This window comes from Vreelandella hamiltonii, from assembly GCF_014651775.1.
In the GTDB taxonomy this organism is placed as follows: Bacteria; Pseudomonadota; Gammaproteobacteria; order Pseudomonadales; family Halomonadaceae; genus Vreelandella; species Vreelandella hamiltonii.
The window spans coordinates 115344-227683 of sequence record NZ_BMXN01000004.1 but is presented as its reverse complement, the minus strand read 5'-3'; the positions used below and the strand labels follow the sequence as shown (position 1 = coordinate 227683).

Annotated in this window: 118 protein-coding genes, 1 tRNA gene, 1 CRISPR repeat array and 1 riboswitch (2 of these 121 cut by a window edge); of the genes, 41 read left to right on the top strand and 78 right to left on the bottom strand. The window is 60.5% G+C overall.

What is annotated here, in order from left to right; all coding sequences use genetic code 11:
* Both IE091_RS05650 and nhaD read left to right on the top strand, forming a co-directional pair.
* On the top strand, nucleotides 1-630 hold the 3' end of the coding sequence (locus tag IE091_RS05650) for an ABC transporter ATP-binding protein (protein ID WP_189463004.1). 984 nt of this gene lie to the left of the window's left edge; 630 of the gene's 1614 nt are visible here — the last part of the coding sequence; its start codon lies beyond the left edge, outside the window; its stop codon occupies nucleotides 628-630.
* Nucleotides 631-870: 240 nt separating this feature from the next.
* Nucleotides 871-2349 carry a sodium:proton antiporter NhaD gene (gene nhaD, locus IE091_RS05645; protein ID WP_096921589.1) on the top strand — a complete coding sequence of 493 codons (1479 nt, stop codon included), beginning with the start codon at nucleotides 871-873 and terminating at the stop codon, nucleotides 2347-2349.
* A 118-nt stretch (nucleotides 2350-2467) separates the two neighbouring features.
* On the opposite strand, the gene IE091_RS05640 is transcribed toward nhaD, so the two are convergent.
* The 4 genes from IE091_RS05640 to IE091_RS05625 form a co-directional block, all read right to left on the bottom strand.
* The gene (locus IE091_RS05640) at nucleotides 2468-4975 is read right to left on the bottom strand and encodes an EAL domain-containing protein (protein ID WP_189463017.1); all 2508 of its coding nucleotides are present in this window, start codon (nucleotides 4973-4975) and stop codon (nucleotides 2468-2470) included.
* A gap of 62 nt (nucleotides 4976-5037) precedes the next feature.
* Nucleotides 5038-5709, bottom strand: coding sequence for a glutathione S-transferase (locus IE091_RS05635; protein ID WP_189463003.1), 672 nt, complete (start codon nucleotides 5707-5709; stop codon nucleotides 5038-5040).
* Between the two features lie 250 nt (nucleotides 5710-5959).
* Nucleotides 5960-6541: an antibiotic biosynthesis monooxygenase gene (locus tag IE091_RS05630; protein WP_039181467.1), complete on the bottom strand. Its 582-nt coding sequence runs from the start codon at nucleotides 6539-6541 to the stop codon at nucleotides 5960-5962.
* Nucleotides 6542-6655: 114 nt separating this feature from the next.
* Nucleotides 6656-6886 carry a DUF2835 family protein gene (locus tag IE091_RS05625; protein ID WP_039181469.1) on the bottom strand — a complete coding sequence of 77 codons (231 nt, stop codon included), beginning with the start codon at nucleotides 6884-6886 and terminating at the stop codon, nucleotides 6656-6658.
* Nucleotides 6887-6958: 72 nt separating this feature from the next.
* On the opposite strand from IE091_RS05625, the gene IE091_RS05620 reads away from it, so the two are divergent.
* Complete coding sequence (locus tag IE091_RS05620) at nucleotides 6959-7558, top strand: putative metalloprotease CJM1_0395 family protein (RefSeq protein WP_039181472.1); 600 nt, start codon at nucleotides 6959-6961, stop codon at nucleotides 7556-7558.
* Nucleotides 7559-7568: 10 nt separating this feature from the next.
* Here IE091_RS05620 and IE091_RS05615 read toward each other — a convergent pair whose 3' ends face one another.
* The 12 genes from IE091_RS05615 to IE091_RS05560 all read right to left on the bottom strand — a co-directional run bounded on the left by IE091_RS05615 (nucleotide 7569) and on the right by IE091_RS05560 (nucleotide 20767).
* Nucleotides 7569-9284, bottom strand: coding sequence for a putative bifunctional diguanylate cyclase/phosphodiesterase (locus IE091_RS05615; protein WP_039181497.1), 1716 nt, complete (start codon nucleotides 9282-9284; stop codon nucleotides 7569-7571).
* Between the two features lie 251 nt (nucleotides 9285-9535).
* Complete coding sequence (locus tag IE091_RS05610) at nucleotides 9536-10015, bottom strand: C40 family peptidase (RefSeq protein ID WP_144984320.1); 480 nt, start codon at nucleotides 10013-10015, stop codon at nucleotides 9536-9538.
* A gap of 112 nt (nucleotides 10016-10127) precedes the next feature.
* A complete protein-coding gene (locus IE091_RS05605; RefSeq protein WP_039181483.1) occupies nucleotides 10128-10757 on the bottom strand; it encodes a histidine phosphatase family protein in 630 nt (209 codons plus the stop codon).
* Nucleotides 10758-10769: 12 nt separating this feature from the next.
* Entirely contained in the window at nucleotides 10770-11585 is an 816-nt protein-coding gene (phnE, locus tag IE091_RS05600; RefSeq protein ID WP_016915879.1) for a phosphonate ABC transporter, permease protein PhnE, read from the bottom strand.
* A gap of 34 nt (nucleotides 11586-11619) precedes the next feature.
* Nucleotides 11620-12447: a phosphonate ABC transporter, permease protein PhnE gene (gene phnE, locus IE091_RS05595; RefSeq protein ID WP_016915878.1), complete on the bottom strand. Its 828-nt coding sequence runs from the start codon at nucleotides 12445-12447 to the stop codon at nucleotides 11620-11622.
* The gene (gene phnC / locus IE091_RS05590; RefSeq protein WP_189463002.1) at nucleotides 12444-13328 is read right to left on the bottom strand and encodes a phosphonate ABC transporter ATP-binding protein; all 885 of its coding nucleotides are present in this window, start codon (nucleotides 13326-13328) and stop codon (nucleotides 12444-12446) included. Before phnC ends, phnE (IE091_RS05595) begins: the two co-directional genes overlap by 4 nt.
* 108 nt (nucleotides 13329-13436) lie before the next feature.
* Nucleotides 13437-14417 carry a phosphate/phosphite/phosphonate ABC transporter substrate-binding protein gene (gene phnD / locus IE091_RS05585; protein WP_189463001.1) on the bottom strand — a complete coding sequence of 327 codons (981 nt, stop codon included), beginning with the start codon at nucleotides 14415-14417 and terminating at the stop codon, nucleotides 13437-13439.
* Nucleotides 14418-14546: 129 nt separating this feature from the next.
* The gene (locus IE091_RS05580) at nucleotides 14547-16295 is read right to left on the bottom strand and encodes a bifunctional diguanylate cyclase/phosphodiesterase (protein WP_189463000.1); all 1749 of its coding nucleotides are present in this window, start codon (nucleotides 16293-16295) and stop codon (nucleotides 14547-14549) included.
* A 98-nt stretch (nucleotides 16296-16393) separates the two neighbouring features.
* Nucleotides 16394-18340 (bottom strand): metallophosphoesterase family protein, encoded by a 1947-nt coding sequence (locus IE091_RS05575; RefSeq protein ID WP_189462999.1) that lies wholly within the window; start codon nucleotides 18338-18340, stop codon nucleotides 16394-16396.
* Nucleotides 18341-18350: 10 nt separating this feature from the next.
* On the bottom strand, nucleotides 18351-19721 hold the full coding sequence (locus IE091_RS05570) for a sensor histidine kinase (protein ID WP_189462998.1): 1371 nt from the start codon (nucleotides 19719-19721) through the stop codon (nucleotides 18351-18353).
* Nucleotides 19718-20392 carry a winged helix-turn-helix domain-containing protein gene (locus IE091_RS05565; RefSeq protein WP_144984332.1) on the bottom strand — a complete coding sequence of 225 codons (675 nt, stop codon included), beginning with the start codon at nucleotides 20390-20392 and terminating at the stop codon, nucleotides 19718-19720. The genes IE091_RS05570 and IE091_RS05565 overlap by 4 nt, the downstream gene beginning before the upstream one ends.
* 12 nt (nucleotides 20393-20404) lie before the next feature.
* The gene (locus IE091_RS05560) at nucleotides 20405-20767 is read right to left on the bottom strand and encodes a PepSY domain-containing protein (protein WP_144984335.1); all 363 of its coding nucleotides are present in this window, start codon (nucleotides 20765-20767) and stop codon (nucleotides 20405-20407) included.
* Nucleotides 20768-20891: 124 nt separating this feature from the next.
* Between IE091_RS05560 and IE091_RS05555 the strand changes: the two genes are divergently transcribed.
* The gene (locus IE091_RS05555; RefSeq protein ID WP_039183184.1) at nucleotides 20892-21368 is read left to right on the top strand and encodes a PepSY domain-containing protein; all 477 of its coding nucleotides are present in this window, start codon (nucleotides 20892-20894) and stop codon (nucleotides 21366-21368) included.
* A gap of 89 nt (nucleotides 21369-21457) precedes the next feature.
* On the opposite strand, the gene IE091_RS05550 is transcribed toward IE091_RS05555, so the two are convergent.
* Complete coding sequence (locus IE091_RS05550; protein ID WP_229800765.1) at nucleotides 21458-22807, bottom strand: Glu/Leu/Phe/Val family dehydrogenase; 1350 nt, start codon at nucleotides 22805-22807, stop codon at nucleotides 21458-21460.
* A gap of 198 nt (nucleotides 22808-23005) precedes the next feature.
* On the opposite strand from IE091_RS05550, the gene IE091_RS05545 reads away from it, so the two are divergent.
* Both IE091_RS05545 and IE091_RS05540 read left to right on the top strand, forming a co-directional pair.
* Entirely contained in the window at nucleotides 23006-24319 is a 1314-nt protein-coding gene (locus IE091_RS05545; protein ID WP_189462997.1) for a ferredoxin reductase family protein, read from the top strand.
* A gap of 102 nt (nucleotides 24320-24421) precedes the next feature.
* Nucleotides 24422-25444, top strand: a complete 1023-nt coding sequence (locus tag IE091_RS05540; protein ID WP_189462996.1) for a DUF1853 family protein — start codon at nucleotides 24422-24424, stop codon at nucleotides 25442-25444.
* Here IE091_RS05540 and proB read toward each other — a convergent pair.
* The 4 genes from proB to rplU all read right to left on the bottom strand — a co-directional run bounded on the left by proB (nucleotide 25417) and on the right by rplU (nucleotide 28546).
* Entirely contained in the window at nucleotides 25417-26577 is a 1161-nt protein-coding gene (gene proB, locus IE091_RS05535) for a glutamate 5-kinase (RefSeq protein ID WP_229800769.1), read from the bottom strand. The two genes, IE091_RS05540 and proB, sit on opposite strands and share 28 nt — an antisense overlap.
* A gap of 39 nt (nucleotides 26578-26616) precedes the next feature.
* Nucleotides 26617-27807: an Obg family GTPase CgtA gene (gene cgtA / locus IE091_RS05530; protein WP_039183193.1), complete on the bottom strand. Its 1191-nt coding sequence runs from the start codon at nucleotides 27805-27807 to the stop codon at nucleotides 26617-26619.
* A gap of 139 nt (nucleotides 27808-27946) precedes the next feature.
* Entirely contained in the window at nucleotides 27947-28204 is a 258-nt protein-coding gene (gene rpmA / locus IE091_RS05525) for a 50S ribosomal protein L27 (protein WP_139527922.1), read from the bottom strand.
* A gap of 30 nt (nucleotides 28205-28234) precedes the next feature.
* On the bottom strand, nucleotides 28235-28546 hold the full coding sequence (gene rplU / locus IE091_RS05520) for a 50S ribosomal protein L21 (protein WP_016915863.1): 312 nt from the start codon (nucleotides 28544-28546) through the stop codon (nucleotides 28235-28237).
* A gap of 285 nt (nucleotides 28547-28831) precedes the next feature.
* Here rplU and ispB point away from each other — a divergent pair, with 285 nt between their 5' ends.
* Both ispB and IE091_RS05510 read left to right on the top strand, forming a co-directional pair.
* Complete coding sequence (gene ispB, locus IE091_RS05515; RefSeq protein ID WP_039183196.1) at nucleotides 28832-29836, top strand: octaprenyl diphosphate synthase; 1005 nt, start codon at nucleotides 28832-28834, stop codon at nucleotides 29834-29836.
* A gap of 89 nt (nucleotides 29837-29925) precedes the next feature.
* Nucleotides 29926-30002: transfer RNA gene (locus IE091_RS05510), tRNA-Pro, on the top strand.
* Between the two features lie 83 nt (nucleotides 30003-30085).
* Here the strand turns inward: IE091_RS05510 and IE091_RS18425 are convergent.
* The 11 genes from IE091_RS18425 to IE091_RS05460 form a co-directional block, all read right to left on the bottom strand.
* Entirely contained in the window at nucleotides 30086-30475 is a 390-nt protein-coding gene (locus tag IE091_RS18425; RefSeq protein WP_229800764.1) for an endonuclease/exonuclease/phosphatase family protein, read from the bottom strand.
* Nucleotides 30414-31811, bottom strand: a complete 1398-nt coding sequence (locus IE091_RS05505) for an ExeM/NucH family extracellular endonuclease (RefSeq protein WP_229800763.1) — start codon at nucleotides 31809-31811, stop codon at nucleotides 30414-30416. Before IE091_RS05505 ends, IE091_RS18425 begins: the two co-directional genes overlap by 62 nt.
* Before the next feature lie 28 nt (nucleotides 31812-31839).
* On the bottom strand, nucleotides 31840-32619 hold the full coding sequence (locus tag IE091_RS05500) for a sulfite exporter TauE/SafE family protein (RefSeq protein ID WP_144984347.1): 780 nt from the start codon (nucleotides 32617-32619) through the stop codon (nucleotides 31840-31842).
* Between the two features lie 48 nt (nucleotides 32620-32667).
* Entirely contained in the window at nucleotides 32668-34935 is a 2268-nt protein-coding gene (locus tag IE091_RS05495; RefSeq protein ID WP_189462995.1) for an ATP-dependent DNA helicase, read from the bottom strand.
* Nucleotides 34932-36611 (bottom strand): VRR-NUC domain-containing protein, encoded by a 1680-nt coding sequence (locus IE091_RS05490; RefSeq protein WP_189462994.1) that lies wholly within the window; start codon nucleotides 36609-36611, stop codon nucleotides 34932-34934. Before IE091_RS05490 ends, IE091_RS05495 begins: the two co-directional genes overlap by 4 nt.
* Before the next feature lie 32 nt (nucleotides 36612-36643).
* Nucleotides 36644-37072 carry a hypothetical protein gene (locus tag IE091_RS18420; protein ID WP_039183209.1) on the bottom strand — a complete coding sequence of 143 codons (429 nt, stop codon included), beginning with the start codon at nucleotides 37070-37072 and terminating at the stop codon, nucleotides 36644-36646.
* Between the two features lie 63 nt (nucleotides 37073-37135).
* Nucleotides 37136-38170, bottom strand: coding sequence for a histone deacetylase family protein (locus IE091_RS05480; RefSeq protein ID WP_189462993.1), 1035 nt, complete (start codon nucleotides 38168-38170; stop codon nucleotides 37136-37138).
* Nucleotides 38171-38195: 25 nt separating this feature from the next.
* Nucleotides 38196-38483, bottom strand: coding sequence for a GIY-YIG nuclease family protein (locus tag IE091_RS05475; protein WP_039183214.1), 288 nt, complete (start codon nucleotides 38481-38483; stop codon nucleotides 38196-38198).
* A gap of 9 nt (nucleotides 38484-38492) precedes the next feature.
* Nucleotides 38493-41978 carry a bifunctional diguanylate cyclase/phosphodiesterase gene (locus tag IE091_RS05470; RefSeq protein WP_189462992.1) on the bottom strand — a complete coding sequence of 1162 codons (3486 nt, stop codon included), beginning with the start codon at nucleotides 41976-41978 and terminating at the stop codon, nucleotides 38493-38495.
* Nucleotides 41979-42008: 30 nt separating this feature from the next.
* Nucleotides 42009-43037, bottom strand: coding sequence for a Bug family tripartite tricarboxylate transporter substrate binding protein (locus IE091_RS05465; RefSeq protein ID WP_144984359.1), 1029 nt, complete (start codon nucleotides 43035-43037; stop codon nucleotides 42009-42011).
* A 25-nt stretch (nucleotides 43038-43062) separates the two neighbouring features.
* Nucleotides 43063-43527, bottom strand: a complete 465-nt coding sequence (locus IE091_RS05460; protein ID WP_189462991.1) for a YchJ family protein — start codon at nucleotides 43525-43527, stop codon at nucleotides 43063-43065.
* Between the two features lie 156 nt (nucleotides 43528-43683).
* Here IE091_RS05460 and IE091_RS05455 point away from each other — a divergent pair, with 156 nt between their 5' ends.
* Nucleotides 43684-43998, top strand: coding sequence for a hypothetical protein (locus IE091_RS05455; RefSeq protein ID WP_039183225.1), 315 nt, complete (start codon nucleotides 43684-43686; stop codon nucleotides 43996-43998).
* Nucleotides 43999-44072: 74 nt separating this feature from the next.
* Here the strand turns inward: IE091_RS05455 and argE are convergent, their stop codons facing one another.
* Nucleotides 44073-45254, bottom strand: coding sequence for an acetylornithine deacetylase (gene argE, locus IE091_RS05450; RefSeq protein WP_144984362.1), 1182 nt, complete (start codon nucleotides 45252-45254; stop codon nucleotides 44073-44075).
* Nucleotides 45255-45429: 175 nt separating this feature from the next.
* Between argE and ugpB the strand changes: the two genes are divergently transcribed.
* From ugpB to IE091_RS05430, 4 genes are all read left to right on the top strand, one after another.
* A complete protein-coding gene (gene ugpB / locus IE091_RS05445) occupies nucleotides 45430-46755 on the top strand; it encodes a sn-glycerol-3-phosphate ABC transporter substrate-binding protein UgpB (protein ID WP_189462990.1) in 1326 nt (441 codons plus the stop codon).
* A 129-nt stretch (nucleotides 46756-46884) separates the two neighbouring features.
* Nucleotides 46885-47769, top strand: a complete 885-nt coding sequence (gene ugpA, locus IE091_RS05440) for a sn-glycerol-3-phosphate ABC transporter permease UgpA (protein WP_039183234.1) — start codon at nucleotides 46885-46887, stop codon at nucleotides 47767-47769.
* 27 nt (nucleotides 47770-47796) lie between these two features.
* Nucleotides 47797-48639: a sn-glycerol-3-phosphate ABC transporter permease UgpE gene (ugpE, locus tag IE091_RS05435; protein ID WP_039183237.1), complete on the top strand. Its 843-nt coding sequence runs from the start codon at nucleotides 47797-47799 to the stop codon at nucleotides 48637-48639.
* A gap of 2 nt (nucleotides 48640-48641) precedes the next feature.
* Nucleotides 48642-49694 (top strand): sn-glycerol-3-phosphate import ATP-binding protein UgpC, encoded by a 1053-nt coding sequence (locus tag IE091_RS05430; protein WP_096921616.1) that lies wholly within the window; start codon nucleotides 48642-48644, stop codon nucleotides 49692-49694.
* A gap of 30 nt (nucleotides 49695-49724) precedes the next feature.
* Here the strand turns inward: IE091_RS05430 and IE091_RS05425 are convergent, their stop codons facing one another.
* Nucleotides 49725-51308 carry a bifunctional metallophosphatase/5'-nucleotidase gene (locus IE091_RS05425; RefSeq protein ID WP_189462989.1) on the bottom strand — a complete coding sequence of 528 codons (1584 nt, stop codon included), beginning with the start codon at nucleotides 51306-51308 and terminating at the stop codon, nucleotides 49725-49727.
* Nucleotides 51309-51532: 224 nt separating this feature from the next.
* Between IE091_RS05425 and IE091_RS05420 the strand changes: the two genes are divergently transcribed.
* The 10 genes from IE091_RS05420 to IE091_RS05375 all read left to right on the top strand — a co-directional run bounded on the left by IE091_RS05420 (nucleotide 51533) and on the right by IE091_RS05375 (nucleotide 60767).
* Complete coding sequence (locus IE091_RS05420) at nucleotides 51533-52696, top strand: glycosyltransferase family 4 protein (RefSeq protein ID WP_189462988.1); 1164 nt, start codon at nucleotides 51533-51535, stop codon at nucleotides 52694-52696.
* Nucleotides 52659-53198: a phosphatase PAP2 family protein gene (locus tag IE091_RS05415; protein ID WP_189462987.1), complete on the top strand. Its 540-nt coding sequence runs from the start codon at nucleotides 52659-52661 to the stop codon at nucleotides 53196-53198. Before IE091_RS05420 ends, IE091_RS05415 begins: the two co-directional genes overlap by 38 nt.
* A gap of 92 nt (nucleotides 53199-53290) precedes the next feature.
* On the top strand, nucleotides 53291-54760 hold the full coding sequence (locus IE091_RS05410; RefSeq protein WP_189462986.1) for a sodium/glutamate symporter: 1470 nt from the start codon (nucleotides 53291-53293) through the stop codon (nucleotides 54758-54760).
* 884 nt (nucleotides 54761-55644) lie between these two features.
* On the top strand, nucleotides 55645-55776 hold the full coding sequence (locus IE091_RS05405; RefSeq protein ID WP_016915839.1) for an entericidin A/B family lipoprotein: 132 nt from the start codon (nucleotides 55645-55647) through the stop codon (nucleotides 55774-55776).
* A 7-nt stretch (nucleotides 55777-55783) separates the two neighbouring features.
* On the top strand, nucleotides 55784-56296 hold the full coding sequence (locus IE091_RS05400) for a YqiA/YcfP family alpha/beta fold hydrolase (protein ID WP_096923352.1): 513 nt from the start codon (nucleotides 55784-55786) through the stop codon (nucleotides 56294-56296).
* 106 nt (nucleotides 56297-56402) lie between these two features.
* Complete coding sequence (locus IE091_RS05395) at nucleotides 56403-56579, top strand: DUF6435 family protein (protein WP_144984375.1); 177 nt, start codon at nucleotides 56403-56405, stop codon at nucleotides 56577-56579.
* 3 nt (nucleotides 56580-56582) lie between these two features.
* Nucleotides 56583-57500, top strand: a complete 918-nt coding sequence (locus IE091_RS05390; RefSeq protein WP_229800762.1) for a ChaN family lipoprotein — start codon at nucleotides 56583-56585, stop codon at nucleotides 57498-57500.
* Nucleotides 57501-57821: 321 nt separating this feature from the next.
* Entirely contained in the window at nucleotides 57822-58238 is a 417-nt protein-coding gene (locus IE091_RS05385; protein ID WP_229800761.1) for a hypothetical protein, read from the top strand.
* 1 nt (nucleotide 58239) lies between these two features.
* Complete coding sequence (locus tag IE091_RS05380; RefSeq protein WP_189462985.1) at nucleotides 58240-59751, top strand: tripartite tricarboxylate transporter permease; 1512 nt, start codon at nucleotides 58240-58242, stop codon at nucleotides 59749-59751.
* Between the two features lie 47 nt (nucleotides 59752-59798).
* Nucleotides 59799-60767 carry a tripartite tricarboxylate transporter substrate binding protein gene (locus IE091_RS05375; protein WP_039183263.1) on the top strand — a complete coding sequence of 323 codons (969 nt, stop codon included), beginning with the start codon at nucleotides 59799-59801 and terminating at the stop codon, nucleotides 60765-60767.
* Between the two features lie 109 nt (nucleotides 60768-60876).
* On the opposite strand, the gene ntrC is transcribed toward IE091_RS05375, so the two are convergent.
* The 4 genes from ntrC to glnA form a co-directional block, all read right to left on the bottom strand.
* Nucleotides 60877-62304, bottom strand: coding sequence for a nitrogen regulation protein NR(I) (gene ntrC / locus IE091_RS05370; RefSeq protein ID WP_016915831.1), 1428 nt, complete (start codon nucleotides 62302-62304; stop codon nucleotides 60877-60879).
* Nucleotides 62297-63358: a nitrogen regulation protein NR(II) gene (glnL, locus tag IE091_RS05365; protein ID WP_039183267.1), complete on the bottom strand. Its 1062-nt coding sequence runs from the start codon at nucleotides 63356-63358 to the stop codon at nucleotides 62297-62299. The genes ntrC and glnL overlap by 8 nt, the downstream gene beginning before the upstream one ends.
* Nucleotides 63359-63544: 186 nt before the next feature.
* A complete protein-coding gene (locus IE091_RS05360; protein WP_096921621.1) occupies nucleotides 63545-64027 on the bottom strand; it encodes a DUF4124 domain-containing protein in 483 nt (160 codons plus the stop codon).
* 125 nt (nucleotides 64028-64152) lie between these two features.
* Complete coding sequence (glnA, locus tag IE091_RS05355; protein ID WP_189462984.1) at nucleotides 64153-65559, bottom strand: glutamate--ammonia ligase; 1407 nt, start codon at nucleotides 65557-65559, stop codon at nucleotides 64153-64155.
* A 587-nt stretch (nucleotides 65560-66146) separates the two neighbouring features.
* Here glnA and IE091_RS05350 point away from each other — a divergent pair.
* On the top strand, nucleotides 66147-66764 hold the full coding sequence (locus IE091_RS05350; RefSeq protein ID WP_039183272.1) for a hypothetical protein: 618 nt from the start codon (nucleotides 66147-66149) through the stop codon (nucleotides 66762-66764).
* 91 nt (nucleotides 66765-66855) lie between these two features.
* On the opposite strand, the gene IE091_RS05345 is transcribed toward IE091_RS05350, so the two are convergent.
* Nucleotides 66856-67881 (bottom strand): acyltransferase family protein, encoded by a 1026-nt coding sequence (locus IE091_RS05345; protein WP_189462983.1) that lies wholly within the window; start codon nucleotides 67879-67881, stop codon nucleotides 66856-66858.
* A gap of 124 nt (nucleotides 67882-68005) precedes the next feature.
* On the opposite strand from IE091_RS05345, the gene IE091_RS05340 reads away from it, so the two are divergent.
* Nucleotides 68006-68947 carry an alpha/beta hydrolase gene (locus IE091_RS05340; protein ID WP_422822517.1) on the top strand — a complete coding sequence of 314 codons (942 nt, stop codon included), beginning with the start codon at nucleotides 68006-68008 and terminating at the stop codon, nucleotides 68945-68947.
* Here the strand turns inward: IE091_RS05340 and IE091_RS05335 are convergent.
* The gene (locus tag IE091_RS05335; RefSeq protein WP_189462982.1) at nucleotides 68917-70536 is read right to left on the bottom strand and encodes a sensor domain-containing diguanylate cyclase; all 1620 of its coding nucleotides are present in this window, start codon (nucleotides 70534-70536) and stop codon (nucleotides 68917-68919) included. The two genes, IE091_RS05340 and IE091_RS05335, sit on opposite strands and share 31 nt — an antisense overlap.
* A 140-nt stretch (nucleotides 70537-70676) precedes the next feature.
* On the opposite strand from IE091_RS05335, the gene IE091_RS05330 reads away from it, so the two are divergent.
* Nucleotides 70677-70994: a hypothetical protein gene (locus IE091_RS05330; protein WP_039183279.1), complete on the top strand. Its 318-nt coding sequence runs from the start codon at nucleotides 70677-70679 to the stop codon at nucleotides 70992-70994.
* A 374-nt stretch (nucleotides 70995-71368) separates the two neighbouring features.
* Nucleotides 71369-74877: direct repeats of the CRISPR family, unit length 29 nt; unit sequence CGGTTCATCCCCGCTCGTGCGGGGATCGG.
* 110 nt (nucleotides 74878-74987) lie between these two features.
* Here IE091_RS05330 and cas2e read toward each other — a convergent pair.
* Genes cas2e through casA form a run of 7 tightly spaced genes read right to left on the bottom strand, consistent with a single transcriptional unit; the run spans nucleotide 74988 to nucleotide 81176 of the window.
* Nucleotides 74988-75281: a type I-E CRISPR-associated endoribonuclease Cas2e gene (cas2e, locus tag IE091_RS05325; RefSeq protein WP_016915820.1), complete on the bottom strand. Its 294-nt coding sequence runs from the start codon at nucleotides 75279-75281 to the stop codon at nucleotides 74988-74990.
* Nucleotides 75282-76202, bottom strand: coding sequence for a type I-E CRISPR-associated endonuclease Cas1e (cas1e, locus tag IE091_RS05320; RefSeq protein WP_016915819.1), 921 nt, complete (start codon nucleotides 76200-76202; stop codon nucleotides 75282-75284).
* Nucleotides 76203-76210: 8 nt separating this feature from the next.
* On the bottom strand, nucleotides 76211-76900 hold the full coding sequence (gene cas6e / locus IE091_RS05315; protein WP_189462981.1) for a type I-E CRISPR-associated protein Cas6/Cse3/CasE: 690 nt from the start codon (nucleotides 76898-76900) through the stop codon (nucleotides 76211-76213).
* A complete protein-coding gene (gene cas5e / locus IE091_RS05310; protein WP_189462980.1) occupies nucleotides 76900-77649 on the bottom strand; it encodes a type I-E CRISPR-associated protein Cas5/CasD in 750 nt (249 codons plus the stop codon). Before cas5e ends, cas6e begins: the two co-directional genes overlap by 1 nt.
* A gap of 9 nt (nucleotides 77650-77658) precedes the next feature.
* Nucleotides 77659-78750 carry a type I-E CRISPR-associated protein Cas7/Cse4/CasC gene (gene cas7e / locus IE091_RS05305; RefSeq protein WP_189462979.1) on the bottom strand — a complete coding sequence of 364 codons (1092 nt, stop codon included), beginning with the start codon at nucleotides 78748-78750 and terminating at the stop codon, nucleotides 77659-77661.
* Between the two features lie 60 nt (nucleotides 78751-78810).
* The gene (casB, locus tag IE091_RS05300; protein WP_016915815.1) at nucleotides 78811-79476 is read right to left on the bottom strand and encodes a type I-E CRISPR-associated protein Cse2/CasB; all 666 of its coding nucleotides are present in this window, start codon (nucleotides 79474-79476) and stop codon (nucleotides 78811-78813) included.
* Complete coding sequence (casA, locus tag IE091_RS05295; RefSeq protein WP_189462978.1) at nucleotides 79476-81176, bottom strand: type I-E CRISPR-associated protein Cse1/CasA; 1701 nt, start codon at nucleotides 81174-81176, stop codon at nucleotides 79476-79478. The genes casB and casA overlap by 1 nt, the downstream gene beginning before the upstream one ends.
* Here casA and IE091_RS05290 point away from each other — a divergent pair.
* Entirely contained in the window at nucleotides 81175-81696 is a 522-nt protein-coding gene (locus IE091_RS05290; RefSeq protein WP_229800760.1) for a DUF29 domain-containing protein, read from the top strand. The genes casA and IE091_RS05290 overlap by 2 nt on opposite strands.
* Nucleotides 81697-81701: 5 nt before the next feature.
* Here the strand turns inward: IE091_RS05290 and cas3 are convergent, their stop codons facing one another.
* Nucleotides 81702-84377 carry a CRISPR-associated helicase Cas3' gene (gene cas3 / locus IE091_RS05285; protein ID WP_189462977.1) on the bottom strand — a complete coding sequence of 892 codons (2676 nt, stop codon included), beginning with the start codon at nucleotides 84375-84377 and terminating at the stop codon, nucleotides 81702-81704.
* Nucleotides 84378-84538: 161 nt separating this feature from the next.
* On the opposite strand from cas3, the gene IE091_RS05280 reads away from it, so the two are divergent.
* From IE091_RS05280 to IE091_RS05260, 5 genes are all read left to right on the top strand, one after another.
* Nucleotides 84539-85207 carry a hypothetical protein gene (locus IE091_RS05280; protein WP_229800759.1) on the top strand — a complete coding sequence of 223 codons (669 nt, stop codon included), beginning with the start codon at nucleotides 84539-84541 and terminating at the stop codon, nucleotides 85205-85207.
* 158 nt (nucleotides 85208-85365) lie between these two features.
* Nucleotides 85366-85515 carry a hypothetical protein gene (locus tag IE091_RS05275; RefSeq protein WP_167385702.1) on the top strand — a complete coding sequence of 50 codons (150 nt, stop codon included), beginning with the start codon at nucleotides 85366-85368 and terminating at the stop codon, nucleotides 85513-85515.
* Nucleotides 85512-86246, top strand: coding sequence for a metal ABC transporter ATP-binding protein (locus IE091_RS05270; protein WP_016915809.1), 735 nt, complete (start codon nucleotides 85512-85514; stop codon nucleotides 86244-86246). Before IE091_RS05275 ends, IE091_RS05270 begins: the two co-directional genes overlap by 4 nt.
* Nucleotides 86230-87120, top strand: coding sequence for a metal ABC transporter permease (locus IE091_RS05265; protein WP_096921635.1), 891 nt, complete (start codon nucleotides 86230-86232; stop codon nucleotides 87118-87120). Before IE091_RS05270 ends, IE091_RS05265 begins: the two co-directional genes overlap by 17 nt.
* A gap of 22 nt (nucleotides 87121-87142) precedes the next feature.
* Nucleotides 87143-88240 carry a metal ABC transporter solute-binding protein, Zn/Mn family gene (locus IE091_RS05260; RefSeq protein ID WP_189462976.1) on the top strand — a complete coding sequence of 366 codons (1098 nt, stop codon included), beginning with the start codon at nucleotides 87143-87145 and terminating at the stop codon, nucleotides 88238-88240.
* A 20-nt stretch (nucleotides 88241-88260) separates the two neighbouring features.
* Here the strand turns inward: IE091_RS05260 and IE091_RS05255 are convergent, their stop codons facing one another.
* Entirely contained in the window at nucleotides 88261-89148 is an 888-nt protein-coding gene (locus tag IE091_RS05255; protein WP_189462975.1) for a LysR family transcriptional regulator, read from the bottom strand.
* A gap of 183 nt (nucleotides 89149-89331) precedes the next feature.
* Between IE091_RS05255 and ampC the strand changes: the two genes are divergently transcribed.
* Both ampC and IE091_RS05245 read left to right on the top strand, forming a co-directional pair.
* Nucleotides 89332-90480 (top strand): class C beta-lactamase, encoded by a 1149-nt coding sequence (ampC, locus tag IE091_RS05250; protein WP_422822519.1) that lies wholly within the window; start codon nucleotides 89332-89334, stop codon nucleotides 90478-90480.
* Between the two features lie 139 nt (nucleotides 90481-90619).
* Entirely contained in the window at nucleotides 90620-91312 is a 693-nt protein-coding gene (locus IE091_RS05245) for a cupin domain-containing protein (RefSeq protein ID WP_039180601.1), read from the top strand.
* Here IE091_RS05245 and IE091_RS05240 read toward each other — a convergent pair.
* Together IE091_RS05240 and gloA are read right to left on the bottom strand one after the other, a co-directional pair.
* Nucleotides 91293-91658: a DUF6164 family protein gene (locus IE091_RS05240; protein WP_096921638.1), complete on the bottom strand. Its 366-nt coding sequence runs from the start codon at nucleotides 91656-91658 to the stop codon at nucleotides 91293-91295. The genes IE091_RS05245 and IE091_RS05240 overlap by 20 nt on opposite strands.
* Before the next feature lies 1 nt (nucleotide 91659).
* A complete protein-coding gene (gene gloA, locus IE091_RS05235; protein ID WP_096921639.1) occupies nucleotides 91660-92193 on the bottom strand; it encodes a lactoylglutathione lyase in 534 nt (177 codons plus the stop codon).
* 206 nt (nucleotides 92194-92399) lie between these two features.
* Between gloA and IE091_RS05230 the strand changes: the two genes are divergently transcribed.
* The 7 genes from IE091_RS05230 (at nucleotide 92400) to IE091_RS05200 (ending at nucleotide 97030) form a co-directional block, all read left to right on the top strand.
* The gene (locus tag IE091_RS05230) at nucleotides 92400-92774 is read left to right on the top strand and encodes a DUF2237 family protein (RefSeq protein WP_039180609.1); all 375 of its coding nucleotides are present in this window, start codon (nucleotides 92400-92402) and stop codon (nucleotides 92772-92774) included.
* Between the two features lie 120 nt (nucleotides 92775-92894).
* Nucleotides 92895-93239, top strand: coding sequence for a hypothetical protein (locus IE091_RS05225; RefSeq protein ID WP_039180612.1), 345 nt, complete (start codon nucleotides 92895-92897; stop codon nucleotides 93237-93239).
* A gap of 48 nt (nucleotides 93240-93287) precedes the next feature.
* A riboswitch (TPP riboswitch) is annotated at nucleotides 93288-93379 on the top strand.
* A gap of 26 nt (nucleotides 93380-93405) precedes the next feature.
* A complete protein-coding gene (thiM, locus tag IE091_RS05220) occupies nucleotides 93406-94215 on the top strand; it encodes a hydroxyethylthiazole kinase (RefSeq protein ID WP_189462973.1) in 810 nt (269 codons plus the stop codon).
* Nucleotides 94205-94819, top strand: coding sequence for a thiamine phosphate synthase (gene thiE, locus IE091_RS05215; protein ID WP_189462972.1), 615 nt, complete (start codon nucleotides 94205-94207; stop codon nucleotides 94817-94819). The genes thiM and thiE overlap by 11 nt, the downstream gene beginning before the upstream one ends.
* Entirely contained in the window at nucleotides 94816-95736 is a 921-nt protein-coding gene (locus IE091_RS05210) for a LysR family transcriptional regulator (protein ID WP_016915797.1), read from the top strand. The genes thiE and IE091_RS05210 overlap by 4 nt, the downstream gene beginning before the upstream one ends.
* Before the next feature lie 92 nt (nucleotides 95737-95828).
* The gene (locus IE091_RS05205) at nucleotides 95829-96239 is read left to right on the top strand and encodes a DoxX family protein (protein WP_016915796.1); all 411 of its coding nucleotides are present in this window, start codon (nucleotides 95829-95831) and stop codon (nucleotides 96237-96239) included.
* A 53-nt stretch (nucleotides 96240-96292) separates the two neighbouring features.
* The gene (locus IE091_RS05200) at nucleotides 96293-97030 is read left to right on the top strand and encodes a DODA-type extradiol aromatic ring-opening family dioxygenase (RefSeq protein WP_144984202.1); all 738 of its coding nucleotides are present in this window, start codon (nucleotides 96293-96295) and stop codon (nucleotides 97028-97030) included.
* Here IE091_RS05200 and trhP read toward each other — a convergent pair.
* The 27 genes from trhP to rplB form a co-directional block, all read right to left on the bottom strand.
* A complete protein-coding gene (trhP, locus tag IE091_RS05195; protein WP_189462971.1) occupies nucleotides 97023-98390 on the bottom strand; it encodes a prephenate-dependent tRNA uridine(34) hydroxylase TrhP in 1368 nt (455 codons plus the stop codon). The two genes, IE091_RS05200 and trhP, sit on opposite strands and share 8 nt — an antisense overlap.
* Nucleotides 98391-98491: 101 nt before the next feature.
* On the bottom strand, nucleotides 98492-99367 hold the full coding sequence (locus tag IE091_RS05190) for a DMT family transporter (RefSeq protein ID WP_039180630.1): 876 nt from the start codon (nucleotides 99365-99367) through the stop codon (nucleotides 98492-98494).
* Nucleotides 99368-99445: 78 nt separating this feature from the next.
* Nucleotides 99446-100747 (bottom strand): D-alanyl-D-alanine carboxypeptidase family protein, encoded by a 1302-nt coding sequence (locus IE091_RS05185; protein WP_144984196.1) that lies wholly within the window; start codon nucleotides 100745-100747, stop codon nucleotides 99446-99448.
* A 329-nt stretch (nucleotides 100748-101076) separates the two neighbouring features.
* The gene (gene rplQ / locus IE091_RS05180) at nucleotides 101077-101463 is read right to left on the bottom strand and encodes a 50S ribosomal protein L17 (protein ID WP_016915791.1); all 387 of its coding nucleotides are present in this window, start codon (nucleotides 101461-101463) and stop codon (nucleotides 101077-101079) included.
* A gap of 39 nt (nucleotides 101464-101502) precedes the next feature.
* Nucleotides 101503-102498, bottom strand: coding sequence for a DNA-directed RNA polymerase subunit alpha (locus IE091_RS05175; protein ID WP_016915790.1), 996 nt, complete (start codon nucleotides 102496-102498; stop codon nucleotides 101503-101505).
* Between the two features lie 125 nt (nucleotides 102499-102623).
* Nucleotides 102624-103244, bottom strand: a complete 621-nt coding sequence (gene rpsD, locus IE091_RS05170) for a 30S ribosomal protein S4 (protein WP_016915789.1) — start codon at nucleotides 103242-103244, stop codon at nucleotides 102624-102626.
* Nucleotides 103245-103256: 12 nt separating this feature from the next.
* Nucleotides 103257-103643 (bottom strand): 30S ribosomal protein S11, encoded by a 387-nt coding sequence (gene rpsK, locus IE091_RS05165; RefSeq protein WP_009099028.1) that lies wholly within the window; start codon nucleotides 103641-103643, stop codon nucleotides 103257-103259.
* Between the two features lie 52 nt (nucleotides 103644-103695).
* Nucleotides 103696-104052, bottom strand: a complete 357-nt coding sequence (gene rpsM, locus IE091_RS05160; protein ID WP_039180640.1) for a 30S ribosomal protein S13 — start codon at nucleotides 104050-104052, stop codon at nucleotides 103696-103698.
* A 121-nt stretch (nucleotides 104053-104173) separates the two neighbouring features.
* Nucleotides 104174-104287, bottom strand: a complete 114-nt coding sequence (gene rpmJ / locus IE091_RS05155) for a 50S ribosomal protein L36 (RefSeq protein ID WP_081139244.1) — start codon at nucleotides 104285-104287, stop codon at nucleotides 104174-104176.
* Nucleotides 104288-104337: 50 nt separating this feature from the next.
* Nucleotides 104338-105669, bottom strand: coding sequence for a preprotein translocase subunit SecY (gene secY / locus IE091_RS05150; protein WP_016915787.1), 1332 nt, complete (start codon nucleotides 105667-105669; stop codon nucleotides 104338-104340).
* Nucleotides 105670-106104: a 50S ribosomal protein L15 gene (rplO, locus tag IE091_RS05145; RefSeq protein ID WP_016915786.1), complete on the bottom strand. Its 435-nt coding sequence runs from the start codon at nucleotides 106102-106104 to the stop codon at nucleotides 105670-105672.
* Nucleotides 106105-106107: 3 nt separating this feature from the next.
* Nucleotides 106108-106290, bottom strand: a complete 183-nt coding sequence (rpmD, locus tag IE091_RS05140; RefSeq protein ID WP_009723888.1) for a 50S ribosomal protein L30 — start codon at nucleotides 106288-106290, stop codon at nucleotides 106108-106110.
* A gap of 6 nt (nucleotides 106291-106296) precedes the next feature.
* Complete coding sequence (gene rpsE / locus IE091_RS05135) at nucleotides 106297-106797, bottom strand: 30S ribosomal protein S5 (RefSeq protein ID WP_016915785.1); 501 nt, start codon at nucleotides 106795-106797, stop codon at nucleotides 106297-106299.
* A gap of 11 nt (nucleotides 106798-106808) precedes the next feature.
* Nucleotides 106809-107159, bottom strand: coding sequence for a 50S ribosomal protein L18 (gene rplR, locus IE091_RS05130; protein WP_008959159.1), 351 nt, complete (start codon nucleotides 107157-107159; stop codon nucleotides 106809-106811).
* A gap of 9 nt (nucleotides 107160-107168) precedes the next feature.
* Complete coding sequence (gene rplF / locus IE091_RS05125) at nucleotides 107169-107699, bottom strand: 50S ribosomal protein L6 (RefSeq protein ID WP_016915784.1); 531 nt, start codon at nucleotides 107697-107699, stop codon at nucleotides 107169-107171.
* Between the two features lie 9 nt (nucleotides 107700-107708).
* Nucleotides 107709-108101, bottom strand: a complete 393-nt coding sequence (gene rpsH / locus IE091_RS05120; protein ID WP_009723892.1) for a 30S ribosomal protein S8 — start codon at nucleotides 108099-108101, stop codon at nucleotides 107709-107711.
* Nucleotides 108102-108133: 32 nt separating this feature from the next.
* Nucleotides 108134-108439, bottom strand: a complete 306-nt coding sequence (rpsN, locus tag IE091_RS05115; protein ID WP_026001935.1) for a 30S ribosomal protein S14 — start codon at nucleotides 108437-108439, stop codon at nucleotides 108134-108136.
* 10 nt (nucleotides 108440-108449) lie between these two features.
* Nucleotides 108450-108989, bottom strand: coding sequence for a 50S ribosomal protein L5 (gene rplE, locus IE091_RS05110; RefSeq protein ID WP_016915781.1), 540 nt, complete (start codon nucleotides 108987-108989; stop codon nucleotides 108450-108452).
* Nucleotides 108990-109007: 18 nt separating this feature from the next.
* Entirely contained in the window at nucleotides 109008-109322 is a 315-nt protein-coding gene (gene rplX / locus IE091_RS05105; protein ID WP_009723895.1) for a 50S ribosomal protein L24, read from the bottom strand.
* Between the two features lie 14 nt (nucleotides 109323-109336).
* Nucleotides 109337-109708, bottom strand: coding sequence for a 50S ribosomal protein L14 (gene rplN / locus IE091_RS05100; protein WP_009723896.1), 372 nt, complete (start codon nucleotides 109706-109708; stop codon nucleotides 109337-109339).
* A 51-nt stretch (nucleotides 109709-109759) separates the two neighbouring features.
* The gene (gene rpsQ, locus IE091_RS05095; protein ID WP_009723897.1) at nucleotides 109760-110020 is read right to left on the bottom strand and encodes a 30S ribosomal protein S17; all 261 of its coding nucleotides are present in this window, start codon (nucleotides 110018-110020) and stop codon (nucleotides 109760-109762) included.
* A 1-nt stretch (nucleotide 110021) separates the two neighbouring features.
* Nucleotides 110022-110213 (bottom strand): 50S ribosomal protein L29, encoded by a 192-nt coding sequence (gene rpmC, locus IE091_RS05090; RefSeq protein WP_016915779.1) that lies wholly within the window; start codon nucleotides 110211-110213, stop codon nucleotides 110022-110024.
* Entirely contained in the window at nucleotides 110213-110626 is a 414-nt protein-coding gene (gene rplP / locus IE091_RS05085) for a 50S ribosomal protein L16 (RefSeq protein WP_007112000.1), read from the bottom strand. Before rplP ends, rpmC begins: the two co-directional genes overlap by 1 nt.
* Before the next feature lie 15 nt (nucleotides 110627-110641).
* Entirely contained in the window at nucleotides 110642-111349 is a 708-nt protein-coding gene (rpsC, locus tag IE091_RS05080; protein ID WP_016915778.1) for a 30S ribosomal protein S3, read from the bottom strand.
* 11 nt (nucleotides 111350-111360) lie between these two features.
* Nucleotides 111361-111693, bottom strand: coding sequence for a 50S ribosomal protein L22 (rplV, locus tag IE091_RS05075; protein ID WP_010626471.1), 333 nt, complete (start codon nucleotides 111691-111693; stop codon nucleotides 111361-111363).
* 18 nt (nucleotides 111694-111711) lie between these two features.
* Nucleotides 111712-111987, bottom strand: a complete 276-nt coding sequence (rpsS, locus tag IE091_RS05070; protein ID WP_009098993.1) for a 30S ribosomal protein S19 — start codon at nucleotides 111985-111987, stop codon at nucleotides 111712-111714.
* A 33-nt stretch (nucleotides 111988-112020) separates the two neighbouring features.
* Nucleotides 112021-112340 carry the end of a 50S ribosomal protein L2 gene (gene rplB, locus IE091_RS05065; RefSeq protein ID WP_016915777.1) on the bottom strand. The gene runs 511 nt beyond the window's last position, so 320 of the gene's 831 nt are visible here — the last part of the coding sequence; its start codon lies beyond the right edge, outside the window; the stop codon is at nucleotides 112021-112023.

Below are 112340 nucleotides of genomic sequence, written 5' to 3'. Positions count from 1 at the left end.
CTGCCGCCCAACCAGGGGCAGGTCAGCTTCCAGTCCCGGGCCCTGCCCAACACCCTGGGCGAGCGCGGCAAGGAGACGCTGCGTGAACTGCAGATGATCTACCAGATGGCCGATGTGGCCATGAACCCACGCCACACGGTGGAAACCATCATCGGCCGCCCGCTGACGTTCTATTTCGGCCTGAAAGGCAAGGCGCGACGCCAACGGGTCATCGAACTGCTCGATGAGATCGAACTGGGAGAAAGCTTCATCGACCGCTACCCCGCCGAGCTGTCCGGGGGGCAGAAACAGCGGGTCTGTATTGCCCGCGCCCTGGCGGCCAAGCCCAAGCTGATCATCTGCGACGAAGTGACCAGTGCGCTCGACCCGCTGGTGGCCGACGGCATTCTGAAGCTGCTGCTGCGTCTGCAGGAAAGAGAGAACGTGGCGTATCTGTTCATCACCCACGACCTGGCCACCGTAAAAGCCATCGCCGACAGTATCGCGGTGATGCACCAGGGCAAGGTCGTCCGCTATGGACAGCGTGATGAGGTACTTGCCCCGCCCTTCGACGACTACACCCAGACGCTGCTGGCGTCGGTGCCGCAAATGAAGCTGGGGTGGCTGGAAGAGGCCATGGCGACCCGCTAGCGAGCGTTTTCCCGCTCATTGGCGACTAAAGCAGTGGGCGGGACCCAACAGCCGTTACTCATGACACTGTTATGAGTACTTTACTATTAGCGAAACGGATAATTTCAAAAAAAAGACGTAATCGCTTACGTCATGTCGCTTTTCATTCGGTTTTATTCCGTATTGCAATGCAATATAGGTTGTTAAACTGGCGTGGCTTATTAACCCCTTTCTTCTCATCATTATAAGGATAAACACGCCATGTTGACGTTGCATCATGACCCTGGCCAGCCTCGATGGACTCGTGGCTGGCTTTTTTTGTTAGCGGCTTTACTACTGCTGGCAAGCCCGGCCGCCTTTGCGGTCACGGGCGAGATCGACTTGACCAGTTCTGCCATTGGCTTTTTTGCCGTGGCCATCTTCGTGCTGGCCTACGCGCTGGTCATGGCCGAAGAGAAGATCCACATGCGCAAGTCCAAGCCCGTGCTGGTGGCAGCGGGGGTGATATGGGGACTCATTGGCTGGGTGTACGTCCAGAACGGCATGTCGGAAACGTCGGAATATGCGTTTCGGGTGACGCTGCTGGAGTTCACCGAGCTAATGCTGTTCCTGCTGGTCGCCATGACCTATATCAACGCCATGGAAGAGCGTCGAGTCTTTGATGCACTGCGTTCATGGATGCTGCGTAAAGGCTTCAATTACCGCACGCTATTCTGGTTGACCGGGGGTTTGGCTTTTATGCTTTCCCCGATTGCCGACAACTTGACCACGGCACTTTTGATGTGTGCCGTTATTACTAAAGTGGCAGAAGGCGATAAACGCTTTATCAATCTCGCGTGTATCAATATCGTGGTGGCTGCCAATGCGGGCGGTGCTTTTAGTCCTTTTGGCGATATCACGACACTCATGGTCTGGCAGGCCGGCTTGATCCAGTTTCAGGAATTTTTCATCCTGTTCATTCCGTCGCTGGTCAACTTCCTGATCCCTGCCGTCATCATGAGCATGTTCATCAAGAACCAGAAACCCAACAGTGTCTATGAGGACGTGCAGCTCAAGCGCGGTGCACGCCGCATCATTGCGCTGTTCCTGCTGACCATCACCACCGCCGTCGCCTGCCATACGCTGCTGCACCTGCCCCCGGTACTGGGCATGATGACGGGCTTGGGCTATCTGCAGTTCTTTGGCTACTACCTGCGCCAAAGCCTGCCCCGTTCGCTGGAGCGCAAGCGCGAACGCTACAGCCGCCTGGGCGACAACAAAAAGCTTGAGCAACTGGGCGGCGTGGTGCCCTTCGACGTCTTCAACCGCGTGGCCCGCGCCGAGTGGGATACGCTGCTGTTCTTCTACGGGGTGGTCATGTGCGTGGGCGGCTTGGGCTTCATGGGTTACCTGGGGCTACTCTCGGACGCGCTGTACACCAACTGGGACGCTACCTGGGCCAATATTGCGCTGGGTGTCGTGTCAGCCGTGGTGGATAACATTCCGGTGATGTTCGCGGTACTGACCATGCAGCCGGACATGTCCCACGGGCACTGGCTGTTGATCACGCTGACCGCCGGGGTCGGGGGTAGCCTGCTGTCGATTGGCTCGGCGGCGGGCGTGGCCGTCATGGGCCAGGCACGCGGCTACTATACCTTCATGGGGCACCTGCGCTGGGCGCCGGTCATCTTGCTGGGCTACATTGCCAGCATCATCGTGCACCTGTGGCTCAACGCAGGCAGCTTTTCGGTATACGGCTGAGCACTGACGGCCTGACCACCGTTCTGGCAACGCCCACCCCTCCATGGGGTGGGCGTTTTGCTGTGGTGGGCGTTTCACTGGGGTAGGCGTTTTGAGACGAAGGCTTGCGCGCGCTCGGCTAGTAGGACTCGAACAGATACTCGATCGGTGTAGGACGACCAAACAGGTAGCCTTGATAACGGTAGCAGCCGTGCCCTTTCAGCCAGTCCAGCTGCTCCTTTTTCTCCACACCTTCGGCGACCACGGTCAGCCCGAGGCTGACCGCCAGAAGGATCGTGGTATCGACGATGGCGGCATCGGTCTTGTCGGTCAACAGCTCACGAATGAAAGACTGATCGATCTTCAGCTCATCCAGAGGCAGACGTTTCAAGTAGCTCAGGGAGGAGTAGCCGGTGCCGAAATCATCCAGCGCAAAGCGAATCCCCTGGGCCCTCAATTTGAGCATGGTGTTGCGCACTCGCGTGGGCTCTCGCATCAGCAGGCTTTCCGTTACTTCCAGCACCAGCCGCCCCGGCGGCGCCTGGGTTTCGGCCAGCAGGGCTTCCACGTTGCGCACGAACTCCGGCTGCTGGAACTGCACCGAGCTGACGTTCACAGAGACGGTCAGCGACGCGTAGGAAGGCTGATTCGACCACTTGGCCAACTGCTCGCATGCACATCGCAAGACCCAGTAGCCAATGGGCACGATCAAGCCGTTTTCTTCAGCCAGCGGAATGAACGTGCCTGGCGACACCCAGCCGCGCTGGGGATGGTACCAGCGCAACAGCGCTTCCACGCCGGTCGTCACTCCCTGATGATCCACCTGTACCTGATAATGCAGCGCCAGTTCCTGACGCTGCAACGCCTGGTGCAGATCACCTTCCAGGCTCGCTCGCTCCAATACGCTGGTCTGCATGTCCACATTGAAGAAACGCAGCGTATTGCCCCCGGATGATTTGGCCTGCTGCAGCGCCATGTCGGCCTGTTGCAACACCCCGTTCATGGGGTTGCCAGCGCCATCGAAGAGGGCGATCCCCACGCTGGCCGTGATCGGTAGCGCTCGGTCATTGCGCAACTGCGAAATGGTGTCCAGCAACTGCCGAGCCACGCGCTCGACGTAGGAAGCAGCCTCATGCTGCTGCTCGCCAAGCCGATTGATCAGAATCACGAACTCATCGCTGCTGAAGCGTGCCAAGATCGCATCCTGAGTCAACCGCTGCTGCAGGTTTTCTGCCACGTTGACGAGCAGCTGGTCGCCGCTGTCGTGGCCCTGTATGTCATTGACCAGACGGAAATTGTCGAGGTCCACGATCAGCAGGGCGCTGTAGCCCCCAGAGGTGCTGTGAGTGGCTTCGGCCAGTGATTCGAGCAGCAGGCGACGGTTGGGCAAACCGGTCAAGGCATCATAAAACGCCAGATGGTGGGTACGCGACTGCATCTCCAGGTAATCGGTCAGCTCGGTGGAAATACCGCACAGGCTGGGCGCTTCTCCCGGAGACATGACCAGCGGCATTTTGACCGACAGGAAGGTACGCACCCGCTCTTCCCCCTGGAGCACGTTATGCTCTTCGACCGTCGTTTTCTTGCCTGTTGCCAGCACCCGACGGTCTACCTCGGCCATTTCTGCAGCGCTGGCCGCATCGAAAAAGGCATCGTCCCCCTGGCCGATGATCTGATCGACCGGCCGAGCAAACAGGTCACAGATCTGATGGTTCACATAGCGGTATTTGAGGTCAGGAGTCTTGATGTAGATATAGGCATCCACGCTATCCAGAATACTGGTCAGCATATGCTCGTGAGTAGAGAGCTGCTGCCGGTTGAGGCTCTCCCGTCGCCGCAGCAGGACATTGCCCGCCAGCGCTATCACCAATACCACGATCAACACGCCACCCAGCCACCATAGCCAACGTGGCGCCAAGGGTGCAGGCAGGCTGTGGGCGCGCCAAGCGCTCAGCGTCTCGTAGTACGTCGACGCAGCGTCGTTTTTCCACTCCACCAGGGTGGCGTCGATGCGCTCGAGAATGTGGCTGTCCAGGCTAGGCGAGGCGGCATAAAAGAGCCGTGAAGGCTGGAAAATGATCGGCGTTTCACGCAAACCATAGTCATTGGCTCGCCAGTCGCCAAACAGATGATTGGAGGCCACCAGATCGGCATCCCCCAGCGCCACTGCCTGAAAACCCGCCGCGAAACTATCCACCGGCAGCCACATGACGTCGATGTCGAAGCGCTGCGTCACGGTCAACAGATAGCTCTGCTGGATGGAGCCCTCCACCACCGCAACACGCTGTTGTTCGAGGTCAAGAATGGCCTCGACGCGGCTGTCGCTGGGCTGATAGAGCTGTGACCAACTGTGCATGACGGGCTCGGCATGAAAGGCGAAGCGCTGGGCACGCTCTTCGCTCCACGCCAAGTCCGGCAACAGGTCGATGGCATCCTGCTCCAGCAGCGTCAGGCACTGTTGAAAATCACACGGGACGCTTTCCAGCTGCCACTGCTCTTTCAAGGCCATTGCCGAGAGCAGCTCACCCAGCACACCACGCAATTGCCCCTGGTCGTCCGTAAACAGTTTAGGCGGGTTGTGATAAACCCCGACACGCAGCATTTCTGCGGCCACCGCTGGAGATGCCATACCGAACAGCACCACCATCAGAAAACCTTGGTAAACGGCCTGTCTAGCACGCCCATCGACGTTGCGCAGCATGGCAGCGGTCACTCACCGGGCATGGTCAGTGGCCCTGCGCGTTCCACGACCCGTTGCCAGGCCGGGTCCTGCTGAATACGTGCCACGAAGGCGGTAATCGCCGGAAAGGCATCCAGCGATTGGGTGGCGGCCACGGCCTGCATGGGAAAGCTCATTTGAACGTCCGCACCGCTCGGGAACTCACCGGCAAAATTGCCGTGGGCCTTCAAGTGCGACTCGATCATGCCAAGATGTTGTTTCAACTGTGGTTGCAGGAAGCGTTTTTGAACAGTGCCGCTAATACCCTGGGCAATGGGCCTGACGAACCACGGCGATTGTTTAGGAATTTGACTAAATACCAATCCCATCACCAACAGCGGCATTAAAGAGCCTTCGGCATAATGCATCCAGTAACGATAATTAACCCACTCGTTACTGTTCTCCGCCGAGGGCTGGAAACGTTCTTTTCCGTATCGGTTGACCAGATAATCGATGATTGCCCCCGACTCGGCGACGGTCAGTTCGCCATCGGTAATCACGGGTGACTTGCCCAACGGGTGCACTTTTTTAAGAGCGTCAGGGGCTTGCTGTGTTTTCGGGTCGCGCTGATAGACCTCGATGTCATACTCCAGCTCGAGAGCCTCCAACAGCCACAAAATTCGGTGAGAACGTGATTTTTCCAGGTGATGTACGCGGATCATGACTACTCCATAAGGCGATTTGGTACTCAGCGTTTAGGCTGGTGCCAGCATCCATTGACTGCACGCGTTAGCTTGATGATTTCAGCTTAGCACTATTGCAGCGTTGAACCCCATCGAGACATCGGAGCACTGAGAATATTTAGCACGTCTTTGCGAAAAGCGTCTTTCAGCGCATTTTAGAAAAAACTTAATCACCTGTTTTTAATTATAATAAATCACTAAAAACAGTGGTCACAAGAATCGCCACGAGTCATGTCCTGTACTGTTGCCACATACGGTGAATCACATCCATCGGTGACCATTTTCCCTGCAGCCAAGGCGCCAGCAACCGCGTTGAAAGCGGAATAAAGACAAATACCATCACGGGCGTCAGCACCAGCGTACTGAGCAACACGCGTGGAATCAGCGCCCACTCGGCCAGCAGGCCACCAAACAGCCAGTGAAACAGCAATGAGACAGGAAAAAATGCCAGCCAGACGGCGACGGCTTGTTTCCAACGCGGGGGCGCAGCGCCATTGGGGGCCACGTTGAACCAGCTATCCAGACCGGTAGCGCGGTGCTCGTGAGGTGCATCGTAGAGCCCTTTGCCGCGCTGCAGCCAGGCATGGCGCGAAGCGGAGTGCTCCCAGGAAGCGAGTCGCTCTGCGCTTTCGAAACGGAAAATGATCTGATATTCGTCATCGTCCTGGGGCGGTGCCAGCACCCCTGAGCCCAGATAGCCCGGAAAGTCGGCAGCCAGCTCACGGCCTTCGTTGAGCCAACGGATGAAGTCCTGATAGCGGCCATTGGCCACGCGACGCGCCACCATCAAGGTGACAGGTGAGGTAGACATGGGTGATCTCCTGATAAGTAGGCAACCACTGCCGGGTAGGCGGGTTGCAGGCATTCAGGTGGGTACGCCTGAAGCACACGGCTACATTATAGAGAGAAAACCCCACGGGCACAGCTAGGCATGCGGTGCCAAAGGCACAATATCGTGGAATTTACCCTGATCGGTAAAGAACAGTCGAAACACGCCATTCACGCCGTCACGTCCCACTACGCGGCGCAATGCAGTGGCCGGGAAGATCACCCAGCGGCCATCCACGCTGCGCGCGCGCACGTTGTCGTACTGCCCTTCGTAATGGGCTAGGCATTCGGCTGCCGTCAAATGGATCATCACGTCAATGGAAGGCATGGCGTTGCGTAATCGAGTAGTGTCGCTGATACTGCATCATACTGGATACGATCATCATATCGGTAACTGCTCATGGATCTTTCATCACTCGGCGCTTCCTACAGCGCAACGCTCTGGCCTTCGCCGACCCTGCCCAACGCACGGGTCACTGCCGAACCCCAAGCCCAGCGCACAGGCGATGCCGACGAGGAAGCTGCCAGCGATGAAACGGCCTCGGCAACGGCGGGCCCCACCCGCCCCGACGGCACCCCACTGGAACCCGAAGAGATCCAGCAGCTGGAGCAGCTCAAACAGACCGATCGCGCGGTGCGCCAGCACGAAATGGCGCACCAAACCGTTGGCGGGCCTTATACGGGAGGCGCCACCTACGAGTACGAAATCGGCCCTGATGGGCAGCGCTATGCGGTCGCGGGTGAAGTGTCCATCGACTATGGCCCGGTGCCTGGGGACCCCCAGGCCACCATCGAAAAAATGCAGACCGTGATTGCCGCAGCCCTTGCCCCCGCCGACCCCTCACCCAAGGACCTGCAGGTGGCCGCCCAAGCGCGTCAGTACCTGCTGGAAGCCCGCCTTGAAGCTGCCCGAGAGCAAAGCGAGATGAACCAGGCCCGAGGGGGCGAGCCCAGTGATCCGACCGAGCCCATGCCCCCATCCTCCGAGCAGGCCGCCTGAGCCACCTGCCTCACTGCAGGCGGCTCAAACCATGCCAGTCATCGCGTAGCGGCCACTGCTCAAGCCAGCCCGGCAGCGCTTCGGGCGGCATCGGCCGAGCGATACCATAGCCCTGGGCCAGCTCGCAGCCCAATACCATCAGCGCCCTGGCATGTTCGAGGGTTTCGACCCCCTCGGCCAGCATCGGCCGCTGGAAGCGGTTGGCCATGTAGATGACGCTTTCGACGATCGCCATATCATCGTGATCCACCAGCATGTCACGCACGAAACTCTGATCGATCTTGATCAAGTTGACCGGCAGTTGACGCAGATGCGTCAGCGATGAGAATCCGGTGCCAAAATCATCGATCGCAAAGCTGACGCCCAGTGCTTGGCAGTGTGCCATGGTTTTCAGCGCGGCGGTCACATCATGCATGGCCGCGCTTTCCAGCACTTCGAGCTTCAGCAACGCAGGCGAGACGGAAGGATAGCGTGCCAACAGCGCTGCCAGACGCTGGCTGAACTGGCTGGTCAGCAGGTGTGCGGGGCTGATGTTGACGTTGATGGGCAGGACGATGTTGGCCACTTGCCAGCTCGCCAACTGGCGCAGTGCCTGCTCGATCACCCATTCACCCAGGTCGATTTCCAGCGGTGTAGCATCGATGGCGGGCAGGAACTGCCCCGGCGACAGCAGCCCGCGTTCGGGATGTTGCCAGCGGATCAATGCCTCCACGCCGACGACCTGACCACTGCGCATGTCCACCTGGGGCTGATAGTGCAGTCGCAGCTCATCGTGGGTCAGGGCATCCATAAAACGCTGGCGCTGCTCATGGCGGACTTGCAGCAAACGGTCGTGATGAGGGTCGAAAAAGTGATAGGTATCGCGCCCGCGCTGCTTGGCGCGATACATGGCCTGGTTGGCGTGGCGCAACAGCACATCCCCCTGCACATGATCATGGGGGTAACGGGTGATGCCCAGGCTCGCGGTCAAGTAAACGGTTTGCCCTTCGATCATCAGCGGCTGACGAATGGAGGCCAGCAGCTTCTCGAAAAACACGTCATCGACCCCATGATGCAGCAGCAAGACGAACTCGTCGCCCCCAATGCGGGCCAGCACGTCATCACCGAACAGCAAGTGGCTGAGGCGCTGCGCAAATGCCGACAGCAGCTCGTCCCCCACCGGAAGACCAAGACGCTCGTTGATGAGTTGAAAGTGGTCGATATCCAGTGAGCATACCGCCAGCGTCTGCTGCTGGTTTTCCGCGTGCTGAATCGACTCCTGAATCAGTTGCGTCAACAGCTGCAGGTTGGGCAAACCGGTCAAGGCATCGAAATAGACTTCGCGGTTGAGGTGCCGCGCATGGGCAGGGATGGCCGACAGGTCGGCCAGCACCATGACATGGTGATCCACCCGACCCTGGGTGTCGCGGACGCGATTGACCGACATCATGCCGGGATAAAACTGACCATCATGGCTGCGGTAGCTGACCTGGCTTTTGCTGCGATCACGTAGCTGCAGCTCTTCACGCATCAAACGTACGCTGCGGTGGTCGTCCAGCGGCAGGATACTGAACGTTTCCGGGGTCTTGCCCCGCACATCGTCCAGCGCCAACCCCGTGAGCTCACTGAACGCAGGGTTCACCTCCATCACGCGGTTATCGGCATTGGTGATGATAATGGCTTCATTGGCATAGCGAAATGCCGACTCGCTGGGCGAGGCAGTGTCTTGTGTATCCAGCGTGGACATTGCCACGCGCCACGCCGAGGCTTGCGCATGGGCAGACGTAGCGGTGTGAGGCAAAGACTGCTCCTTTGGGTCATTCAAGGGCGGGCACATGCGTCTCTGCTCTCCTCGTCTAAACAGCGTTAATTTAATGACTTTTCGCCATATTAACACCGTCTTGCCCGCTATGTTCCTGGCGGCAACAGCGCTCTATCAACGCGCGTGTCGGCATCCGCAAAGGCAGCGTGTGAATCCCGGAGCCTTTTCGGTTGCTGCTAGGGCGCCAAGGAGGCCGCGCCCAGAAAACGCTGCTGCCAGTAGTCGATATCCAGCGGAACGCTGACCACGGCACGGCCACTGCCCGGGGCATGGATCATCTGGCGATTACCGCCATAAATGCCCACGTGGGTGGCCTTGCTGCCCTCGCCAAAGAACAGCAGATCGCCTGGGCGGGGGGCATCGACACGAGGCAGAGCGCGGTACTGGCCGTCCGCCGTGCGGGGCACACGCAGCCCGGCAGCGCGGTAGGTCATTTCGACCAGGCCAGAGCAGTCCAGACCATCCGGTGAGTTGCCGCCAAAGCGGTAAGGAATGCCGATGGATTGCTGGGCATAAGAGAGAATCAGCGCACGCTCCAGTGACATGCCCCCTTGCACGGGAGGCTTTGCAGGGGGAGCCACGTCCTTGCTGGCACAACCGGCCAGTACTAACAGCAGGGCCAGAGACAGGAGGGAATAAACGCGGGCAAACGGCATGGGGCACTCCTGAGAAGCCTCGATAGGGTGTCTCTATCATGGCTCAGGTCACGCGTGCCCGCTAGCCGCCTATACGGGAGAGCATCCGAAAGGGCTTATCAGGCAACGCATCTCAGCGCCCGATCCACTCCACGAAGGTCGTTTCGCCCAGCGCATGGCGCTCGTGGCGTAGTCGACTCATGGCGGCGTAAGGCAGGTCCATCACCAGCCCGTGGGTCAGCGGCTGGGCAATCACCTGACGCAGCAGCGCATTGCAGACGAACAGATGCGCCACCACCAGCACGTGCTTGCCCGGCGGGCGGCTCAGCAGGCGCTGCCACGCTTCACTCACCCGGGCATCCAGCGCCGCCAGGCTTTCCCCTTCCGGCGGCGCTGCCGTGGTGGGATCGTGCCAGAAGGCGTTCATCAGCGCGTGCCCCTCCTCGGCAAACACCTGGTCATGGGTCTTGCCTTCCCAGCGTCCCAGATAGAGCTCGGCCAGGTCATCGTCCACCTGCACGGGCAGGTCGAACTCCTCCCCCAACCACAAGGCAAACTCATGGCAGCGCGCCAGGGGGGAACTGACGATGGCATCGAACGGCGGCCTGCCATCGACCGTGTGACGCATCACGGCCGCCGTGGCCTGCTGCCAACCGGTTTCGCTGAGGGGGTGGTCGGTGCTGCCGCGCAGCATGCGGCCACCCAGTGGCTCACCGTGGCGCATCAGGTCGATGGTCATGATGTCAGCATCAGGAAAGCGCATGGTATCTCCCGGTCAGATGATGGCGTGGCGCACGCGGGCAGAGACCCACTCGGACACCAGCACGGTGGCAAAGATCAGCACGAAGATGACGCTGACCTGATTCCAGGCCAGGCTGTTGATCGAGGCGTTGAGCTGCAGCCCGATGCCGCCTGCGCCCACCAGCCCCAGCACCGTGGACTCACGAATGTTGATATCCCAGCGGTACACGCTGATACCGGCGAACGCGGGCATCACCTGGGGCAACACGCCGTAGTTCATGACCTGCAGGCGGCTGGCCCCGGTGGCGCTGATGGCCTCGACGGGCGTGGGGTGGATCTCTTCGATGGCTTCATAAAGCAGCTTGCCCACGAACCCAATGGAGCGTAGCGCAATGGCAATGATGCCCGCCAGCACGCCGGGGCCGAGAATGGTCACCAGCAGCATCGCCCAGATCAGCGAGTTGATGGAGCGTGACGAAACGATGATGGTCAACGCCAGGCTGCGCACCAGCGGGTGAGGCGTCGTGTTGCGAGCCGCCAGAAAAGCCACCGGAAACGCCATGACGATGCCCAACGCGGTGCCTAGCGTGGCGATGTTGAGGGTGTCCCACATGGGCTTCCAGAGGACGCTGGCATACTCCCACCGGGGCGGCATCATGCGGTTGATCAGGTCACTGCCCTGGCGGCCAGCATCTTCCACGAACACCCACATGGTGTTGTCGGAGATCACTTTCCAGCAGAGCAGGAAAAGGCAGATACCTGCCAGCCAGGCCACATACTGGAGCCACTGGGCACGGGTGGTGCGCCGCTGCCACTGCGGCACGCCTTGGGGGGAACTCGAAACGGGCATGGAAATTTCCTTTACGGGTTAAGGCATCGCAGCGCTACTGGGTCCAGCGGCGCACATGGCTGGAGGCGTATTCACTCATCAGCACGATGGCAATGATGATCAGCAGGATCGCTGCCGACGTGCCGTATTCGTAACGGCTCAGCGAGGTGTTCAGCGTGGCGCCAATGCCCCCCGCGCCGACGATGCCGATCACCGACGATTCACGGAAATTGATGTCCAGACGGTACATGGAGAGCCCGATCAAGCGCGGCATCACCTGCGGCTGCACCGCATGGTTCATGGTTTGCCACCAGCTTGCCCCCGTGGCACGCACGGCTTCGACCTGTTTCCAGTCCAGGTCCTCGATATCTTCTGCCAACAGCTTGGCCATGAAACCGATGGTGGCGAAGGCCAGCGTCAGCATGCCCGCAAACGGACCGAAGCCGAACATCACCACGAACAGAATGGCGATGATGATCTCCTGAAACGTCCGCGAGATGGCAATGATGGCGCGGCACAGGGTATAGATGGGCAGCGGAGCAATGTTGCGTGCCGCGCCCAGCCCTACCGGAATCGCCAGCAAGACGCCGATCACGGTGGAAGTCAGCGTCATGGTCAGGCTTTCCATCAACCCGGCGATGATGTCGTTCTGGCGGCTGAGGAAATCAGGCTGCAAAAAGGCCCCTAGAAAGTTGAGCGCTCGGCCGGAGCCTTCCGCCACCCGCGCCCAGTTGACCTGCACCGACGACAGCGCCAGCACCAGATACACCACCACACCGATGGCCAGGCCCCAGCGCAGCCGTGGGTTTTCGATCAGCGGCAAACGCCGCCACTGACCCTGGCGCGCAGCTTGCTGGCGCGCCGTGGCGTCTGCCGTGCTCATAGCGCGCCTCCACTGGCAACCTGGGTGAGCGGCCGCGCGTCATGGTGTGCTTTGGCTGCCGACGTGGGCGCTGCCGATGTGGGCGCAAGGGCTACCTGCGATGGCTCATCTTCTTCGTCGGCGGGCTCGGGCGTGGTGTCCCAGTCCTCTTCCCCATAGATGGTGGTGAGGATCTCGCTGGTGAGTTCGCTGGGCTTGCCGTCGAAGACGATTTGTCCGGCACGCAGGCCCACGATGCGGTCGGCAAACTGCTGCGCCAGAGCCACGTCATGAATGTTGATGATGGCCGCCAGCTCGCGCTCGGCGCACAGCTCGCGAATCAGACGCATGATCTGGCGCGAGGTTTTGGGGTCCAGGCTGGCGGTGGGTTCATCCACCAGCAATAACTTGGGGCTTTGCAGCAGTGCGCGGGCGATGCCGACACGCTGGCGCTGGCCACCCGACAGCGCGTCGGCGCGCTTGTCGATGGCATGGGGCAAGCCCACCCGCTCCAACAGGCGAAATGCTTCAGCAACGGCTTCCTGGGGGTAGCGGCGCAAGAAGCTGCGCCAGAAGCCGACATAGCCCAGTTGGCCCGACAGCACGTTTTCCATGACGGTCAGCCGGTCCACCAGGGCGTATTCCTGAAAAATCATGCCCATGGAACGACGTGCGTGACGCAGGCGGCTGCCCGACAGTTTGGTCAGCTCGCTCTCTTCCAGGCGGATACTGCCCTGGCTGGGTTCCACCAGACGATTGACGCAGCGGATCAGGGTACTTTTGCCTGCACCCGATGGCCCAATCAGCGCCATCACCTGGCCTTTGGGCAGCGATAGGTGAATATCGGTCAGCGCGCGGTCGCCCGTCGGGTAACGCTTGCCAACGCCAGTGAGTGTCAACATGGGGAATGCCTCGTTTGCTTGTCGCTCAAAACGTTCAACTGACTCGACCCCATAACGCGTCGGCCAGAAGGTTGCCCTCCTGGCCGACAGGGTCACGCAGCGCTGGAATCAATCGCAGTCGTAAGTGACGCCATTGGCATCGGCAATGGTGCGGATGACCGACCAGTGCTCTTCATAGGTGATGGGGATGAACTGCGCTTCGCCTGAGTTCTCGAACTCCGCCTGCAGGGCGGTGCCTTCCCAGTCGTAGCTGAAGAACGCATCCTGGATCTGCTGCTGCAGTTCGGGCGTCAGGTTGTGGGCGGTGCCGTATGCCGTGGTGGGGAAGGTTTCGGAGGTGTAGATCACCTCGTAGTCACCCTCGTTGATGACACCCCGTGACAGCATGCGATGGGCAACGGAGTTGGCAATGGCCGCCGCATCGTAATCCTTGTTGATGACGCCCAGGATGGAGTTGTCGTGGGAGCCGGAGAAAGCAGTCTCGAAGTCATCACCGGCTTCCAGACCGTACTCGGAGCGCAGCAGCGCGGACGGTGCGCGGAAGCCCGAGTTGGACGTTTCGGAAGTGAAGGCCAACTGACGACCCTGCAGGTCTTCCATGCCGTCGATACCGCTACCGGGGTAGGTGATGATCTCCATTTCGTAACCGTAGCTGCCATCTTCGGCCGCCATGATGGCGAAGGGACGGAAGCCGCCACAGTTGACCGCTACCGGTACGCCACCGGTGTTGAAGCCCGCCACGTGCAGACGGCCAGCGCGCAGCGCTTCCTGCTGGGCAGCATTCGACTGCACCGGGAAGAACTGAACGCGTTTACCCGTCGCTTCGCTCAGGTGATCCAGGAAACCCGCCCATACGTCGGCGTAGACCGCCGGGTCTTCAACCGGCGTGTAAGCAAAGACCAGCGTGTCCGGATCGACCAACCGAGACTCATCGCTGGGGATATCGGCCACCATGTCGCCATCGTTGTCCACGTAGCGTGAGGAGAGGTCGGCAGCCGCATTCATCGCACTGAAAGCGAAGGCACTGGCAACGGCAGCACTGATCAGAGTGCGCGAGAGTGACACGGTAGAGAGACGAGAGGATTGCATGGATCACCTAACGGGGTAGTAAGAGGTGGATGTATCCTGACGCCCCAAGATGACAGCGGCGGGTCTGGCGGGTGACAACTTCGTGACGTCTACATGACACCCGTATGAACGACCTGCCGCTTTGTCGGCTCACTGCTCCACGCAACAGCCACGCCGTTCCACGAACAGGCTGTTCCCGGCAATCTTCTTCGCCTGGTGCTTGAGTTCGGAGAGTTGGCTGGCAATGTCCAGGGCCTTGCAGTGGCCCGGGTCACTGATGGGCTTGACGGCTACCGACACGCTGACGAAAGGAAAAAAGCTGACGCCTCCCTGACGGCTTTCGATGGAAAGCCCGCCTCTCTGGCGGTCCTCTTCCTCGTAGAAACTCGGGGCCATGACCTCGAAGGAGGCCAGAATCTGCTGGCACACGCTCTCCCAGTGCTCCAGCGGTAACAGCATCATGAAGTCGTCGCCACCGATATGCCCGATGAAGCCCCCCGCGCTTTCCACCTGAGCCTGCAACAGCCGCGACAGCGAGATGATCACATGGTCTCCGCGGGCATAACCGTAGGCATCGTTGAACGCCTTGAAGTGATCCAGATCCACGTAGGCAGCGGCAAAGCCATTGCCCTGGCTCAGATAGGCCGTGAGGGTTTCATTGATCAGGATGTTACCGGGCAGCCCGGTGAGCGGATTGGCATGGCGCGCCTGACGCACCTGGATGGCGGTAATCTCGCGCAGCAAATCGACGATATTGCCCATACCCAGATACTGCCCTTCGCCATCGACGATGACGAAGTCCTCCTGTTCGATGTCGCGGCTGTCGGTCAGCTGCTGGCTCAGCGTTTCCAGGGGCATGTCGGCGGCGGCCACCAGCATCTTGCGATCGGCGATGTCCAGCACGCAGCGCTTGGCGTACAGCGAATGGCTATAAGGGTTGGTGAACAGCGTCAGGAACCCGTTGCGCCGCACCACGGCAATGGGCACGCCCTGTTCGATCACGGCCACGCAGCGCAGATGCGGCGTTTCACGAAACCGTTCCGCCAACGTGGGCACTGACACACTGGGCGCTACGGCCTCCACGCTGCGCAGGATGGTATGCGCCGTACGCCCGGCGGGAGTTTTCAATTGCGTGGTGGCGGGCAGCAGCGTATTGAGCTGAACAGGCGGCTGAACGCTGGGACGTGCGAAGTAGAACCCCTGCAACAGCGCCAATCCACGGTCCAGCTCCCACAGGCACAGGTGCTCTGCCGCGGTTTCGACCCCTTCTGCGATGAGCTGGCAGTCGAGGCTTTTGGCGACGTCCAGTATCGAGCGCAGGAACTCCCGCTTGGCGGGTTCCTGATCGATGCCGGAAATGAAATGGCGGTCCAGCTTGACGAAATCCGGGCGCAGCTCCGCCCAGTGGCGCAGGCTGGAGTGACCGGCCCCCAGGTCATCCAGGGCCACCTGAAACCCCATGTCGCGGTAGTGGGCCACCGCCTGGCGCATCAGGTCGTAATCGTGGATGGGCACGTGCTCGGTCAGCTCGATCACCACCCGCTCCGGCGGCAGGCCACTCTCCTGAATGAAGCCCAGCGTCAGCCCCTCGCGGAAATCACGCTCGACGATGGTCAGCGGCATGACGTTGAGGAACAGCAGCCCAGGGAGTGCGAGTTCGGCAAAACGGCGAATGGCGAGCCGTCGGCAAAGCAGATCCAGCTCCACCAGCAGACCAGCCTGGGTCGCCACGTCGAACAGCCTTAGCGGTGAATGCAACGGAGAGGTGCTGGGGCCACGGATCAGCGCTTCGTAGCCATAAATGGCCTGCTGATTGGCATCGACAATGGGCTGAAAAAGTACGTGCAGCTCTTCTGCCGCGATAATCTGGTGAAGCCACTGGGTTTCTTGTGCGGTCATGTGCCTGCTGCCCTGTCAAACGTCAACGATCCCTATGACTTGTCAACTCCATCAGGAAGGTGCCAGGGCAGCAAGCGTGCGTCATTTACATGACATTTTCATGACGAACCACCGGTGGGCGCCTTCATGCCGGGGATGTCTGGCGGCGGAAACACCGCGTCGCCACCGCGGGCATCCAACTGACGAATATCGGTGGGACGACCGTTCTCGTCGAGACTGACCAGGCCTATCCCGCTGGCATTCCACAGCCGCTCGCCAGCGCTGGCCTGCTCGGGGTCCCGAGGGTAGATGCTGAGCTTACGCCGCTGGGTAAACCAGTTGAGCGGCGACAGCGGCGCGTATAGCCAACGATTGAGCCGGTCGAAGGTATCCAGCAGCCGCCGAGGGAAGGTGTTTTTCACGCCGCTGGAAGTGATCTGCCACAGATGCGGGGCCTGCTCCTGCCCGCGTACGACGATGTCGTAGGCAAAGGAGTAGTGCACGTCCCCCGACAGGATCACGTAGTTGCCGGGTGTCTTGGAGTGCCGCCAGATGTGCAGCAGCACGCTGGCGGCACCGCGATGGGCCATCCAGTTTTCGGCATCCACCATCAACGGCTTGCCAGCCAGGGTAAACAGCTTTTGAATGCCCTCGATCAGCTTGACCCCGAACATCGGGGCAGGCGAGACGATCACCGCGCTGGGGGTGCCCAACAGCGCCTGCTGCATCTCCATGAGCGCCTCCCAGTCCATCAGCCCGGAGGGCCGTTTGGGGTTGCGCTCACTGCGCCAGCGGCGCGTACGGGTATCGAGCACGATCAGCGCGGGGGCCCCTGGCACCTGAAACTCCCACCCTTGAAAGCGCAGAAGCCGCTCGATCACGCTGTCCTGGGCCTGGGGGTTCAAGGTGCCCGACCCATCGAACAACGTGCCGACCTGATGCAGCAGCGGGTTGAGTTTGTCCGGGGCATTGCCCCACCCTTGGCAAAGCAGGTAGGCCACCAGCGCGTTGCCAATGATGCGCTTGGAGAACGGATGCCCATAAGCACAGCGCTCCCAATCGGCGGTCAGGTTCCAGTCATCGGTGACGTCGTGATCGTCGAAGATCATCAGACTGGGCACGTGGGCCATCAACCGCGCGCACTGGGGCAGCCCTGCCACGAAGGCATCGATGACCGCCTGTTCGGTACGGTACGCTTCGGCCTCCTGCTCGGCCAGCTCGGGCGGCGTGGGCGCAATGATCTGCCAGGGAGTCGGCGACCAGACCAGGCAATACATGGCCAGCATTTCGGCAAGGGTCATCAGGTGGTTCTGGGCGTGCGCCGAGGTGAACACCGGCTTTTTCACCCCGCCGAAGAAACGCTCGCGCAGGGCCGCGTTGCTGGTGACATCCGGCAGCAGCGACTCGCGATGATAATAGGTTTCGGGAGCCGCATAGAGCGCCTGACTATCGTTCACCGTGGCGCCTTCCAACTGTTCATCGGCCAGCCCCAGCCGGGCGATGAGTGCATGCACGGCGCGCAGGGTGGGGCCTGCCACGTCATCCACGTAGACCTGGTCACCGGTCATCAATAGCCAGGCTGGCCACTCGCCAGGGGCTTCCTGGCGCTCGGCCAGCCAGGCATCGGCACGCACCAGACCATCGGGGCTGTCGTGGTGGGGCTTGCGGCAGGAGCCGTGCATCAGGCGGTGGTGACGCGATGCCAGCACAAAGGCCGGGTAGGCCTGCCCGGCGTGACATAACCACGGTGCCCACTCGGGAAGGCGCTGCCATGCGCTCTGGCGGCTCTGTACCTGCAGGTCGTAGGCGATGCGTGTATCGGTGGGCAGTGCCCTGGGCAAGCTCAGGTCGATGCAGTACAGGTAGGCCCGCTCGCCGATGGCCACGCATTGGTGATCCTGGCGAGACAGTGGGTAGGTTTGCTGGTCGGGGGTGTCCGGAAACAGAACCAGCTGGAGAGCCAGCGGTCGCGTGGCCACCAGCCACATCACCAGGCGTGACGGCGACAAGCGACGCAGCAGCGGCCCCACCAGTACGTCAGGCAGTGTTTCGGTGACGTCGATCATCGTTGCTCCTTCAGGCCCGCGCGGCCAGCACGGGTAGTTCGATCACCACCTCCAGCCCGCCCTGTTCGGCGCGCTGCAGGCGCATCTGCCCACCATACAGGGCCACCAGATCGGCCACGATGGCCAGCCCCAGACCACTCCCGGAACGCTGCTCATCCAAGCGTTTGCCGCGCTGCACGGCCTCCTGGCACTCCTCGGCGGTCATGCCGGGGCCGTCATCGCTCACCGTGAGCCTCAATACGCCTTGCTGCGCCTGAAAGCTCACATGCACCGTCTGGCTGGCCCAGCGCAGGGCATTATCGAGCAAATTGCCCACCATCTCCTGCAGGTCCTGGTCGTCCAGGTGTACCCGCATCTGGCTATCCACGGTCTGCGTCAGGGTGATGTGCCGCCGCTGGGCAAGACGCGCCAATCCGCTCATCAGCGGCGCCAGGGTGGCCTGCAGGTCAATGGCGGCGAAGCGCCCGCTGTCCCCGGCCGCCGAGGCCCGGGCCAGGTGGTGACGCACCGCATTGTCGATACGCGAAAGCTCTACGTCCCAGGTGGCTCGGCTGTCGCTGGGCAGCTGCTTCACCAGCAGACGCATGACGCTGAGCGGCGTCTTGAGGGCGTGGGCCAGATTACCCGCCGTATAGCGTCCGCGCTCGATCAACCGCTGGTCGCGCGCCAATACGGCGTTCATGGAGCTGGCCAGGGTGGCCAGCTCTTGCGGCAGTCGGGTATCCAATTGCTCGGCACGGCCCTGCTCCACGTCGCGCAGGTTGGCATTCATGCGCCGTAACGGCGCCAACCCCCAACGTACCTGGAGCGCCAGCACCCCCAGCAACACCGCGCCAAGCCCCAGCAGGCCTAGCCACAGCATGCGCTGGAAGGCCTGGATTTCAGCCACCAGGGCATCGTCACGGGCGGCCACGCTGACGTGCAGCGGCGATTCCAAAGGCGCCAGATAGATATCCCGCTCCACCACTCGCAACTGCTGCCCTCTAGGCCCTGGCAAGGTCCGTGCAGACACCTGTTCGCTGTGGGTCACGGGCAGCCGCTGATCCCATAGCGAGCGCGACGCCACCGTGTGCTGCTCGCTGTCGGTGATCTGCCAATACCAGCCTGAAAACACGTATTCGAAGCGGGGGTCGCCCAAGGCACGTTCATAGCGCAGCTGTTGGCTCAGTGGGTCGTAGGCAACACCGGCAATGATCACGTTGAGCGTCGCTTCGAGACGCTCGTCGAACGCGTTCACGGCGGCGCTACGATAATGATGGGCCAGCAGCCCACCCGCCACCGGCAGGGCCAATAGCACGATCAGCAGCGCTGCCAGCAGCAAGCGCAGGTGGATGGAGCGGCTGGCCCAGCGTTGACGCCAATGCGGCCCGGCAGCGCTCATGGCGTGTCGGGCTCATCGGCCAGCAGGCGATACCCCTGGCCGCGCAGGGTGGCGATACGCCAGGCACCCAGCTTGCGCCGCAGGCGGCTGACCTGCACGTCGATGACGTTGGAGTCGGGCTCGTGGTCACGGTCATAGACGTGCTCCGAGAGCTCACTGCGGCTTACTACCCGCGGCGCGGCATGCATGAGATAACTCAGCAGACGGGTTTCCTGGGCGGTCAGGCTGACGGGCCTGCCTGCCAGGGTAACGTGCTGGGTGTGGGTATCCAGGCTCAGCTCGCCTACCCGTAGCACCGGGTGGGCGTGGCCATGGGTGCGTCGCGCCAGGGCGCGCAGCCGAAACAGCACTTCGGCGGGCTCGAAGGGTTTGGTCACGTAGTCGTCGGCCCCGGCAGTAAACCCCGCGGCCTTGTCGGCCCAACGCTCGCGAGCGGTCAAGATCAGCACCGGCAGGTCGATGCCATCCTCCCGCCAGGAGGAGAGCCAGCGGGTGCCATCGCCATCCGGCAGGCCAATGTCCAGGATCACCGTATCGTAGGCTTCCGTACGCACCAGAAAGTCGGCTTCCTGACCATTCTCGGCTCGCTCGACGATCCAATCGCCTTCACGCAGGGCCTGGCTCAGCTCACGGGCAAGCGCCTGGTCATCCTCTACCAGCAAACACTTCATCACGCTATCCTTTCATGGGTTACGCTGCATCTCGCGAATGCGGACACCTTCGATCTTCATCAACTGGCCACTGTGACCATCGAATTCGAATTCGACCACCTGCCCCTGGGGCCCCAGCATCTTGATCTCATACTCCACCAGCCCGTCGTCCCGGTCGATCTCGATTTCCAGAATATCGCCAATGTAACGCTCTTCGAGCCAGTCGAGTATCGTTTCCAGCGGGACCACATCGCCGCGCCCCACTTCACCGTGCAGCGCTTGCCAGGGCTGGTCGCCAATGGCGTTACCCATCCAGACAAGCGCCAACGCGCAGGCCATCACCCGAAGGCGGGGCCAGGTGCGTAAGGAGCGTAGGAAAGCGGTCATGGTTTTCATGATGCCAGCATGCCAAAGTCAACATGAACGGTAGATGAACGACTTTGTCAGCTTCCGGTAAGACCCCGGCTGCTATAACTGTCTCGTCGCTTCAACTGACATATCGTGAAAAAAGGAGCTTGTGATGAACGCCATGAAAAAAATGCTGATGATTCCTGCCTCTGCCCTGCTGCTGAGCGCAGCCGCTAGCACCGTGTATGCCGACACCCAGCCGGTGGATCGCATCGACGACATTCTGACCTACGCCAGCGATTATGGTTTTACGCACTATGAAGAGATCAGCGTCAAGAGCCGTGGGCGCGCCGAAGTCGAAGGCTGGCTGGACGATGAGTGGTATGCCGATATCGAGTTCTCGCTGGATAACGGCGATACCCTGAAAGAAGAGCGCAAGCGTCTGATCACCGGTGCCTGGGGCATGACCGAAGACGATGTACGTCAGGCGCTCAATATCGCCAGCCAAGAAGGCATGACGGAGTTCGAGGAGATCGAGATCAACAAGAGCGGCAGCATCGACATCGAAGGGCGCGACCAGAATGGCCGCGAACTGGACATCAAGATGCGTCAGGGTTCGTTCCAGATCACCGAGATCGACCGCGACTGATACGCGCGAGCAACCTTGCATGGCGGGCCCTGGTGGCCCGCCTTTTTCATGCCATCGTCATGGCGTCATGATGCCATCGACACCGTGGACTAGCGGCAGTCCTGGCAGTTGCCGCGGGCCATGATCGCCTCGGCAATCCGCTCGATGCCCTGACAGTACGCCGCGTGACGAAACGACACCTGCTCTTGCTCGGCCCGCTTCAGTACCTGGCTTGCCTCGCGCTCCAGCAGGGTATTCAGCCGCTCGTTGACCTGCTCTTCACTCCACTTTTCACCGGCACGATTCTGCAACCACTCGAAGTAGCTGACCACGACTCCGCCGGTATTGACCAGTACGTCGGGCAGCACGTCCACGTCGCGCTTTTCGAGTGCCCGGTCGGCGTCACTGGTCAGCGGGCCGTTGGCGATCTCCAGGATGGCGCCTGCCTGCACCTCGGCCACGTTGTCGCCATGCACCTGATTCTCCAGCGCGGCCAGGGCCAGCACATCCACCTCCAGCGCCAGCAGCTGCTCGCCACTCAGGGCTTTCCCCTGCTGACTCTTCGACAGCTTGCCGTGGGACTGCTTGTCCTTTTTCAGCGCTTCGATGTCCAGACCGTCCGCCGCATAGCGGCCTCCGCTGGAGTCGGAAACCGCGACCACGCGGTACCCTTCGGCACGGGCCAAGCGGGCAAAGTGGTACGCGGCGTTGCCGAAGCCCTGCACCGCCACGGTGGTCTCTTCCGGCGCCCGCTCGCGCTGCGCCGCCCACAGGTCGAGCACCTTGAGCGCGCCACGGCCAGTGGCTTCCACCCGGCCTGGCGAGCCTCCTAGCGGCAGCGGTTTGCCCGTGATGGCGGCTGGCGCCTGGGCGCGCAGGATGTGCTCGTACTCATCGATCATCCAGCCCATCACCGTGGCATCGGTATTCACGTCCGGTGCGGGTATGTCGCGGTCTGGCCCCATGATGTCGGCGATGGCGCGGATATAGCCTCGCGCCAGCCGCTCTCGCTCCAGCGACGACAGCGACTTGGCATCCACCTGAACGCCGCCCTTGCCGCCGCCGTAAGGCAGGTTGACCACCGCGCACTTCACCGCCATCCAGAAGCTCAGCGTGGTGACTTCATGCTGGTTCACGTCCGGGTGGAAGCGAACCCCGCCCTTGGCAGGCCCCAGGCTGGTGTCGTACTGCACGCGCCAGGCAGGAAACGCCTTCAGGCTGCCATCATCCATCCGCACCGGCACGCTGACCTGCAAGGAGAGGCTGGGTTGCATCAATCGCGCCTGGGCATCCGGGTGAATCTTCAGCGCCTCGAACACGGCCACCAGCCGCGAACGGGCATCTTCAAACAGGGCAGCCCCGGTATCGGGGGTCAGCTGCTGTGGCGCCTTGGCAGCCGCCGAGGACGCTGTAGAGTCGGACTTGCTCGGCTGGCGTTTCTTCGATTTTCCTTTGCCCATCATGCTGCTCCTGTCGGGTGAATGCTGGCGCTATCGGCCATACTGACTCTCGATGGCCACTTCAGTCAGCGTAGCAGCTCCTGCCGCGTTGGCGGCCAGACTTGCGAAATGCCCGGTTTTTCCCACACTTGGACAAGCTACCCACAGGAAGACGGGGCAATACTCGCCATTCGCAAGGACGCACAAGGAGAAGCATTCGTGAACCACGTCATCCGCCAAGCGCTGCTTTGGGTCACTCTCTACATGGTACTGGCATTACTGCCGGTGAGCTGGCTGCTGGTGTCGCCGCCAGCTCCACGCAGCGCCTTGGCCGAGGCAGGCGTATTGCTGGGCGCGCTGGCGCTGAGCATCATGGCGCTGCAAGCGCTGATTTCAGGCCGTCACGGCTTTGGCAATCGCGCAGGGTTCGACAACGTGCTGCAGTTTCATCGCCAGCTGGGGATCGGTGCCCTGCTGCTGGTACTGGCGCATCCCACGCTGACATTCATCGCCGAGCCCAGCCTGCTGCACTATCTCGACCCCCGCGAGGACACCCTCCGCGCCCTGGCCCTGATGGCCCTGCTGCTGGCCAGCCTGACCCTGGTGGTCACCTCGCTATGGCGCAAGCGGCTGGGGTTGAGTTACGAGACATGGCGACTGCTGCATGGCGGCCTGACCGCTTTCGTGGTCATGGGCGGGCTGGGGCATGCGCTGATGGCTCAGCGCTACACCCAAGGCGTCGTCACCTCGGGCGTCTTTGCCCTGCTGCTCCTGCTGCCGCTAGGGCTGCTGGTGGAAACTCGCCTGCTGCGCCCGTGGCGGCTGCGCCGCCAGCCCTGGCGCGTGGTGGATAACCAGCTGGAGCGAGGCGATACCACGACGCTGACGCTGGAGGCAGATGGCCAGCACCAGCTGGACTTCCAGCCCGGGCAGTTTTTCTGGATCACCTTGGGCAACACCCCTTTTGCCTTGCAGCAGCACCCTTTTTCCATCGTTTCCAGCGCATCACAGCCGGGCAGGGTGGCTTTCAGTGCCAAGCGGCTGGGGGACTTCACCCGTACGCTGCCCAAGGTCAAGGCCAACACACGAGCGTTCATCGAAGGGCCATACGGCGCCTTCATTCCCAATCCCGACAATCCCCATGGCATCGTGATGCTGGCGGGCGGTATCGGTATCACCCCGTTCATCAGCATGCTGCGCAGCTTTCGTGATACAGGCAAGTCGCCCCCTATCTGGCTGATCTATGCCAACCCGACCTGGCAGGAAGCCACCTTCCGTGAGCACCTGGAAACGCTCAGCAAAGCGCTGCCCCTGACAGTGGTTCACGTGCTGTCCGACCCGCACGAAGGGTGGCAGGGCGAAACCGGCTATGTGGATGAGGCGCTGATCAAACGTGTCTTGCCGGACCTGGACCCGCGGATCGACTGTTACATTTGCGGCCCAGACCCGATGATGGATAGCGCCGAACGCGGGCTGATTGCCCACGGCATCCCGCCGACGCACATTTTTTCCGATCGCTTCGACATCGTCTGAGAGAGGTTCGCATGCTGCACCACTACGCCCGCCACCTGGGCACTGCCACGCTGGTCGTGTTGATTGCCCTGACGCTGCTGGCCCTCTGGCTACGTTGATGGCATGAGCGACGGCTGCCTGGAAGGCGTCTGGCCCCACTCGCCGCAGCGGCTGCTGCGCGACATGCTGTGGCTGCTGGCAACCCCGGACCTGGTGACGCTGGCCGAGCATCTGGCTGGCCGCCCCACCCCCGCCGAGCTGGGCCTGGCCAGCGCCGCACAGCGTCACGCCTGGCTGGCCCGCCATGCGGACCATTTTCGGCAGGATGAGTCTTCAGCCGTGCCTCGACAGACGGCTGCTCGACCGACACGTCGTGTACCGCCTCAGCGCATGGGGCATTACCATGAACGGCTGTGGCATCTGCTGCTGGACAGCGCGCCCAGCACTCGCCTGCTGGGCCACAACGTACGCATTACCCAGCGCCGCCTGACGCTGGGCGAGCTGGATATTCTCTACCGTACTCGGCAGAACCCGGCGCCCATGCACCTGGAGGTGGCCATCAAGTTTTATCTGGGGTTGCCCGAAGGGCCTGGAGAGCAGACGAGCCAGAGCCGTTGGGTCGGCCCCGGAGGGTTGGATAGTCTGGCGCTGAAGTGCCAGCACCTGCGCCAGCATCAGCTGCCGCTGTCGTGTACGCCACCTGCGCGACACTTGCTGCGCCACTGGCTCGCCCCCCGCGACAGCGGCGAAACCCTGCCCGCCTTGCAGCCCCGAGTGGCCATGCCCGGCGTCTTGTTCTACCCGTGGCACGCAACGCTGCCACCGCCGGACGGGGCAACGCCTGACCACCGGCGCGGGCTGTGGTGCTACAGGAAGGATTGGCCAGCACTGGCAGAGAGCTACGCCGACGCACCCAGCATGGCCTGGCTGGAAAAGCCTCACTGGCTGGCGCCGCCGCTGCCGGAAGCCTTCGATGCACTGGCGCTACAAACGGCCAGCGTGATGCCGCTGATCGACCGCTACGGGCCTCAGCAGGTGATGCTCAGCCACCCGGCTCACCCCCCGTTGCGGGTGATGATCGTGCCGGACGGCTGGCCACAGCAAATACCGCTGCCGCCTTACACCACCACCAGATTATCGCGATGAATCAGCTCGTGGGACTCCACATAGCCAAGGATGGCCTCGATCTGGTGGCTGGGCTGGCCCGCCAGCTGGCGTGCCTCATCGGCACCGTAGTTGACCAGCCCCTTGGCGACCCGCGCGCCCTGTTCGTCCACACACAGCACCATGTCGCCGCGTCTGAAGCTGCCCTGTACGTCCCGCACGCCCACGGCCAGCAGGCTGGAGCCTTTGCCGCGCAGCACGTTGACCGCACCGGCATCCAGCACCAGCGTACCGCGTACCTGTAGCTGCCCTGCCAGCCAGCGCTTGCGGGCCGCCATGGGCGCCTGGTTCGGGCGCAGCAGCGTGCCCAGCGGTTCGCCCTGCACGATACGGGTGATCACCTCAGGCTGACGGCCGCTGGCGATCACCGTTACCGCGCCGGAACGCGCCGCCAGCTGCGCGGCACGCACCTTGGTGCTCATGCCCCCTCGGCCCAGCGCGCCGCCGCTGCCTGCCACGGCGGCCAGCCGTGGGTCATCGGCACGGCCTTCGGCAATCAATCGAGCGTCAGGATGATGGCGCGGGTCGGCATCGAACAGGCCCTCCTGATCGGTGAGCAGCAGCAGCGCATCGGCTTCGAGCAGGTTGGCCACCAGCGCGCCCAGGGTGTCGTTATCGCCAAAGCGGATCTCGTCGGTGACGACGGTATCGTTTTCGTTGATCACCGGCACTACGCGCATCTCGACCAGGGTGCGCAGCGCCGACAGTGCGTTCAGGTAGCGCTTGCGGTTGGAGAGGTCGTCGTGGGTGAGCAGAATTTGCGCGGTGAGCATGCCGTGGCGAGCAAAGTGCTGCTCGTAACACTGGGTGAGCCCGTTCTGCCCCACGGCCGCCGCTGCCTGCAGTTCATGCACGGCGCTGGGGCGTGCCTGCCACCCCAGGCGTACCATGCCTGCCGCCACGGCTCCCGAAGAGACCAGCACCACTTCGATACCCTGCTGGTGCAGGGCAGCAATTTGATCCACCCAGCCGCCAATGGCCGCTTCATCCAGCCCGCGACCATCGTTGGTGAGCAGCGCGCTGCCAATCTTGACCACTATCCGGCGGGCGCTACTCAGCGCCTCACGGCCCGGCAACTGCTCGTTGTGTTCCACGTCGCGACTCTCCCACGCCATTGCGCTCACGCGATTCATCCTGGTCGGCACGCCTGCCGTTTACGGGGCGTACTCTACTTCGACATCGTAATCATCGTCGTCGAAATCGTCATCGTCTTCTTCGTCATCGCGCTTGCGGCGACGGCCAAGGCGCGCTTCGGTACGGGCCACCGACTCCTCTTCCATGCGGCGACGCATCTCCTGCTCGCGGGCATGGGCCTCTTCGTCTTCGTTTTCCAGACGCTGCTGCTCGGTGAGCCAGCGGTACGCCGCCTGCACCAGCTTGTCGGTGCCTTCGCTGCTGATCGCCGAAATACGGAACACCGGGCCTTCCCAGTTCAACGCATCGATGATCGCCTGGGCCCGCGCTTCGCGCTCCTCTTCCGGCAGCAGGTCGAACTTGTTCAGCACCAGCCAGCGCGGCCGCTCGGAGAGCGCCGGTGAGAACTGGCCCAGCTCGTGCACGATGGCCTGGGCAGCGTCGACCGGATCGGACTCGTCGAACGGCGCCACATCGACCACGTGGAACAGCAGCCGCGTACGGGTCAGGTGCTTCAGAAAACGCAGCCCCAGGCCTGCGCCGTCAGAGGCGCCTTCGATCAGCCCCGGTACATCGGCCATCACGAAGTGCTCGTGCATGCCCAGCTTCACCACGCCCAGGTTCGGCACCAGGGTGGTGAAGGGGTAGTTGGCCACCTTCGGCTTGGCCGCCGACACCGAACGAATCAGCGTCGACTTGCCAGCATTGGGCATGCCCAGCAGGCCCACATCCGCCATCACCTTCATTTCCAGGCGCAAATTGCGGCGGTCGCCTTCGGTACCCGGCGTGGTGCGGCGCGGTGCGCGGTTGGTGGAGGATTTGAAGTGGATGTTACCCAGGCCACGACGACCACCGGCCGCCACCAGCACGACCTGCCCGATCTCGGTCACATCGGCGATCACTTCGAGGGTGTCCTCGTCGATCACTGTGGTGCCCACCGGCACCTTGACGTGCAGGTCTTCACCAGCCTTGCCGCTCATCTGGCGACCCATGCCGCCCTGGCCGTTCTCGGCCTTGTAGAAGCGCTGAAACTTGAAATCGATCAAGGTATTCAGCGAATCGTCACCAATCAGATAAACGCTGCCCCCGTGGCCACCATCACCACCGTCCGGGCCACCCTTGGGCACATATTTCTCGCGGCGAAAGCTCAGACAGCCATTGCCGCCTTTACCTGCCTCAACAATGATCGAGGCTTCATCGACGAACTGCATTGGATTCTCCCGGCCGCTTCCGCCGCCCTGACTGCATCACCCTGTTCCCGGTACGGGCAAAAGGGCTTGAAAAGACAAAAAAGCCCCGCCATGGCGGGGCTTTTCTTTCGTCATCTTCGCACTGCGCAACCTAAGTTGCTTAGGCAGAAACGATGCTGACGAATTTACGGTTCTTCGGACCTTTGGTCTCGAACTTCACGACGCCATCGTTCAGTGCGAACAGCGTGTAGTCACGACCAACGCCCACGCCAGTGCCGGCGTGGAAACGCGTGCCGCGCTGACGAACGATGATGTTACCAGCGGTTGCCGCTTGGCCACCGTACAGTTTCACACCAAGGCGTTTGGATTCGGAATCGCGACCGTTACGCGTGGAGCCGGCTGCCTTTTTATGTGCCATTGCAAAATCCTCCTAAAGGGAATTGGCTGCTTACGCAGAAATTCCGGTAATTTTGACTTCAGTGAACCACTGGCGGTGGCCCTGACGCTTCATGTGGTGCTTCCGGCGGCGGAACTTGATGATGGTGACTTTGTCGCCACGGCCGTGGGAAACGATTTCGGCGGAAACTTTGGCACCGCTGATGAAAGGTGCGCCAATGTTCACGTCGTCGCCGTCTGCAACCAGCAGCACTTCATCGAATTCAATCGTTTCGCCGGTCGCGACTTCGATTTTTTCGAGCTTGAGGGTCTGACCTTCTTGAACGCGGTACTGTTTGCCACCGCTTTTGATAACTGCGTACATGTCGCTCTCCGGACTTGTCGTTAATGCCAGTTACGCCCCGCGTAACCAACGCTCATCGCCTTCCGCTCTTATCGACCTGCTGCGAGTGGCGCCTCTTTTGGCAGCCATCTGACAGGGAGCATGATGAGTGGGTCGCGGATTATAACGACTATCGCGCTTTACCACAAGGCCACCGGGGCTTGTCAATCACCCCGCCGCCCGCCCGGCGCCGCTATGCCTTGACGCCTCACAGGCAGCCCCATAGCATGACCCCCACTCTCTTACCTGCCGCGATGAACGGAACCCATGACAGCCAACGTCTCCTCAACCCCGCCTGCCAGCCCTTCGCCTTCACCGCTGCACGCCGTGGTGGCCGACGATTTTGAGGCCGTCAACCGCACCATTGTGACGCAGTTGAATTCTCGCGTGCCGCTGGTGGAAACCATCGGCCAGTACATCATCGAAAGCGGCGGCAAACGCCTGCGCCCGCTGCTGGTACTGCTGGCAGCGCGCTCGCTGGGCTACGAGGGCGACAAGCACATCACCCTCGCCACGCTGATCGAGTTCATGCACACCTCGACCCTGCTGCATGACGACGTGGTGGACGAGTCGCACATGCGCCGTGGCAAGAAAACCGCCAACGACGCCTGGGGCAATGCGCCCTCGGTGCTGGTAGGCGATTTCCTCTACTCCCGCTCGTTCCAGATGATGGTCGATGTCGGCTCCATGCGCATCATGGCGATCCTCTCCGGCGCGACCTGTGTCATCGCAGAAGGCGAAGTCCTCCAGTTGACCAACATCGGCAACCCGAGCATCTCGGAAGCCGACTACTTCGAGACCATTCAGGGCAAAACCGCCATGCTGTTCGAAGCCGCTTCCCACAGCGGCGCGGTGCTGGCCGATGCCACCCCAGAGCAGGAGCGCGCGCTGCAGTACTACGGCCGCTATCTCGGCCTGGCCTTCCAGCTCATCGACGACCTGCTGGACTACCAGGGCGACGCCGACGCCATGGGCAAGAACGTAGGCGACGATCTGGCCGAGGGCAAACCGACCCTGCCGCTGATCCACGCCATGGAGCGCGGCACCCCCGAACAGGCCAAGCTGATCCGCCAGGTGATTCGCAAAGGCGGCCTGGAGCAACTGGACGAAGTGCTGGAGATCATTCACGCCACCGGCGCTCTCACCTACACCCGCGACCGCGCCGTCGAGATGGCCGACAAGGCCCTGGCCGAGCTGAACGCGCTGCCCGAAAGCCCCTTCCGCGACAGCATGGCCCAGCTGGCCCGCCTCGCCGTGGAGCGTCAGGCCTGACCGGCGCCCGACAAGCGCAAAAGGGGCTTGAAAAAAGCCCCTGAACTACGTATGATGCGTCCCGTTGTTAAGCACGCCTTGGCAACCCTCGGAATATAGCTCAGCTTGGTAGAGCGCTGCCTTCGGGAGGCAGAGGTCGTAGGTTCGAATCCTGCTATTCCGACCAAGAATTCAACGAAAACGGCCACTTAGCTCTTAGAGCAAGTGGCCGTTTTTGTTTTTGCGCCCCTCATCAGCGCCCGCCACGTTTCATGGCCATACCAGGTCCACCGCGATGGGGTCGTGGTCTGACGAGCGAAACGGGTTGGGCGGGGTGTCGTCCGGCTGTTGGTCGTAGCTCAAAAAACGCGGCTCGTCGGCGTTGATGGGCCAGGTATGCACCTGCTGCACGGCCTCGGCCAGTTCAGCGCTGGCCAGGGCGTGGTCGAGATACCCGGACTCACCGCGAAACACGTAGGTGTAACGGCGCTCGGCGGGGAGATGACGCGCGATCAGGTCGGTCATGCCTGCATGTACCAAAGTGCGGATCGGATCTTCGGCACCGTAGGCATTGAGGTCCCCCAGTAGCAGCAAACGCTCATGGCCCGCTTCCTCGCGCAAGGTGTAGAAAGCGCTGGGTGGCCTGCGCCTGAGCAACACGCCGCTCGTTCCAGCAGCCTTGGCCACGGTCGATATCCCCCTGCGCAGGGCAGCCGGATTTGGCCTTGAAGTGCGCGGTCACCACCCCTACCTCTGGCCCTCCTCGCACACTGCGGAAGAAGCCGGCCAGCGGCGGTCGGTCGTGGGCATCGGCACGGTCGATATGCAGGGCTCCCAGAGCCTCCACGCGGTCCGGCCGATAGAGCAACGCCACCCGAATGGCGTCCGTTCCATGACGCTCGGGCTCGCCCACCGGGTGGTAGCGAATCCCCGTGCGCTGGTGCAACTGCTCGACCAGATCGGTCAACGCGTCGGGGCGGTTCTCTATTTCGATCAGCGCCAGGATATCCGCCTCCAGCCCCGCGATGGCCGCTGCCAGCTTGCCGCGCTGGCGCTCCAGCGCGGGCGCATTGGCGGCGCCACGCTCCCCCAGGGTGATGAAGTAGTTCTCGACGTTGAAGGTAGCCACCCGCAGGGCATCCCCCGGTGCTTCCAGCGGGCCAGGGCGAGGGTTGCTGTCGGTGAACGTGACCGCTTGCGTGGGGTGCAGACGGTAGTCGCCAAAGGCGTGGGTGAGCACCCCGGTCAGCCCGTCGAGGGTGCTGCCTACGCGGCGCGTCCCCTGCTCGTTCAGATAGGGCACGGGGTCGGGGTTCGTGCGGTAGCTGCCATCGTCCAGCAGCAGTGGCGCAGGCGAAGGAGCTGCCTGAGCGGCACTATGGGTCGGCCGAAAGCGTCGCTCGCTGGCCAGCGCCAGCGTGCCGTAACGGCCCAGATCATGGTTATCGGTGACCGTCAGCGGCTCAGGGAAAGTGACCAATAGCGCCTCCATGGCGTCCAGCGAGGCCGCGTCCTTGGGCCAGGATAACGCAATGGGCTCGGGCAGCTCGCCTGCGATGTCACAGGTCACCAGCTGAGTGACACGCTGCAGCTGGGGGTTGCCGCGAAAGCTTCCTGTACGCGCCTGTAGCTGAAGATGCTGGCCCGCCACTACCTGCGCAGCCTTGTGCTCGGCCAGCTCCGGCGCATACACGAATATGCCTACCGGGCCCTGCTCGGTGGTTTGCTGCAGGTAGAACCCGCTGAGGTGCTCGCGCCCCAGAAACTCCCCGGTCACGACGCCATCGATGGTCACACGCTGGCCTTCGGCGAGGGCAGACTGCTCGCCAATGCCTTTGATGTGCGCCAGGTCCGTGGTGGACGCTGCCGGGCAGCTGGCCATGGCAGGCAACGCCAGTGGCAGCACGAGCCACACGATGCAGTGGGTCGCTCGCCGAAGGGATCTGTGCAGCTGGCCTGCGCGTTGCAGGTTGGCCAGCGCGTCGATGAATCTCATGCGACCAACGCTCCTCTTGAAAGGTTATTCAGCCTGGCATGCTCAGCAAGCCCACCACGCTGACCAGAATCAGCACCGCCCCCAGCACCCGAAAGAACAGCCCGGTATCGGCATGGAGCAGGTAACGGTGCGCCTTTTCGCCCAGCAGGTGGCCAATGAAAGCGCACGGCAACAGCCATAGCTGATGCACCAGCTGCAGGTCGACCCCCGCCACCACGAACGACACCATCTTGATGACCACGAGGATGAACCACAGCACGAACATGGTATCGCGCAGCTGCTCCTTGGCCACATGGGCGGCAAACACCGCCACGATCAGCGGCGCGCCAATCAGCGAGGTGCCGCTGACATAGCCGCCCAGCCCCAGCAGCAGGTAATCCACGTAGCGGTGCTTGCTTTGGAACGGCTTGTTCAAGACATAGCCAATGGCGTAGATGATCACGATGCCAAAGATGATGCTGGTCATGACATGGTTGGGCAGGGTCAGCAGGCCCACCACCCCGACCAGCTTGGGGATGATCATGATCTTCAGCGCCTTGACCAGATACCCCCAATCGATATTGCTTTGCACCGCGGCTCCATTGCCCGCCTGCCGCACCTGCCGGTGCCCGTTCCAGGCAATCCAGCTGGAGAAGATCAGCAGATGAATGGCAATGATGGGCAGAAAGACCAGCGGCTCGTTGCTGACCAGCAGCAAAAACGGCAGCGCCAGCACGGCGCCACCAAAGCCCAAACTGGTGCGCACGAAGCCACTCCAGGCAAAGATCAGCCCAATGAGTACGTACTGGTACCAGAGTAGATCGGCCATGGTGCAATGCGGTCCTTGTGGTTATAGGTTAGGGGACGTGACTCAGCGTCAAGGGGTATCCAGCTGCCACCAGCGTGGCAGCAGCGCCCGTATACGCGCCTGGGAAAAGCGGTCATCCATTAATACCACAACCCCACGGTCCTCGGGGCCACGGATCACCCGGCCCGCTGCCTGCACGACCTTGACCATGCCCGGCACACGGTAGGTATAGTCGTCTCCGCGCCCAAAGCGCGCCTGTAGCCGAGCCTTCAGCGCTTCGTTGAAGTCGTTGAAGGGCGGCAAGCCCAGCGTGGCCACAAAGGCACCGATCAACCGCTCGCCGGGCAGGTCGATCCCCTCCGCGAAAGCACCCCCAAGCACTGCAAAACCGATGCCGCAGCCGCCGGGCGTAAAACGTGCCAGAAAAGCGTCGCGCTCGGCCTCCTGCATGCTGCGCGTCTGGGCAAACACGGGAATGTCCGGGTGGGCCTGGGCAAACGCAGCCAGCACCTGTTCCAGGTAGGCAAAGCTGCTGAAGAACGCCAGGTAATGCCCCGGGTGGCGCTGGTACTGCGCCGCCAGGGTAGCCACGATGGGCGCCACCGAGGCCCCGCGGTGATGGTAACGGGTGGAGATATCCGTGCGCAGCTGCACTTCCAGCTGCTGCGCCACGAAGGGAGACGCCACCTCGCGCCACACGCTGTGCTCCGGCAGCCCCAGCAGGTCACGATAGTAGTGAAAGGGCGACAGCGTGGCGGAGAACAGCACCGCGCAGTGGGCACGCTTGAAGCGCGGGCCAAGAAAATCCGCCGGGATCACATTACGCAGGCCGAGGACGGCACTGCCCTTCCCCGCGACGTCCAGGTCGCACAGCGAATGATCGCCAAACTGCTCTGCCAGGCGACAGAACGCCAGCGCCTCGAACAGCAGTTCCTGAAGCGCCTGGCTCGCCCCGTCAGGATGCTCCACCAGATAATCCGTGATCGCCCCGGCCAAGGTATGCAGTGCACCCAACAATTTGGTGGGTAGCGCATCCAGCAGGTGATAACGACGCTCCGGCGCCTGGTCTTGCACCGCCTTGTTGAGGGCCTGCCACTGCCTGCCAACGCGCGCCAAGGGCTTGGCCAGCGCCGGTGGGGAGTGGCGCCGCAGGTAGCTCAGACGCTGCTGGGAGAGCGCAGCGCTATACATGCCACGGGCACGCTCGACCAGGTTGTGGGCTTCATCCACCAGCAGGCCCACCCGCCAGTCGTTGGCCTGGGCCAGGCCGTGCAAAAGCGCGTGGCTATCGAACCAGTGATTGACATCCCCTACGGCCACATCGGCCCAGCGGGCCAGCTCCTGGCCCAGGTAGTAAGGGCACACCTGATGCGCCAGCGCCACCTCGCGCAGGGCCTCGCGGTCTAGCCAGCCATATTCCACCGCCGCCTGGCGGGCCGCGGGCAAGCGATCGTAAAAGCCTTTTGCCAGCGGGCAGGCATCGCCCTGGCACGCCGTACCGGGGTGCTCGCAGGCCTTGTCACGCGCCACCAGCTCCAGCACCCGCAGCGGCTGTGCGGGGGCCTGCAGGCTGGTGAGGGCATCCAGCGCCAGGCGGCGGCCGGGGGTTTTCATGGTCAGAAAGGCGATGCGGTCGAGCCGCTGGCGGGGCATCGCGGAGAGCATGGGAAACAGCGTGCCCAGGGTCTTGCCGATACCGGTAGGCGCCTGGGCCAGCAGGCAGCGGCCGGTGCTGGCCGCCTTGAAGACATCCTCGGCCAGTGCCCGCTGGCCGGGGCGGAAATCCGCATGGGGAAAGCTCAGCGTGGCGAGCCATGCATCGCGGCGCTCGCGGTGGGCCGCCTCCTGGTCGGCCCAGGCCAGAAAGCGCTGGCACTGGTGGGCAAAAAACGTTTCCAGCTCATCGGCGCGGGCCTCGCAGGTCAGCCGGGTTTCCTGACCGCTGGCAATCTCCAGGTACACCAGCGCCAGCGTGATATGCGCAAGGCCCCGTTCGGCACAGAGCAGCGCGCCGTACACTTTCACCTGCGCCCAGTGCAGCGCCCGTTGGTTATCCGCCATGCGCGCCAGGCTACCGCGATGGGTCTTGACCTCTTCGACACAGTTGCCCGCCACATCGAAACCATCGGCGCGGCCAGACACGCGCAGCCCCTGATACTCACCGGAGAGCGGCAGTTCGGCGAGATAACCGGGGATCTTTTCCCGCCGCTTGGCCACCAGAGCGTGCCCCTCGATGCCCTCCTGAGCACTGGGTGCGGGCGTAAAGCGGTGGTCCAGGTCACCCTGGCGGGCGGTGAAGTCACACAGGGTACGCACCGCCACGCGATAGCGGCTCATGGGTCGGGCTGCCAGCGCACGTGGCAAACCTCGACGGGCATTCCCTGGCGGCAGAAGAAGTCGATCCAGCGACGCTGGTTATCCTGCAGACGATCCCCCGGCCCTTTGACCTCGATCATCCGATAGCGCGGCTCGCCATCTGCTGCTTCCGGCATCAGCTGAATGAGGTCCGGCAGGCCTGCGCGATTGTGCTTGAGGTCCCCCAGCAGGCGGGTAAAACAGCCGCGCAGGTGCGCAGCGGGCAGGCAGTCAAGCGCCATGGTGACCAGCGGTTCGCTCAGCACTCCCCAATGCACGAAGGGGGAAGCAAGCCCCTGCTTGTCCTGCCAGGTGGCCAGAATCGTCGCGCGGTAGCGGCCATCCTCCAGCTGCGCCAGGCAGGCGTCGATCTCTGCCTGGCGCTGGCCCACGAAGTCTTCGCGATAGAGGTCCGCAGGCCCGCTGTGGAACGGGTGAAAGAACGCTCCCGGCAGCGGCTTGAAAATGACTGGCCAGAGCAGCAGGCCGAACAGCCCCGTGATCAGGCCGTTTTCCACATAGAAGACCGGCGCACTGGCGGTGGATAAGTGCTCGGCAACGGCGCGCTCCACCGGCTGCGGCCCGGGCAGCTCCAGCACGTAAGTGGGGGCATCGACGGCTTTGGCGGCCGGTGGGGCGGGCAAATTCAACTTGCGCGTCAGGCGTGGCAGCAGGCGTCCCAGCGCCTGGGCTTCGCTCTCGCCTGCCTGATCGAGCGACGCCTCGGCAAGTGCGTAAGCCTCCTGATAGCGGCCCAGGCGCTCCAGCACTCGCAGTCGACGAATGCGCGCTTCGCTGTTGCTGGACTCGGCATACAGCGCCAGGGCCAGGGCCGCCTCACCGCTGCGCTCTGCCGTGTGCCCCAGGGTCAGCAGCAGCCGCGAGCGGCGGGCGTCCAGCCAGCGGTTGCCGAAGGCAGCGGGCACGTCCGTGGCGAGCACTCCCGGCGCCTCTCCGCTCTCCAGGCGCTCGCGCAGGCGGTGCAGCGTGAGATAGGTATCGACCTCTTCGCGGCGCTGAAATGCACGCGAATCCGAAGAGAGCGGAAGCTGTTCGAAACGCTGCAAGCCAAGCTCGGTGAGCACGAATTCGGCCCAGTCCTGGCGCAGGTTGCCAAAGAACATCAGCCGCAGGCGGTCGCATAGCGCCATGATGTCGAGGCGCACGATGTTCGTGGTGGCCTCTGGCCACCACTGCTGCAGCGGGCGTGCCTCGGCAAGCTCTGGTGTCAGTGCCGCCTGAAGTTCGCGTTTGGTCGCCCTGGGGGCGATGCCCAGCTCAAGGATCATCGGTTGCAGGGCGTCGCGCAGCTCGCTGAGGCGCAGCAGCCGAAATAGCGCCTCGATGCTCAACGACGGCGTCTCGTCGACCCACCCCTGGGCCAGTAGCGGGGCCAGTGCCTGCCGGGTGTCGCCAATCTCGGGGTAGCTGAGCTTATCGATGCGGAACAGCTCGCCTTTGCGCATCACCATGCGTACCAGCAGCGCTTGAGCAGCGCGCGGCAGCTGTGACCATTGCTGGAGGGCGTGATGCTCCTCGGCACTCAGCAAATCGCCGTGACGCGACTGCACCCAATCGACCACGAAGCGGAAGTTCGCCAGGTAGTAAAAAGGGTCATCGAGGGAGGCGGTGGCCGAAACGGCATGAGCACTGTTCATGCATCCATTGTAACAGCGCTGGATGGCGTGGGTTAACCCACCCGGTGTTGATAAAGCGCGTCTAGCGCGTCGTCCACGAAGGGATCTTCCAAGGAGGCATCATCTATGGAAGGGGCGGCAGGCTCGCTACCGGTCAGGGCATCACGGGGCTGACCCGCGAGAGGTGCAGTGCTGGTAACGTTCGAGGAGGGCGGCTTGCGACCGCCCACCAGCACGTACCACTCTGCTTCGCTGAGGTAGTGCTGGCACCAGCGGCTCAAACCATCGGCGACGGCGTCGCGAGTGCGTTCACCGCTGCGAAACGAGGTGGCCAAATAAATGAGGTCCTGACGCGCAATGCGTGCACGGGCATTGCCGCCATGCACTTGGGAGAGCGGGCAGCGTCGGTCATAGGCCGCGTTGGTGAGGGCATTCAGCCAACGCTCCACTTCATGTGCCTGTATTCCGCCGTAGACTGCCACGACACGCTCCCGCCATCATCGATAGGCTAAAAGGCGTAAGACTGCCCGAATTTGGTGCCGTTGTCATCTCGCACCCGCACCAAAGCCCTGCAAGACATTCACCACATTGACACCGATATCTCCCACTGCATAGCCCCCTTCCAGTAAAAAGACGCAGGACAAACCACACTGGGCCAGCCGCTGGCCAAGGGCCGTAAAGTCGGCGTGCTGGAAGGTAAAAGCGCTGATCGGGTCGCCTTCGAAGATGTCCACGCCCAGCGACACAACCACCAGCTCACACTCGGCCTGGGCAATCCGGGTCAAGGCATCGTCCAACGCCGCCATCCACCGCGCCACCGACGTACCGGGCGGCAGCGGGTAGTTCAGCGTGTAGCCCTCGCCCTTGCCTTCCCCCGTTTCGTCGGCATAGCCGGAAAAGTAGGGAAAGGTCACGTCGGGGTCGCCATGCAGGGAAGCGAACAGCACATCGTCACGCTGGTAGAAAATCTGCTGGGTACCGTTGCCGTGATGAAAGTCCACGTCCAGCACGGCCACGCGATGCATGCCGCTGGCCAGGGCCCGCTGGGCAGCAATGGCGGCATTGTTGAAGAAGCAGTAGCCACCGAACTGATCGAAGGCTGCATGATGGCCAGGCGGGCGGCACAGCCCAAAGCTGGGCTCGCCGGTGGCCAGCGTATGCTCCACGGCAGCCAGCGCAGTGTCCTTGCTGGCCATGGCCGCCGCAAACGTCCCCTCGCTGATCGAGGTTTCGGCGGCCAGCGCATAGTAGCCCAGTTGGCCGCTCACCGAACTCGGTATGCGGTCGCCGCGCAGGGTCCGCGCTGGCCAGATATTGGGAATGGCCTCGCCTTCATGACCGGCGGCCTGCCATGCCTGCCAGCAGCCTTCCAGGAACGCCACGTAGTCTGCATCGTGCACCGCCAGCACGGGGTCGAGCCCATAGGCCTGCGGTGCCTGCACCTCGATATTGGCCTGCGCCAGCGCCGCCAGCACGAGATCCATGCGCTCCGGGCACTCGAAGGGGCTGACCAACGTGCCATCGTGCAGTTCACTGCGCGCCTGACGCAGACGACTATCCTCGGAAAAAAACGTACGCATGAAGGCTCCTGTTGCCATGGTGTGTTTACTCGCTTTCCGGGTGCCACCCTTCGACCGGCCATTGGCGGGCCCAGTGGCGCTTTTGATCCGGGGTGCGCTGTTTCAAGCGGTACTCGGCCTGGCTGGCCGTGGCGCGATCAGGAAACGGCTGCGCCCCCAAGAGCGCCGTGGGCGGGTGCGCACGGGTATAGCGCGCGCCCTTGCCGGTTCGGTGGGCCTGGTAGCGCTTCGTCAAATCATTCGTGATGCCCACATAGGTGCCTCGGCGACACTCCAGCAGATACAGGTACCAGGTCGTGGTGGTCAACGCCATGTTTTCTCGTCAGCCAGAGGTGGTCGAAGCCGTGAATGCCGCCATGATGTTTTCGAGCTCCGCCAGCGGCATGGGTTTGGCCAACCCGAAGCCCTGGAACATGTCACAGCGGTAAGTCATCAAACGTTGGTGCTGGGCGTCATTCTCGACCCCTTCGGCCACCACGCCAAGCCCCAAATGGTGGGCCATGGAAATGATGCCCTGCACGATGGCGGCATCGTCATCGCTGTGAATCAGCTCGTTGATGAAGCTGCGATCGATCTTGATGGTGCTGATGGGCAGGTGTTTCAGATAGCTCAAGCTCGAGTAGCCGGTGCCGAAGTCATCAATGGCGACGCTCACCTGCATGCTGCGCAGCGCATGCAGAATGCCAATCGCCGCCTCGGTGTTGTTCATCAGGATGCCTTCGGTCAGTTCCAGCGTCAGCTGCTCGGCAGGAAGACCGGTCGATGAGAGCGTCTGGCGCAGCGTCGCCAGAAAGCTTGCGCGATGAAACTGCAAAGGCGAGAGATTGACCGCCACCTTCAGGCTTCCCAACCCCTTTTGCTGCAGGCTCAGCATGTCGGTACAGGCACGCTGCAGGACCCACTCGCTGATGGGCACGATCTGCCCCGTTGCCTCGGCCAGCGGAATGAAACGCGCCGGAGAAATATAGCCTTTCACGGGGTGCCGCCAACGTACCAGGGCTTCTACGCTGACGATGTTGCCGGCGCCGTCGAACAGTGGCTGATAGTGCAGCTCGAAGTTTTGATGATCGATGGCTTCCTGCAAATCGTTGCGCAGGATGACGCGCTCGCTGGCCAGTTCGTTGATGTCGTTACTGAACCAGGCATACGCATTGCGCCCTTGCTGCTTGGCCTTGTACATCGCCATGTCTGCCTGCTGAATCAAGCTTTGTGGCTGGGGTGTGGTCGGCCCACTGATGGCGATGCCGACACTGGCCGTCAGGTACAGCTCGTGGCCATCGATGCAGTAAGGGCGAGCCAAGGCGGGCAACAGGCGCTCGACGATGTCGATCACCTGCTTTTCGTCACTGACCGACGAAATCAGCAGCACGAACTCGTCACCGCCCAAGCGGGCCACCGTATCTTCCTGGCGCAGTGCCGCCTTCAGCCGCTGGCCTACTTCGATCAATACCTGATCACCCACGGCATGCCCCAGGCTGTCGTTGATCGGCTTGAAATCGTCCAGATCCACGAACAGCACGCTGATGGCGTGCCCCCCCAGCTGTGCCTGGGCAAACTGTGCCTGCAGGGCTTCTTCGAAATGCATGCGGTTAGGCAAGCGAGTCAGGTCGTCATGGGTGGCATGATAGGCCAGGCGAGCTTCGTAGGCCTTGTGCTTGGAAATATCGTGCTGAACGCCGACGAAATGGGTCACCCCGCCATCCTGGCCCCGCACCGGTGCGACGTAGAGGTCGTTCCAGAACGGCGTACCATCCTTGCGATAATTGCACAGCGTGACGTGGGTCTCTCGCTGGTTCTGGAGGCCGCAGCGCAGCGCCTCCACCATGTCCGGGTCGCTCTCCGGCCCTTGCAGAAAACGACAGTTCCGACCAATGACGTCTTCCAGCGAGTAGCCGGTCATCACGCTAAACGCACGATTGGCGTAGATGATCGGCAAATCCGGTGCGCGGGCATCGGCAATCAGCACGCCGTTCACGCTGGCTTCCACGCTGCGCTCCAGAATGCGCAGACGAGTCTGCTGGGCGCGGCTTGCGGTGACGTCCTGTGCAATGCCGTACACTCCGTCGACTCGACCATTGACCGTGATCGGAATACCGATCACATCCAGCAAGCGCTGCTGGCCATCACGGTGGCGCAGCGAGACTTCGAAGCGCGCGATTTCACCGCCCAGCACCTGCTGAAACTGTTGCGCCACATGCGTGACGTCGTCAGGGTCGATAAAGTTGGCAAAGTGACGCTGCAAGACCTCTTCCCGAGGAATGCCGGTCACACGCCCGCAGGTTGCGTTCGCTTCGATGAAACGCCCTTCGGGATCCACGGCAAAAATGGCATCGGGGTGGTGCGCAAACAGCGAACGATAGCGCTGCTCGCTGTCGGCCAGGGAGTGGCGCGCTTCGGCCAGCTCTTTGGCCCGGGTGACGCTTGCCCTCATCAGCCCCACGCTGAACGCCAGCAGCCAGCTCATCACCAGCCCACCCAGCGTGACGCTCAGCGGCATCACGCCCAACAGTGCCCAGTTGTAGTGTTGGCCGGGATAGGCGCTCAGCATGAGGTTGATCCCCCCCGGCAACCCCATATGCCGAGATGCCAGCATCAGCGTGGAGGCTTCGCCATCATCGACCGTGAACCCGGAAGGGTGCAGCCGAATCAGCCGTTGGTCCGCCCGGCTGACGTCCACATGAAAAGGCCCCAGCGCCAGCCGCAGCTCGTTGCCCAGCAGCTCGCCCAGATGCAACGAGGCCAGCAGCTGCTCGGGCTGGCCAGGAATGGGTACGGCCATCAATATCTGGCTGGGCTGACGGCTGTCCGGGATCAGTAACCGAGGGCGTTCGAACGGAATGTTCATCCAGGCCTGTACCGCAGGCATGGCCAGCTGCTCCAGCAGCCAGCCATCACTGCGTTGCCTGCGCCCTTGCGACCACCGCAGCGCCCCCGTCTCCTCCCTCAGTGCCATGGCATGCAGGCTGAGCGTATCGCGAAAATAGTTCTGGGCATCTTGTGCCAGCAACCGCTCACGCTGCGCGCCTGTCACCCCGTCCAGGCGCTCAGCCATGCGCTGCATCAGCTTTAGCCGTTCCGACATGGCCTGTTCGGCGTTGAGCTGCACATTATCCAGCAGGTAACTGGCCTGCAACTCGGCCGAGGAGCGCTGATGCATGCTCAGCAGCAACCACGCCAGACTACTGGCCAACACACCTGCCAACCCGACCACCACGGTCAAGCGGCCCGGGCTGAGCCGCTCATGACGCTGCCGCCAGCCGGCCACCAACAGCGCAGCCCCCAACAGCACGATGAACACCAGCACCGCCAGAGGCGAGGAGGTAAAGAGCGTCGCCTGGTTTGCCTGAGGACGCCATAGCTGGAGCACCACCACGCCGCCAAACAGCAGCAAACCTATTCCTGCCGCGCGCCACCAGCGCTTTTTTGCCGCCCCTTCCACACCACGCCATAGGCAGACATTGATCATCAGCAACACCACCGCCGCCAAACTGGTCATGCGCGGTTGCCCAGTGACCCACGATTCGCTGACGCCCTGCGCCATCAGGTTGTGCAGCAAGGTGTACAGCAGCAGCGCCGTCAAGCCTCCGGCACTTGCCAGCCTCAGCACGCGCCATCGGCACAGCGTGGCCAGCAGGCTGACGCCGATCAGCAGCGTCGCCAGCGCGGCATCCGGCACCAGCATCGGGCCGAATACCACTTGTGGCAGCACCAGCCCCACCAACAGGCTGGTCGCTCCCATGCACAGGAGCGTCGCCGAGACCAGCAGCAGTAGCGTCTCGGCGGCTAAATCACGAGTATTCAAGGGCATTAGACGTGGTGGCTCCGGTCGATGGTCTGGCTAGCGCTCGAACGCTAACCGCTGGGTCAGGCTTTCCAACTGTTGATACTGCTCATCCAGATACTGCCCATAGGCCTCCAGCGGGCGAAAGTCCACCAGAGAGCCGTGGGTGTCCATCAAGCGACGTGCCAGGTCAGGCGCTTCCAGCGCCTGACGGAAGGCGGTGGCAATGACGTCAAGACGCTCAGGAGGCGTGTTCAAGGGAGCAAACAAACCGCGGTCCGTGGTATTGACCAGCGTGATGCCCTGCTCCAGAAGCGTCGGCACGGACGGTAGCGCCGCAAGACGCTGCTCGCTGGCAGCGCCCAGAGGCACCAGGGCACCCGACGCAAACAGGGCACCTGCCGACGGCAGGTTGAGCATGGCAAAATCAAGCTCTCTGCCTAACAAGGCCACGACCTGGGCACCGGTATCAGGATATTGGACGAACTGTACATCGCTGGCATCGATACCGGCCTGCGCGAAGAAGTGTAGCCAAAAAAAGTGGTCCGTTGAGTTGGGAATCACCCCGAACAGCAGCTTGCCCGGCTGTTCGCGCACCTTTTCGGCAATCTGGGAAGCACTGCTGACCGAGTGACCTGCATAGGTGGCCGGAATGTTCACGGTGCGGGTCAGCAGGGCAATGGGGGCGAATGCCTCATGCGAAAAGTTGGAAAGCCCCGACAGGTAGGCGAGGTCGATGGTTTGATGGCTGCCCAGTACGGTGTAACCATCGGGCGGGGATTCCTTGACGAACTGCGCCCCCAGCGTGGCCCCGCTGCCGGGCATGTTCACGACGACGATGGGGGCCTGTAGCGCAACCTGGGCACGCTCGGCAATGGCTCTGAACAAGACGTCCGTTGCGCCGCCTTCCCCGTAGGGCAGCACCAGCGTCATGTCCGTGGCAGGGTAAGGCTCCGCTTGCGTCTGGCCATGGGCAGAAGCGCCCACGAAAAGGCTTAGCCACCCCAACAGCACGATGGCCCCCCAGCCACTCGATGAAGACCATAAACCACGCTGCCGTCGCCGTTCGGTTTGCTTCGTGTTCATCGGGGGTGCCTCATGCTACTTAGTCTTATAGCTGGCAACATACCTTGAATTTGCGTCCGCTTCCACAAGGGCAGGCATCGTTACGGCCCGGCTTCAGGCGTATCACGGTGGGCTTTCCATCGACGTACCACCACCGCTGCTCTTCCCATACGAACCGCGAGGCTTCTTCCAGCACATGCCAACGGCCTGATTCCCTGAACGTTGCCTTGAAGTGCACGTGCCCTTCATCGCGGGAAGGCTGCGGTGCCGACACGATGACCAGCGATTGCCACTGCGTCGTGGGGTCGGGTGGCAGTGTGGCTGGGCGCGTGGTGGCGTGCCAGGTGGCCAGCAAATAGTCACGCTCATTCAACGCAAAGGCGGTGTATCGTGAACGCATCAGGGCTTCCGGGGTTTCTGGAACGGCCTGGCCCTGATGAAACGGTTGGCAGCAGGCTACCAGTGGCAACGTGCTGCCACAGGGGCAACTTTCCGGCATGGGGTGGGTCATAACGGTGACTCTGGCTTGTGCAATGAATAAAGGCTGTAGACGTTTTGTTTCGGTAATAGGGCCCGAGTCAGGTATAGTAGCAGAGCAAGATCTTCAGACAGACGGAGTACGACAACACGATCGATCATTCTTTCCAAACGCAGTGGAGGTTCTCCTATGAAGGTTTACAGACCGGAATGGCAGTGCACGTTTAGCGTAAACGAAGGCGCGGAAGAATCAGCAAACTGGAAAGAGCGAATCGCGTGGCGGCTTAGAGCCGTGGCAGACCGCCTGGAAGGCAAAGGGCGTACGGTGAAAATCGACTATGACGTGTCGCCCACGGTTAGCCGAGACGAAGTCGACCACTGCCTGGGCAAAGGCTTTGAAGTCACCCAGAAGCTGTTGACCCAACTGGCTCGCCAGCAGGCCTGCGAAGATGTCATGCGCCATGCGAAAGCCGAGCTTTATGAAGAGCATTACCCTCAGCATTGATCGCTCTAAAGCATCATGAAAACATCCGCCGCGTCACCGGGCGGATGTTTTTTTATGGGCGTGAGCGCTCGACTTCAGGCATGGTCATCGGCTTGATAGGCCGATTGCAGGGAGCCACCCAAGCGCTGCATGAACTGCTGACATGCCTCGAGCTGTGAGATCTCGATATACTCATCCGGCTGGTGCGCCTGGGCAATGCTGCCCGGCCCCAGAATGATCGTCTGCAGCCCCTGCCCCTGAAACTGGCCAGCCTCGGTGGCGTAGGCCACGGCATGCTGGCAACAGCCTGCCGGAAGGTGCGCTTCTGCCAGTTGCAGCACCTGCTGGTTGTCACGGTTTGCCAACCCGGGCACCGTCACGTTCAAGGGCTCTGTGGTGATGTCGACGGTTTTCCCCTGAGCCGCCAGGGCCTCACTCAGCGTGGCGCAGTAGTCGCTGAAGCGGGCATACACCTCTTCGAAGGTTTCCGTGGGCAGGTGGCGTATCTCCCACTCGAACTGGCACTCCCGCGCCATGATATTGATGGCCGTGCCCCCCTTGATCTTGCCCACGTGCAGGCTGGTATGCGGCACGTTGAACGCCTCGTCCACGCGTCCTTCTGCGACCAGCGTGGCCATGGTGTCCTCGATGAAAGTGACCAGCCTGGCCGCCACATGAATCGCCGAGGTGCCCTGGTTCACCTGGCTACTGTGGGCCTCGCGCCCCACTACGGTAGTGCGCAGGTTGGTGGCGCCTTTCTGGGCAACCACTGGCTGCATGCTGGTCGGCTCGCCGACGATGACTCGTGCCGTGGTGGAGTAGTGCTCATAAAAGCGCTTGATCAGGCTCGGCGCCCCGACACAGCCGATCTCTTCGTCATAGGAAAAGCCCAGGTAGACCGGCTGCTGCAAAGGCGCCTTGACCCACTCGGGCACCATGGCCAGCGCGCAGGCGATGAAGCCTTTCATGTCGCAGGTACCTCGCCCATACAACCGACCATCGCCCCCATCACGCAGGGTGAACGGGTCGCTGCTCCACGGCTGCCCTACGACGGGCACCACATCCGTATGCCCGGAAAGCATCACCCCGCCGGGCGCATCAGGGCCGATGCGCGCAATCAGGTTGGCTTTGGTGCCACAGGGGCTCATCACCCGCTCGGAAGCGACGCCAGCCTTGGTCAGGTACGCTTCGACAAATTCGATCAGGGCCAGATTGGACGCGCTGGAGGTGGTATCGAAGGCGACCAGTCTGGTCAGTAACGTGGTGACATCGCTCATAGTGCTCTCGCTGTGCAGGCTTTTGGCCACCCTAGCACCGCCATGGGCATTTGGAAATGCTGACCGTCACGACAACTTCACCGTGCGTTCATGAAAGCGTCATCTACACTTTCTACTGTGCAGTGCACCCAAAAAATTCAACAAACGTACTGCGCATGACCTACAAGGAGTCGTTATGTCTCGTTTCACGTTGCATGCTCTTGCCCTCGGTGTGGCGACGGCCACTTTCAGCCTGTCGGCCCAGGCTACGACCAACATTCAGTGGTGGCACGCCATGGGAGGTCAGCTCGGTAACCTGCTGGAAGAGATGACCGAAGACTTCAATGCTTCCCAGGACGATTACCGCGTCATCCCCAGCTATCGGGGCAACTACACCGAAACGATGACTGGCGCGATCGCGGCCTTCCGTGCAGGCGAACAGCCCCACATCCTGCAAGTGTTCGAAGTCGGTACCGGCACCATGATGAATGCCGACGGTGCGATCTACCCGGTCTACGAGCTGATGGAAGCACACGGCCGTGCCTTCGACCCGGATGCCTTCCTGCCCGCCGTGGTGGGCTACTACACGGACACCAACGGCAACATGCTGTCGTTCCCGTTCAACTCCTCGACGCCCATCATGTACTACAACCGGGATGTGTTCGAAGCCGCTGGCCTGGACCCGGAACAGCCGCCACAGACCTGGGAAGAACTGGCCGAACAGGCCACCCAAATCACCGAGTCGGGTGCCGCACGCTGTGGCTTCACCTCTTCATGGCCAAGCTGGGTGATGCTGGAGAACTTCTCCGCCATGCACAACTCGCCGTTGGGCACTCTGGAGAACGGCTTTGGTGGCCTGGACACCGAGCTGAACTTCAATAACGACCTGGTGGCTCGCCACTGGGACAACCTGAAAGCCTGGCAGGACGCAGGTGCCTACAAATGGGGCGGCCCCGGTTCAGGCCCTGATGCCGAACCCATGTTCTACTCCCAGGAGTGCGCGATCTTCTTCGGCTCATCGGCCTCACGGGCAGATGTGGCAGCCAACGCCGACTTCGAAGTAGGCTTCGGCATGCAGCCCTACTATGCCGATGTCGACGGCGCGCCGCAGAACTCGATTATCGGGGGTGCCACGCTGTGGGCACTGCAAGGCCATAGCGATGAAGAGTACGAAGCCGTTGCTGCCTTCTTCGAGTACCTTTCAGAGCCCGAAGTGCAGGCCAAGTGGCACCAGCAAACCGGCTACCTGCCGATCACTCAGGCGGCATGGGACTTGAGCACCGAGCAGGGCTATTACGACGAGAACCCAGGCGCGGATATCTCGCTCAAGCAGATGACGCTGAACGAGCCCACCGAAAACTCCAAGGGCCTACGCTTCGGCAACTTCGTGCAGATTCGCGACATCATTTCCGAAGAGATGGAAGCCGTCATGACTGGCAACAAATCTGGTCAGGCCGCTGCCGATGCAGCCGTTGAGCGGGGTAACCGCCTGCTGCGTGACTTCCAGTCCGCCAATCAGTAAGTAAGCGCTTGCTTCGCCGCCTGACCAACGCCAGGCGGCGAAGTCGTTTCAAGTATCGCTCGGCATCGGTACTCCTCGACCCGCGTACCCCTCGCCTTACGTGCTACCCGTTCTCGCGGAAACCTGCTTATGCAAACCAAACGCATGACCTTTCCGGGGCGCTTTCTGCCTTATGCGCTGCTGGCCCCGCAAATCGTCATTACGCTGATCTTTTTCATCTGGCCGGCGGGCAAGGCGCTGTATCAATCGCTGCTGCGCGAAGATGCCTTCGGCCTGCGCACGACCTTCGTCGGCCTGGAGAACTTCACTCGCCTGTTCAGCGATGGCAACTACCTCAATGCGCTTTCGGTCACGGCCACCTTTGCCATCGGCACCACGCTGCTCTCCATGTCGGTGGCGCTGTTGCTGGCCTGCACGGTGAATCGCATGATCCGTTCGCGCAGCGCCTATACCACCCTGCTGGTATGGCCTTATGCCATTGCGCCCGCCATTGCCGGAGTGCTGTGGTGGTTCATTTTCAATCCTTCCATCGGCATCGTGCCTTACATGCTCGACATGGTGGGCTACCGCTGGAACCACCGCACGTCGGGAAGCGACGCCATGCTGCTGGTGATCTTTGCCGCCGCCTGGAAGCAGATTTCCTACAACTTTCTGTTTTTTCTAGCGGGCTTGCAGTCCATCCCGCAGTCGTTGATCGAAGCCGCCGCCATCGACGGGGCCAGCCCCATGAAGCGCTTCTGGACCATCGTCTTTCCGCTCCTTTCCCCCACCACGTTTTTCCTGATGGTGGTCAACGTGGTGTACGCGATGTTCGATACCTTCGGCATTATCCACGCCACGACCCAGGGCGGCCCCGCACAGGCCACCAACACCCTGGTGTACAAGGTGTATGCCGATGGCTTCGTAGGCTTGAACCTGGGCTCTTCGGCGGCGCAGTCGGTCATTCTGATGGCCATCGTGATCGCCCTGACCATCGTTCAGTTCCGCTTCATCGAGCGCCGGGTCAACTACTGATCCAGGCGGATTGTGAGGAGTTTCGTTATGGTTGAAAACCGCCCCTGGGCCAACCTCCTGGCCCATCTGACGCTGATCCTGGGCGTTGCCGTGGTGGTATTTCCGGTGTACGTGGCGCTGGTGGCCTCGACCCAGGCCCCCGGCGACTTGCTGCGCGGAACGCTGCCCATGCTGCCCGGCAGCCACGGCCTGGAAAACTACACGCGCATGTGGCAGTCCGGCGTTTCCAACGCGGGCGCGCCACCGGCAGGCACCATGCTGTGGAACAGCTTCGTGATGGCCATGGCCATTACGCTGGGCAAACTGTCCATCTCGCTGCTGTCCGCGTTTGCCATCGTCTATTTCCGTTTCCGCTTTCGGATGCTGTTCTTCTGGCTGATCTTCATCACCTTGATGCTGCCGGTGGAGGTGCGCATCATCCCCACCTTCCAGGTGGTGGCCGACCTGAAGATGCTCAACAGTTTTGCCGGGCTGTCGATTCCGCTGATTGCTTCGGCCACCGCTACCTTTCTCTTTCGCCAGTTCTTCATGACCATCCCTGAAGAGATGCTGGAAGCCGCCAGGGTGGACGGCGCGGGGCCGCTGAAGTTCTTCAAGGACATTCTGATGCCGCTCTCGATCACCAATATCGCGGCGCTGTTCGTGATCATGTTCATCTACGGCTGGAACCAGTACCTGTGGCCGCTGCTGATCACCACCAACCCGGATTACTACACCATCGTGATGGGCATTCAGCGCATGACCTCCGATGAAAATCCCCAATGGCACTTGATCATGGCGGCCGTCGTGATGGCGGCCCTGCCGCCGGTGCTGGTGATCCTGTTTATGCAACGCCTGTTCGTGAAAGGCCTGACCGAGACGGAGAAGTAACCATGGCCAGCATTACCCTGGAAGGGCTGAAGAAAACCTACGCCGGTAACGTGGCAGCCGTCAAAGGCATCGACCTGCACATCGAAGATGGTGAATTCGTGGTTCTGGTGGGGCCTTCCGGCTGCGGTAAATCGACCCTGCTGCGCATGGTGGCCGGGCTGGAAACCATTACCGAAGGCACGTTGAAGATCGGCGAGCGGGTGGTCAATCGGCTGGAGCCAGCCGAACGGGACATCGCCATGGTGTTCCAGAACTATGCGCTCTACCCTCACATGACGGTCTACAACAACCTGGCCTACGGCCTGAAGAACCGCGGTTTCAAGAAGCATGACATCGACCAGCGCGTGCGCGCTGCCGCCAAAATGCTGGAAATCGAGGAGTACCTGGAGCGCAAACCGCGCAAGCTTTCAGGTGGCCAGCGCCAGCGCGTGGCCATGGGACGCGCACTGGTACGCGAGCCCTCGGCCTTCCTGTTCGACGAGCCGCTCTCCAACCTGGATGCCAAGCTGCGGGTGCAGATGCGCGTCGAGATCAAGCAGCTGCAGCGTCGCCTAAAGACCACCAGCCTGTACGTCACCCACGACCAGCTCGAAGCGATGACCCTGGGCGACCGCCTGGTGGTGCTGAACGCAGGCAATATCGAGCAGGTAGGCACGCCCATGGAGATTTACACGCGCCCTGCCACGCTGTTCGTGGCCCAGTTCATCGGCTCCCCTGCCATGAACATCCTGCCGCTGGCGTATCTGGCCCCCCAGGATCATGAAGGGATACTGAGCCAGCTGCCGGAAGGCACGGACACCCTGGGTATTCGCCCGGATGACATGCTGCTGACACCGCCTGCCGAGCCGCATATCGCGCTACGAGCCACGCTGATGCTGTACGAAGCAGCCGGGGCCGAAAGCCACCTCTACGTGCATCTGGCCGACCGCCAACAGCCTACGGTACTGAAGACCGCAGGCCAGCCCCCCGTTCAGGAGGGCGAGACGCTCAATCTGTACGTCACCGCCGGTGCTCTGCACCCGTTCAATGCCACCACCGGGCAGCGCACCGGCTGAGCCTGCCGCTTGCCCAGGGCGATGAAGTGACTATTCGTCCTGGGCAATATCCACAATGCGACCCTCGGGCTGATAGAACACCTCGCCACGAGACACCACATGATCACGCAACATCTCCCAATCGGTATGGCCCACGATGGTATGGCGGCCATCGTCGTGGGCCGCCCCCAGTGCCGTGTGACCATCGCCACCAGCCGCTGTGAAGTTGTTGGTGGCCACGGTATAGGTCTTGTCCGGATCGATCGCCTGCATGGCACCTTCGCGGTTCACCTCTAGGCTGATGAGACGCTCGCCTGCGGGCTGACGGCTGTCGTAGGTGAGCCGCGTGCCTTCGGACACCTGCAGGAAGCCACCGCTTTCGTCCGGCGCATTGGTCAGCGCAATTTCGAAGGTTTCCAGCAGCTCGGCACCAGTGACTTCCAGCAGCGTCAAACGGTTACCGAACGGCTGCACGGCGATCAGGTCACCCACGGTGATATCCCCTTGTGGCAGCGCTGCACGAATACCGCCGCTGTTCTGTAGCGCCATGAGGGTGTCCGGTACCACCTTGCGCGCTGCATGGAGCTGACCGTCGGCAATCAGGTTGCCCAGCGCCGTTTCGTTGGCGCGTACGCTCAGCGCATCGCCCTGGCCATGACGAGGGTTGGGCAGCGCCAGAATCGCCTTCGCACCTACCTGTTCGTCACGCAGTGCTTCGATGGCCTCGGTATAGGGCGCCAAGCGCGCCAGCGCAGCCGCATCCGGCGTGCGCTCGTCGGTGGCCAGCAGCTCACCGCTGACCTCCTGGACCACGCCATCGGCATCGAAGGTCACCTGCATGACTCCCAGGTGCTGGCCATACTCACCTGCCTGCCCTACCGCGGTGGGCGCTGGCCAGTGCTCGGTCAGCAGCGCAGGCGGGGCGACCCGCGTATGGCTATGACCCCCGATGATGACGTCGATCCCCTCGACCTGCTCTGCCAGCAGCAGGTCGTTACCGACGCGGGGGTCGCTGTCGTAGCCCAGATGCGTGAGCGCGATGATCTTGTTGACTCCCTGCGCTTCGAGCGCCTCGACCATCGCTTCGGCCGCCTGACGGTACTCACCAATGGTGACCTGGCCCGGGCTGGAGATGGCGTCGCTATCCTGGGTGCTCAATCCGAAGATCCCGATACGCTCCCCCTGATGTTCGAGGATCATGCCGTCATAGAGATACCCCGCCTGGGGGTCGGCCGTGATGCTCTCCCCGAGGCGCTCGGCAAACTCGGGAGACGCCGAAAAGTCCAGGTTGGCGCCTAAAATGGGGAAGTCTGCCCCTGCAAAGAACGCCGCCAACGCCTGATGACCGGTCTCAGGGTCACCCAGGTCGAACTCATGATTCCCCGGCACGAACGCGTCGTAGCCCATCAGGTTCATGAAGGTCAGCGCGTCCTGGCCCTGAAATTCGTTGAAGTAGAGCGTCCCGGAGAAGATATCCCCCGCATCCAGCAGCAACCCCTCGCCATAGGCCTCCCGGGCCTCGTTCAAGGTGGCCACCAGGGCCGGGTAAGCATCCGTGCGGCCATGCAGGTCGTTGGTGTGATAGATCGTCAGGGTAAAGGTCTCGTCGGCCATCACGGCCGATGACGAGATCATGAGTGCACCCGCAATGGCGCATGGAGTAACAAAGTGTCGTGAGGTCATGGACTGGGTTCCTTTCGTCAGGGTCAAGTCACTTTCCTGGTATATGTAACGATACTTGCTTCCTGCGGCACAAGACAGGGCACATTGCGTGTCATCGCTTGTTCACCTGGCTGTCGCCTCGGTGTCACTGTTGGGCCTCACCATGGCGCTAAACGTGATAAAGGGATGAATCGCTCATGCGACTCTGTATCGTCAGCGAAACATGGTCACCGGAAATCAACGGCGTCGCGCACACGCTGAACCGGCTGTGTCGTGAACTGCTGTTGCTGGGCATCACAGTGGACGTGATACGCCCGGCGCCGCGTCAACCTGGTAGCGCTGCGTGCGCCACCCAGGAACTTCAGGTCAAGCGGTTTGCACTGCCTAACTATACCGACGTTCAGGTAGGCTTTGCCCGCCCTGGGAAGCTTCAGCGCTTTTGGCAGCAATACCGCCCGGACGTCGTCTATCTGGCAACCCAGGGCCCCTTGGGCTGGGCGGCCCGCCAGGCAGCCCAGCGCCTGGAATTGACGCTGGTGGCCGGTTGGCATACCAACTTCGACCATTACTGCCAAGATTATGGCGTTGCCTGGCTGGCCAAAGCGACACGACGCTATTTGCGCTATTTCCACAATGGCTGCGCCCTCACCCTGGTGCCTACCCAGCAGCAAGCCGTGGCGCTGCGCCAGGATGGCATCAAAGACGTGCAGGTGCTTTCCCGGGGCATCGACGGCGAGCGCTTCTCCCCTGCCCACCGCGACCTCGCGCTGCGTCAGCAGTGGGGGGTCAGCGAGCATCAACCGGTGGCCCTGTACGTGGGGCGCCTGGCACCCGAGAAGAACCTTTCGCTCCTGCAGGAAACGCTGCAAGCCATGCGCAGCGCTCGCCCCGATATGGCGCAGGTCATCGTGGGCGACGGCCCGGCCCGCAGCCAGCTGCAAAAAGCCTTGCCAGAAGCCCACTTCACCGGATTTGTGGACAAGCACTCGCTGGCCCGCCACTACGCCAGCGCCGACATGTTCGTGTTTCCCTCGCTGTCCGAAACCTGGGGCAACGTAGTGACCGAAGCCATGGCCAGCGGCCTGGCAGTCGTGGCGTTTCGCCACGCAGCCAGCGCAGAACTGATTCACAGTGGTCATAACGGCATCACCGTGGCGACCGACGATGCGCTGGGCTTTCAACACGCAGCGGTCACGCTGTGCCAGCACCCTGCCGATTACGCACGACTAGGAAGAGTCGCCCGCCTGCGCGCACTGGAACAGAGCTGGTCGGGCATTGCCGAGCAATTTCTACGTTACCTGCACCATGCCCAGGAGGCCCGCCATGCGAGCTCGCCCGCTTGTCGTATTCGATCGTCTTGACCTGTGGGAGTGGCGCTTTTGCCAGCGCGTGACGCATCTCTCGCTTTACCGCCCCTGGCGTCTGACGCTCCAGACGGCCAGCAAACTGGGTGATTGGCCCGTTTGGGTACTACTGATTGCAGCTCAGCCGTGGCTGCAAGCGGACGGCCTATGGCGCATGTGGCAATACTCACTGATCGCGCTGCTGGCGATTCTGGTCTATAAGCTGGTGAAAACTCGGCTGTGTCGCGAACGCCCTTTCATCACCTACCTGGGGGGCGTCCACTGCGGCGAACCTGCCCGAGACCGCTACAGTTTTCCCAGTGGTCATACCATGCATGCCGTGATGTTCAGCGTCCTGGTGGCCAGCCACACGCCCTGGCTGCTACCGATCGTGTTACCGCTTGCCTTGATCATCTCGATTTCAAGAGTAGGCCTGGGCCTGCACTATGCCAGTGACGTGTTGGCCGGTGCTGCCATGGGCTACGGGTTTGCGTTACTGAGCCTTTACTGGATGGGCTAGGCGCTGTTCGACGCCTGAACGCCATAGCGCTTTCATTTGATTGGCACTACGTTTATCTCATTACCCTTTTCGGATCATCAAGGAGCGATGAGATGACCATGACCGTAGGTGAACTGTTTATCGCGCTGGTGCTCATTGCGCTGGTGCTGCTGGTCAGCAATGCGCTGCGCCTTTGGCTACCCTGGCTGCGCCGCCTGTTTCTTCCCAGTTCGGTGATTGGCGGGCTGCTCCTGCTGTTGCTTGGCCCCGATGTCATCGGGCGCTTCATGCCCACACTGTTCGAAGAAAGCCCCGGGTTGTTCCCCGCTTACGTCCAGGAGAGCTGGTCGGCGCTGCCTGGGCTGCTGATCAACGTCGTCTTTGCTGCCCTGTTCATCGGCAAGGCCATCCCTGGGCTGCGCACCATCTGGTTACGTGCAGGGCCGCAGGTCGTGGTGGGCCAGACCATGGCGTGGGGCCAGTATGTGGTAGGTCTCAGCCTTGCTTTGCTGGTACTGGTTCCCATGTTCAACATGAACCCCATGGTGGGGGCACTGATTGAAATCGGTTTCGAAGGCGGGCACGGCACCGCCGCAGGCATGGCCGACACCTTCGCCGACCTCGGCTTTGAGGAAGGCGCCGACCTGGCGCTGGGCCTGGCCACCGTCGGCATCGTTTCGGGGGTGTTGATCGGCACGGTGATGATCAACATCGCGGCACGCAGAGGCGTGGTCAAACCCACCCGTGAAGAAGACCAGCCGGATGAAAGCCTGCGTGAAGACGAACGCCCCTCTACAGAAGAGTTCAGCGAATTCAAGAAGGATCTGGCACAAGAAGCAGGCACCACCGACCCATTGAGCCTGCATATCGGGCTGGTGGGCATCGCCATCGTGATTGGCTGGCTGCTGCTGACAGGCCTGCAGTGGGTAGAGCAGATGACCTGGGCACGCGACGGCGGGCTGGAAATACTCGCCCACGTGCCGCTGTTTCCCATTGCCATGATTGGCGGGGTGATCGTACAGCTATGTGTCATGCGCTTTAGGCTGGAACGGCACGTATCCACCCGCACCATGTCACGTATTGCGGGCACCGCGCTGGATTTCACCATCGTGGCCGCCCTCGCGACGCTTTCGCTGACCACGCTGGGTGATTACTTCATCCCGTTCCTGCTGCTGGCACTGGCCGGGATTGCCTGGGGCTTGTTCGTGCTGATCGTGATCGCCCCTCGCGTGATCCCCGAGAACTGGTTCGAACGCGGTATTGGTGACTTCGGCCAATCCATGGGGGTGACCGTCACCGGGCTGTTGCTGATGCGCATGGCAGACCCCAAGAACAAGTCCGGCGCACTGGAGAGTTTTGGCTACAAACAGCTGATGTTCGAACCCGTGGTGGGGGGCGGCCTGTTCACCGCCGCCGCGTTACCGCTGATTGCCCAGTTTGGCGCACCCGCCGTGCTGGGATTGACCGCCATACTGACCGTCGGTTGGCTGGCATTCGGATTGCTCTACTTTGGCAGGATGGTGCCCGACCGTGGCAAGGGTCGATGGCAAGGGTCGATGGCAAGGCAAGTAAACATCGGATAGCAAAACGCCCGCAATAGCGGGCGTTTTGCATTGGGACGGATGTCTTGCAAGGGAGGACTTACATATCAGGTGGCATGTCGTCACGCTCTTCCAGGCCCCCTGAAAATGACGTCTTGAACGCCATATACAGGCCTACCCCCGAAAACCCCAAGAAGAGCACGAACATGCATAACATCAATACCATCGCCATAACGCGTGTCCCTGTCAGTGTGCGGCCGTTGCGTTGACGTCTTCTCACCGCTGAAATTTGGTCTACACGACAGGATAGACCAAAACACTGCGCCCATCTGTACCATTACTGTACAGACGCAGGGATGGATTTGTAAAATTATCTAAAATCAGTTACTTGAGAAAACAAAAATAACGCAAAAAAACCATCCCACAAACGCGAGATGGCTGTTTTGCATCGCTGCCGATCCTTGGCCTTGATGGCCAGCACATCCAGGTGCTGGCAAGAGTGAGCAGGCTCGATGTCCCTACACGTCCTTGATGCTTTCTGGGCGTCCTGCCCTCCTTGACTGCCTGTTAGCCTGCCCACACTGTCGATAAAGAAAGGGGTCACTCCCTGTGAACCCGAGGCAGTTCATGCTACTGACCATGATAATGCATCAGCCAGGCCAAAACTTTTAAAAAATAGAAAAGTAAACAAAAAACAAATACATATGAAAATAAATAAACCACCCTGCTATGCCAATCCAGCCCACCGACGACTCGAAACCTGTATAAAACTGACACATGAGACAAATGCGTCTAGCGCATTTTTAGCCTGCCAACGCCGTTTGTGTCACACAGTCAGAACGACCAGTGGCGAGCCCTCTCGTTAACGCTTATGTTATACATCGAATGCCCCACTCTCGGGGATGGGCCCCACTGAGGACACGCTCATGAAACGCTCCATGCTGCTTGGCATACTCTTGATGTCGACCCTGCTGGTCATCAGCGGATGTAATACGGTTCGTGGCATGGGTCAGGATATCGAGCGGGGTGGCGCCGCCATTCAGCGCTCGGCGGAATAACCCCATGATGATGACGGTCTTTCTTTCCCACGGCTTGGAGAGCGGCCCAGGCGCCCTGAAGATACAAGCGCTGAAAGGCGTCGCGGAACACGTGGATGACTGCGAGCCCGTGGTCATGGATTATCGCGGCATGAGCGAGCCGGCGGCACGCTTGAGCCACCTGCGTGAGACGCTGAATGCCCGAGGCGACGACCCATCCCGATGCATTCTGGCAGGGTCTAGCCTGGGCGGCTGGATCAGTGCGGCACTGAGTGCCGAGACGCCCATGCTGGGCTGCTTCCTGTTGGCTCCCGCACTCGGCATGCCCCGCTACCCGGAAACCTCCCCTTTCATTCAGGCCCGACACACCCATGTGATCCATGGTTGGCAGGACGACGTGGTGCTGCCAGGCCCGGTCATCGAGCACGCCCAGCGCCAGCGGCTCTCGCTGCGCATGGTGGATGACGACCATCGGCTGCACCAAAGCCTGGATGTCATCTTGGCGGATTTCACGCGGTTTCTGGCCACGTGTGCAGCGTGATGCATCCTCTCCTATTGTTCTGCTTGTTAAATGCTTTGCTTGTCAAAACCTCGACATGAGCCCCCAAAACCTATACAAATAATATACACACGATAGGAGGCAGCTCATGTTCGGACTCTTCAAGCGCGACCCCAAGAAGAAACTTCAACAGGCCTACGAACGCAAGCTCACCGAGGCCATGCAGGCGTCGCGCAACGGCGACATGCGTGCCAATGCCACCCTGACCGCCGAAGCCGAAGCGCTTTTGGAAGAGATCAACCGTTTGAAGGCAGAAGGCCACTAACCCGTGGGTCGTTTGCCAAAGGGCGCGAGCTGCCTGATGCTGGCCTTGGGCATAGCGGCACAGACACAGGCACAGGCACAGGCACAGGCACAGGCAACAGAAGCATGCCAGCTTCAGGGTCGCTGGTGGCAATCGGGTCAGCCCGCGACGCCCAATGAGGTACTCGGCTTGGCAGCGCAGCGGTCAGTCGTGCTGCTCGGGGAACGGCACGACGCCATGGAACACCACCGCTGGCAATTGCACACCCTGGCAGGCCTGTACGCCCATGAGAGCGACATGGTGATTGGCCTGGAGATGCTGCCCAGAGAAGCGCAGCCGGTACTGGAGCGCTGGGTGGCGGGAGAGCTATCCGAAGAGGAGTTTCTGGAGCAGAGCGAGTGGCAGGAAGCCTGGGGGTTCGATCCTGAGCTTTACTGGCCCATCCTTCACTTTGCACGCTTGAACCGCATTCCACTGAAGGCGCTCAACATTACTCCTGCCTTACGCCAGCGGCTGACCAGCGAAGAGAGCGGCCACATTCCACCAGAGCAGCGTTACGGTATACCTGCCCCGCGACCTGCCAATGACGCCTACCAGACTTACCTGGAGGAGGTCTTCGACCAGCATGCCATGGGGCAAGACAACCCCGACATGCTGGAACGCTTCATTCGAGCGCAGCTCAGTTGGGACATTGCCATGGCGCAGGGGCTGGCAGACGCTACCCAAGAGAGCACTCTGGCCGTAGGCCTGATGGGCCTTGGGCATGTCGTGCATGGCCATGGCGTAGCGCACCAATTGGAAGGACTGGGCATTCAAGATACGCTCAGTCTCTTGCCCTGGGAGCTGGAGGAGTGCGCGCTTCCCGACCCCACCTTGAGCGATGCGATCTTCATTGTGCCCACCCCGTTGACCACATCATCACCGGCAGCTAACGGCCCGTGACTCAACACACATCACGCTCATAACGTTTATTAGCTAACTAATAGCATTTAAACTTGTTGCCGCTGCCATGACCCTTTATATCTCGATTCACGATCACGCAGCGCTTCGATATCATGCTGCGCGCTTACTCTCCCCGCTTGCTCTTCCCGCTTACCATTCCTTACTCATAAAAGCGTTGACTGTCCCGTTTAATCAGACCTGTATTACCAATTGATTACAATGACGGCCGCTCATACGGTAGAACGCTTCTTCATCTGCCGATACCGCCCCATGACACCTGACTCTCAATTACAGCGAAGAAACGTGTGGTCTGGACTCGGAGTGACCCTGGTTGCCTGCTGGCTGCTGGTCTGGTTGATTCCACGCTACGGTGGCTCGGGCATGGCGTTTGGCATGCATCCACAGCGTTTGGCGACGCTGGGCGCCTGGGTCATGCTGCTGTGTGCCGCCACGCTCATGGTCATCAGTCTTATTCGCTTGAAACAACAACACGCCCCTCTCTTCAACCGTTTATCACTTATTGACTTGTGGCATCAAGTTTGGCCTTTCTTATATGTATTACTTTTTATCATATTGGCCAACTTTATTCCTTTAACGTGGCTTGCGCCTTTTATCATCGGCTTTCTCGTTGCACTATTGGGTGAACGGCGCTGGTATGTCATTGCACTTTCCGCCGCGATTCCTACGGCTGCGCTTTATTTACTGACCGTGCAACTCATGCGCATAGGAATTGTTTAACATGCCAGAACTCAGTGCCATTACCAGTGCCTTTGGCGATGCCTTAACACTGCACTCCATCAGTGTCATTCTAGGGGGCGTTTTACTGGGCTATATCGTGGGCGTCATTCCTGGCTTGAACCGTTCGGTCGCCATTGCCATTGCCATACCGCTCACTTTCTACATGTCGGCCTATGCCGCCATCGCCTTTTTGATTGGCCTTTCAAAGGGCACGGCGGCGGGCAGCGCCGTCTCTGCCATTTTGCTCAACACCCCAGGCGAGCCCTCTTCTGCAGCCACCTGCCTGGATGGCTACCCCATGGCCAGCAATGGCCAGCCGCGCAAGGCGCTCAAGGTAGGGCTCTTGGCATCGGTGGTCGGCGACCTGCTTTCGACACTGCTGCTGATCGTCGTGGTCATTCCCTTTGCCTCGATTGCTCTCAAGTTTGGCCCTTATGAACTGGCTGCCATTCTCATTTTTGCACTGGTCTTCATTGCCGGGATGGCCGGAGGCTCTTTTTTAAAGGGCATGGCCGCCGGAGGCATGGGCGTTATTTTAGGAACCGTCGGGTTAGACCCGGAAACCGGCGCCATGCGCTTTACGTTTGGCTACGCGGAGCTGATGGAAGGCGTGCCCATTCTCCCTTTGGTCATCGGAACTCTGGCCCTCTCCGAAATGTTCGTACAACTGGAAGCTTATCGGCGTAATAAAGGCGCCAGCTCCGTCAAGCTTGGCCATAACCCCGAAGACGACCTCTCCTTTAAAGAGTTTAAAAGCACCTTGCCGACCATCTTTAAAAGCACCGGCGTCGGGGCTTTCGTGGGCGCGCTGCCGGGTCTGGGGCCATCGGTAGGCTCGTTCATGGCGTACGGGCTCGCCAAACGCGGCGCCAAAGACCCGGATAGCTTCGGCAAGGGCAACCCCAATGGCATTGCCGCCGCCGAGGCCGCCGACAACGCCGTCATTCCCGCCAGCTACATTCCGCTGTTCGGGCTGGGTATTCCCGGCAGCGTGTCGGCAGCGCTACTGGTGGGTGCTTTCATGATCCACGGTATTCAGGTCGGCCCGCTGATGCTGCGCGACCACCCCCAGATGCTGTTCACCATTTTTGCCGGCATGGTGGTCGCTAGCCTGATCATGCTGGCCGTAGGCTGGTACGGGCTGCGTATCTTTGCCCGCGTCACGGATGTGCCGCAGAACATCGTCATCCCCGTGGTGATCTTTCTCTGCCTGGCCGGCATTCAAGTGCAGGGCTACGGCACGTTTGGCCTGCTGACCGTGTTTGGTTTCGCGATCTTCGGCTATTTCCTGAAGAAGCATGACTACTCCTTCGTGACCTTTCTGGTCGCTTTCATCGTCACGCCCATGCTGGAGATGAACCTGCGCCAGTCGGTCATTCTTTCCGGGGGCGACATCGGCATTCTCATGCAGCGCCCCATCGCGCTGACGTTTGTGGTCGCCACTGGCCTGCTGGTACTGCACCTGCTGTGGAGCAGCTATCGCCAGTACCGGCTGCGTCGGCAACACGGCTAATACCGAGCAACCTTCACTACCAAGAAAAAACCATCGAGGAAACCACCATGAAAAAGCATCTTCTGACCACCGCCATCGTTTCGGCAGCGCTGACCCTAGCCGCTGGCACCGCCCAGGCCAATGACTTCCCCAGCAAGCCGCTGACCATGGTCGTCGGCTTTGGCGCAGGCGGCAGCACCGACATTCAAGCCCGCGTGCTGGCCAACGTACTGGAAGAAGAGCTGGGCCAGCCGGTGAACGTGGTCAACCAGCCGGGTGCTGGCGGTGGCGTGGCCTTGACTCGCCTGGCCAACAATAACGACGAAGGCTACACCTTTGCCTTTGGCACCTCCATGACCATCACCTACGGCCCGTTGGCCACGGAAACCGCCTACCAGCTGGACGACTTCCGCTACGTGGCGGGCGTGACGCTGGGCCAGTCGGCCATCGTGACCGGCGAGAACCGCCCCTTTGGTGACAGCTGGGAGTCGCTGGTGGAGTATGCCCGTGAAAACCCCGGCACCAGCTATGCCACGCAGACCGCCCTGGATCGCATGATCATCGAGTACATTGCCCAGCAGGAAGGTCTTGACCTGCGCATCGTGCCCACAGCGGGCGGCGCTGGCATGGCACCGCTGATTCTTTCTGGCGACGTCGACTTCGCCTACAGCGGTGGCACCCACTCCGGCTACGCAGAAACGGGTGAAATGCCGGTACTGCTGAGCCTGGCAGAAGACCGTCTGGTAGCCTTCCCGGATGCGCCCAGCCTGCAGGAAGCCGGTTATGACATCAACCCGGCTGAAATTCGCGTGGTCATGGTGCCCAACAACACTCCGGATGCCCACGTAGAGCGCCTGGCAGAAGCACTGGAAGCCGCTACCCAGGATGAGCGCTTCATCGAGATCACCGAAGAGCGCATTCTGATGCCGGTGGTGTACCTGTCGGAAGAAGACGTCACCCAGACCCTCACCGAGCAGACCGAAAGCTACAAGGCGCTGATCGAAGAGTTGGGCGGCGTACCGGGCGCAGACGACTAAACTGCCCCGCATGCCGTGAACAGGATGGCATGAAAAAGCCCGCTGACCGTGTCAGCGGGCTTTTTAGTGGTTCCGAGCCGGGATCGCCGAGCCTACGGCGATCAACTGCCTATTCGTCGGCAAGCGCAGGCAGCAGCGTCTTGAGCTTGCGCGTCAAGGTATTGCGCCCCCAGCCCAGCAGCTCGGCCGCTTCCCCCTTGCGCCCCCCGGTGTGCTTCAGGGCGGTTTCGATCAGGATGCGCTCGAAGTCCGGCACTGCTTCTTCCAGCAGGTGCGTATGCCCTTCGGCCAGGGCGTGGTCGGCCCAATCCCGGAAGGCCGAACGCCAATCACCGTAAGCGCCCCCTTCCGGCGCGCTGACCGAGCGCAGCTCAGGCGGCAGGTCCTCGATCAGGATCTCCCTGCCAGACGCCATCACGGTGAGCCAACGGCAGATATTTTCCAGCTGGCGAACGTTGCCCGGCCACGGCAGCCGAGTCAGATGGGCCTCTGCCTCGGTGGTCAGTACCTTGATGTCGGTGGATAGCTCCTTGGCCGCCTCCGCCAAGAAATGGCGAGTCAGGCGGGGGATGTCTTCACGGCGCTCGGCCAGGCGCGGCAGGTGCACCCGAATCACGTTCAGACGGTGGAACAGATCCTCACGAAAACGCCCTTCATCCACCAGGGATTCCAGGTTCTGGTGGGTGGCAGCAATGATGCGCACATCCACCTTGACCGGCGTATGGCCGCCGACTCGGTAAAACTCGCCATCGGCCAGTACCCGCAGCAGGCGCGTTTGCGTCTCGGCGGGCATGTCGCCAATTTCATCCAGAAACAGCGTACCGCCGTTGGCCTGCTCGAAACGCCCCTGGCGCTGCTGGGCGGCGCCGGTAAACGCGCCTTTCTCATGGCCAAACAGCTCCGATTCGATCAGGTCACGAGGAATCGCCGCCATATTGAGGGCAATGAACGGCTTGCCGGAACGCGGGCTGTGCTGATGCAGCGCCTGGGCCACCCGCTCTTTACCGGTGCCCGACTCCCCATTGATCAAGACCGTGATATGAGAGTGCGACAAGCGCCCGATGGCGCGAAACACCTCCTGCATGGCAGGCGCTTCGCCGATGATCTCGGCGCTCAGCCCTTCCGGTACGCTGACCGGCCGCTGCCGCTCGCGGGCATGGGCCACCGCGCGCCGCACCAGCGCCAGCGCTTCGTCGACATCAAAGGGCTTGGGCAGGTACTCGAAAGCGCCCCCTTGGTAAGAAGCCACCGCGCTATCCAGATCCGAGTGGGCGGTCATGACAATGACGGGTAAATCGGGATGGGCGGCACGCACGCGGGACATCAGGTCCAAACCGTCGATGCCTGGCATGCGAATATCGGTGACCAGCACGTCCGGCGGGTTTTCCAGCAGCCGAGCCAGCGCCGTATCCGCCCGCTCGATACACTCTACATCCAGGTCGGGTTGCGCCAGCGCGCGCTCCAGCACCCAGCGGATAGCGCGGTCATCATCGACGATAACCACCCGTGCAACATCGGTACGTGTCGCCTCAGTCATGACGCATCTCCGGTAAATTAATAACCAATGGAATCAGTAAACGAAATTCGGTGTGTCCGGGTCGGGAATCGCATTCGATCAATCCTTGATGTTGGTGCAAAATTGACTGAGCAATCGACAGTCCCAGGCCGCTACCTTCCGCGCGACCTGACACCATGGGGTAGAAGAGCGTTTCGCGAAGCGCATCGGGAATGCCGGGGCCGTTATCGATGACACCCACCTCGCTGACCAGCCGATGACGCTCGGCCCCCAGGGTGAATTGGCGGCGGGCACGGGTGCGCAGGGTCAGCGTGGGGGACGGCGTGTCGGCTTCGCTCATGGCCTGTACCGCGTTGCGGGCCACGTTCAAGACCGCCTGAATCATCTGCGACTCGTCGCCAGAGAGGTCGGGCAAGCTGGGGTCGTAATCGCGATGAACGGTGACCTGCGGGTGCTCGGCCAGCAATAGCGCACGCACGCGTTCCAGCACTTTGTGAATGTTCACCGGCTCATGCTTGATGATGCGATTGGGGCCCAGCATGGAGTCCACCAGATCGCGCAGACGATCCACTTCCTCGACGATGATGTGGGTAAACTCCCGCAAGGCCGGGTCGTCCAGGTCGCGCTCCAGCAGCTGCGCCGCACCGCGGATACCGCCCAAGGGGTTTTTCACCTCATGGGCCAGCCCGCGGGCCAGTACCTTGATGGTTTCCTGGCGGGTGGTCAGCGCTTCTTCTCGGGAAATCTGCATCAGCCGGTCGCGGGGCTCTACCTCCAGCAGCAGCTCTTCGGCAGACAGCGGCGTCACGGTGTAATCCACCGTCAAGGGTTCACTGTTGAGCGGCGTAATACGCGCTTCGCGTTGGGTGTAAGGGTGAAACGCATCGCGTGCCTTGGCCAGCACGTCATCGATACTCTCATCGCCGCCCAGCAAGGTATCCAGACTGATGCCTTGTACGCGGCTGAAGCTCACCGCCAACAGCGCCTCGGCGGCCGGATTCATCCAGCGAACCCGAAGTTCGCCGTCCAGCAGCAGTACCGCCGTGGTGAGGTGTTCCAATAAGCGCTGATACATGGCGTGTCCTGAAGCGTCGCTAACCGTTGCGTTAGAGATTTAGCTGAGGAAGTGCAAAAAGCGCGCCAAGTTACCCAAAACGACGCCATGCACGGCTTGGGGGCAGCCTGCCGATGCCGCTCGGGCATTTATAGCGCACGGGCAGGGAGATTTAGCCAGCCTGATGCACCATTATAGTGCATTGCATTAATCGGCGATAAAAATCGTCACCTGATCGGTGCGATGCTGGATACGCCCCTGGCTGTCCAGCAGCTCTGCCTGCAAACGATGCTGCCCTGGGGGCAGGCCTGCCAGCCAAAAAGCATCGCTGTGCAGAGGAGATTGGCTAAGCTCGCCGTTGACGAGCAGCTGGATCTGGTGGTCCTCGCGCAGCGCCGGGGAAACGCTGACCTCCACGGGCGTCATGCCACCGCGCAGCGACGCCCCTGGCGCGGGGGCAACGATGACGAACCGGTCATAAGGCATGAACGGCTGGCCCGGACGCCCCAAAGGCCGTGCCGCCGAAGGCGCGGCTGGGCGGGTGGCGGCAGGCAAGCTGGGCAAGGGCGCCAGCCGCAGCACTTCGCCTCCGCGCTCGGGGTTATCGGTAAACGTGACGTTGCCCTGGGCATCGACGATGCGGTACACCGTTTGCGCCTGGGCAGCGCTTACCCACAGGCAGGCAGCCACGAAAACCCCTGTGGATAATAGGACTGACCATGCAACACACCGCTTGCTCACCACGCCGCCTCCTCACCTATTCTGCCCATGGCTCGTCACACCGCAAGGGTGATCTTAGCAGTCATGCCATCAGCTTAGCAGCTGTAGTACATGTCGAACTCGATCGGGTGAGTCGTCATGCGGATACGCTCGACGTCTTCCATCTTCAGTTCGATGTAGGCGTCGATCATATCGTCGGTGAACACGCCACCTTCGGTCAGGAACGCACGGTCAGCATCGAGTGCTTCCAGCGCTTGATCCAGGCTGTTGGCCACTGTCGGTACGGCCTTGCCTTCTTCTGGCGGCAGGTCGTACAGGTTCTTGTCCATGGCATCGCCTGGGTGGATCTTGTTCTTGATACCGTCGATACCCGCCATCAGCATCGCTGCGAACGCCAGGTAGGGGTTGGCGGTCGGATCAGGGAAGCGAGCCTCTACACGCTTGCCTTTCGGGCTCGCAGTGTAAGGAATACGGATAGACGCAGAGCGGTTACGAGCACTGTAGGCCAGCATGACCGGCGCTTCGAAGCCCGGCACCAGACGCTTGTACGAGTTGGTAGAAGCGTTGGTGAAGGCGTTCAGAGCACGGGCGTGCTTGATGATACCGCCGATGTAGTACAGAGCCATTTCAGACAGGCCAGCGTACTCATCGCCCGCGAACTGGTTCTGACCATCTTTCCAGAACGACTGGTGTACGTGCATACCAGAACCGTTGTCGCCTACCAGCGGCTTCGGCATGAAGGTAGCGGTCTTGCCGTAAGCGTGCGCCACGTTGTGGATCACGTACTTCATTTCCTGAACTTCGTCGGCCTTCTTCACCAGCGTGTTGAACTTCACGCCGATTTCGTTCTGACCGGCGTTGGCCACTTCGTGGTGGTGTACTTCGACGGTCTGGCCAATCGCTTCCAGGGTGTTACACATGGCACCACGGATATCGTGGAAGCTGTCGACCGGCGGAACCGGGAAGTAGCCACCCTTGAGGCGCGGACGGTGACCCAGGTTGCCAGTCTCGACCTTGCTATCGGTGGCCCAGGCGCCTTCGTCGGAAGTGATCTTGTACATGGAGCCTTGAATGTCGGACTTCCAGTGCACTTCGTCGAAGATGAAGAATTCGGGCTCGGGGCCGAAGAACGCAGTGTCACCCAGGCCAGTGGACTCGAGGTAGGCCTCGGCGCGCTTGGCGATGGAACGCGGGTCACGGTCATAGCCCTGCATGGTGGCAGGCTCGATGATGTCGCAACGCAGGATCAGGGTAGCGTCTTCGGTGAAGGGGTCCAGGAAGCCGGTGCCGTCTTCCGGACGCAGGATCATGTCAGACTCGTTGATGCCTTTCCAGCCATTGATGGAAGAACCATCGAACATCTGGCCGTTTTCAAAAAACTCTTCGTTCACGTCACGCGCAGGCACGGTCACGTGCTGCTCTTTACCGCGTGTGTCGGTGAAACGCAGGTCTACCCACTTAACGTCATGTTCTTCGATTAGCGCAAGAGTCTTGGCTGACATAGTGTCCTCCGGTATGAGCGTGGCTTAGAGCTTGAAACAATAAGCTATCGATAAAAGTGTTATTCAACAAATCGTCTACATGCCTTGGCACGTGGCGCGTTTGTCTTTTTTGTTCGCTTTACGTTTGCTTGACCATGGATAACAAATCGCCCAGCGATCATTTCAGACCGGCTATCGTTGTAGCACGCCAAGCGGCTTCTGCCTATGGCCTGCTAGCGACTGACAAACGGCCCATGAAACTGTTCATGAAACTGCCTACGAAGCTGTCACGAAATATAAGCACGTAGCATGCCAACTTTGCACCAATATGGCTTTTAAAAAAATAACAGCATGATTCAAAAAGCAAAAATCATTTTCTCCGATGCCTCCTGATGTAGCATTTACCCACTACGCTACTGCATGGAGCACGTCTCAAGCTCAATATGCACCAAAAAAATACAAAAAATTCCCTTATTGCACAAAATCAGTGCATAGCAAGGCAGTCTATTTTTATTCTTTTCTCCACCATTTCTCCTTGCTACGAAAAGAAACCAATGCCTACAATAAATTACAAACGGAAAGTTGTTACTACAAAGGAAGCCGCTTTCATGGGTACGGTTTGCTTTATCGTCGATGCTTCCGTGGCGGGAGCCTGGCTTCCTCGCCACCTGCGCTCCATTCGTCAATCTGGCCTGGCCGAGCATCTCGTGCCCGTGATCGTGACCGCCGCGTTTCTGGATGAGCGCTTCGCGACCCTGGAGCATCGTTTCCACGCCCACTGCCTCGTCACCCCAGAGAAGAAACTGGGCGCTCGCCTGAATCAGGCGGCGTATGTCAGCCAAGCAGAATGGCTGCTGGTGGCCATGCACAAACAGGTACTGCCTGCACAGCTATGGCCCCTGCTGTACCCCGAGCTGGATACGCAAACGCTGGATGCGCTGATCATCAGCGCGATGACGCCTCGGTTGCCAGAACGCCTGTGGCAGCAGCTACGTGGCCCTAACGCCGCATTGCCCCCTTACATGGCCATCAGCCGAACCTGGCTGGAGCGCCTGGGAGGCTTCGACCCCGAGCTGGAGGTCACGGCAATGACCGACCTGCTCCAGCGCCTGCATGCCTGCCCCACCCGCCTGAAGACCCTCAGCGGGCAAGCACTGGGGTTGCCGCGAGGCTCGCCACTGAGCGCGTTGAAAGCACGCTTTTCTACCGAAACACCCCCACACTGATCGTCGCCCTCATCCCTTCATCACTCTTCAACGCCTTCCCCAATGCACAAGGCATCTGAACGGCCCCAGCGAGGCTTACCTAACGCCAACCTCATACTTTCAGGCGTTTGCCAAATAGCATGGCGCCCCAGGTGGTGGTGTTCACCGCCTTGTTCAACAGCACCGAGCCCACGCTGGCCACCACGATCAAGAGCAGTGCGTAAAGCACCAGCGGCAGCGTTTCCACGCCGACCAAGGTATCGGTAATGGCAAAAAACATCGGGTGGGCCAGGTAAATACCGAAAGAGTAGGCATTGATGTAGCGCACCCAGCCAGGCGCTCGGCGCCCCTTCAAGCGGCGCATGGTCACCAGCACGAACAGCACGAAAAAGGGAATGACCCAGACTTCCTTGGAAGAGAACGCCAGCCAATGAGCAAAGGTGGCCATCACGATCAGCGCCACCCATCCCCATAGCCAACGGGACTGCGACAGCGTTTGCAGCCACACGGGGCGCTCCTGCAGCACGGCACGAGGCGCCAGCGGGTAATAGCGCACCAGCACCAGCGCCAGAAAGAAGAGATACACCCACCCCAGGGGTGCGATCCACAGCAAGTAGCCTGGGGGTTCTACCTGGAACCAGTACGCCAGCCCCCAGTAGGCCATGCTGACCACACACGCCACCCACAGCCAGGGCACCGGATTCACCCGCCACAGCTGCCAGCGGGTAAATGCCCAATACGCCGCATAGAACTGCATGGCGATGATCAAGAAATACCCGTGCCAGCCCGCATAGATGAAGTAGCTGCGCGCATTGGCCAGGAAGCCCACGGCATCGTCGCTGCCCGACAACCGCCACCACTCTGCCGTCGAATAGATGAAGCCATACATCAGGTAAGGCAGCATGACGTACTTGACCCGCTGGAGCAGAAAGCCCGGCGGGACCTGCTTGTCGTAACGCACGGCGAAAACGAATATCGAGATGAACAGGAACACGGGGGTGCCCAACACCAGGGGAATCCGCATGAGGTCGGTGGCCAGGTTATCTACCCGCTGGTTCAAATGGTCCAGCCAATGAAACAAAAAAACGGCAATGCAGCCGTAAGCACGAAGCCAGTAGATTTCCTCGATTTTCTGCATCCAGCCTCCCGGTTTTCCCCCAGCGCACCGCCTAGCCGCTATCCTGTTAACAGCGGTCGAGAGTGAACACCCGCGAGCCGCCTGTTGTCCGACCTTGTAAATGCCCGTAAATTCCGGAGGCCCCGTGATCAGAAGAACTGCCTTGCAACGCATTGCTCTGCTGGCTGGACGCTTGGCCGGACTCTTTGGCTGGCTGGTGTTGAGCAACGTCGCACTGGCAGGCGAGGTGGTGCGCGACCAGTTCTACTCCCCCACGCTGGGCTACGATTACCCTTATACGCTTTATTTACCCGATGGCTATGACAGCCAGGCGACAACACCCTACCCCGTGATCTACCTGTTGCACGGTTCGTTTGGTAACGAGCTGGACTGGGCCACTCGGGGTAACCTGCCACAAGTGGCAGACCGGCTGATTCAGGCAGGGCATATTCCCCCCGCCGTATTCGTGATGCCAGGCAGCCGCAGCTGGTGGGTAGATGGTCATAACGAACCCGCCCGCAGCGCCTTTTTCAACGACCTGATGCCTCACATCGAAGCCCACTACCACGTGGGCACCACTCGTGAGCAGCGAGGGGTGGCCGGGCTTTCGGCAGGCGGCTACGGCGCGCTCAACTTCGCGCTGGAACACCCCGAAATGTTTGCTGCCGCCGCCGCGCTGAGCCCGGCCAGCTACGTGCCCACGCCGCCCAGCAACTCCTCGGCGCACCGCCACCCCACCTTTCTGGATGAACGGGGCCAGTTCGACCAGGCACTGTGGGAGCAGCTCAATTACCCCGCGCACCTGGAACACTATCGCCTTCAGGTCACACCGCGCCCCGCCGCCGAACAGGGTGACACTCCGCCCGTGCCGCTCTACATCAGCGCCGGGCGCAGCGACGTATACGACGCCGAATACCACGCTCGCCAGCTACGCCAGGCCATGGAACGCATTCAGCCAGAGCTGGTGCGGCTAGACCTGTACCCCGGTGGGCACACTTGGCGTGTATGGCGGGCCAGCCTGCCCGCCGCGCTCAACTTCCTGTTCCAGTACGTGGGTCACGAAGCACCTGGCGAAACGGGCGCATAGAGCACCGCCTGGTTACGCCCCTGCGCCTTTGCCTGATACATCGCCTGGTCGGCGCAATGGATCAGCGTGGACTCTTCAGCAGCGTGCAGGGGCAACAGCGCCACTCCAATACTGGCCGAGACATGGACCTCCCCCACCGACAGCGTGAACGGCACCGCCAGCGCCTGGCACAGCTGGTCTGCCACCCTCAGGGCCTCTTCGGCACCCACAGGCCCACTCAGCATGGCCACGAACTCATCGCCCCCTATGCGCCCCACATGGTCGCCCCCGCGCAGCCGCTGCCGGAGGCGCTGGGCCACGGCCTGCAGCAACTGGTCTCCGACGCCATGACCAAAACGGTCGTTGATGGGTTTGAAATCATCCAGGTCGATGAACAGGAGCGCCAGCGGTGTATCGCATCGTTTGGACTGGGCGATGGCACTACTCAAGTGGCTGAAGAACAGCGACCGATTGGGCAAGTCGGTCAAGGTGTCGTGCTGGGCCAGATGCAGCACTTTTTGCTCCATCTCTCGGCGTGGCGTCACATCATGGGAAATCCCCAGAAAGCTCATCACCTGCCCCTGCTCGTCCAGCAGCGGTGCCCCGTTGGTAAAGTGCCAGCGCCACTCGCCGTTGGCGTGCTGCACCCGGTACTCGATCAACCCCTGGGGCGCCCCGGTGCGGTAAACCTTTTCGATATACCGCTGGCAGGCTTCCAGGTCTTCCGGGTGCAGCACGAAGCTCATGTTCTGCCCCAGCACCTCCTCGACCTCATGGCCCAGAATGCGCGGCCAGTTCGGCGACACATAGGTCAGCGTGCCTTCGGCATTCAGCGTGTAGATGATGTCGTTGGCCTGCTCGACCAGCTGGCGAAAACGCTGCTCGCTGGAGCGCAGCGCGGCCTCCAGCGCCTTACGCTGGGTAATGTCGTTGGCATAGCCTGTCCATAGCAGGCTGCCATCGGGCTGGCGGCGAGGACGATCATGGGCCTCGACCCAAAGCATCTCGCCATCGCGACGAAACATGCGAAACTCACTTCGCCAGGGCGTCAAGGAGCGCGCACTTTGCAGTGAACCTTCAATCACCGTATCGCGGTCACTGGGATGAATGTTGGCCAACAACGTTTGGGCATCTGCCAGCACCTCTTCCACGGTGGCACCAAACAGCTCCGTGACCCGCTGGCCCACGTAGGTGTAGCGCCACGCCCCCTCCAAGGAGAGATGCAGCTGGTAGACGAACCCCGGCAGCTGCGAGAGCAGATCATCCAGCGACTCGCCAAACGGCAGCATCAATTGGCTCAGTTCGCCATACACCGCTCGCTGGCTCCCATCGCGCACGGGCGAAAGCTGCAGTTGCCACGCCCGCCCCGACTCCCCCCACCGGACATTCAACGCGCATGGCTGCTGCTGTTCGTCACAGCGGCGAATAGTGTCCAGCACGCTCGCCCCATCCAATGGAAAACAGCGCCCCAAGGCCGCTTCCGAGCCCATGGCTTGCCAACCGGCCACACGCCGAAAAGCAGCATTGCCCTGAACGCACGCCTGGCCATCGCACATCATCACAAACAGCGGGGTCGCCGACTGCTCGAACAGCGCATGGTATAAGTGCATGGGCGCTCCGCTCCCTGGTTCGTAAACGGTTAAGTTAAGCGGCCCAGCCCACGGTGTCCACGAACATTGGTTGACTTCTACCAACGCAAACTACACTGAAAAGGAACCCTTTTTCTGGACACACGAAAGGAAGCCTTCCTATGCATAAACATATTGAATGGGACGACCCCGGCAGCGCGAGCGTGGTGGAGTACTTCAAGAACGACCCTGACCACACCTCCCCCTACCCCGGCGCTATCCTTTCCGCCCGCTACCAGGGCCGCATCGTACGCGTCAAAGTAGAAGCCTACCGCGACGACGACGCCGTCAGCATCGGCAGCGTCGCCGCCATCCTCGACGAACACGGCCACCGCTTCAAATCACACCAGAAAATCGTCATCGGCGACATCGTGCGCCTACCCGACGACAAACGCGCCATGGAACACTGGGAAGAGGAAGAAGAGGACGAAAAAGAGTAACCACGGCCCCCGCTCGGGCGACCTGTTGGGGCGGGGGGTTAAGCACACTAGGCTAGTGCATTAGATCTTTAGAAAAGGTGTCAGCTTACATCGGTCAGCCAGCCATGCACTTCGATGGAAAGCTGCACCTTCCCAAGAAGGAGGCGTAATGCGAGGTTGGCTCGCCATCCCCAAATGCCTCATCTGTTTTCACAGGACACACCAGGCGAATATTGGTCTCTCGCATTACCTGAAGAAGTGTAAGCAAAATATCGGCTAGGCTCCATGTAATAACGACAGGTAGAAAAGCTGATTCTCACTGCAAAACCTCGCACACATGAACTATATCCTAAGCGGAGATCGGTCATAGATGCCCACGCCCTCCATGCTGGTGCCCGGTTTTCCCCGCTCGTGCGGGGATCGGCGTGGGCAATAGGCCGGGACTGGTGTAGTAGGCGGTTCATCCCCGCTCGTGCGGGGATCGGAACGTCGAACGCCGCGCCCTGCTCTCCGCCATCGGTTCATCCCCGCTCGTGCGGGGATCGGATTGTTCTCCTCGATCAGTCCGTATTTTTCGGCGGTTCATCCCCGCTCGTGCGGGGATCGGGAGCGCCCACCGTTGGCATCGTTGGCGGCCCGCGGTTCATCCCCGCTCGTGCGGGGATCGGATCAAGACTAGCTTCCGGCTGGCATTGCCCACCGGTTCATCCCCGCTCGTGCGGGGATCGGTTTTGCTGCAAACGTGAGTTTCATGACTGCCTCGGTTCATCCCCGCTCGTGCGGGGATCGGATTTATTAAAGAAAAGATAGTAAAAAGAAGGACGGTTCATCCCCGCTCGTGCGGGGATCGGGTCGCTGGTGTCCCTATTATAACGTTCCCCTACGGTTCATCCCCGCTCGTGCGGGGATCGGCTGCTGATTCTGAGGTGGGTGCTGGTAACCGCCGGTTCATCCCCGCTCGTGCGGGGATCGGCGGTCAGCCAGGCGCTGGTCAATGTCTCGACGCGGTTCATCCCCGCTCGTGCGGGGATCGGACATGCTGATCGGAGACATCTACGCCAAGCGCCGGTTCATCCCCGCTCGTGCGGGGATCGGGTTCGGCGATGGTGCCGAGGCGGGCGCTTAGGCGGTTCATCCCCGCTCGTGCGGGGATCGGCAGTGCCTACCCACTCGCCGGTAGCGATCATGCGGTTCATCCCCGCTCGTGCGGGGATCGGCGGGTGGAGCTACCCAAAGGGCGAACTATTCACGGTTCATCCCCGCTCGTGCGGGGATCGGCACCATTACCAAAGTGGTCGGCAGCCTCATCGCGGTTCATCCCCGCTCGTGCGGGGATCGGTTTGGCCTGCGCTGGTCACAGGTCAATTTGGCCGGTTCATCCCCGCTCGTGCGGGGATCGGCGGGCCATGGCGCCATCGGCTTCCATGTCGACCGGTTCATCCCCGCTCGTGCGGGGATCGGTACATCATCGATCACGGTCACGATGGCCGACGCGGTTCATCCCCGCTCGTGCGGGGATCGGTGAATGCCTCCCGGATGAGCTTCAGATGATCGCGGTTCATCCCCGCTCGTGCGGGGATCGGTCCCAGCGCAGTATCGGCACGGCGAAGTGCAGCGGTTCATCCCCGCTCGTGCGGGGATCGGAGCTCGTTCACGAAATCCAGGGCCACCGCCTGCGGTTCATCCCCGCTCGTGCGGGGATCGGCCTCCTATACGTTTCATGCCCGCCTTGGCGCGCGGTTCATCCCCGCTCGTGCGGGGATCGGAGGCAGCCACACAGGATGGCCTCCAGCCAGCTCGGTTCATCCCCGCTCGTGCGGGGATCGGCTGCTTTTCGCAAGCTGGGAGTTGAATGCACCCGGTTCATCCCCGCTCGTGCGGGGATCGGCTCTGCCCAAGTCTCGCCATCTCGTCTTGTGACGGTTCATCCCCGCTCGTGCGGGGATCGGCCAGTTGTTGCCATCGCCGAACAGGTTGAAGTCGGTTCATCCCCGCTCGTGCGGGGATCGGCACATCGATCAAACCGACGAATCAGACCTACACGGTTCATCCCCGCTCGTGCGGGGATCGGGTGAGGCACAAACGTTTTAAGCAGAATATTTCGCGGTTCATCCCCGCTCGTGCGGGGATCGGGTCCTGAGTGAACTGGTTGAACGCCAGCATTCCGGTTCATCCCCGCTCGTGCGGGGATCGGAACGTTTAAGCTCGTTTAATCTGCTTGCTACGCGGTTCATCCCCGCTCGTGCGGGGATCGGTTCAGGCGCTTCCGGTCTTCCGGCGTCATCGCCGGTTCATCCCCGCTCGTGCGGGGATCGGGGCATCAGCAAAAAACGCTGGAACGAAGCTGGCGGTTCATCCCCGCTCGTGCGGGGATCGGACCTCCTTCAGCTACTGGCCGATTATGAATCGCGGTTCATCCCCGCTCGTGCGGGGATCGGTCAACCTCCTCGGGCTACCGCGCCCAGCCAACCGGTTCATCCCCGCTCGTGCGGGGATCGGGCAGGCGCGCATAATGTTGAGCGCGAACGCCGTCGGTTCATCCCCGCTCGTGCGGGGATCGGGGATGCTGCTTCCTACGGGCATCGCCATGGCGCGGTTCATCCCCGCTCGTGCGGGGATCGGGGTGCGCTGCATGTCTATCAGGATGGTATCGCCCGGTTCATCCCCGCTCGTGCGGGGATCGGGTGCTGGCAAAGGCCCCCGGCGAGGCTGAACGCGGTTCATCCCCGCTCGTGCGGGGATCGGTCCGGCAGCACGAGATCGACGGCGCTCGTATCCGGTTCATCCCCGCTCGTGCGGGGATCGGTTTCTGTTCCCTGCCTAGGCTATTTCGACGGTCGGTTCATCCCCGCTCGTGCGGGGATCGGCATCGACCGTTGCGTTTGTGATCGCTGTCGCCCGGTTCATCCCCGCTCGTGCGGGGATCGGGAGAAGGCCGAAGCCGAAGCTCGCCAAATCGACGGTTCATCCCCGCTCGTGCGGGGATCGGTTCAAACTCCGTGCAGCGAACGATGACGCGGCCGGTTCATCCCCGCTCGTGCGGGGATCGGAGGCCTCCGATTCGTTTCATGCCAGCGCGTGGCGGTTCATCCCCGCTCGTGCGGGGATCGGGATGATTGCGCCCTGGGAAGCGGTGTTGAAAACGGTTCATCCCCGCTCGTGCGGGGATCGGCAGCGGCGCTATAACCGCGATGCAAACGCGTACGGTTCATCCCCGCTCGTGCGGGGATCGGGTTTTGAAACCACATGGCGGCTTTCCTGTGTGTGGTTCATCCCCGCTCGTGCGGGGATCGGTCCATCAATCGAATACCTCCCACCAGAACACCCGGTTCATCCCCGCTCGTGCGGGGATCGGACGATCCTGCTGACTCATATTTGGCTCCTGTGCGGTTCATCCCCGCTCGTGCGGGGATCGGCAGATCAAGGAGCGCCTTGAGTATCAACCATCCGGTTCATCCCCGCTCGTGCGGGGATCGGTTAACGCCCACCGAGTGCGAGCGTTTACAGGGCGGTTCATCCCCGCTCGTGCGGGGATCGGGCATGGCCTGGATTGGCTCTCGGCTAACTGCACGGTTCATCCCCGCTCGTGCGGGGATCGGTCTAGAGCGCCATTGACGATTGGAAAGAAGGCCGGTTCATCCCCGCTCGTGCGGGGATCGGCGGCTCAGCGTATCGAACCTCAGTGACCCCCGCGGTTCATCCCCGCTCGTGCGGGGATCGGGTCAATCAGGTCGTCAATCCGCACATCGCTGGCGGTTCATCCCCGCTCGTGCGGGGATCGGATTCATCACGCCGCCCTCATGCTAGCCAACTGCGGTTCATCCCCGCTCGTGCGGGGATCGGGCCAGCGCCAGCTCCAGCAGCACGCCAGAATCCGGTTCATCCCCGCTCGTGCGGGGATCGGACTTGTTGTAGATACTTGATCTACATGAAGAAAATAGCAGATAAAAATTCCACCAGCTATTTTGCTTACTTTTTAACCACTTCAAATTGTTAAAGAGCAAATAAAATCAGTTAGTTAACTTGGGGCGGTAAAAAACGCACCAAACGCAATCCGTCATGATCAATCGGCTCTCGGCGGTTTTCACCGTAGGTTTGGAATTCAAACCCCGATTCATGGTTGCTTGCCCAGGCCATGGCGACGTTGCCATCTTCAGCTAGCGCTTCGACCTGCTCCCAGATCATTTCGCGAATGCGCCTGCTTACATCACCCACATAAACACCGGCTCTAATCTCTAAAAGCCACACTGCTAACCTGCCACGTAGGCGTGGCGGCACGGCTTCTGTAACCACTACGAGCATCGCCATTTATCCGCTCCTGTGCCCGGCATCACCGACCGACGGTGGTTCTGGAATTGCAGGTGGCACAGCATCAGGTGCTGGCGGTGGGGGCTGAATCTCGCCTGCGGCCAGCACATCTTCGATCATGGGAATCAAGCGCTGGAGAATGCGAGACTGCTTGAATGCATCGCGGCAAGCGATACGAACTTCTCTTTCCGGCAGAGGCGGATTACGCGCAGCGACTCTAAAAGCTGCGGGCACTACCGTTTCGAACTTCACGATGTCGGCAATATCGTACACAAAGCTCAGCGGCTTACCGGTGTGCAGATACCCAATCGCTGGGGCATAGCCTGCGGCCAAAATAGCGGCTTCGGTAATCCCATATAAACAGGCCGTTGCTGCGGATAGGCATTGGTTAGCGACATCCGATGCATCCCACTGTTTTGGATCGTAACGGCGTCCGTTCCATTTAACGCCGTACTGTTTGGCTAATAGTTGGTAGGTTTTGCGCACCCTTGCGCCTTCCATACCACGCAGTTGCTCGATGCTGCGACGAGAAGGTGGCTCTTCACCAAAACGCAGCTCAAACATTTTGCGTACCACTTTAAGACGCAGCTTTTCATCCAACGCCAGCTGCGCTTGGTAAAGCAATTTGTCTGACCGTGCGCCGCCGGGTTGCCCAGCACTATAGAGGCGTACGCCAGCATCGCCTACCCAAATCAGTAGCGTACCTACCGTAGCCGCAAGCTTAATGGCGGCATGCGAAACCCGGGTGCCCGGCTCCAGCAACAGACAAGCCACTGAGCCAACCGGGATATGCATTCGCTCGCCGTTCACCTCGTCAATGACGACGAAAGCACCGTCACGCACGTCTATCTGTCCCATCCCGATAAAGATCATCGACATACGGTCTTTTTCGGGAATGGGCTTTAGTGGAATAAAGCCCATGTTGCCTCCTAAGGTCGGCGCAGTAGTAGCAAACCTCCACCGAATGCCTTGGCCCGACCAATGCCGTGAGCCATGGTTTCGATCAGCTTTCCTGGATGGGTCACTTCCAGCAGACCTTCGTAATCCACCGTGGAGAATTGAACTGGCTTGCCGCTGCCTTTGTTCAATACATGTTGACGGTAGGCACCTAACTCTGGCGTCACCGGTAGGCGAAAGCCCCACGTTTCAGCACGGCTTTCGAGCCACTCACGGGCCTTACTATTCATCGCCTCAACGCAAGCTTGGCTAGTACGCTGCCCCGGCGCGAATGGCTTTTTGGCGACCATTAACACATCGGCACGTTGGCCACGTTGCCCCGGCACATGCACTGCCATCGTGGGGTTAGCACGCAGGCGGAATGCCAACATATCTCCCGCTTTTAGCTCAGGTGCATAAGATTTACTCTCTGCAGTAAGCAAGCCTGCCACTGATACAGGTTCACGGTCTGAAAGAACATAAAAGAGCGGCAACCCTTTTATGGTTTTACCCTCTTCGGCTTCTTCTATTTCCTGCCTGAAAAGAAACGGGCGGGGGCCTTCATGCTCGGGAAATAGCTGCCACAAAAGCTGATGCGCGGTGTAGGCTTCTGCATTCATCACATCAAATAGCTTGTCACGAGACAGCCCGTTCAGGTCGACACGTACGCGTGAGAGATACATTAGCGTGCCTCCTCGGCTGCCACTGAACGGCGAAACTCTAACCGAGGGCCAAACTGCCAACGACGGCGATTTAGCGGCAAATCCCATACATCGTTGTACTCTGCCACTTGGCTACCATCTAAACCGCTCGCCTCGCCCTCCCATGCGTATAACGCTTCATCAGGAAATCGCAGTGCCTTCCTGTCTTCTTGACAGTTAACCGCCAGTTTAGGAAACGCCACATCCAGGGCTTCCTTAAGCGTGGAACACTGCCGCAATTGAGGTGCAAGTGGCGCAGAGGGCGGGCAGGATTTGCGCCCTAAATAAAGCGGGTAACGGGGAATTTTTAGCGCTTGCTCCAGTTCAGAAAGTGTCAACGTTGCTTCTGGCGTTAGCCAGACGGCTACTGTCCATAGACCGTCGCAGCGATAATCCCGGCTAGAGAGAATTGTTTTCAACACATCGCGCGGCCCGCTTAGTTCTTCTTTGCGGGTTTGGTAGCTCACTTTTGACTGTGCGGCAGGCATCTGAACCGTGTGGTAGTCGCGCATTAACATACCGGAGGTGTACTGTTTTACGCCCATGGCAATGCTGTCACGCAGCTCCATTTGGCCTGCATCGTCATCACGACGAATACCTAGAGCGGCCCCCAGCAGTCCCAAAATAGCCCCTTTGCCCGGATAAGTCGCCGTAGGGCGCGTTTCACCAACGGCGGCCTCGCCCCAACTGGCAAGCGGCGCATAGAGCCGAAAAATAAGATAGTCGGTCATGCCGCCTCCTTACTGGTCGGCTTTTAAGAAAGCGATCAGCTCTGTAAGGCTGCCTTTTTGAACATTGCCTTTTAGCTGCGGCTCTTCATAGCCGGTCTCGGCGCTGGTGACAAAGCGACTGTCAGCACCTGCGTCATAAGCGCTATCAAACGCGTTAGCCTGCTCTTCAATACGCTTAATAGCATCGAGTGCTTGATCTTGCCCCGCGACCGGACGCAGATAAGCAGTGGAGAGTGAACGCGGCTGCTGGTTGCCTTTTTCAGCCAACACGTAGCTCGCATGGGCGCGGGAACCAAAGCTGTTTTGCTTGCCTTTGGGTGACGTTTTAGCCGCAGCTTCCACCAATGCAGCAATCGCCTGATCGGCTAGCTCACTGTTGCCCTGCAAGTTCTCAACCAACTGCTGCCGGTCAATGCAGATATAGAGATAGAACAGCCCGGCACCAAAACCTGATTCGCCAATATGCGCCGCACCCCGGTCTTGATCGCCGGTGTTTAAGTCATCAACAGCGGTAAAGTAATCATCTTCCACTTCGGCAGCATGCACAGTGATCGCATGGGCCACTTGGCAGGCGGCATCGACGTTATATTCAGGTACCGCTGCTAACATACGGCCAAACAACGCCACATCGGCGGCGGCGGGCTTATGGCGTAAGAGCTTCAATTCATCATCGTTTGGCTCGCGCTTCTCTGCCGCCAGCGTTTCAACCAATGCACTGATCGCTTGGCGCTCCTCCAAGCCAACGTGCACTAGCTGCTCAATCTCAAACTCTTTAGCTTCGCCTTTTTCTACTTTACGCAGCTTTCCAAACACACCGGCTATTTTTTCTGCGCTCGCTGCTGCAGTTTTTTCATCCAGCCCTTTTTCTTTCAGTTCTTTATAGGCTTCAGAGCCTAGACGCTTGGTGCGTGTACCCACATGCCCCGCCAGTGCTTCTTCAAAGAGAGCAGAGGTACGCCAGGTACGCTTGAGGCTTTGCGACGAAACACGTAGGCGCTTGGCACCACCCATCAAGGCAGTTTTGGGACGGCCTAAATCATCGCGGTTGAGGTTGGCGGGCGGATAAGAAGTCAGCAGGTGCAGTTGAATAAAGTGGCTCATGAATAACTCCATTCGTGATGTCTATGTGAAGCCAGGAGGGTTGATCGTCAGTCGTAAAAATCAGTCGCTGCCATGGCTATAGCGAGATGTTGCAGCGAAATAGTCATTTGCCAGTACAAATCCAAGACGGTGAGTGGGCTTGGCAGATAAGCGCCCACGATGCTCACGCCACCAGAGCGCGATAACACTCGCCAGCAGCACGACACTGATATCTTTCTTGTCTGCAAGCGCCAGCGCCCGGCGTAAGCGCTGAATGAACTCTTCCGGCGTACGGCAGGAAAGAAGTTGCTGAAAACGCAGCTCACTCATCAGCGGTTTTTTGGTTTGCTCTTTTTGCTGGCCAAGGCGCAAGGCTAACGATGCGCCCTTCTTTTCTTCGCGCAACTCCGCAGCTATTAACGCAATGCATGCCCACACTTGTAGCTTTTCATCGCGATAATCCGTTTGTTTCGTCGCTTCTGGCAGCATCGCCCATAGCTCACGAAAACCTTGGGTTAACATGGCGGCCTCGGCAGTATCACAACGTCGCAGTACTGCTCTCACACCACGGGGCAGTGGTGGCTGAGGGGTAAATGCTTTCAAGGCCTGTGGGGTTAACGTCAACCGCTGCCACCAGCGGCGCAGGGCGACAGCTTCATCCAACTTCAAAGCGACGAGCGCTTTTTTCTCCGCCTCGGATAAAATATCTTCTTTCTCGACTGCTTCTGGCGTCTCCACATCATTCATCAGGCGTCTCCTGTCGTTGTTGCAGCAGAGGCCGCATTACGCTTGGCCTTCGCGGAGGGGTCAAAATCACCCTGTTGGATAAAGTCACTCACCACTTTGCTACCTTTGCTCTTGCCACCAAGAAAGCTTTGCAACTGCCTATGAGCAGCAGTGGCACGTTCAAGATCCATGCTTTCCTGAGCACCGCTGAGTGCCAAGTCTTCGAATACACGCATGCCTTCGCGCTTAAGAGTGAAGTACCAGCGCTCAGCGATGTCAGGAGGGATATGCGGTGGCGGCGCGTCTTGTTGCAGCACCTGCTGCAGGGCTAGCAACGCTTTAAAAAATTCAGGCTCAGTGGCATCGTAAAACTGGTTATCAATGGCGCTTATATCGCCCTTGGCATCCGATGGCCGTGAGAACCAGGCGTTTTTAACCTGGGTACGTACCATCCAGGCGATATTGCGCGACAGCTCGGTCAGTTGGTGAACCCAAGCACGCAGCATTTCCTGCTGGCCTTGTGGTATTTCCACCAGAGGCATTTCGACGCTATACCAGCCGCGCGGCTTCATGTTGTCCATGTCGTAGCCGAACACCCATAAACGTGCCTCTCTCAGCAGCACCTGAATGTCTTCTCCACGACTTCGCTCTTGTGTCACTAGCTTTTGTTTGTTGAGGTAACTTTTCAGCACCGCAGCCGCGATTGCGCCGCTGCTTTCTTCATCGTTAAGCACAAAGCCTGACCAGTGCCGATAGCCAAGCCCACCCGGCTGGCCTTTGCTGGAAAGCGGCAGTTCATTGGGCTTTTTTGGATCACGTCGGTAGGGGGTTAGCGGGTGTAACCAAGGGCCGTCGTAGTTAGCCCCCTGTTTCTTGGCGCGTAATTCGCGCACCACACGATTGGTTCTTCGTCCGCAAATATCACACGGGCATTCATATGCTTCTTCAAATAGCAGCCGAAAGCGACGCGGCATTGACCAGTAAGCGTGCAGGGGGTGGGTATCTTCAGGCAGCACCTCGGTGCCTTTTTTATCGCTCACCCGCGTATTGGTCATCCAGAAAAATAGCGAAGGTTCTTTTGGATGCGGCGCAGTCCACTGCTGGCCTTTTTGGGTGGCTTCTTTCTGTGTAATGACGTTTAGCCACAGACGCTCCCACAGGCTGGCATCTGATGACTCAGGCATCACTAACGTTGTCAGTGGGCCACCACCACGCAAGCCCACACGGATACCAGCACCGCCCGCAGGGGCGTTAATCTGCATGGTGTACAGTGCTATGGCCGCGCAGGCGTCACACATCACCTCAACACGGCCGCGCTTGACGAAAAAGTCGGTATTATTTTTGATACCGTTGGCGCCAGGAGCATCGATCAATGAACCACTGACGGTCGCGTTTTTAACATCGTCCAGCGGGTCAAGGTCCTGCATAAAGCGGGGGCCATCGCCGTCCAGCTCAAAAGCGCTACTGAAAGGCGCGAATGCTTTATCCAACGCTGCAACACTGGGTGGCTCCATTAACACATCAAGCCAGTCATCATGGGTTTTCGGCGGCAGCGCCGTTTGTAGCAGGCCGATCAGAAATTGGTAGGCCGCTCCCTGAAAGTCTGCTCGCGGCAGGGCGAGGTTGATTACATCAGGATCAGCTAGCGCAGAAGGGGGGAGATACTCTACCTCCCCATTTCTCAATAGAAAGGGTAGCCAGGAGTCTTCAAGTAAATTCATGTACACCTCGATAGTGTCGTCTGGTGTCGGCGCTTCGTTTACACTGAAAAATATTAGGATTATTCATAAGGCGGAGAGGGGCAGGACAATGGCGATTCATTACGAGCAGGATGCCTATGCCTGGGCGCTTGAACAGGCCGGGCTCCTTCGCGCTGGAAAAGTGGACAAGCTGGATCTTGAGCATCTTGCCGAGGAGATTGAGAGCATGGGGAAAAGCGAGCGACGCGCCTTGATTAGCCAACTGGCCCGCTTGCTGATGCACCTGCTGAAATGGGATCACCAACCCGAGCGGCGTTCGCGTAGCTGGCGGTTGACGATTCAGGATGCTCAAACCAAGGTGAATCGCCTGCTGAAAGATAACCCTAGCCTCAAGGCATCGCTGCCTGAACTGATGAGCGAGGCTTATGACGATGCTCGCCGTGCCGCTGCGATTGAAACTGACCGAGAGCCGCAGGAATTCCCGGAGCAGTGTTTGTACAGCTTCGAAGAAGCCATGAGTTTTCAACCTAGCGAACATTGATTGCCTCATGGCGCTGGCTCCTTACTGCCTAGCCTAACTCCCCACTGGGTGTCGTAGTCACAATTAGGATCATCGCTAGGCAGCCAGGGCTGGACATACTTCAGCGCTTTATGGCGCTCTTGCAGGGTAAGCCATTGGCTTTCGTAGCGACACGGTAGGGATGCGAGCTTTGACGCCTGGCTTTGGCGTAACTTTACCTGGCTGAGCATATCGGCATGGCGGCGCTCTCCCGCCCACAGCGCCAGCTCGTTATCGTCGGTGAGTAACAGCAACAAAACATTGATCGTAGGCTCATCCATCAGCCTTGTGCCTATCTCTTGCTCTTCCTGCCACTGATCGCTTTTTACGTAGCCTTCATCAAGATTAAGTGCGTTGAAGTTCGCCATCGAGCCAGCTGTTCTCTGCATCCCCTTTTGTTCGTAGCGCGCTGCTTGCAGGGCATCAGGAATATCGTCAGATACAGCGCCATAAACACTTTCAATGAGATCTCTCGCCTCTTCGGGCATACGGATTGCTTCTAAACGACGCAATACTCGCTGGGTTAACCAACACAACGACGTATCGCGGTAAACCGCCTGGGTACCTGGCAGCGTGCGCTTGAGCCAATGCTCATCGGGATCATCCGCCCAAGGAGGTGCTAGCACCAGCAGGCGCGGCTGGCAGCGCTCACCACGCTGGTGGCGTTGTAACCGCCCTGCCCGCTGGATCAATAGATCGATGGGGGCAATGTCGCTGATCATCACATCCACATCGCAGTCGAGAGACTCCTGAAATACCTGGGTACTGATCAACACTTGACCCTGACGTATTTCAGGCGTTGAGTCTTTGCCTAAGCGCTCGATGACCTGGGACTCAATGCGCTGCCTATCCACCATGGCAAAGCGGCTGTGGAACAGCAGGCAGCGTTCAGGATCAGGGTGCAGGGCAGCGATGGCTTCGAATGCACGAATAGCGTCATCTACCGTATTGCGCACCCAAGCGATGCACTCACCGGCCTCTACTGCTGCCAGCACCGCCTCTATCGCCTGTTCTTCTTCGGTTAGCCAAGCGACTTCAACACTCCTGGACACCTCTTTGCGCGAGCCAAGCGGCAGCTCCAACGGTTGCCCTTCGCTCACATGGGTCAGTAACGGAAAGTCCTCTTTTTGTGGTTTCGTTGGTAACAGCCCAAGCCCTGTTTGCCAAGCAGCCATCAAGGTACTGCGCATGGCACGCGGAAGCGTGGCGGTCAGCAGAATCGCGCTACCGCCCTGTCGAGCGTGATAGCTCAGCAGTTGGCTCAGCAGGGTCTGCATGTAATTGTCGTAGGCGTGAACCTCATCAATGACGAGCACCTTTCGCGCCAGCCCGTATAAACGCAGCGATTGGTGGCGAAACGGCAAAATGGCCATCAATGCTTGGTCGATGGTGCCGACACCGACCTCTGCAAGTAGCGCCTTTTTACGCGAATCCGCTAGCCATTGATTGCAGCGACTAGTGGCCGACAGCTCGCTAGCGGTGTAATCCAAATCAGTAGGCTGAGGTGCGGAAACGGCGGCGATAAAATCGTCGTTTAACTCTCGCGCGCCGTGAGCAAGAACAAAAGAGGGGGTAGATTCAGCGGTGTAAAAGCGGCGGTGCAAATTGCCCAGCCGCGAATACATGGCGTTCGAGGTGGCCATGGTGGGCAGTGCAAAATAGAGCCCATCGCCGTGGCCTGCCGCCAATAGACGTTGCGTCAGAATACAGGCGGCCTCGGTTTTGCCTGACCCGGTGACATCTTCCAGGATAAACAACTGCGGCACATCCGTTAGTGCCACTGTCTCGGCGGCATGCTGCAAAGGCGTTGGCGTGAAGGATTGTTTGCCAAACCAGTCGGTCATGCTCGCGTAAGGCAATGGTTCGGAAACCTTGTTAAACCCTGTTTCTTCCAATGCTTTCTCAGCATTGTGTAACGCAATTTGCCAATAATCGGCGAGAGGTAGCTGCTCTTGAAGGTAGGGGAAGTGATCCTGGTTCGAACCCAACCAGTCGCTTAAGGTTGCCCAGCCTGCGATTGACCAGCTTAGCGTCTGCAGGGCATAAACCCACTCTTCTGAAAACAGCTGCTCGATTGGCCACTCTGGCGGAACGACGTTGGCCCAATCGGCAATAAACTGCCGCGTTGCCTCTACATCATCAGCGTGTTCATCACGACAAAAAAACCTTTCTATGCCGATATTGCCTGCGCTTACTGGCTGGCCGTGATGGCCAAAAAAGGGGGGTGAGAGAACAGAAAAAGCTGCGCGAAGCGCTTTGCGCTCAGCGCGCGTCAAGCTTGTTGTCCACTTCAACGTGCCATCTTCCAACCAGTCCAGATATTTTGTCTCCCAAATCACGTCGCCTAACCGGTCATGGCGCTCGGTATAAACGTATTGCGCAACACGAGGGACTAGTTTCACGTTCGAGGTCGGTTGGAAAAGTCCTTGAAAAGCGCGTGAGAACTTACCGATATCGTGCAAACCTAACCAAAAAACCAATAGGTTGCGCAGAGACTCAGGTTCCAGGCTTAGCTGTGATGCCAAGCGCCGTGTTAGCGGCCTATCCGGCGAAAGCAATAGCCAACCCACCGCAGCCACATCCAGGCTGTGATACGGCAATAAATGGCACTCGACACTTTTCCCCTTGGCGTGTGCCTTTCCCCAGTAGTGGTAGTAAGTCACTGCTGCCTCCTTGCCTGATTAGACACACCCCATCTAAGCACTCTTCGCCCTGAAACACCATTGATCCTCATCACGCTTTGCCTACCCACTTTCCACGCTCATGGCACCTTTCCGCCGTGCTACGCTTAGCACTATCGTTTCGGTGACTCAGGTGTTTGGCCATGCAATTACGGCAACGTGTACAGAAGATGTTAGCGGCGGGGGCGTTGCTGGTGCTGACACTGCCCGCCCAGGCGCAAACTGGAGATGAGTGGGCCACGTACGACCGCGTGTTCGAGAACGGGGCGCGTCAGGCACAGTGGTGGGAGGCGGGCTGGAGCGGCATTTACGCGGCCAGCCTGGTGGTCGATGCCTACCAGTCCAGCGAGGCCAGCAGCCGCGATGACCGTTTCGATGCGCATATTGGCGTGGTGAAGTCGGCGCTGGCGCTGGCGGGGACGCTCACCGATCGCCAGCCACATCGGGCGGCGCTGGCAGAGTATGAGCGGCTGAAGGCCCAGGGCGAGTTGAGCGGGGTGCAGGCGTTGGGCCTGCAGTTGGCCCAGGCAGAACGCGAACGCCGTGGCTGGGAAGCGCGGGTCAGCTCCCTGGTGGTGAACAGCGTGGCCGGCGCGGTGATTGCGGCCGATGGCCGTGAGCGGGATGGCGCGGTCAATTTTGCCACCGGCATGCTGATCAATGAATTACAGATCTGGACCCAGCCCCATCAGGCGTCCCGCGCGATCAACCACTTCCAACCGGCCCGTGTGTCGCTGGGCCCGGTCACGCTGGAAGGCGAATATGCCCTGCTGGTTACCCCTCAACAGCTGAGCGCGACCTGGCGGTTCTGAAGGTGGGCCAGGCTGCTTTTCGTGCTCGGCTTGCCGGGCACTTTTTATAGGTACGCTTGTCGTTGTCAGGGCCGCATGAGCGCGTAAAATATGCGGCTCTTTTTTTGTTTCTCTATTCGTTATGTTATAACTTATTTATTCGTGAGTGAGGTTGCTCGATGAGTGAGCACATGCATCGCCATAACAAGGAAGGTCCTTGTCATTTTTCGCTGATGTCGTTGTCGGCCACCAAACGGCTGGGGTTGGTTGCCCTTCCCCTGCTGGCGTTGTGGGGGCTGGTGGCGTGGGCAGGCGGGTGGCCGCTATGAGTGAGCGTTCCTCTTCGCGCCTGCAACTGCACGACCTGCACCTGGCACAGGGTGGTCGCACCGTGCTGGAGCATGTGGACGGCGACATCAAGCGCGGCGCGATCACCGCGCTGATTGGTGCCAACGGTGCAGGTAAAAGCACCCTGATTCAGGCCATCATGGGCGAACTCCGGCCCATCAGCGGCAAAGTGGTGTGCACGGTAGACAAGGCGCGTCGTGCCTGGTTGCCGCAGCAGTTGGCTCTGGATCTGACCTTCCCCATGAGCGTGGAAGAGCTGGTGATGACCGGCAGCTGGCCAAGCCATGGGGCCATGAAAGGTTACTGCGCGGCGCACTACCGCAAGGGTCGCGAGATCATGGCGCGGCTGGGCATCTCCCATTTGGCACATCGGCCACTGGGCGAGCTGTCCGGCGGCCAGCGCCAGCGGGCGCTGATTGGCCGCACGCTGATGCAGGAAGCCGAGCTGCTGCTGCTGGATGAACCGTTCGCCAACGTGGACAGCGACACGGTGGATATCTTGATCCGTATTCTGCGCCAGATGGCCGATGAAGGCGTGACGATCATCATCGTGCTGCACGACATGGACCACCTGCGCCGCCTGGCCGATGAGGTGCTGATGTTGAGCGGCGGCCATGGCCGTTGGGTGGCACCGAGTGCCTTGCACACGCATCACGCCCCCGCCCAGGTGGTGCCCTTCTCGTTGGGAGGTCGTCATGCTGGCACTGCTTGACGCTTGGTTTATCGCGCCGTTCGACTACGGCTTCATGCGCCGCGCCGTGGTGGGTGGGCTGGCACTTTCCTTGGCCGCGCCGCCGCTGGGCGTGTTTCTGGTGCTGCGCGGCATGAGCCTGATTGGCGATGCCATGGCCCATGCCATTTTGCCGGGGGTGGCGCTGGGCTTCTTGCTGGCGGGGTTTTCGCTGCCGGTGATGAGTGTGGGCGGCGTGCTGTTCGGGCTGATGGTGGCGCTACTGGCCGGGGCCGTTTCCAAAATGGGCGGCCAGCGGGAAGACGCAGCCATGGCGAGCTTTTTCATCATTTCGTTGGCGGCGGGCGTCATGTTGATTTCCATGGGCGGCAGCAGCGTGGATTTAACCCACGTGCTGTTTGGCTCCATTCTGGCCATCAACTCGACCGCCCTGCTGCTGATTGCCGGTATCAGCACGCTCATCGTGGTCACGCTGGCGGTCATTTTCCGCTCGCTGGTGGTGGAGTGCCTGGACCCGCTTTTCTTGCGCGGCCAAAGCCACCGCAGTGGCTGGGTGCATAGCGTGTTTCTGGGGCTGCTGGTGCTGAACCTGACGGCGGGCTTCCAAACCCTGGGCACACTGATGGCCGTGGGGCTGATGATGCTGCCCGCCACGGCAGCCCGGTTCTGGAGCAAGCGGCTGGAAGGTTTGATCGGCATCGCGGTGGTGCTGGCCATGGTGTCGAGCACTGGCGGGCTGCTGCTGTCGTTCCATTTTGATACCCCTTCGGGGCCAAGCATTATCCTGCTCGCAGGGGTGGCTTACTTGTTGTCAGCGCTGTTTGGCCGCTATCACAGCTTAGCGGCCAAGCTGCGACGCAAGACCACGCCACTCGCCTTGGAGCAGACATCCTGATCATTCACTAAAGGAGTTTGTCATGTCCCTTTCCCATACGTCCCGCTGGCTGGTAGGCGTTTCCGCCATGCTGGCCCTGCCTGCCGCCATCGCCAATGAGCGTGTGCAGGTGGTCACCAGCTTCTCGATTCTGGCCGATATGGTCGAGAACGTGGGCGGCGAGCATGTCGAGGTCACTTCCCTGGTCGGCCCTGACGGCGATGCACACGTCTACTCGCCGCGCCCAGGTGATGCCCGTGCGCTGGCCGAGGCCGATCTGGTGGTCTTCAACGGCCTGCTGTTCGAAGGCTGGATGGAGCGACTGATCGACTCCAGCGACTATCAAGGCCCGGTGGTCACCACGACGGATGGCATCAACGCCCTGGCCTACGCGGGCCATGACGATCATGGGCATGACGATCGCGACCATGGACACGATCACGGGCATGATCATGGGCATAGCCACGATCATGGACACAGCCACGATCACGGGCACGACGATCATGAACATGGTCATGGCCATGATGACCATGAGCACGGCGACGATGATCCCCATGCCTGGCAGGACATGACCCAGGCGCGGGTCTACGTCGAGAACATCCGCGACGGCTTGATGGAAGTCGATGCGGACAACGCCGAGCAGTATCAGGCCAATGCCGATCGCTACCTGGCTGACATGGCGGAGCTGGATGCCGAGATTCGTGCGCTGATCAGTGAGATCCCGGCTTCCGCCAGCGTCATCACCGGCCATGACTCCTTCGGTTACTTCTCCCGTGCCTATGGGGTCAACTTCCTGTCTCCGGCAGGGCTCTCTACCGAAGCAGACCCCAGCGGCGCCAGCATGGCAGCGCTAGTGGACGTGATCGAGCAGGAGAACGTTCAGGCGCTGTTTCACGAGAACATGACCAACCAATCCATTATCGTGCAACTGGCCGAAGAAACCGGCCTGCCCATTGCTGGCACGCTTTACGCGGATGCGCTGGCCAGTGAGGGCGATGCCAGCACTTACCTGGGCATGATGCGCCACAACGCCACGGTACTCCACGCCGCCCTGGCCGAACCAGGCCACGATGATCATGGTCATGGCGACCACGACCACGACCACGACCACGACCACGGTGATCATGGTCATCGTCACTGATCATTGAGGTCAACGGCTGCTTACCGCTCAGCCTCACGCAGGTTGATCGTGGTGAGCAGCCACTGCCTGAAAGACGCCATGGCATGGGTTTCTGACCGCGCTTGCAGGCGTGTCAGCCAGTACCCACCTAGACTGACAGTGGTGTCGAAAGGCTGCACCAGCGCACCACTGCTCAGCTGCCGAGAAAACATCAACGGTGGCGCCAATGCCACGCCCACCCCTTGAAGCGCGGCTTCCACCATGGCAATGGAAGAGTCGAAGACGATGCTCTGGGTCGCGGGAAGGCTACGAGGCAATCCGGCGGCCAACAACCACTCGGCCCACTCATCGGCACGATACGAACGCAGCCAGGTTTCATGCAACACATCGGCTGGCGTGTCGAGCCGTACAGCAATATCCGGAGCACACAGCACCGAAAGCGATGCAGGCAGTAGTGGCTGAGCCGCCGTGCCATGCCAGGCGCCCGTGCCAAAGCGAATCGCAAAATCGAGACCTTCAGCGGCTAAATCGGCACGATTGTTGTGGGTGGAGAGCCGTAAATCGACGAACGGATACGCGTCATGAAAGTCGGCCAGCCGTGGCAGCAGCCAACCCACGGCAAACGTACCCACCACACCCACGTTCAAGACCTCACGATGACGGCTTTCGCCTAACCGCTCCAACGTGTGCGACATCTGATCGAACGCATTCTTCAGCACAGGCAACAGCAGCTCGCCTTCCTGAGTCAGCATTAGCCCTCGGGGCAAACGTGTGAATAGCGGCACCTTCAATAGCCCTTCCAGGCGCTTGACCTGATGGCTCACGGCCGCCTGTGTCACGTGCAGCTCTTCTGCTGCACGCGTGAAGCTCAAATGTCTGGCCGATGCCTCAAAGGCCCACAGAGCCTTCAACGGCAAATAGGAACGCACTGCGCCACCCCCAAATTTTTCTAATAGCTCATGCAAAATCTTGCCATTTGTGGAGACCCATCGCGCTCTTTATTTTAGTCACCCGTGGCTTCTGTATCGACCAGAGCTGCCTTCCACCGACATGACTCATCGCAACAGGAGTTTTGCATGCGCACGCCGTTTTCAGCACGCCGCTGTCTTCTCATGGCCTCCTCCTTACTTTTCAGCGGGGCAGCCTGGGCGCTCGAAGAGCCTCATGAGGCCGACCTTCAAGCGTTGCTGGACAACACGATCACCCCGCTGATGGAACAGTATCGTATCCCCGGCATGGCCGTCGCGCTCAGCATTCAGGGGCAGCCGTATTACTTTAATTATGGGCTTGCAAACCTGGAGACGGAGGAACCGGTCACGGATGAGACGCTTTTCGAACTAGGCTCCATCAGCAAGGTTTTCACGGCTGCCCTGGCGGGCTACGCGCAGGCCAGCGGTGCCCTTTCCCTCTCGGACCCCGCCAGCGGCTACTGGCCAGCCCTTGAAGGCAGTGCCTTCGATGAGATCACCCTGCTGGAACTGGGCACCTACACGGCAGGCGAGCTTCCGCTGCAGTTTCCGGACTCGGTGCAATCAGAAGAGCAAATGATCGATTACTATCGCCAATGGCAACCCGAATCGGCTCCAGGGGCACAACGTCTGTATTCCAATCCGAGCATCGGTTTGCTGGGCTATCTCACCGCGCAACGTTTGGGCAGCCCTTTCGAGACGCTGATGGAAGAAGCGCTGTTCATACCGCTCGGGCTCGAACACACCCATTTTCAGGTGCCCGACGCGCAACGGGCACATTATGCCTATGGCTACTCGAAGGAGGATGAGCCCATTCGGGTGAATCCAGGCGTGCTGGATGCCCAGGCCTACGGGCTGAAAGCCAATGCCGCCGACGTGCTGACCTTTCTGGAAGCGAATATGCGAGACCCGGCCAATGCCAGCGGCACGACGGAACGGCTGGATGACGCCTTGGCAACGACACGCACAGGCTACTTCGACGTTGGCCCCATGACCCAGGGCCTGGGCTGGGAGCATTATCACTACCCGGTGACCCTGGAGACACTGCTGGAAGGCAATTCGCTCGAGATGATTTTAGCGCCCAACCCGGCACATCGCCTCACGCCACCGCAAGCCCCTCGGCAAGCGGCCTACTACAACAAGACGGGCTCAACCAATGGCTTCGGCGGCTATGTGGTCTTCGTGCCCAGCGAGCAGATCGCCATGGTGATGCTGGCAAACCGCAACTACCCCAATCAGGCGCGTATCGAGACGGCTCACCATATTCTCAGTGCACTGACCGACACCCCGTAATGAAAAACCGCCGCTTTCGAGCGGCGGTTTGTTTGCAAATGACGAGGTCAAGCATCAGGGAAGATTGCGTTTTGCAGCGCTGATAAAGGAGACTAGCCCCTCTCCCTGCTCATCTCACTCATTGCAAAGAGCCAAGCCCATGCGCCTGAACGCCGATTTTAGCCACTTTGCCTGTATGACGCCGGAGCAGTATCACTGGGTCGCGTCGCCCAGTGCAGGCGTGGAACGTATGATGCTGGACCGTATTGGCGAGGAAGTCGCCCGCGCCACCAGCCTGGTACGTTACGCGCCGCACAGCCAGTTCAGCCACCATACCCATGGCGGCGGTGAAGAGATTCTGGTGCTGGAGGGCGTGTTTGCCGACGAACATGGCCGCTACCCTGCGGGCAGCTACCTGCGCAATCCCATTGGCACTGGCCATACGCCCCATATTGGCGAAGAGGGTGCGCTGATTCTGGTGAAACTGCATCAATTCGATGACAACGACCTGCTGCAGCTGGCCATTCCTGCCCACCGCCTGCCCTGGCAGCCCGACCGGCGGCCAGGCATCGGCTACAAGATGCTGCACACCTACGCGCAGGAGCGGGTCAGCCTGGAACGCTGGGAGCATGAGGTGACCATCGACTACCCTGCGCTACCGGGCGGGCTGGAACTGCTGGTACTGGAAGGCTCGCTCTACGAGGCGGGCAACGAATACCCGCAGGGCAGCTGGTGCCGCTTCCCACCTGGGGCCACTCCATCGCTGCGGGCCGGTGAGCACGGCGTCATGATGTACATGAAACGCGGGCACCTGACGGATGCGGTGTGCCAGGCTAACGCGCCAGCCCAATGAACGGCAGCAGGGTCAGCAGCGCGATCAGGATGACAGCGACCATCACCAGCGCGATCTGAATCGGCTGCTCCCGTAAACGCCGCCCCCAGGTCGGCGCTTCGTTGCGGGCCAGCGCTTCCTGGTGGGCTTTTCGCGCGCTGGCCTGGCGTTCGACCTGGTACTGCGCCAGCAGCGCCTCGGCGTCGTCTCGCTGGGCCGGGTTGCGCAGCCAGATGGCATCGACCCCCAGGCGGAAAAACCCCGCCTGGGTTTCATACACGTCGAAGCCGTGTTCATCCAGCAGTTGGCGCACTTCCATGGCCTCTTCATCGGTCACGTGGCGCAACCGGAACAGCAAATGTGCCATGTTAGCCGCCCAATGCCGCCATGCGATCCGCCTGAATCACTTCGATCCAGTAGCCATCCGCGTCCTTGACGAAAATGACGTCTTTCATCTTGCCCTGGTCGGCACGCTTCACGAAGGTGACATCGTGCTCGTCGAACCAGGCCTGGGCGGCCTCCAGGTCCGGCACGCTGAAGCAGATGTGGCCAAACCCCTGGGGCTCGGCATTGCCGTCGTGGTAGGCAAAGTCCTGCTCGGTTTCGGTTCCCCAGTTGTGGGTCAGTTCCAGCAGGCCCTTCTGGCTGAAAGTCCAGGCGGTGCGAGCGTTCTGGTCCTCCGGCACCTGGTCGTCGGCTTCCACGTTGGCCAGAAAATAGAGCGAGAACTGCATTTCTTCGAAATCCAGCCGCCGCAGCACCTGCATGCCAAATACGCGGGAATAGAACGCCAGGGCGCGCTCCGGGTCCTTGACCCTCAGCATGGTGTGATTCAACCGAAACCCTTGGGTCTGGGGAGCCGCAGGGGCAACACCGGGATGCTGTTCACCTGAAAACGACATGACTTTCTCCTGTTGCTGCGTGATGTATCTGGCAATTGGTACCCAAGTAGGCACTTTGGTACGTAAATACTTTGACGAAGCCCATACCATGTACAAGGCTTTAGGCTGCTGCTAACGCGAACCCCATCGAATCCGCCGTTACCGCCCCTTGGATCATGTATGAGGGCGGCGCTGCGATAATTCTAGCCCCTGCCTGAGGAGGCCGCATGTCACGTGATCTCAATGTACTGGGTGAGCCGCTCACCCCCTGCTGTCACTCGCCCAAGACGGGGTTTTATCGTGATGGCTTTTGCCGGGTCGGCACCGACGATGTGGGCATTCATTCGGTATGTGCCATGGTCACCGAGGAGTTCTTGGCGTTTTCCCGCGCGCAGGGCAATGACCTGGTCACCCCGCGCCCCGAGTACGGCTTTCCTGGCCTGCGGCCCGGTGATCGCTGGTGCCTGTGTGCCCACCGTTGGGCAGAAGCCGCAGAGGTCGGTCTGGCCCCGCCGGTGATTCTGTCAGGCACCAATGCACGCACGCTGGACATCATTCCGCTGATCAAACTGCAGCAACACGCCCTGGATGCAGTGCACTAGGCCTGCCAGCGCGCGGGGCGCTCCCCCCGGCATTGGTCGCAGTGGATTTTCTATGCAACTCTTCTACACTACTATCTCTATAGCTGTACATTCAGCGTATCGTTAGCCTGGGAGTGTGTCATGACCGACATTGAAATGACGTTAGATGATCGCCTGACGTTGAAGCAGTTGGCCAACGCGCTACAGAACGGCTTTTCCCCCATCGTGGAGGTCGTCTCGATGGATGGCATCTACAAGGTCCGCTTTCATCATGCCCACGGCGTCTCGGACCTGAGCAATGCACAGGGGCAGGTCAGCACGTTTCTAGGCACCGGCGAAATCCGCGACACCCTCGGGCAACTTGGGCTGACCCACGGCGTATTGACCTGTTCCGACCAGTGTGGCGACGAGATGATCGGCGTCTCGGGCAGCGCCATGACGCCCGATGAAATGCTGACCTACGGCACACGCATCGCGTTTCGCTGATCTTTCCGCGCCATTGGCTTTACACATCCCGCCTGGCCGAGGATAGTACGCCTACGACAGGGGCGCCGCGACGCGGCTGAGAAGCACCCTTTGAACCTGAACCGGATAGCACCGGCGTAGGGAGTCGTGGTGCTTCCATTCACCACCTCCCTGCCGGGAGGAAGTCATGACCCTACCCAGCCCACGCGAGACGCTGCTCGCGCTGCGTGACCAGACCCCGCTGGTTCACTGCATCACCAACTACGTTGCCATGAACAGTACCGCCAACCTGCTGCTGGCCGCCGGGGCCTCCCCCGCCATGCTGCATGCCCAGGAAGAAGTGGCGGAATTTACCGCCATCGCGGGCGCGCTCTCGATCAACATCGGTACGCTCTCTACCCCTTGGGCCGAGGCCATGCAGCTGGCCGCCCAATCAGCCCAGGCCCACGCGGTGCCCTGGGTGCTGGACCCGGTTGCCGTGGGTGCCACGCGGCTGCGCCAGCAAACCTGCCTGTCCCTGCTGGCTTACCAGCCCAGTGTGATTCGTGCCAATGCTTCGGAAATCATGGCGCTGAGCGGCCTTGCCCACCAGGGCCGGGGCGTGGATGCCACGGTCAGCACCGACGATGCCATCCAAGCGGCCATCACCCTGGCGCGTCGGTATCATTGTGTCGTCGCCATGACCGGGGCCACCGATATCGTCACCGATGGCCAGTCGCTGTATCGTTTGACCGGCGGCCACCCGCTGATGCCACGGGTAACCACCCTGGGCTGCGGGCTCAGCGCGCTGGTCGCCGGTTTCGTGGCGGCCAACCGTCACGCCCCGCTGACCGCCACGCTCGGTGCCCTGACCTACTTCAATCTGGCAGGCAGTCGCGCCGGGCAGCAGGCCGAAGGGCCGGGCAGTTTCTATGTGGCGCTGCTGGATACCCTGTACTCGCTCACGGCAGATGACCTGCCTGCACTACCTCACTCGGAGACCCTACATGTCGGTTGATCTTACGCTCTACCTGGTCACGGATGCTCAGCTATGCGCCTCCACGGGCCTGGCACGTACCGTGGAAGCCGCCGTGGCAGGAGGCGTCACACTGGTCCAGCTACGCGACAAACAGGCTAGCGACGAGGCCATGATTGCCCAGGCCAAGCGTCTCAAGGAAGTGCTGGCAGGTAGCGGAGTGCCGCTGATCATCAATGACCGGCTGAACGTGGCGCACGCAAGCGGTGCCGACGGCTTGCACGTTGGCCAGAGCGATACGGACGTGGTGCAGGCCCGCCAGGTACTGGGCGAGCAGGCGATCATCGGGCTCTCCATCAATACCCTGGAGCAGTTGCAGCGTGCCCCCGTGGCGCTGCTGGATTACGTGGGGCTGGGGCCCGTGTTTGCCACCGGGAGCAAGCAGGACCACGCGCAGCCCATCGGTTTTACCGGGCTGGCCCAGCTGGCCAGTGCCTGCCCGCTGCCCAGCGTGGCCATCGGCGGCTTGAAAGCCGAGCACGCCGCCCAGGTGAAAGCCGCCGGTGCCCACGGGCTCGCGGTGATCTCGGCCATTTGCGGCCATCCTGACCCACGTCAGGCGGCCCAGGCGTTCTTCAGGTCATGACCCAGTTCGACCAGCTGACAGCCTTCGTCAAGGTGGCCGAGTTAGGCAGTTACACGCGGGCGGCGGAGGCCCTGGACCTCTCGCGCACCTTGCTATCGCGCCGGGTCATGGCGCTCGAGGAATCGCTGGGCGCGCGGCTGATACAGCGCACCACCCGGCGGCTGCACCTGACGGAAGCAGGCGAGCGCTATCTGGCCCGCGCACAGGCGATCCTGCTGGCTCTGGAGGAGGCTGCCAATGAAGTGGGTAGCGGCCTTCAAAGCGTGAGCGGACGACTGCGCATCAACGGGCCCATGAGCTTTGGCACTCGCTACCTGGCTCCCGAGGTGGCTCGCTTCATGCGGGATCATCCCCACCTGGAGGTGCGCCTGGACCTCAATGACCGCCGTGTAGACCTGCTCGAAGAGGGATACGACCTGGCCATTCGCATTGGCAGCCTGCCGGATTCCAGCCTGGTGGCCAAGCGCCTGGCACGCTGCCAGATGGTGTTCTGCGCCTCTCCTGACTACCTGGCGCAGCACGGCACTCCCACCCGCCTGGAGGCGCTGGCCGACCATCGTTGCCTACGCTATCGCAGCGGCCAGAACAGCGGCGACTGGCGCGTGGGGCAGCAGTGGTTGAGTGTCGACGGACCGCTGGAGAGCAATAACGGCGATATGCTGACCCATGCCGCAGAAGCCGGGCTAGGCATCGCCCATCAGCCCAGCTTCCTGGTGACCGAAAGCATCGCCCAGGGCCGCCTGGTGCCGCTATTGCAGGAGATACCTCCCACGTACCTGGACATCCACGCGCTCTATCCTGCCCGGCAGTTTTTGCCTGCCAAAGTGGCACGCCTGATCGACCAGTTGACGGTTGCCTGGGGCGACCCACCCGCCTGGGAGAAGGCGCTGGGATTGTCGCGCCCAGCGCAACAGTGAAGTGCCAAAAGCGGGGATTATCCAGACAGGCAGTCGTCGTACAGTGGCGTCATCGCATCCAGAGGGGATGCCGACGACCACGAGAGAACACCATGACGACGACACTGACGACTCAAGCATCACACCTGCATGCCACTGCCCTGCTGCGCATCAGCCTGGGCATCATGACCCTGGCCCACGGGCTGTTGAAAGTATTCGTGTTCACCCTGCCTGGAACGGTCGGCTATTTTGAGTCGCTGGGCCTGCCAGGCTTTCTGGCCTACCTGACCATTGCGGCGGAAGTCGGCGGAGGCCTGGCCTTGCTGCTGGGTATCTATACCCGCTGGGTCAGCCTTGCCCTGGTACCGGTTTTGCTGGGAGCCGCCTGGGTACATATCGGTAACGGCTGGCTCTTTTCCAACCCGGGCGGCGGCTGGGAATTCCCGGTATTCTGGGCCATTGCACTGGTCGTGCAAGCCGGCCTTGGCAGCGGCAGCCTGGTCGTTGCACGCCGCTTCGCGTGAGCCACTGGCCTGCTGGCGTGCCTACGCTGGCAGGCTGCACATCGAGGTGCCTTATGTTACCTAGCCTGTTTATCTCTCACGGCTCGCCCATGCTGGCGCTGACCCCCACGCCCGCTCACCAGTTCCTGCGTGAGCTGGGCCAGACGCTTCGCCCCAAGGCCATCGTCGTGGTCTCAGCCCACTGGGAAACGCCGGAGCTGCTCATCAGTCAGAGCGCTCACCCCGAGACCCTCCACGATTTTGGCGGTTTTCCGGCGGCGTTGTTCGCCGTGCAGTACCCGGCACCGGGGGACCCAGCCCTGGCCGCAACGCTGGGCAACACGCTCGGTGCCAGACTCGTGGAGCGCGGCATGGACCACGGCGCTTGGGTGCCACTTTCCCTGATGTACCCCGAGGCCAGGCTACCGGTCGTGTCGCTGTCGCTTCCCAGCCGGTGGAGCAACGCGGCGCTGATGGAGTTGGGCCAGCGGCTTGCCCACCTGCGCAGCGAAGGTATTCTGGTCGTGGGCTCCGGCAGCCTGACCCATAACCTGCATGCGCTACTGCCCCAGGGCAGCCAGGCACCAGGCTGGGTGGATGCCTTTGCCGATTGGGCACACACTCAACTGGAAAAAGACGCGCGGGAGGCGCTGCTGACATGGCAAACGGCTCCCCATGCCCAGCGCAACCATCCCACGCCGGAGCACTTCCAACCGTTACTGGTCGCCATGGGAGCCGGGGGTCAGGGCCAGCGGCTGCACCATAGCGTCGAGCACGGCGTGCTGGCGATGGATGTCTACGCGTTCAACTGACGGCCACGCCCAGATGGCTGGCCTGGGCGGGAGTGTGGGCGGGGGTGTGGGAGGGAGCGGTAGGAAGATCCCGCATCAGCAGGGCAAACTCCCACTGCTCCGGGGCGATGGGCGCGCCAGGTAGCGCTATGCGGACACGATGCCCTGAGCCGGGTGCGGCAGTCTGATACTCACCGCGCCCGTTTTCCATCTGCTTCAGCACGAAACGACGATTGCCGCCGGGCAGCATCAGCTCCATGGCATCGCCCACCTCGAAGCGGTTCTTGACCTCGACGTCCAGCAGGCTGCCCGTGGCATCGACGCCGATGATGTCGCCCACGAACTGCTGGTGCACGCCAACGGAGTGGCCGCGCTCGTAGTTCTGAAACTCATCGTGCACATGGCGGCGATAAAAGCCCTCGGTATAGCCTCGGTTGGCCAGGTTTTCCAACTGATCCATCAAGCCCATGTCGAAGGGGCGGCCTGCCACGGCATCGTCAATGGCCTGACGATACACCTGCGCAGTACGCGCCACGTAGTAGTGGGACTTGGTGCGTCCTTCGATTTTCAGTGACGCCACACCCAGGCGCGCCAAGCGTGCCACGTGCTGCACGGCGCGCAGGTCCTTGGAGTTGAACAGGTAAGTGCCGTGCTCGTCTTCGTAGATGGGCATCCGCTTGCCCGGCCGGGAGACATCTTCGATCAACGCGGCCCGCTCGGTGTCCGCCGCCACGGGTATCAGGTCGCCGGTGGCATCCTGAGTGGCATCCAGCATCTTGTATTGCCAGCGGCAGGCGTTGGTGCAGGTGCCCTGGTTCGGGTCACGGCGATTGACGTACCCCGAGAGCAGGCAGCGCCCTGAATATGCGATGCACAGCGCACCGTGAACGAACGTCTCGATCTCGATATCCGGGCATTCGGTGCGGATCTCGGCCACCTCTTCCAGCGACAGCTCCCGAGAAAGAATGATGCGCTGAATCCCCTGCCGCTGCCAGAACTTGACCGCGGCCCAGTTCACCACGTTGGCCTGCACCGACAGGTGGATGACTTGTTCCGGCCAGCGCTCACGGATCATCATGATCAGCCCGGGGTCGGACATGATCAGAGCGTCCGGCCCAGCCTCGATCACCGGCTCCATATCCCGCAGATAGGTCGTGAGCTTGCTGTTGTGCGCAGCGATGTTGGAGGCCACGTAGAACTGCTTGCCTCTGGCATGGGCATACTCGATGCCCCGGTGCAGCGTCGCCACCTTGAAGTCGTTATTGCGCACCCGTAGCGAGTAGCGCGGCTGCCCGGCGTAGACCGCATCGGCACCGTAGGCAAACGCGTAACGCATGTTGTGAAACGTGCCCGCAGGCGAGAGAAGTTCGGGAGCTTGCATAACCGTCACCGTTGTTTGAACGGGCGGCATTATAGCCAGCGCACCTTTCCGGTTGCGGCCCGTCGGCCGGTTTGCTGACCTGGGTCAATTCCCGGTGCATGTCAGGCCGTGGGGCGACGTTTCAGGGTGGTGCGACGGTCGTGATAGGCAATGGCCAGACCGCTGCACATGATCAGCGCGCTGCCTACCCAGACCCAGACGTCCGGCAGTTCTCCCCAGAACCACCACCCCAGCAGCACGGCCCACAGCATGGCGGTGTAATCGAAGGGCGCCGCAATGGCGGCGGGCGCATGGCGAAAGGCCAAGGTGATGAACGCCGTGGCCCCCACCCCCAGCACCCCGGAGGCGGCAAAGCCCAGCCAGTGCCAGGGATGGGGCGTTTGCCATACCCAGGGCAGGCTGAGGCCCGTCAGTACCAGCGGCACGGCCGTCATGTAGAACACCATGGCCCACAGGTGCTCGTTGGCGCCATAGCGCCGTGCGGTGACCATCATCAGCGCGTAGAACACCGCCGCTCCCAGCACCACCATGGCCCCCAGTTGAAAGGCATCACCACCTGGCCGCACCACGATCAGCACCCCGACAAAGCCAAGCAGCGAAGCGGCCAGCACTGGCGGGTCGATACGCTCACCCAGTAACGGCACCGACAGCAGCGTCACGAACAGCGGGGCCACAAAGGCAATCGCCGTGGCTTCCGCCAGCGGCAGCAGGGTCAACCCCCAGACGAAGCACACCATGGTGGCGGTATAAATGAGCCCGCGCAGCAGGTGCACGCCCGGGCGGCGCGTACGCAGCTTGCGCAGCCCACCACCAAAATGAGCCAGCAGGGCGATCAGCGGTAGCGACACCAGCGCTCTAAAAAAAATGATTTGCAGCGGCGAGTGCACCTCACCCAACCATTTCGATACCGCGTCTCCCAAGGCCAGAAACAGTACGCCTGCACACATGCAGAGAATGCCTTTCAGGGAAGATGTCATGGCGTTCCTCCTGTGGTCGCATAAAACAAAACGCCCCGCCAATGCTGCACTGGCGGGGCGTTGGCGTGCCGGGTGGCGTCAAAGGCTGGCGTTCACCACCATGCAGTCCATGCCCTGGGCCTGCAATGACTGACAGGCCTGACGGGCACGTGCTTCATCCAGGGCCACGACACGTGCTCGGAACACCGTCGAACGCCCCTCCAGGGTATCGATGGCGACTTGCCCTCCTACATCGCTGGGTAAGCGCTGGGCAGCCTGCTGGGCCAACTGTTCCGCCTGGTACGCCTGGCTGAATGCGCCCACCTGGATGCCCCAGTTACCGCCTCCGGAGGCCGGTGCCGCTCCCGCCGAGGCAAAGCCACGCTCCTGCTCGATCAAGGCCAGCAGCGGGTCACCCTGCGGGGAAGGCGTAGGCGCCATGGTTTGTGACCACTGGGCTTCCACGGCCGCCGCCGTGACCGGGGCGCTGGTGTCGATATGCGCCATCATCGGGCGGGACGGGGGCTCGGGAGGGGGCGGAGGCGAGATCGGCTGCTGTGAGCCCCCGAAGCCCATGTACTCCTGAGAGAAGCTGGTGTTGGCAATCCAGGTCTGGTGGTCACGTAGCGCTGCGCGCTCGAAACTGCGATCCAGCAGGCTGGCCATGTGCGTATCCCTGGAGGCGGCGGTGAAACCACCCATCACCACCGCCACCATACGCCGACCGTTATGTACGGCAGTGGTCGCGACATTGAACCCGGAGGCACGGATGAAGCCGGTCTTCAGGCCGTCGGCGCCGGGATAGTCACGCACCAGGCGGTTGTGGCTAGTGTGGCGAGTGCCACGATGGGTGAACTCCTGCAGCCCAAAGTAGTGGTAGTACTGAGGAAAGTCCTGGATCACACGCACCGAAAGGGTCAGCATATCCCGCGCCGTCGTGACCTGCTGGTCATCCGGCAACCCCGAGGCATTGCGGAAAGTCGTCCTGCTCATGCCCAGCTCTCGGGCCTTCTCCGTCATGATATGGGCAAAGCGCTGCTCACTGCCGCCCAAGGCCTCGGCCACCACCACGGCCACGTCGTTGGCAGAGCGCACCGCCAGGGCACGCATGGCGGTGTCCACGCTGATGGTGCTGCCCGCTGACAACCAGAGCTTGCTGGCGGGCATGGCCGCCGCCTGAGCCGACACCGGCAGCGCCTGATCGAGCCGCAAGTCCCCTCTCTCCAGCGCTTCGAAGGTGAGGTACATGGTCATCATCTTGGTCAGTGAGGCGGGGTAGCGCGCTTCGTCGGCGTTCTCAGAATAGAGGACTTCACCATGTTCCAGATCGACGACGATGCCCGCATAGCGGGGGTTGGCCTGAGCTTTGGTGATACTGCCGATCACCAGTAGACCGAGCATCAACAGCCATACCGTTGCCGCTGTCCGTGAATACCTTGCCTCTGCTGCCATACCTGCCCCTTGATGAATGTACATCACCGCTAAACGTCACTCGCGCCTGATAACTTGGCACACACTCACTGATGGCCTGGCACCGCCTGACATGGCCATGCCCAGCCGAACAAGACTAGCATGGCCTGCCGACAAATGGATGTGCCCGATGGCTTATATATAGATTAATCCAGGCCCGCCAGGCAATCCGTCTCTTTTCCATGGACATGAAACGATAGGCATAAAAAAACCGCCCGGTGAGGGGCGGTTTTCATTGTGCCTTGGAAGGGGCGCTACGCTTACTCTGCAGCGGCTTCTTCCTGGGCTACCGGGCGGTCTACCAGTTCAACGTAGGCCATGGGGGCGTTGTCGCCGGTGCGGAAACCGCACTTGAGAATACGGATGTAACCACCCGGACGCTCGGCGTAACGCGGACCCAGCTCGTTGAACAGTTTGCCGACGGCTTCTTTGGAGCGCGTACGAGCAAACGCCAGACGGCGGTTTGCAACGCTATCCTGCTTTGCCAGGGTGATCAGCGGCTCGATAACGCGACGCAGTTCCTTGGCCTTGGGCAGGGTTGTCTTGATGACTTCATGTTCGACCAGCGAGACAGACATGTTCTTGAACATGGCCTGACGGTGCGAGCTGGTACGATTCAGATGACGACCACTCTTACGATGACGCATGGTTGTGATTCCTTACCAAACTGGGACTCAAGTCGACGCTTACGCGGAGGCCTTGTCGTCCTTCAGGCTAGCGGGTGGCCAATTTTCCAGCCGCATACCGAGGGACAAGCCGCGCGCTGCCAATACATCCTTGATTTCATTCAAGGACTTCTTACCGAGGTTCGGGGTCTTCAACAGCTCCACTTCCGTGCGCTGGATCAGATCACCGATGTAGTAGATATTCTCGGCTTTCAGGCAGTTGGCGCTGCGAACGGTCAACTCGAGATCGTCTACGGGGCGCAATAGGATCGGATCAACGTGATCCTCTTCCTCTTCGACTTCCTGCTCTTTGTCAGCTTCCAGGTCGACGAAGGCGGCCAGCTGCTCTTGCAGAATGGTCGCACTGCGACGGATAGCCTCTTCCGGATCCAGTGTACCGTCGGTTTCCAGGTCGATAATCAGCTTATCGAGGTCGGTACGCTGCTCGACACGAGCGGCTTCGACCGAGTAGGAAACACGGCGAACAGGGCTGAAGGTGGCATCCAGCTGCAGGCGGCCAATAGCACGGGTCTCTTCATCAGAGCCACGAGCGTCAGCCGGTTCGTAACCACGACCCAGCGCTACCTTAAGCTGAATTTTCAGCTCGGCACCTTCATTGACGTGTGCAATGACGTGGTCCGGGTTGACGATTTCGACGCTATGATCAAGCGCAATGTCGCCAGCGGTGACGACGGCTGGGCCCTGCTTGTTCAGCGAGAGCACCGCCTCATCGCGGCTGTGCATCTTGATCGCAACATCTTTCAAGTTCAGGAGGATTTCGATGACATCTTCCTGCACCCCTTCGAGCGCACTGTATTCGTGCTCTACACCGGCGATTTCAGCCTCTACCACGGCAGCGCCGGGCATGGATGAAAGCAGAATGCGACGAAGTGCATTCCCCAGGGTGTGACCAAAGCCGCGCTCGAACGGTTCGAGAACGATTTTGGCATGATGTGCGCTGATCTCTTCGACCTTGATGTCGCGGGGGCGAAGAAACTCTGTCACTGAACGCTGCATATGAACACCTTTCAGGCTGCCAAACGGATACTGAGTACTCTAAAGCACAATACTCAAGAGCATCTGGGCGGTTAGCTTTGCTATCCCGCCCAGGCCTCAAGAAGCAGAAGCAACAAACAGACTGCTTACTTGGAGTACAGCTCGACGATCAGGTTTTCGTTGATGTCGGCAGTCAGGTCACCGCGTTCAGGCAGAGCCTTGAAAGTGCCTTCCATCTTCTTGGCGTCGATTTCGATCCAGGTGATATCGCCACGGTTGGCAGCAATGCTCAACGCGCTTTGGATACGAGCCTGGTTCTTCGCCTTTTCACGAACAGCTACCACGTCACCCGGCTTCACTTGGTAGGAAGCAACGTTAACGGTGCGGCCGTTGACGGAAATCGCCTTGTGGCTGACCAGCTGACGCGCTTCAGAGCGAGTCGAGCCGAAGCCCATGCGGTAGACGACGTTATCCAGTCGGGATTCAAGCAGTTGCAACAGTACTTCACCGGTCGCACCTTTCAGGCGAGCGGCTTCTTTGTAGTAGTTGCGGAACTGCTTTTCGAGTACGCCATACATACGGCGTACTTTCTGCTTCTCGCGAAGCTGCAAGCCGTAGTCGGAAAGACGCTGACGACGCTGGCCGTGTACACCCGGGATCTGCTCGGATTTACACTTTTTCTCGAAGGGAGTCACGCCACTCTTCAGGAAGAGATCGGTGCCTTCACGACGAGACAGTTTGCACTTCGGTCCAATATAACGAGCCATGAATCTGTCTCCTTAAACGCGGCGTTTCTTCGGCGGACGGCAGCCATTATGGGGGATGGGCGTCGCGTCTACGATGCTTTGCACGCGGAAGCCGGCGGCGTTCAGTGCGCGCACGGCGGATTCACGGCCGGGACCGGGGCCCTTGACCAGCACGTCTACGTTTTTCACACCATACTCGGCTGCAGCAGTTGCTGCACGTTCGCTTGCAACTTGCGCAGCGAACGGGGTGCTCTTGCGAGAACCACGAAAACCCGAACCACCGGCTGTTGCCCAAGAAAGAGCATTGCCCTGGCGGTCTGTGATCGTCACGATCGTGTTGTTAAAAGAGGCATGGATGTGCGCGACGGCGTCCACTACCTGCTTTTTAACCTTTTTACGGTTACTACGCGGGTTAGCCATGTTGATGTCTATTCCTGTCTTAACGTCAGCTCTCGATTAAAGAGCCTGCGTGTTATTTGCGGATCGGCTTACGCGGGCCCTTACGGGTACGCGCGTTAGTCTTGGTCCGCTGACCACGCAGCGGAAGACTACGACGATGACGCAGACCACGGTAGCAGCCTAAGTCCATGAGACGCTTGATGTTAAGCGTGACATCACGACGAAGGTCGCCTTCTACGGTGTACTTACCAACTTCAGAACGCAGGGTGTCCAGCTCGTCGCCAGACAGGTCTACGATCTTGGTAGTCGGCGCAATACCGGCAGCAACACAGATGTGTTGAGCGCGAGTACGGCCAATCCCGAAGATATAGGTCAGCGAGATCGCCGCATGCTTGTTGTCCGGGATATTGACGCCTGCAATACGGGCCATCAGCTTACTCCGAAATTTGAGCGGCTTGCTCGTTTATTCATCTACAAAAGGCGCAACAGCATACCCCTTTAGGAGCCCGAAGGCAAGGGGTATGCCTGCACCCGCTTAAAACAGCCCAGGTTTAGCCCTGACGCTGTTTGTGCCGCGGCTCGACACAGATGACGCGTACAGCGCCATTGCGACGAATGATCTTGCAGTTACGGCACATCTTCTTTACGGAAGCTCGAACTTTCATCGTTCTTTCTCCAAAAACGGCTCGCGGCGCGCCAATTCGTTAGGGGCGCCTCAGCGCATGATGCCGCCGCTACCGTAGCCTTTCAGGTTGGACTTCTTCATCACTGAGTCATATTGATGCGACATGAGATGCGACTGCACCTGGGCCATGAAGTCCATGATGACCACTACCACGATCAGCAGCGACGTACCGCCAAAGAAGAACGGAACGTTCCATGCTACGATCAGGAACTGGGGCATCAGGGAAACCGCAGTGATATACAAGGCACCGAACAGAGTGAGACGAGTCATCACTTTGTCGATATAGCGAGCGGTCTGCTCGCCGGGGCGAATGCCCGGCAGGAAAGCGCCTGACTTTTTGAGATTGTCAGCCACATCCTTGGGGTTGAAGACCAGCGCTGTGTAAAAGAAGCAGAAGAATACCACTGCCGCAGCGAAAAGCAAGATGTAAAGCGGTTGGCCAGGGCCTAACGCCTGCGAGGCACGCTGCAACCACTCCATGCCTTCGCCAGCGCCTACCCACTGACCGATAGAGGCCGGGAAGAGTAGGATACTGGAGGCAAAGATCGCGGGAATGACACCCGCCATGTTCACCTTCAACGGCAAGTAGCTGCTTTGACCTGCATACATCTTGTTGCCCACTTGGCGACGTGGGTAGTTCACCTTGAGGCGGCGTTGGCCACGCTCGATGAACACCACGAATGCCACGGTGGCAATACCTAGCACGGACAGCGCTAACAGCGGAAGAACATTCCAGGCCCCTTCGTTACGAGCAAGCTCGAAGGCTTGCCCCACGGCACTGGGCAGCCCAGCGACGATCCCCGCGAAGATCAGCAGCGAAATACCGTTGCCGATGCCCTTCTCGGTGATCTGCTCACCTAGCCACATCATAAACACCGCACCCGACACAAACGTGATGATGGCGGTGAAATAGAAGCTGAAGTCAGCGCTGTAAGCGATGCCTTGGCTAGCCAGACCCACGGACATGCCGGTAGCCTGGACAAAAGCCAGTAGCACCGTGCCGTAGCGGGTGTACTGGCTAATCTTGCGGCGGCCAGCCTCGCCCTCTTTCTTGAGCTGTTCAAGATGAGGGGAGACTGCAGTCATCAGCTGCATGATAATCGACGCCGAAATATAGGGCATGATGCCCAGGGCGAGGACGCTCATGCGCTCCAGGGCGCCACCCGAGAACATGTTGAACATGCCCAGGATGGTGCCCTGTTGCTCCCTGAACAAGGCAGCAAGCTGGTCAGGATTGATACCGGGAACGGGAATGTGGGCACCGATACGGTACACCACGATGGCGAGGAGCACGAAGCGCAAACGCGCCCACAGTTCGCTCAGACCGCTGCCCATCGCCGGCATGTTTCCTGACTTGGCCATTTAGTCCTCTACCTTGCCGCCAGCGGCTACGATCGCTTCACGGGCACCTTTGGTGACCTTGATTCCACGAACGGTAACCGCTTTGTTCAGTTCGCCAGAAAGGATGATCTTCGCATGCAGCGTCGCATCCTTCAGCACGTTGGCTTGCTTCAGGGTTTCCATGGTGACTTCGTCACCGGCAACCTTGGCAAGTTCCGCCAGGCGTACTTCTTCAGATACCAGCGACTTGGCAGACGTGAAGCCAAACTTCGGCAAACGACGCTGCAGCGGCATCTGACCGCCTTCGAAACCAGGCTTGACGCTACCGCCACTGCGTGATTTCTGACCTTTGTGGCCACGGCCACCGGTCTTGCCCAGACCGGAACCGATACCACGACCAACGCGCTTTTCAGCGTGTTTGGAGCCCGGTGCCGGGCTCAGGGTATTGAGTTTCATGGATTACTCTCCCTCAACGCGCACAAGGTAGTTAACCTTGTGGATCATGCCGCGTACGGCAGGGGTGTCTTCCAGCTCAACCGTATGACCGATGCGACGCAGGCCCAGGCCTTTCATAGTAGCCTTGTGCTTGGGCAAAACGCCGATGGTGCTGCGGATCTGGGTAACCTTGATCGTTGCTGCCATGGTGCCTTACCCCGTGATCGCTTCGACAGACAGACCGCGCTTGGCGGCGATGTCTTCCGGTGCTTGCATGGCAGAGAGACCTTTGACAGTCGCCCGCACCACGTTAACCGGGTTGGTGGAACCGTAGCACTTGGCCAGTACATCGTGAACGCCTGCCAGTTCCAGTACGGAACGCATGGCGCCACCAGCGATGATACCAGTACCTTCGGAGGCCGGCTGCATGTACACCTTGGAAGCACCGTGACGGGCTTTTACCGGGTACTGCAGTGTGTGACCTGCAAGGTTGACCTTGACCATGTTGCGACGAGCCTGGTCCATCGCTTTCTGGATTGCGACCGGCACTTCACGCGCCTTGCCACGACCGAAACCGACACGACCTTTACCATCACCTACGACGGTCAGTGCGGTGAAGCCGAAAATACGACCACCCTTGACCACCTTGGCGACGCGGTTGACCTGCACTAACTTCTCCTGCAGATCACCGTTTTGCTGTTCGTTCTTCGCCATCGTAAAACCCTTTAGAATTCCAGGCCGCCTTCACGTGCGGCGTCGGCCAGAGCCTTGACGCGACCGTGATACTTAAAGCCAGCACGGTCGAAGGCCACCTGGGTGATGCCTGCTTCTTTAGCGCGTTCGGCAATCAGAGCACCGACCTTGGAGGCCGCGTCTGAGTTACCGGTCGCACCCTCGCGCAGTGCTTTGTCCAGCGTAGAAGCGCTGGCCAGCACCTTGCCACCATCCGGCGAGATAATCTGCGCATAGATGTGACGCGGGGTACGGTTGACGCACAGGCGATACACGCCCAGCTCGCGGATCTTGGCGCGAGCGCGGCGGGCACGACGGAGACGAGATTCTTTCTTCGCGTTCATAACCCTGCCTTACTTCTTCTTGGCTTCTTTGCGACGCACCTGCTCGTCGGCGTAACGTACACCCTTGCCTTTGTACGGCTCAGGCGGACGGAAGGCGCGGATTTCCGCGGCGCACTGACCGAGCATCTGCTTGTCCGCGCTTTTCAGCACGATCACGGTGTTCTTCGGCGTTTCCGCTGTAACACCTTTAGGCAGTTCGTAGTCGACCGGGTGCGAGAAGCCCAGTGAAAGATTGAGCGTCTGGCCCTTAGCTTGGGCACGATAACCGACGCCAACAATTTCGAGAGTTTTTGTGAAACCCTCGGATACGCCCGTAACCAGGTTCTGAACCAGGGCGCGGGTAGTACCGGCCATTGCCCAGCTCTTGGCAGACTCACTCGGGGCGAAGGTCAGCTGGCCGTCTTCTTGACCAATCACCACGTCCTGGTGAATGGGCATAGACAGCGTGCCCTGGCCGCCTTTGGCGGTCAGCTGGCCAGCATCGATTTTGACATCAACGCCAGCAGGCACTTTAACCGGATATTTCGCTATGCGGGACATTCCAGCCTCCTAGAATACGGTGCAGATGACTTCGCCACCGACGCCAGCCTGGCGCGCGGCACGATCGGTCATGACACCATTAGAGGTGGTGACAATCGCGATACCCAGGCCATCGGCTACCTTGGGCAGGTTGTCCTTGCCCTTGTACTGACGCAGAGACGGCTTGGAAACCCGCTGAATGTGCTCGATAACCGGCTTACCCTCAAAGTACTTGAGAGTAACGGTCAGCTCGGGTTTGACGCCTTCAGCCACCGTAAAGTCGGTAATGTAGCCTTCTTCCTTTAGCACTCGGGCCACTTCGACTTTCAGTTTGGAGGACGGCATGGTAGCCGTCTCCTTGGTGGCCATCTGCGCATTGCGGATACGGGTAAACATATCCGCCAGAGTGTCTTGCATGCTCATTTAATGTGCGCTCCTGATGATTCTACGTGGCGTTACCAGCTGGACTTTTTGAGGCCAGGGACGTCGCCACGCATGGCGGCTTCACGCAGCTTGTTACGGCCGAGGCCGAACTTGTTGTAAAAGCCGTGCGGACGGCCAGTCACGCGGCAGCGGTTACGCTGACGCACCGGGCTGGAGTCGCGCGGCAGTTGCTGCAGCTTCAGCGTCGCCTCGAAACGATCTTCTTCAGAAGCGTTCACGTCCGAGATGATTTTCTTGAGCTCTGCGCGCTTAGCCGCAAACTTCTCGACTAGCTGAGTACGCTTGAGCTCACGCTCTATCATACTTTTCTTAGCCATGATCCAACCCTTATTTCTTGAACGGGAAGTTCAGTGCTGCAAGCAGCGCACGACCTTCCTCGTCGGTGTTGGCGGTAGTAGTGATAGTGACGTCCAGCCCCCGTACGCGATCGACTTTATCATATTCGATCTCCGGGAAGATGATCTGCTCACGCACACCCATGGAGTAGTTGCCGCGACCGTCGAAGGACTTCGGGTTGAGACCACGGAAGTCACGCACGCGTGGGATGGCAATGTTCACCAGACGGTCCAGGAAGTCCCACATACGCTCGGAGCGCAGTGTCACTTTGATACCGATCGGCCAACCTTCGCGCACCTTGAAGCCCGCGATGGACTTGCGTGCCTTGGTCACCAGCGGCTTCTGACCGGAAAGCTTCTCCAGGTCGCCGATGGCATTGTCGATCAGCTTTTTGTCGCTGACCGCTTCGCCGATACCCATGTTCAGAGTCACTTTCGTGATCCGGGGTACCTGCATTACGTTGGCGTAGCTGAACTGCTCTTTGAGTTGAGCTACCACCTCGTTTTGATAACGTTCTTTCAAGTTCGCCATTATGCTACCCGACTCGCGTTAGGCGTCGATCTGCGTCTGCGTCGACTTGTAGATACGTACCTTGGTACCGTCTTCCTTCACCTGGAAGCCGACGCGATCCGCCTTACCGGTCTCCGAATTGAAGATGGCTACGTTGGACGCGTGAATCGGAGCCTCACGCTCGACGATACCGCCCTGATTTCCCGCCATGGGATTAGGCTTGGTGTGACGCTTGATCATATTCACACCGGACACCACGAAACGGTTTTCAAGTACCCGCTTCACAGTGCCACGCTTGCCCTTATCCTTCCCGGCGATGACGATGACTTCATCGTCACGTTTGATCTTTTGCATATCCGCCTCGCTCCTTACAGCACTTCAGGCGCTAGGGAAATGATCTTCATGAACTTCTCATTACGAAGTTCACGAGTTACCGGCCCGAAGATACGCGTGCCGATCGGCTGTTCGTTGGTGTTATTCAACAAAACTGCCGCATTTCCATCGAAACGGATCAGCGAACCGTCACTACGACGGACGCCACTACGGGTACGAACGACTACTGCCTTGAGGACCTGGCCTTTTTTGACCTTGCCACGAGGAATAGCTTCTTTGACCGTTACTTTAATGACGTCACCAACGCGGGCGTAGCGACGGTGTGAACCGCCCAACACCTTGATGCATTGCACCCGGCGCGCTCCGCTGTTGTCGGCGACATCCAGCATTGTCTGAGTCTGAATCATCGGTTTTCTCCAAACCTAATCTGACTGCACTGGTTGAACAGACGCAGGGGATTAACCCTTGGCCTGCTCGACCACCTCGACCAGCGTCCAGGCTTTCTTCTTGGAAAGCGGACGGCACTCCTGAATGGAAACCGTATCGCCTGCCTTTGCCTGGTTCGCCTCATCATGGGCGTGCAGCTTGGTGGAGCGCTTGACGTATTTTCCGTAGATCGGGTGACGCTCACGACGCTCGATCATGACGACGATGGACTTGTCCATCTTGTCGCTGACCACCTTGCCGGTCAGCGTACGTGTTTTTTTCTCTTCGGCCATCTCAATCACCTGCCTTCTCGTTGAGCACAGTCTTAACGCGGGCGATATCCCGACGGACCTGCTTGAGCAGATGAGTCTGGCTCAGTTGGCCAGTGGCCTTCTGCATGCGCAGGTTAAACTGCTCGCGGAGGAGCTCGAGGAGCTGCTCTTGGAGCTCTCCTACGGACTTTTCACGAATTTCCTGGGCTTTCATCACATCACCGTCCGTTTCGCAAAGGTGGTGGACAGGGGCATCTTCTGGGCGGCCAGTTCAAATGCTTCACGGGCCAGCTCTTCGGATACACCTTCAATTTCATACAGGACCCGACCCGGCTGGATCTGGGCTACCCAGTACTCAACTGAACCTTTACCCTTACCCATACGAACTTCGAGCGGCTTCTTGGAAATCGGCTTGTCAGGGAAAACGCGGATCCAGATTTTACCGCCACGCTTGACGTGACGTGTGATCGCACGACGGCCAGCTTCGATCTGACGCGCAGTGATGCGGCCACGACCGGTTGCCTTGAGGCCGTACTCCCCGAAGCTGATCTTGCTTCCGCGATGCGCCAGGCCACGGTTGCGGCCTTTCATCATCTTGCGGAATTTCATACGCTTGGGCTGTAACATCGACTCGCTCTCCCCTTACCTGGAACCTTTCTTCTTGGGCGCGTTGCCGGCAGGCTGTTGCTGTTGCTTGGCCTTGGCACGTACTTCCTCGATACCGCCGAGGATTTCACCCTTGAAGATCCACACTTTGACGCCGATGACGCCGTAGGTGGTGTGAGCTTCGTAAGTGGCGTAGTCGATGTCCGCACGCAGAGTGTGCAGCGGAACGCGACCTTCGCGGTACCATTCGGTACGTGCGATTTCGGCGCCACCCAGACGACCTGACAGCTGAATCTTGATGCCGCCAGCGCCAAGACGCATTGCGTTCTGCACCGCGCGCTTCATGGCACGACGGAACATGACGCGACGCTCAAGCTGACCTGCCACGTTGGCAGCAACCAGCTTGGCATCCAGCTCGGGCTTGCGAACTTCTTCGATGTTCACATGCACCGGAACGCCCATCATCTCGGTGAGATCACGACGCAGACGGTCGACATCTTCACCTTTCTTGCCAATCACGATACCCGGACGGGCAGTGTGAATGGTGATGCGGGCATTGTTCGCCGGACGCTCGATGTGAATGCGGCTTACGGAGGCGCTTTTCAGACGCTCGTCCAGGAAGCTGCGCACTTCGAGATCGTTGTTGAGCTTATCGGCATAGGCGCCGCGCTCGGCATACCAGACAGAAGCATGGTCTTTGACGATGCCCAGTCGAATGCCTGTTGGATTGACTTTCTGACCCATCTGGTCGACTCCTACTTCTCGGCTACCTTGACGGTGATGTGGCAGGTGCGCTTCAAGATACGATCCGCGCGGCCTTTGGCACGCGGCTTGATACGCTTGAGCGTCATGCCCTCATCGACGCAGATGGTCGAGACACGCAGCTCGTCGATATCCATGCCGTTATTTTCTTCCGCGTTTGCAATGGCGGACTGCAGCACTTTCTTGACTAGCTTGGCAGCCTTCTTCGGTGAGAAGGTCAGCAGGTCGAGTGCTTCGGCGACCGGTTTACCGCGCACCTGGTCAGCCACCAAACGGGCCTTCTGGGCGGATAAACGAGCGCCACGCAGCTTAGCTGTGACTTCCATCTCTCAATCCTCTCTGGCTTACCGTTTGGCTTTCTTGTCCGCCGCATGCCCGCGATAAGTGCGAGTGGCAGCGAATTCGCCCAGCTTGTGACCAACCATTTCCTCGGAGACGTGCACCGGGACGTGTTGGCGACCGTTATGGACAGCGATTGTGAGGCCTACCATGTTTGGCAGGATCATCGAACGACGCGACCAGGTCTTGATCGGTTTACGGTCGTTCTTCTCCACTGCAGCCTCTACCTTCTTCAAAAGATGAAGGTCAATGAAGGGACCTTTCTTTAGTGAACGTGGCACAGCCGTTACCTCTTAATGTCTTGGCAATTTAGATCAACGCGTCTTGTTACGACGACGTACGATCAGCTTGTCGGTGCGCTTGTTCTTACGCGTCTTGTGACCCTTGGTCGGCACGCCCCACGGAGTAACGGGGTGACGGCCACCGCTGGTGCGGCCTTCGCCACCACCGTGCGGGTGATCCACAGGGTTCATCGCGACGCCGCGAACTGTCGGACGCACGCCTCTCCAGCGCTTCGCACCGGCCTTGCCAAGTTGACGCAGGCTGTGCTCGGAGTTGCTCACTTCGCCCAGGGTCGCGCGGCACTCGGCCAGGACCTTGCGCATTTCGCCAGAGCGAAGACGCAGGGTGGCGT

Bases quoted from the DNA above. Each gene is read 5' to 3' on its own strand.
- nhaD (WP_096921589.1), top strand. From the start codon at position 871: ATGTTGACGTTGCATCATGACCCTGGCCAGCCTCGATGGACTCGTGGC.
- IE091_RS05640 (WP_189463017.1), bottom strand. From the start codon at position 4,975: ATGGTGGTGCTGTTCGGTATGGCATCTCCAGCGGTGGCCGCAGAAATG.
- IE091_RS05635 (WP_189463003.1), bottom strand. From the start codon at position 5,709: ATGATCCGCGTACATCACCTGGAAAAATCACGTTCTCACCGAATTTTG.
- IE091_RS05630 (WP_039181467.1), bottom strand. From the start codon at position 6,541: ATGTCTACCTCACCTGTCACCTTGATGGTGGCGCGTCGCGTGGCCAAT.
- IE091_RS05625 (WP_039181469.1), bottom strand. From the start codon at position 6,886: ATGCCTTCCATTGACGTGATGATCCATTTGACGGCAGCCGAATGCCTA.
- IE091_RS05620 (WP_039181472.1), top strand. From the start codon at position 6,959: ATGGATCTTTCATCACTCGGCGCTTCCTACAGCGCAACGCTCTGGCCT.
- IE091_RS05615 (WP_039181497.1), bottom strand. From the start codon at position 9,284: ATGTCCACGCTGGATACACAAGACACTGCCTCGCCCAGCGAGTCGGCA.
- IE091_RS05610 (WP_144984320.1), bottom strand. From the start codon at position 10,015: ATGCCGTTTGCCCGCGTTTATTCCCTCCTGTCTCTGGCCCTGCTGTTA.
- IE091_RS05605 (WP_039181483.1), bottom strand. From the start codon at position 10,757: ATGCGCTTTCCTGATGCTGACATCATGACCATCGACCTGATGCGCCAC.
- phnE (WP_016915879.1), bottom strand. From the start codon at position 11,585: ATGCCCGTTTCGAGTTCCCCCCAAGGCGTGCCGCAGTGGCAGCGGCGC.
- phnE (WP_016915878.1), bottom strand. From the start codon at position 12,447: ATGAGCACGGCAGACGCCACGGCGCGCCAGCAAGCTGCGCGCCAGGGT.
- phnC (WP_189463002.1), bottom strand. From the start codon at position 13,328: ATGTTGACACTCACTGGCGTTGGCAAGCGTTACCCGACGGGCGACCGC.
- phnD (WP_189463001.1), bottom strand. From the start codon at position 14,417: ATGCAATCCTCTCGTCTCTCTACCGTGTCACTCTCGCGCACTCTGATC.
- IE091_RS05580 (WP_189463000.1), bottom strand. From the start codon at position 16,295: ATGACCGCACAAGAAACCCAGTGGCTTCACCAGATTATCGCGGCAGAA.
- IE091_RS05575 (WP_189462999.1), bottom strand. From the start codon at position 18,340: ATGATCGACGTCACCGAAACACTGCCTGACGTACTGGTGGGGCCGCTG.
- IE091_RS05570 (WP_189462998.1), bottom strand. From the start codon at position 19,721: ATGAGCGCTGCCGGGCCGCATTGGCGTCAACGCTGGGCCAGCCGCTCC.
- IE091_RS05565 (WP_144984332.1), bottom strand. From the start codon at position 20,392: ATGAAGTGTTTGCTGGTAGAGGATGACCAGGCGCTTGCCCGTGAGCTG.
- IE091_RS05560 (WP_144984335.1), bottom strand. From the start codon at position 20,767: ATGAAAACCATGACCGCTTTCCTACGCTCCTTACGCACCTGGCCCCGC.
- IE091_RS05555 (WP_039183184.1), top strand. From the start codon at position 20,892: ATGAACGCCATGAAAAAAATGCTGATGATTCCTGCCTCTGCCCTGCTG.
- IE091_RS05550 (WP_229800765.1), bottom strand. From the start codon at position 22,807: ATGGGCAAAGGAAAATCGAAGAAACGCCAGCCGAGCAAGTCCGACTCT.
- IE091_RS05540 (WP_189462996.1), top strand. From the start codon at position 24,422: ATGAGCGACGGCTGCCTGGAAGGCGTCTGGCCCCACTCGCCGCAGCGG.
- proB (WP_229800769.1), bottom strand. From the start codon at position 26,577: ATGGCGTGGGAGAGTCGCGACGTGGAACACAACGAGCAGTTGCCGGGC.
- cgtA (WP_039183193.1), bottom strand. From the start codon at position 27,807: ATGCAGTTCGTCGATGAAGCCTCGATCATTGTTGAGGCAGGTAAAGGC.
- rpmA (WP_139527922.1), bottom strand. From the start codon at position 28,204: ATGGCACATAAAAAGGCAGCCGGCTCCACGCGTAACGGTCGCGATTCC.
- rplU (WP_016915863.1), bottom strand. From the start codon at position 28,546: ATGTACGCAGTTATCAAAAGCGGTGGCAAACAGTACCGCGTTCAAGAA.
- ispB (WP_039183196.1), top strand. From the start codon at position 28,832: ATGACAGCCAACGTCTCCTCAACCCCGCCTGCCAGCCCTTCGCCTTCA.
- IE091_RS05505 (WP_229800763.1), bottom strand. From the start codon at position 31,811: ATGAGATTCATCGACGCGCTGGCCAACCTGCAACGCGCAGGCCAGCTG.
- IE091_RS05500 (WP_144984347.1), bottom strand. From the start codon at position 32,619: ATGGCCGATCTACTCTGGTACCAGTACGTACTCATTGGGCTGATCTTT.
- IE091_RS05495 (WP_189462995.1), bottom strand. From the start codon at position 34,935: ATGAGCCGCTATCGCGTGGCGGTGCGTACCCTGTGTGACTTCACCGCC.
- IE091_RS05490 (WP_189462994.1), bottom strand. From the start codon at position 36,611: ATGAACAGTGCTCATGCCGTTTCGGCCACCGCCTCCCTCGATGACCCT.
- IE091_RS05480 (WP_189462993.1), bottom strand. From the start codon at position 38,170: ATGCGTACGTTTTTTTCCGAGGATAGTCGTCTGCGTCAGGCGCGCAGT.
- IE091_RS05475 (WP_039183214.1), bottom strand. From the start codon at position 38,483: ATGGCGTTGACCACCACGACCTGGTACCTGTATCTGCTGGAGTGTCGC.
- IE091_RS05470 (WP_189462992.1), bottom strand. From the start codon at position 41,978: ATGCCCTTGAATACTCGTGATTTAGCCGCCGAGACGCTACTGCTGCTG.
- IE091_RS05465 (WP_144984359.1), bottom strand. From the start codon at position 43,037: ATGAACACGAAGCAAACCGAACGGCGACGGCAGCGTGGTTTATGGTCT.
- IE091_RS05460 (WP_189462991.1), bottom strand. From the start codon at position 43,527: ATGACCCACCCCATGCCGGAAAGTTGCCCCTGTGGCAGCACGTTGCCA.
- IE091_RS05455 (WP_039183225.1), top strand. From the start codon at position 43,684: ATGAAGGTTTACAGACCGGAATGGCAGTGCACGTTTAGCGTAAACGAA.
- argE (WP_144984362.1), bottom strand. From the start codon at position 45,254: ATGAGCGATGTCACCACGTTACTGACCAGACTGGTCGCCTTCGATACC.
- ugpB (WP_189462990.1), top strand. From the start codon at position 45,430: ATGTCTCGTTTCACGTTGCATGCTCTTGCCCTCGGTGTGGCGACGGCC.
- ugpA (WP_039183234.1), top strand. From the start codon at position 46,885: ATGCAAACCAAACGCATGACCTTTCCGGGGCGCTTTCTGCCTTATGCG.
- ugpE (WP_039183237.1), top strand. From the start codon at position 47,797: ATGGTTGAAAACCGCCCCTGGGCCAACCTCCTGGCCCATCTGACGCTG.
- IE091_RS05430 (WP_096921616.1), top strand. From the start codon at position 48,642: ATGGCCAGCATTACCCTGGAAGGGCTGAAGAAAACCTACGCCGGTAAC.
- IE091_RS05425 (WP_189462989.1), bottom strand. From the start codon at position 51,308: ATGATCTCGTCATCGGCCGTGATGGCCGACGAGACCTTTACCCTGACG.
- IE091_RS05420 (WP_189462988.1), top strand. From the start codon at position 51,533: ATGCGACTCTGTATCGTCAGCGAAACATGGTCACCGGAAATCAACGGC.
- IE091_RS05415 (WP_189462987.1), top strand. From the start codon at position 52,659: ATGCGAGCTCGCCCGCTTGTCGTATTCGATCGTCTTGACCTGTGGGAG.
- IE091_RS05410 (WP_189462986.1), top strand. From the start codon at position 53,291: ATGACCATGACCGTAGGTGAACTGTTTATCGCGCTGGTGCTCATTGCG.
- IE091_RS05405 (WP_016915839.1), top strand. From the start codon at position 55,645: ATGAAACGCTCCATGCTGCTTGGCATACTCTTGATGTCGACCCTGCTG.
- IE091_RS05400 (WP_096923352.1), top strand. From the start codon at position 55,784: ATGATGACGGTCTTTCTTTCCCACGGCTTGGAGAGCGGCCCAGGCGCC.
- IE091_RS05395 (WP_144984375.1), top strand. From the start codon at position 56,403: ATGTTCGGACTCTTCAAGCGCGACCCCAAGAAGAAACTTCAACAGGCC.
- IE091_RS05380 (WP_189462985.1), top strand. From the start codon at position 58,240: ATGCCAGAACTCAGTGCCATTACCAGTGCCTTTGGCGATGCCTTAACA.
- IE091_RS05375 (WP_039183263.1), top strand. From the start codon at position 59,799: ATGAAAAAGCATCTTCTGACCACCGCCATCGTTTCGGCAGCGCTGACC.
- ntrC (WP_016915831.1), bottom strand. From the start codon at position 62,304: ATGACTGAGGCGACACGTACCGATGTTGCACGGGTGGTTATCGTCGAT.
- glnL (WP_039183267.1), bottom strand. From the start codon at position 63,358: ATGTATCAGCGCTTATTGGAACACCTCACCACGGCGGTACTGCTGCTG.
- glnA (WP_189462984.1), bottom strand. From the start codon at position 65,559: ATGTCAGCCAAGACTCTTGCGCTAATCGAAGAACATGACGTTAAGTGG.
- IE091_RS05350 (WP_039183272.1), top strand. From the start codon at position 66,147: ATGGGTACGGTTTGCTTTATCGTCGATGCTTCCGTGGCGGGAGCCTGG.
- IE091_RS05345 (WP_189462983.1), bottom strand. From the start codon at position 67,881: ATGCAGAAAATCGAGGAAATCTACTGGCTTCGTGCTTACGGCTGCATT.
- IE091_RS05335 (WP_189462982.1), bottom strand. From the start codon at position 70,536: ATGCACTTATACCATGCGCTGTTCGAGCAGTCGGCGACCCCGCTGTTT.
- IE091_RS05330 (WP_039183279.1), top strand. From the start codon at position 70,677: ATGCATAAACATATTGAATGGGACGACCCCGGCAGCGCGAGCGTGGTG.
- cas2e (WP_016915820.1), bottom strand. From the start codon at position 75,281: ATGGCGATGCTCGTAGTGGTTACAGAAGCCGTGCCGCCACGCCTACGT.
- cas1e (WP_016915819.1), bottom strand. From the start codon at position 76,202: ATGGGCTTTATTCCACTAAAGCCCATTCCCGAAAAAGACCGTATGTCG.
- cas6e (WP_189462981.1), bottom strand. From the start codon at position 76,900: ATGTATCTCTCACGCGTACGTGTCGACCTGAACGGGCTGTCTCGTGAC.
- cas5e (WP_189462980.1), bottom strand. From the start codon at position 77,649: ATGACCGACTATCTTATTTTTCGGCTCTATGCGCCGCTTGCCAGTTGG.
- cas7e (WP_189462979.1), bottom strand. From the start codon at position 78,750: ATGAGCCACTTTATTCAACTGCACCTGCTGACTTCTTATCCGCCCGCC.
- casB (WP_016915815.1), bottom strand. From the start codon at position 79,476: ATGAATGATGTGGAGACGCCAGAAGCAGTCGAGAAAGAAGATATTTTA.
- IE091_RS05290 (WP_229800760.1), top strand. From the start codon at position 81,175: ATGTACACCTCGATAGTGTCGTCTGGTGTCGGCGCTTCGTTTACACTG.
- casA (WP_189462978.1), bottom strand. From the start codon at position 81,176: ATGAATTTACTTGAAGACTCCTGGCTACCCTTTCTATTGAGAAATGGG.
- IE091_RS05280 (WP_229800759.1), top strand. From the start codon at position 84,539: ATGCAATTACGGCAACGTGTACAGAAGATGTTAGCGGCGGGGGCGTTG.
- IE091_RS05275 (WP_167385702.1), top strand. From the start codon at position 85,366: ATGAGTGAGCACATGCATCGCCATAACAAGGAAGGTCCTTGTCATTTT.
- IE091_RS05270 (WP_016915809.1), top strand. From the start codon at position 85,512: ATGAGTGAGCGTTCCTCTTCGCGCCTGCAACTGCACGACCTGCACCTG.
- IE091_RS05265 (WP_096921635.1), top strand. From the start codon at position 86,230: ATGCTGGCACTGCTTGACGCTTGGTTTATCGCGCCGTTCGACTACGGC.
- IE091_RS05260 (WP_189462976.1), top strand. From the start codon at position 87,143: ATGTCCCTTTCCCATACGTCCCGCTGGCTGGTAGGCGTTTCCGCCATG.
- ampC (WP_422822519.1), top strand. From the start codon at position 89,332: ATGGCCTCCTCCTTACTTTTCAGCGGGGCAGCCTGGGCGCTCGAAGAG.
- IE091_RS05245 (WP_039180601.1), top strand. From the start codon at position 90,620: ATGCGCCTGAACGCCGATTTTAGCCACTTTGCCTGTATGACGCCGGAG.
- IE091_RS05240 (WP_096921638.1), bottom strand. From the start codon at position 91,658: ATGGCACATTTGCTGTTCCGGTTGCGCCACGTGACCGATGAAGAGGCC.
- gloA (WP_096921639.1), bottom strand. From the start codon at position 92,193: ATGTCGTTTTCAGGTGAACAGCATCCCGGTGTTGCCCCTGCGGCTCCC.
- IE091_RS05230 (WP_039180609.1), top strand. From the start codon at position 92,400: ATGTCACGTGATCTCAATGTACTGGGTGAGCCGCTCACCCCCTGCTGT.
- IE091_RS05225 (WP_039180612.1), top strand. From the start codon at position 92,895: ATGACCGACATTGAAATGACGTTAGATGATCGCCTGACGTTGAAGCAG.
- thiM (WP_189462973.1), top strand. From the start codon at position 93,406: ATGACCCTACCCAGCCCACGCGAGACGCTGCTCGCGCTGCGTGACCAG.
- thiE (WP_189462972.1), top strand. From the start codon at position 94,205: ATGTCGGTTGATCTTACGCTCTACCTGGTCACGGATGCTCAGCTATGC.
- IE091_RS05210 (WP_016915797.1), top strand. From the start codon at position 94,816: ATGACCCAGTTCGACCAGCTGACAGCCTTCGTCAAGGTGGCCGAGTTA.
- IE091_RS05205 (WP_016915796.1), top strand. From the start codon at position 95,829: ATGACGACGACACTGACGACTCAAGCATCACACCTGCATGCCACTGCC.
- IE091_RS05200 (WP_144984202.1), top strand. From the start codon at position 96,293: ATGTTACCTAGCCTGTTTATCTCTCACGGCTCGCCCATGCTGGCGCTG.
- trhP (WP_189462971.1), bottom strand. From the start codon at position 98,390: ATGCAAGCTCCCGAACTTCTCTCGCCTGCGGGCACGTTTCACAACATG.
- IE091_RS05190 (WP_039180630.1), bottom strand. From the start codon at position 99,367: ATGACATCTTCCCTGAAAGGCATTCTCTGCATGTGTGCAGGCGTACTG.
- IE091_RS05185 (WP_144984196.1), bottom strand. From the start codon at position 100,747: ATGCTCGGTCTACTGGTGATCGGCAGTATCACCAAAGCTCAGGCCAAC.
- rplQ (WP_016915791.1), bottom strand. From the start codon at position 101,463: ATGCGTCATCGTAAGAGTGGTCGTCATCTGAATCGTACCAGCTCGCAC.
- IE091_RS05175 (WP_016915790.1), bottom strand. From the start codon at position 102,498: ATGCAGCGTTCAGTGACAGAGTTTCTTCGCCCCCGCGACATCAAGGTC.
- rpsD (WP_016915789.1), bottom strand. From the start codon at position 103,244: ATGGCTCGTTATATTGGACCGAAGTGCAAACTGTCTCGTCGTGAAGGC.
- rpsK (WP_009099028.1), bottom strand. From the start codon at position 103,643: ATGGCTAACCCGCGTAGTAACCGTAAAAAGGTTAAAAAGCAGGTAGTG.
- rpsM (WP_039180640.1), bottom strand. From the start codon at position 104,052: ATGGCCCGTATTGCAGGCGTCAATATCCCGGACAACAAGCATGCGGCG.
- rpmJ (WP_081139244.1), bottom strand. From the start codon at position 104,287: ATGAAAGTTCGAGCTTCCGTAAAGAAGATGTGCCGTAACTGCAAGATC.
- secY (WP_016915787.1), bottom strand. From the start codon at position 105,669: ATGGCCAAGTCAGGAAACATGCCGGCGATGGGCAGCGGTCTGAGCGAA.
- rplO (WP_016915786.1), bottom strand. From the start codon at position 106,104: ATGAAACTCAATACCCTGAGCCCGGCACCGGGCTCCAAACACGCTGAA.
- rpmD (WP_009723888.1), bottom strand. From the start codon at position 106,290: ATGGCAGCAACGATCAAGGTTACCCAGATCCGCAGCACCATCGGCGTT.
- rpsE (WP_016915785.1), bottom strand. From the start codon at position 106,797: ATGGCGAAGAACGAACAGCAAAACGGTGATCTGCAGGAGAAGTTAGTG.
- rplR (WP_008959159.1), bottom strand. From the start codon at position 107,159: ATGAACGCGAAGAAAGAATCTCGTCTCCGTCGTGCCCGCCGCGCTCGC.
- rplF (WP_016915784.1), bottom strand. From the start codon at position 107,699: ATGTCCCGCATAGCGAAATATCCGGTTAAAGTGCCTGCTGGCGTTGAT.
- rpsH (WP_009723892.1), bottom strand. From the start codon at position 108,101: ATGAGCATGCAAGACACTCTGGCGGATATGTTTACCCGTATCCGCAAT.
- rpsN (WP_026001935.1), bottom strand. From the start codon at position 108,439: ATGGCTAAGAAAAGTATGATAGAGCGTGAGCTCAAGCGTACTCAGCTA.
- rplE (WP_016915781.1), bottom strand. From the start codon at position 108,989: ATGGCGAACTTGAAAGAACGTTATCAAAACGAGGTGGTAGCTCAACTC.
- rplX (WP_009723895.1), bottom strand. From the start codon at position 109,322: ATGCAAAAGATCAAACGTGACGATGAAGTCATCGTCATCGCCGGGAAG.
- rplN (WP_009723896.1), bottom strand. From the start codon at position 109,708: ATGATTCAGACTCAGACAATGCTGGATGTCGCCGACAACAGCGGAGCG.
- rpsQ (WP_009723897.1), bottom strand. From the start codon at position 110,020: ATGGCCGAAGAGAAAAAAACACGTACGCTGACCGGCAAGGTGGTCAGC.
- rpmC (WP_016915779.1), bottom strand. From the start codon at position 110,213: ATGAAAGCCCAGGAAATTCGTGAAAAGTCCGTAGGAGAGCTCCAAGAG.
- rplP (WP_007112000.1), bottom strand. From the start codon at position 110,626: ATGTTACAGCCCAAGCGTATGAAATTCCGCAAGATGATGAAAGGCCGC.
- rpsC (WP_016915778.1), bottom strand. From the start codon at position 111,349: ATGGGTCAGAAAGTCAATCCAACAGGCATTCGACTGGGCATCGTCAAA.
- rplV (WP_010626471.1), bottom strand. From the start codon at position 111,693: ATGGAAGTCACAGCTAAGCTGCGTGGCGCTCGTTTATCCGCCCAGAAG.